A 115,343-nucleotide genomic window follows, 5' to 3' on the forward strand; every position below is an offset into this window, starting at 1 on the left:
ACTAGTTTCATATCCAAAATTGAAACGGTATTTCAGCCAGGGAACAAATTTTAATTCTGACCAGATATTTCCTCTAATTCTAAAATTTTCGTTTGTTGTATTCGAAAAATCAGCAAGTGCCAGAGGGTTTGTACCAAAAGTATCAGCAACACCTTGTTTTCCGTAACCGTATCCTCCCGGATTTGAAGGGTCGTAAAGCGGAATAGTAGGTGTCATTCTGTACACATCAATAATTGGGCTTCCGGACATTTCATCTGTTTTGGAATTACTGATTGCTAAGTTTTCTCCAATACTAAAAATTCCTTTTGTGCCGCTTGAATTTACACGGAATGAAATTCTGTCAAAATCAGTTCCAATAACAGTACCTTCGTTTCCAAAATAATTTCCGGACATAAAGAAGGTCGAATTATCGCCCCCTCCCGAAAAACTGGCATTGTAATCCTGCATCATTCCGGTTCTAAAAACAGCGTCCTGCCAGTCTGTGTCAACAGCCATATTCAGGTTTTGTCTGGGAAGTCCGGCATTATCATAGGCCATATTGTTAAGTCTGGCAAACTCTTCGGTTCCCATTAAATCATAGCGAGGCATAACTGTAAAACTGCTTTTTGCCGAAACTTCAACCTTAAGCGGTCCTTTTTTACCCTTTTTGGTCGTAATAATGATTACTCCGTTTGCCGCTCTGGAACCATAGATTGCGGCTGCCGATGCATCTTTTAAAACCTGAATCGATTCAATATCATTTGGGTTAAAATCGCGGTTTCCGGAAGTTACCAGACCATCAATAACATATAATGGATTTGTGTTTTGAAGGTTTTTAAGTCCTCGAATCTCGACATTAGCTTCCTGTCCCGGACGTCCTCCTCCTCGAACCTTAACTCCCGTTACCAATCCCTGAAGTCCATCGGCGATTGTAGTGACCTGACGTTTCTGGATTTCTTCGGCTTTTACCAGCGAAATTGCACCTGTTAGGTCTTTTTTCTGCTGCGATCCGTAACCTACAACCACTATCTCATCAAGTTTCATGGCATCTTCGGCTAATGTGGCATCGATTGTGGTTTTGTTGTTAATCGCAATTTCTGTTGTTTTAAATCCCTGCGAGCTAAAAACTAATGTTTGGTTTGCTCCTGCAGCGATTTTATATCTGCCGTCAAAATCGGTTACGGCTCCGTTTTTAGTGTCCTTGATAACGACGTTGGCAAACGGAATAGGTTCTCCTGTTTCTGAAGCTACTTTTCCCGTTATGGTTATTTGCTGTGCGTACGTTTGTTGTAGTAATAAACTAAAGAAAAACAAAAGGCAGTACCTCTTCTTTAAAATTTGAGTGAGCGTTGTTTTCATTGATTTTTCATTTTAGATAGTTTTCATTTTGTGGTTGGTTTGGATTTTTTTTAAATGTTAGTCATCTCGGATGCGGGCAAATACGGAATTTAAAACACCCTCTGTTAATAATGTGTTCATTTTAATTCAAAATTATTAATGATATTATTTTTCAAACTTTATTTTACTGATGCAATATTTTTTGAGCTAAAAAATTATCAATATGATTTATTTGAAAAGTCAAAGTAGATGATTTAAATTCAAAATAAAATGCTTCTTTTGTGTCAATTTCTATTTCAAATGATTCAAATTGTATAAAAAAGCTCAAATAAATCAAGGCCTGCAACATTTTGTTGAAAATTGACACGATTTGCAGAAGTCCTTATTTTATCATAAAAAACACAACTATGCGTAAATTCTTTCTTTTTTGGTTTTTATTCATTTTTTCGACAAATTTTATTCAGGCACAGGAATATTATTTTAAACATTTTCAGGTTGAAGAAGGTCTTTCCAACAACACCGTTCTGACTTCTTTACAGGACGAAGACGGCTTTATGTGGTTTGGAACAAAAGATGGTTTAAACCGCTTTGACGGCTACCGCTTTAAGACTTACAGAAGCAATCAGGACCCGATTCATAGTTTAGGAAGCAATTATATTCAGTCGCTTCACGAATATAAAGGCATTATTTGGGTAGGTACCGATAAAGGTTTGTACCGATACAATAAAAAGAATGACCAGTTTACGGTTTTAAATGAAGCAATCAATGACAGAATCAACGATATTAATCATGACAAACACGGAAATATCTGGTTTGTATCAGGAAATATTCTGTACAAATATTCTACAACCAAGAAAGAAACAAAAACTTTCAGTCCTAATAAATATTTTATTGCTACTTCGATTTCTCAGGATGCGTATGGCGAGATCTGGGCTGCTTCCTTAAATAAGGTATATCGCTATTCTGAGGAAAGTCTTTCGTTTGAACATATTCCGATTACGCCTCCGGCCAATTCATCAAATTTCAGAATAACCACGATTTATGCTCTGGACAAAAACAATATCGCGATTGGAACACAGGAAGACGGCGTTCTGATTTACAATATCAAAAACAAAACGACTTCGAACCTGGAATTTTCATCAAAAAAACCGGTTTATGTGCGTCAGTTTAAAAAGAAAGACAACTGCGAACTCTGGATTGCGAGCGAATCCGGAGTGTATGTCTATAATCTGATTACGAAAACAAGTCTTAATCTTAGAAAAAATTACAACGATCCTTACGCGATTTCAGATAATGCAGCGTATTCGATTACGATTGATAAAGAAAACGGTGTCTGGGTAGGCACTTATTTTGGCGGTATTAATTACCATCAGAAACAATACACGCAGTTTAAGAAATATTTTCCGCAGAAAGGCCAGAATTCCATCAGCGGAAGTGCCGTAAGAGAAATTCATAAAGACGACCGCGGCGATCTTTGGATTGGTACCGAAGATGCCGGCCTAAACCGATTCAATCCGAAAACGCAGACTTTTACTTCGTATCTTCCAAACGGAAGTAAAAGCAGTGTTTCCTATTATAATATTCATGCTTTAATGCCCAGAAAAGACAAAATCTGGATTGGAACTTTTGAGCATGGTCTGGATGTTTTAGACCGAAATTCAGGAATGGTAATTAAACATTACAGCGCCAATAATCCTGCAACGGGACTGCACAGCAATTTTATTTTTTCTTTTTATGAAACCAAAAAAGACGAATTAATTGTCATAACCACAATGGGATTGTACCGCTATAATGAACAAAAAGACAGTTTCGATATTCTGAAAACTTTTCCCGAAACCACGCATTATACAACCTATAAAGAAGACAGCGACGGAAATCTCTGGGCGGGAAGTTACCGAGATGGTTTGTTTTACTACAATCCGAAATCAGGAAAAAGAGAAGTTTTTATTTATGATTATAAAAACGCAAAAGGCATAAGCAACAATTCGATCAACTATATTTTTGAGGATAGTTCGAAAAATCTTTGGTTTGCGACTGAAAACGGACTGAATTTATTTGATAAAAAAACAAGAACGTTTAAAAAATTCACCACCAAAAACGGACTTCCGAGTAATGTCGTATATTCAATTTTAGAAGATGATAACCGTAATTTATGGCTTACGACATCAAAAGGTCTGGTAAAATTCAGTCCCGATCATAAAGGTGTAAAAATCTATACAACTGCAAATGGTTTACTGAGTGATCAGTTTAATTATGCATCGGCTTTTAAGGATGCTGACGGCAATATGTATTTTGGAAACCTGAACGGAATGATCAGCTTCAATCCTAAAAACTTCACCAAAAACAAGTACACGCCTTCGATTTTTATTACCAATCTTCAAATTAATAATAAAGATATTGATGTAGATAAAACCGATTCGCCGCTCCATAATTCGATTTCGCATATTGACGAACTGGAACTTGATAACAACCAAACATCGTTTAATCTTGAATTTGCATCATTAAATTATACCGCTCCGGAACTGACTGAATATTGGTACAAACTTGAAAACGTTAACAATGACTGGGTTTATCTGGAAAGAAACAACAAAGTCTTTTTTACGGAACTGGCGCCGGGCGATTATGTTTTTAAAGTAAAATCGCTGAATAGTTTTGGGGTTTGGAGCAAAGAAGTAGAATTGAAAATCAGGATTCTGCCTCCGTTTTGGGCGAGCAATTATGCCTACTTTTTTTATTTTCTGCTGATATGCGGTTCGTTTTATTACATTATCCGCTATTCTAATAACCTGACCGAAATTAAAAACAACCGAAAAATAAAGCATCTGAACGACGAAAAAGAGAAAGAAATTTATCAGGCCAAAATTGACTTTTTTACCAATGTCGCGCACGAAATCAGAACACCTCTTACATTGATAAAAGGTCCCTTGGAAAAACTGCTCGTTATGGAACATCAATCGGCTGAGGTTCCTCAGAATCTTTCGATTATGAAGAAAAATACGTCGCGATTGTTAAAACTGGTAAATGAATTACTGGATTTCCGAAAATCAGAAATTGGCGGCTTGAAACTAACTTTTGTAGAAGCGAATATTTCATCGATGGTTCGGAATCTGCATTTGCGTTTCAGCCAGTTAATCGAAGAACGCGGGATTGAGTTTGAACCCGAACTTGGCGAAAAAGATATTTTTGCTTTTGTAGATAAGGAAGCATTCAAAAAAATTCTGAGTAATTTAATGAACAACGCCATTAAATATTCAAAAGACAAGGTTTCGATCACGCTTTTTAGAGATGAAAAGAAACTGACTTTAACGGTAAAAAATGACGGTAATCAGATTCCGTTTCATTTAAAAGAGAAAATTTTCGAACCTTTTTTCAGAGTTGATAATTCAGATACGGCGTCCGGAACCGGAATAGGTCTTTCATTGGCGCATTCTCTGGCACAGCTTCATCACGGAAACCTGCAATTAGTTCCGGATGCAAAACTGAATATTTTTGAACTCATTGTACCGCTTCGTCAGGAAGAGGAATTTATGTTTTACAATGAAACTGAAAAAGAGGAAACAGAATCTGAACCTGAAGTGGTTGAAGTTGAAAATAAAGATGAAAAAACACAAATTCTGGTAGTAGAAGACAACGAAGATTTACTGCATTTTATTACAACAGAACTTTCTTCGCATTATACTATTTTTAAGGCTGATAATGGCGAAAATGCATTAAAAATTATTCATAACGAAAATATTCAGCTGGTTATAAGCGATGTTTCGATGCCGGTTATGGACGGAATTACGTTGTGCAAAGAAATCAAAACGAATCTGGAAACGAGTCATATCCCGGTGATTCTGCTTACAGCCAAAAACTCGCTGAAATCGCAGATTGACGGTCTGGAAGTGGGAGCTGATGCCTATATCGCCAAACCTTTTTCTATGGATTATCTAAAAGTTCAGGCGAATAATTTAATCGAAAACCGAAAACAGATTATGAATTATTATGCGAGTTCGCCGCTTTCGCACATTAAAAGCATCGCCCACAACAAAACCGATGAAAAGTTCCTGAAAAAACTCGATGAAGAAATCCTAAAAAACATAACCGATCCGGATTTGAGCGTAGAATCTCTGGCTGAAATTATGAATATGAGCCGTTCGACTTTGTACCGAAAAATCAAAGACATTTCGAATCTGAGTCCGAATGAGCTGATTAACATCGTGCGCCTAAAACGTGCCGCCGAACTGCTTTTAACCGAAAATTACAAAATGTACGAAATCGCCGAAATGGTGGGTTACAAATCGCAGACGAGTTTTGGACGTAATTTCCAGAAGCATTTTGCAATGTCGCCTTCGGATTATATTGCTATGAACAGGTAGTTTTTTTGTTTTTAGTTTTCAGTCTACATGTGTTTAAAAAAAAACAAAGCATATCCGTAGAGGCGCACTGCAGTGCGTCTACACAACGAATGTCGACAACGAATATACGTTGCGCATAAGACGCAGAACAATGAGTCTCTACAGAATAAAATGGGTAAAAAAATGTTTAACCTGGTCTATTATCAAAATAAAAAAGTGGACTATTCAAAAATCTCTAATTGAACTAAATTTGCAATAAACTTTAGACAATGAACATACATTTTATACAACACGAAATATTCGAAGCGCCGGGAGCGTATTTAAACTGGGCAGAAGAAAGAAATTATAAAATATCTTTTTCTAAAGTTTATGAAAACGAACCTCTCCCCGATTCGGCAGATTTAATTGATATGCTTATTGTAATGGGCGGGCCACAGTCTCCAGATACAACTACAGCAGAATGTCCGCATTTTGATGCGGCAGCCGAAATGGCTTTGATTCAAAAATGTATTAAGAAAGGAAAAGCAGTTGTTGGTGTTTGTCTGGGCTCTCAGTTAATTGGCCAGACACTGGGTGCAAAATTCAATCATAGTCCTGAAAAAGAAATTGGTGTTTTCCCAATAACATTAACTGAAGAAGGCAAGAAAGATGACAAAATAAATCACTTTGGCAATTCTTTAAATGTTGGACACTGGCACAACGATATGCCCGGTTTAACAACAGAAAGCAACGTTTTGGCATTCAGCGAAGGCTGTCCTGTTCAAATTGTTTCGTATTCAAATCTTGTATATGGTTTTCAGTGCCACATGGAATTAACGACTGAAGTTGTATCACTTTTAATTGAAAGCGAAGATGATCTTGCTGCAAAAAGCAAAAAATACAAATTCGTTCAGCATCCTGATTTTATTCAGTCTTATGATTATTCTGAAATGAACGCTAAACTTTTTCAGTTTCTGGATAAACTTGCGACTTCGTTGTAATCTTTGTGACATTCAGTGCATAGATGTACTGCAGTCCGTCTTATGCGTAAAGTTAAAAAAACAAATGATTTTGTCTTTTTAGTATTTTTCATAAAACTCCCAGTCATCTGTTAATTTCATGATTAAGTTATAATTTTCATTATAATAGTCATCTACCTCTTTTTGATCTTTGGCATCATGTGCATCAATTGCAAAATTTCCATAGTCCATAATAAAACCATTGGGATTATTAAATTTGAAAGTAATTTTTCGAACCTGTACATCATCAGTTCTGCCACAGGACTTGGAACTGTATAAATTACCTTTGTAAATACGAAAACAAGAGTATAATTCAGTCGCATTGTTAAAACTTCTTTTACTATCGTATTCATAAGAACTGATACTTATATCCAATAATTCTTTTAAAGTTTTCAAATTTTCCGGCATTTGCTGCACAGCATGTCTAATTAAAATATTAAAATCAGGAAAAGGAATCAATACAGTATCTCTAATTACATGACTGCCTATTTTTTCTTCTGATGGATAACCTTCTTTTTTTAGAAGATCAATTAATTTGGCTGTTACTCTTTCTGTCGTTTCGTATAATACTTTTGGACTCTTTCTGTTTTCCAAACCGTAATCAACTTGGTCTTCATTCAGTAAATTATCTAATTCTTTTTTTAAGTTAAGGTTCCAGTTTGCTTTTGCTGTTTTAGATATGGAGTCATATTTAATGCTGAAGTTTTTCCATTCCGGATTTTTGCGCAGTCCGTTAAAAATCTTAGCATTAAAATACGGTAGATCGATACCTTTATGAGCCAGTTTTTCGCCCCACCAAAATGCGGCTTTTACATCTCTTGACAATACAGCACAGCGAACAGCATTGTGAATATCTCTTGTAAACAAAATAGTATAATTTTGAGCTAAAAGATTGTACCCTTCTTTTGCTTTGGCATACTGCCTGCTCAGAATATAATCTTCTGCCTTTTTTGTATAGGTGTAATAGGTGATTTCCTTTTTTTCTGCTTCTTCTTTTTCAATATTTGCTACCAGTTTATTAGCTGTAATCATGGGAATGCAGTCATAATTTTCCCTGTGAATTATTTTATTTCGTTTATTCTTTTCAGGATTATAAATCATGGCTCCAACATCGAATATTTCAGAATAACTTGAGCCAAAGGCAAGCAGCGTATTTTTGGTAACTTTACCGCTTATTTTAAATGGCTGCTTTTCTGCCATCAAGATTTTATCGTAAGCATATTTTTTAAAATAAAACGCCGGAAAAGTATCCAAAACCGTAAACTCATTCGTTTCTTTGTTGTCTAATCGCACATCTACAGAATCTCTGTTGACAGTTCGTCCCAAATAACAGATTCTGGTCGTATCGGTCTTTTCTCCTAAAAAGATTTCTACATACGTCTTTATCTTTTTTCTTTTAATCATTACGTTTGCTCCCCAATCGTCATTGCCACTTACAAAACCTTCAATATCTGCAATGCTGTCTTTTGGATTAAAACTACACTTGGTGATTTCAACTTTTAAAAAACACATCGATAAATGCTCGACAAAATGAAAATTCCTAAATGTCTTAGTACGAAAGGTTACACCGTAATTAACGATTCCTTTATAATTCCGGGCATCTACAAAGTGTGATTCTGTGATACTATCCTTAGAAACAGTGAACCAATTTCTTAGGTTCTTATCCCAAAAACTATACGTTTCATTGAATACTTTATTCTTATCAAAATCAGTTTGAGTGTAGTTTTTAAAATTGGGTGCTTTTTGTCCAAATGAAGTATTCATAAAGACAAGGCTTATTAAAAAAAAAAGTAATTGGGTAATTTTCCGGTTCAAAATGGTAAGGTTAGATTTTTTTCTAAATATAGGAATTTTCATCATTCTAATTCATTTTACAAAAAGTTTAGAATATTTTTTCAAAAACTAGTTGACAAAAGCAACTAATTTTATATATTTGTATTTGCAATACATTTTTTAAAAATTATGAATACCACAACTTCAAAAATTAGGAGTTTTAATAGATTCTATACAGCACATTTAGACATTTTAAGCCAGCATTATTTAGACAGCGAATATTCTTTAACCGAAATACGAATCCTTTATGAAATCAGCGAAGGCAAACTTATAACGGCACAAAAAATCACTGAAATTTTAAATCTGGACAAAGGATATTTAAGCCGGATTTTAAAACGTTTTTTAAAGGAAGATTTAATTGTAAAGGTTTCTTCAGAAGAAGATAAACGGGCTTTCAATATCGAACTTACTGATTCCGGACAGGGATTGTTAGCTGTTTTAAATGATAAATCTGAAAGCAAAATAGAAGGTAAAATTGAAAACCTCAACTCTTCTGAAAAAGAGATTTTAGTCAATTCTATGCAGACTGTCAGAAATCTGCTGACTGAACATAAAATTGCACGCGAAGACATTACGTATCGTCATGAAATTACGCCGGGAGATATTGGCTATATTATTTATCTGCACGGATCGATTTACGGGAAAGAGTATAATTTTTCGACTGATTTTGAAAAGTATGTCACCAAGACTTTTTATGATTTCCTGGAAAAATATTCTCCTGAAAATGACCGTATCTGGATGGCGGAATACAATAATAAAATTGTGGGCTGCGTGGCAATTGTACATCAGTCTGATGAAGAGGCGCAATTGCGATGGTTTCTTCTTGATCCTGCTTTTAGAGGTCTTGGAATTGGTAAAAAATTATTGACCGATGCAATCCATTTCTGTAAAGAGAAAAAATTTAAAAATGTGTTTCTGCTTACCACAAACTTACAGGATAAAGCACTGCAAATGTATAAAATGATGGGATTTGAACTTACTCAGTCTGATGAGGTTCAGGAATGGGGAAAGACTTTTTATGAGGAACGTTATGACCTTACTTTTATCGAATAATGAATTTTGGAGCGCAGGCGCACTGCGGTACGTCTCTACAGCCCCAAAAAATGGGTATTTCATTCTAATTACAAAAGGCTTTAACCGAACTTTTATAGTTGGTTAAAGCCTTTTAGCATTTATTTTTTAAAGTTTTTAATTCCGCTCTGAAGCCAATTATAATATTCCTCGATATCAGGATTATAAGCTGACGGCTCCGTCAGGTTTGCACTATTATGATCTACAATTACATAAAAAGGCTGTGCATTTGCCTTATAGGTTTTGATTTGCAAATCGCTCCATTTGTTCCCAATGGTTTTAATTTTTTTTCCTGTTGTTTCAGAAACATATTGTTCGTTTTCCGGAAGTTCTTTTTTGTCGTCTACATAAAGCGAAATCAAAACAACATCATTATTTAAAACGCCCAAAACTTTTGGGTCTGACCAAACCAGTTCTTCCATTTTTCGGCAGTTTACGCAGGCATATCCTGTGAAATCCAGTAAAACCGGCTTTCCTGCTTTTTTCGCATATTCCATTCCTTTGTTGTAATCGTGGAAAGTTATAATATTCTGCGGACCGTGTTCTGCGCCTTCCGGTAATGAACCTGTTATTTTTAGATCGGAATTGCCCGAAACTCCCAGTCCGTTTGGCGATTCGCTGTACTGCATTGGAGGGGAAAATCCGCTGATTAATTTTAAAGGTGCGCCCCAAAGCCCGGGAATCAAATAAATTGTAAAACTTAAAACGATCAATCCTAAACCTAATCTTCCTACGGAAATATGATTTAACGGTGAATCATGTGGCAATGTAATTTTTCCGAATAAATAAAAAGCCAGCATTCCGAAAACGGCAATCCAAATGGCTAAGAAAACTTCTCTTTCTAACCAATGCAGCTGCAAAACTAAATCGGCATTGGATAAAAATTTGAAAGCCAGAGCCAGTTCCAAAAATCCTAAAACTACTTTAACCGTATTTAGCCAGCCGCCTGATTTTGGCAGTGCGTTTAACCAGCCCGGAAAAGCAGCAAATAATGAAAACGGTAATGCAATAGCAATCGAAAATCCTAACATTCCCACAATTGGCGCTATACCGCCTTTTGAAGCTGCTTCAACCAATAAGGTTCCTACGATAGGTCCGGTACACGAAAATGATACTATGGCTAAAGCCAAAGCCATAAAGAAAATCCCGATAAGTCCTCCTCTATCGGCTTGTGAATCGACTTTGCTGGCTAATGAACTTGGCAGTACAATTTCGAAAGCACCCAGAAATGAACAGGCAAAAACGACCAATAAAATAAAGAATATCAGATTGAACCAAACGTTTGTTGAAAGCGCATTCAGCGAATCGGCACCAAAAACTGCGGTTACAATTGAGCCTAATAAAACATAAATAATGACAATTGAAATTCCGTAAATCATTGCGTTTCGTATTCCTGCCGCTTTGGTTTTGCTTTGTTTGGTAAAAAAGCTTACCGTCATCGGGATCATTGGAAAAACGCAGGGTGTCAGTAAAGCTGCAAAACCGGATAAGAACGAAATAATAAAAATGCTTAGTAATCCTCTTGACTCTTCTTTTGGCGGATCAACAGTCATTTTAGTTGTTTTCTCTTCTGCCTGAACAACGGTTTTCTCTTCTGCAATTGCTGTATCTCCTTTTACTGTCTGAATTTCTTCGGCAGAAGCCGCTTTCTTTTCATTCGGAATTTTGAATGTCAGCTCTTCTGTCGACGGCGGTAAACAACTGGTATCGTCGCAGACCATAAAATCAACTTCTCCGGCAATGTTCGAAACATCATCTGAAGTGAATTTTATCTTTTGTGTAAAAAGGGCTTTGTCTTCAAAATATTTGATTTTCATATCGAAGATTTTATCGACTGTTTCGTACCCCTTTTCTTCGGTTGTTTTCCCGATTAGTTCGAAGTTTTTCTTCGAATTTTTAAATGTAATTGTTGTTGGCGATGGCCCGCCTTCTTCGATGTATTGTCCGTATAAATGCCAGCCGGATTGTATTTTAGCCTGGACTTTTAAGATATATTCTTTATCTGATATTTTTTCTACAGATGTGCTCCACTTTACCGGATTGTACATTTGTCCGGACATGGCTGCCGAAATCAATAACAGGAATGTAAGTATGGTGTTTTTCATTGTTTTTGATTTAATTTTTGAAAAAAAAGAGCTGTCGGAAAAACAGCTCTTTGGGGTCTTTCACAGAAAATGGCTTACTAATTCAGATTCTAAAATGAAATAATGAAAGACGATTATTAAAATTATTTTTTAGTCTCAGTTTTCAGTCTCAGTCACAGTCGCAAACTTGTCAAAGTCCGCTTTTAAAGTGAAAACTGGGACTGGGACTGAGACTAAAGACTATTTATCAAGCGAACCGGCTTTAATAATAATCATTTTATCCAGCTGAATATATTTCTTAATAGCATCGTTTACCTGCTGTAAAGTTGCTTTTTCTATATCTTTTGGATATTGGTCGATGTAACTTGGCTCTAAACCTCTTTCGATAAAATTTAAAATTGTTCTTGCCATTCCGTTTGTCGTAGACATTCCGACTTTAAAACTTCCAATTAAATTGGTTTTCTTATTTTGCAATTCATCAGCCGTGATTCCGTCTTTTACCCATTTATCAACCTGAACCATTGTGGCATCAAGTCCTTTTTGAAATAAATCCGGGTTGAAGGAAGCGTTTACAAACCAGTATCCTCCAGTTTCGATGTTGCCATCTAAACCAGAAGAAATGTTATACGTTAAACCGTCATTGTCACGAACCGTCTGCATTAAACGTCCGGCAAAACCTGCTCCTAAAGTGTAATTTCCGATGTAAAACGGAATATAATCAGCATCGGCTCTTTTTAAACCTGTAAATTGTCCGATATACAATTCGGCACTTGGTTTTTCCGGAATGGTTACAACTTCTGTTTTTGCAGCAGATTTTGAAGCTTCTTCAAATTTTAGTTTTTCGGTAACGCCGCCATTCCAGTTTTTAAATGATTTTTTTAATGAAGCATTTAGGTTTGCACCATCTGTATCGCCTACAATTACCAAGCGCATTGAAGCTGTTCCGAAATATTTTTTATGGAAAGCTTTTACTTCATCTAAAGATGCATTTTTGATATTGGCGATATTGTCCTCTACGCTTAAGCTGTAATTTGGATTTCCTTTTGGATAAATTGCCTGCACTAAAGCAATGCTTCCTCTTTCGCCCGGATCGTTCAAATCCTGCTGTGTATTCCCGATAAACTGCTGCTTTAAGTTTTCAAATTCTTTGGCATCAAACAACGGGTTTCTTAATTCCTCAGCCAATAAAGCAATTACCTGATCTAGATCTTTTTTCAGACATTTAAATCCAATATTAATTTTAAATGTTGATGCATTTACGTTGAGGTTTACACCTAATTTTTGCAGTTTTTCCGAGAATTTAAATTTGTCATTCAGCGTTGTTCCTTTTGATAACATTGAAGCCGTTAATGCCGGAATAATATCATTTTTAGTTTCGCTGGCATAATTTCCTAATGAAATACTTGCTGCAACGGTTACAAAATCTTTTGCTGACGTTTTTACCGAAACGACATCAATTCCCGACACTTTTTCTCTCTTATAAGCTGATGCTGATTTTTCGATAATGTCTTTAAAAGAAATTCTTTCTTCTGTTGTATTTTTTATTGAAACCGGAGCAGATGAAGTTTCTTCATGAGTATGTCCTTCTTCTGAATGTCTGTAATAAAACGGACCATTTTCCGGAATAAAATTATTCGCTTTCGCCGAATCATTATTTTGAGCTCCCGCTTGTTTCGGAATAAAATATCCGGTTGTGCTTTGGTCTTCAACTAAATATTTATTTGCAACGCGTAAAACATCGGCCGGAGTTACTTTTTTCAATCGGTCGACTCCTGTAATGTAGTCTGTCCAGTCGCCGGAAGCAATTGCTTCGTTTAATGCCGATGCAATTACGCCGGAACCATCTCGTGCCAAAATAGTCTGCGCACTGATTTTTGCCACAACTCGATTTACTTCATCCTGCGTTACGCCTTCTTTTTGGATTTTAGCTACAACTTCGCTGATTTTAGCATCAATATCTTCGTGCTTTGAGGTAGTTGGAAAACCAACCCCAATCGTGAAAAGTCCAACTTCTTTAAAGTTTGTTGCACTTGCGTAAGAATAAATTCCCAAACGGGTATCAACAAAAGTTTTGTTTAAAATTGCCGATGGTCCAACACCAATAATCTGAGCCAGAATATTTAAGGCAGGAAGGTCTTCGTGTAAAGCGCCCGGAATTTTATACGCTTTGTTTACAACGCCCAATTCGCCCGGTTTTTTTACTATTATTTTACGTGCTCCGTATTGCTGCGGTTCTTCGGTGTAAGGCTGCGGCATTACATTTGGCGCTTTTGTAATTTTTCCGAAATACTTTTCGATTAATTCAAAAACATTGTCTTTTTTGAAATCTCCAATAATCGTTAAAGTCGCATTATCCGGCCAGTAATAGGTATTGTAGAAATTTCGTAATACTTCGATCGGCGCGTTTTCAATATCTGATTTCCATCCAATTGTAGAATGGTGATACGGATGTGCGATATATGCCGAAGCCCAGATTTCTTTGTCTAATAAACTGTTTGGATTGTTTTCGCCGCGCTCAAATTCGTTACGTACAACGGTCATTTCAGCATCTTTATCTTCTTTTAGCAATAAAGAATTACGCATTCTGTCGGCTTCGATTTGAAGTGCCAGTTCGATTTTATCACTTGGCAGCGTTTCAAAATAATTGGTTCGGTCGTACCAGGTTGTCGCATTTAACAGTGCTCCTGTATTTTGCAGAACATCAGTAACAGTGTTTCCATTTTTTTTGTTGAAAGTTGGTGTTCCTTTAAACATTAAATGTTCTAAAAGGTGTGTTGATCCTGTGTTTCCTAAAACTTCGTGTTTAGAACCTACGCGATATACAATTTGTACGGTTGCAACCGGCGAAGCATTGTCCTGCAAAAGCAAAATATTCATGCCGTTTGGCTGGTATAAATATTCTTCAATACCACCTAACTCTTTTATTTTCTTAAAGTTACCTAATTTACTCTGCGCAGAAACAATCGTGCAGAATGCTAGTGAGCAATAGCCCAGGAAGATGTATTTTTTCATTTTTTTGAGAGATTATTTTTTAGTTTTCAGTCACAGTTTTCAGTAATACTGTGACTGAATACCAGATTTACGATTTACTGAAAATTTCTTTAAGTTTAGATTGTAATTCAGCTTCTCTTAGGTTTTTAGCAACGATTTTTCCGTCAGGTCCAATTAAGTAGTTGGTTGGCACCATTTTTACACCGTATAAAACTGCAGCTTCGTTTTGCCATCCTTTTAAATCAGAAACATGTGTCCAGGTTAAACCGTCTTTTTCGATTGCTTTTTCCCAAGGTTCTTTTTTTCCATCCAATGAAACTCCCAAAACATCAAATCCTTTATCATGGTATGTTTTGTATGCTTCAACAACGTTTGGATTTTCTTTTCGGCATGGTCCGCACCAGCTTGCCCAGAAATCTACTAAAACATATTTTCCTTTATAATCTGATAATTTTACCACTTTTCCGTTTACATCAGTTTGAGAAAATTCAGGTGCTGTAACACCAATGGCTGTTTTTTCGATAAGATCAATAGACTTTTTTAATTTTTTTCCGTAGAATGATTTTTGAACTTCCGGAGATAAAATTCCATAATATTCTTTTATTTTTTCAGGAGTTCCGTAAGCCACAATTCGGTCTTCAATTACTAATGCACCTCCTATATTGTCTTTGTTTTTTCTGATGAATTTATCAGTTAGATCATCTGCCAAATCACCCAGATCTTTCCATTTTTTATCCATCATGGTCTGCTGTTCCGGAGTTAATTTTACTTTTCCGTTTTGGGTTAACGAATCAGATAATTTGTAAATAGGGCCTGCAACTCCCTGTATTTTTTTGAATTCGTTATCGTAATATGATTTGTAGAATCCGTTTTGTACAGATCCCGTTACTTTGGCTATAAACATAGAATCTTTTTTGGCTTCTACTTTTATATCTTCATTGCTCAAAATAAAGTAGGTTCCATATTCCTGTCCTTTAATTTTAAGGGTGTGAAATAAAGGTTCTGTCACTTTTCCGTTTAAAGTAAAAGCGCCTTCTTTTACGACAGCCGAGTCAATGATTTTTTTCTCTCCTTTTTCATCTGAATATTCCAGATAAACGGTTCCTTTGTCTAATCCGGCGATGTTTCCGTTGATTGTGTATCCTTCTTTTTTTGAGCAGGAAGTAATTGCTGCTGAAAGCGCTAAGGCTAAAAAGCCTGATTTTACGATTGTACTTTTCATGTGTTATTTTTTATTTATTACGATGTTTTTTATTTTAAGTCTCGGTATTCTGTCTCAGCTAACTGTAAACTGTGACTGAACTGAAATCACGATTTCAAAAGTTCTTTTAGTTTTGCTTCTAATTCGGCTCCTCTCAAATTTTCTCCAATAATTACGCCTTTACCGTCTACTAAATAAGTTGCCGGAATTGCTTTTACGTTAAATGATTTACTCACTTTATCGTCGTCTAAAAGATTGTGCCATTGCATATTTTCCTGTCCAAGTGCTTTCTGCCATGCTTTTTCATCTTTATCAATAGAAACACTTAAAATTTCAAATCCTTTTGGAGCATATTCTGCATAAGCCGTTTTTAGGTTTGGAATTTCTTTTCGGCATGGACCGCACCAGGAAGCCCAAAAGTCTACTAATATATATTTTTTTCCTGCAGTAATATCTTTTGCATTGAATGTTTTTCCGTCTTTATCTTTTAATCCAAAATTGGCAATACTTGTTCCTACTAACGATTTTGGATTCAAATCTTTATCGACTAATTGTCCGTAGTAGCTTTTTTTTGCTGCATCAGAAAATTGTTCGTAAAGCGGTTTTTGTTCCGGTGTAAAGTAGCTGAACTGTGTCATCATAAAAAACGGTCCCCACCAGTTTGTTTTATGTTTTGCAATTAAGTTTGTTGTTAATAATTCTACTTTCGTAAAAAATGCTTTTTCGTCTGCTTCAAACTTTTTCCATTGTGCTGTGGCAGAAACAGAGTCCATAAGTTTTTTATTTCCTTCTTTTCTTGCTTTGCCAATCAGATTGCTAAGTTCGTTTATTCCTACATGATAATCAGCATAATCTTTATTCAATTCTTCTTTAAAAGCTGTTTCTTTTAGATAATAATCGTGCGATTTAGAACCTGTAACGACTACATCTTTAAAACTGATCCATTCTCCTTCCTGATCTGAAACTGTACCGGCTGCTGTAATTTTTATTTTTGAATTTTCGACCATTACAGAAATATTTCCTTTGCTTTTACCAAAGACAACATAGAAAAAACGAGGTTCTTTTAATTTTCCTGTAAAAGTAAATTTCCCGTCTTTTAATGCTGCTTCAGCAACCGGCAGTTCAGAAGAATGTGTGGCTCCCGGAATCAGTTTTACAGCTGTTCCGTCTGTTAATCCTGTGATATTTCCCTCAATTGTATAAGAAGAAACCGGAGCTGTTTTTTTTGTCTGCGCCTGAACGTTAACAGAGGCCATAAACAAACAGAGACAGGATCCTAATATTTTGTATTTAACTGCTTTCATTTTTGATTGATATTTTAGAAAAAGCTTCCCTTTCGGGGGAATCCTGATCAGGAAGCTTTAGGTTATTATTTTTCTACGTTTTGCGTTAAAGTTCCGTTACCCGGATTTTTAAAGGCGCCCTGCGGGAAAGGCATAGTCCATAAATGAGATTCCGGAGATAACGTATAAGTTGTACCGCCTGCTGTTTTTGTGAAACCAACTTTGTAAACTCCTTCTGCATTTAAACGACGGGCATCTGCAAACGGAATAAGTGTTAAAATAAGTTCGTTGTTTTTAGTTCTGAAAATCGCATTCAGGGCCGTTGTTTTATCAGTTGTTACAATATCCTGATAAGAAGCTGCAAGAATACGCGTTTTACGAACGGTGTTTAAAACGCCCAATGCATCGCTGATCTGATTGGCACGTGCAAGGCATTCGGCTTTAATCAAATACACCTCAACGGTGGTCATACCTGCATAGTTAAAAGAACCCGAAAGTGTTCTTCTGTAATAGGTTTCTGCTCCTACCGTTCTGATTTTCCAGCGGGAAATAAAGCGGGCATCGCCGGTTTCAAATCGCTGTGCACGTTCTACCGGAATGTCGTATTCTGTAATTAATGTCGAATACGAATAAATCTGCTGGCTGTGACGCATATTGTAGTTTTCTACATAATTATATCCCATTGGCGAAACTGTTGTCGTATACGAATTCGGAACATCGATAATGGCTTTATTTGTTTCGTAATAGGCTTTCCAGTCGTATAATTTATTGTTTTCTGCCAATGCTAAGTCAGCATTTTTTAAAGCTTCGGTATAATTGTTCATCTGAAGATATACTCTTGCGCTGAAAGCATAAGCTGTACCCAGATTTGGATGCAGAATAGTTTGTGCTGTTTTTGGCAGATACGGAATCGATTCTTTAATATCGGCTAAAATAAAATCATACATTTCCTGAATCGTTACCTGTCTGCTTGGTGCATTAATATTGGCGCTGGTAATTAACGGAACTGATAATTTTGTTGCGGCCGTAGATGCCACATATGTGTCTGCATAAAAATTTACAAGATTGTAGTATGACATGGCGCGCAGAATTTTAGACTGTGCCCAAACCGTTCTTTTTTCTGCTTCGGTTGCATTTGTTGCGGTTAATACATTTTCTATCAACAAATTGCAAGTCGAAATTGATGCATATCCTGCATAATAAGCCGTTTCATCTGATGGTTTTAACTGGATACGGTCTGCTTCTTCATCCCACATATAATTGGCACTTGCCAGACGGTCGTTTGACAAGGCTGCTATTCCTAAAAAACGGTCGTTTAATAAGTCTGAAGCTCCTTTGGCTTCTACCCTGAAATTGTATTCGTCGCGCAGGAAAGCTTCAAAATCTGCTAATGTTGCGGGTGCTTTGGCTCCCTTTGGCACATCATCTAAATAATTCTCGCAAGAGGCAAAAGTTAATCCTAAAACTAATAAGCCCACTACATTTTTATATATTTTTTTCATTGTTTAGTCTTTTTAAATTAGAAATTAACATTTACGCCAAAAACAAAACTCGGAGACTGGAAGCCGTTTAAAATGAATTTTGCGTCTCTTGATTTAGCTGCAGTAAATACATTTTCTGCGTTTAAATTAAAACGTACTCCGTCTAATTTTGCTCTCTGAATCAGTTCTTTTGGCAGTTGGTAAGACAAAGAAACGTTGCTTAATCTGACATTTGAGGCATCCAAAATATTAATATCTGCATACGAGTAAATGGTACGGGATTCAGAGTTAAATTCCGGTTCGTATTCGTAAACGGCTCTTGGCACATTGGTAAAAGCCTCATCTCCCGGTTTCATCCATCGGTCTGCAATATGATTGTTAACCGTTGAAATAGTGGTTACATAACCGCCCATTGAACCTGAGTATTCATTGCCTAACATTGGCAGGAATGTGTTTCTGATTTTATGTCCTAACTCGTAAATGAAAAGTGCCGAAAGTGAGAAGTTTTTGTATTTAACCGAAGTATTAAATGAACCGCTGTGCGTAGGTACTGTTGATCCAAAATCTTTGATAGATCCTAAACTTCCCGGATTGTATACAGTTGCATTTCCATCTGCATCGTACACCTGAGGTAATCCTTTATCACTTAAACCTGCCCATTTGAAACCATAAATAGAGTTAAAATCGTTTCCAACTCTTGGGAAAGATTTTGGATAATCCAGTTGTAATATATAAATCGGTGCTTCAACATTTACGTAATCGACTTTGTTTTTGTTATGAGCATACAAAACGCCGGCATCCCATGAAAATGAAGGTGTTTTTACGATTGTTCCTCTTAAACTAACCTCGATCCCTTTGTTAGTCATTTCTCCATTGTTGATGGTGTATGTTGAATATCCCCATCCTTCTGTCGGGATTCCCTGGCTGCTTGCTAATAAGTCCTGTCCTTTTTTGTTGTAAAGATCAAAAGTTCCGCCTAATCTGTTTTTAAAGAATGAAAAATCCAGACCCAGGTTGGTTGTTGTTGTTTTTTCCCATGATAATTCAGGGTTTGGTCTTTTGTTGACAGATCCCTGACTTCCGCCAACATTAGGGTTTGAATTGTAATAGGCTGTTAAATACGGAGCTGAATCTTTGGCTACGTTACCTCCAATACCGTAAGAAGCACGAACTTTAATTGCGTCTACCCATGAAACGCTGAAGAATGATTCGTTAGCAATATTCCATCCTGCTCCTGTTGACCAGGTTGGTTTATTTTGGTATTTACTGTCTGTTCCCCAAAGGTTCGAACGATCCCAGCGAACACTTCCAGATACAGAATATCTTCGGTCATAGGTATACCCTCCTGTTCCGTAAACCGAAACGTAACGGTTTTGCAGTTCTTTTTCTAATGAAAAATTATCCTGAATCATATAGCCGCCAAAAACGGTTCCGTATACTTTAAGAAGATCGGCCTGATTGATTGGTGTGTAAGCTAATGTCTGGTCATCATAACCGTAACGGGTATTATCGCTGTATTCTAATTTTGTATGACGAATTTCCATACCGGCAATGGCAGAAACATCGTGTTTACCATTAAAAGTCTGCTCGAAGTTTAACTGCTGACGGAAATTGTAAGCATTTGTGAACTGATTGGTTTCTTTTATAATGTCGCCATAAGGCAAATTAAACGTTGGTGTTGTTCCTGAAACGGTTACTAAACTGTTTACCAGACTTCTAACATTAAATGAATCTTTACTTCTTAACTGGCTGGCGCGATCTGAACCGTATTCATACTGAAACATCGCGTTGTAGGTAAAGGCACGGCTGAATTTTACATTGAATTTGGCAAAAGTTCTGTTCAGGAAGTTTTTGTTTTCTGTTAAATTTCTTCCGAACTCATCCATTGGCGTGATATCCATATTGTAAAGTCCGTAATTCTGCATAGACTGAAGCGTAAAGTTGTTGTAACGAGACGCTGCAGTTGAAACGAAATTCGTTCCGTCATTATTCACCAATTGATTGTATGGCTGATATTTAAAACCAGGATTGTTCGCCATATAGCTCTGCGTATCTCCTAATTCATAATTGATATATGTTCCTAAATCAAGAGAAAGCCAGTTGTTAATCTGAGTTGAATTTTTAAGATTAATACCAATTGACTGATTATCTGAAAAACGATCTTCAAGCTGGTTGTTTTTATAAGTTAAGGAAGCATTAAACGCATTCGATTCTGTTGCTTTCCCTAAACTGATATTATGCTGCATAAAATACTGATCGCGTTTTGCATATCTCGCAATATCATTGTAATATTTGTAGCCTTGTGAACCCAATGTGTTCAAACGGTTGTTCATTTCTGTCTGCGAAATATTTCCTGCATACCCGTTTAAAATGGTATTCATTCCTAAACTTGTAAATACCGCATTGTTAAGCAGTGACTGAGCGTAAGTTCCCGCATTTGCTCCCTGTAAATTTGGATTTCCGTTTGCCCATCCTCTTTCCAGACCTATAATATCTGCAGAATCTGTCAGGTTTCCGGTATAGTTTCTATAAGGTTTAACGGTTAAGTTACTTGAAAACGAAATGTTTGATTTTCCTGATTTTGCTTTTTTAGTCGTAATTACCACTACTCCATTTGCTGCACGTGCTCCGTAAATAGAGGAAGCTGCGGCATCTTTTAAAACCGTAATGGTTTCAATATCTTCTAAATTCAGGCTTGGCACATTTTCTTCGATAGAAGCATATGGAGTCAGTTTTGTACTTTCTACCGGAAATCCGTCTATAACATACAATGGCGATGTTACGCCTGTCATAGAAGTCGTTCCACGAATTTTACCATCCTGATACCCTGCGATACGTCCTTCCAGAATCGAATTCAAACTGCTTAAACGCTGTTCCTGAAAATCTTTTGTTTTTAAGTTTGAGAAGGATCCCGTTACCTGTTCTGCCGCAATATTCTGGTATCCTGTTGTTAACACCAAACCTTCGAGTTCCATTGCATCTTCTTTCAGGACAACGTTAATTACGCTTCTTCCATCTACTTTAATTTCCTGTCTTGCATATCCTAAATAAGAAAAAGCCAATGTTGTTTCGCTGCTTACGGCAATAATCTGATAATCTCCGTTAAAGTCGGTATTTACACCTCTTCCTGATCCGTTATCTGCAACTGCTGCACCTACTAAAGGCATTCCTTTTTCGTCTGTAACACGTCCTTTTACTATAAAATCGGCCGCTTCTTTTTTTGCTTCAATTGGTTTTTCAACCGGAGCTTTTTTAGCCATCAAAATAATATGTTTTCCGGATACTTTGTAATCTGTGCTGGTATCTTTAAAAATAGTATTTAAGATATTTTCTATAGAAGTATTTTCTAAATTAACATCGATTGTTCTGTTTAAATCAACAGATCTTACATTGTAAACAAATTGGTAATTGGTAGTATATTCCAGTTTTTCAATTGCTTTGGCAACTGACATATTACTGGCATTGAAAGACATTTTTGCCTTTTGGGAGTACGTTACTCCCGCCTGCATAACCGTGAAAGTGGTTAATAAAAATAATGTGGTCAATTTCATCTTCAGATCGAATTGCAAAAAAGGCTTGTCGAACCTAATTCTGTTCAATAGTTTTTTCATACTTTTAAAATGTTTTTTAATGTTGGTTGGTTAATTAACTGATCGCATTTATTCTACCGGGAAGTGTTGGCGCATTTTCCGGTTTTTTTATTTAATGCAGATCCTTTTCTTGCGGACTGTTGTTACATAGGCTTCTTTATTTTAGATTTCTGATTTTAGATTTTAGATTGGCTCAGCATACCGCTGACTTTTTTACATCTTAGATTTCTGATTTTAAATTTTAGATTCGCTCAGCATAACACTGACTTTTTTACATCTTAGATTTCTGATTTTAGATTTTAGATTGGCTCAGCATACCGCTGACTTTTTTACATCTTAGATTTCTGATTTTAGATTTTAGATTCGCTCAGCATACCGCTGACTTTTTTACATCTTAGATTTTAGAGTATGCTGAATTTTAATTTTTAATTCTCAATTTTTAATTTTTAATTTTTAATTTTTAATTTTTAATTTTTAATTTTTAATTTTTAATTTATTTAATCGTAATCTTATCCCTGTCAATGTTATAATCTATTGCGTAACTGTCGCTGAAATATTTGAGTACTACCTCAATAGGTTCGTTGTCGAAACGGGCGTTGAAAATTTCTTTACCCAGCATTTTATTCCGATTGATAAAAGTCACATTGTAACGGCGTTCGAGTTTTGCGATAATCTGATCAAACGATTCGTTTTTAAAAACCAGGCTTCCTTTTACCCAGGCTGTGTAATAATCTGTATTGACTTCCTCGGTTTTAAATGTTGTTTGTCCTTTTACGTTCGATCCTTTAAAACCGGGTTTTAAAACTACCTCATTGTTTTTTGTTTTCTCATCTGTATAAAGCGACACTTTTCCTTCAACCAAAACAATATCGGTGCTTGTATTTTCAGTATACGAATTCACGTTAAACTTAGTTCCCAAAACCTCCACATTCATGTTTTGTGTATCGACAGTAAACGGATGTTTTTTGTCTTTTGAAACTTCAAAATAAGCTTCTCCCAAAAGATCAACTTTTCTATTTTGATTTTTTGAAAACTGAACCGGATAACGCAGTGTTGTTCCGGCGTTTAAATGCACAATAGTTCCGTCTGAAAGCTGTACTTCAAATTTTTTCCCGTATGGAATTTTCAATGTGTTGTAAACCAATTCGCCTTCGGTATATTCGCTGGTATACACCAGTCTGTTTTTTTCCTGTCTTCCAATTACTTTTCCTGACTTATCGGTTATGTTTCGCACTCCTGACGGATCGATCGTCTGGGCAGATTCATTTCCTATCTGCAGCACAATAGCTTCTTCTCGCGGAATCACCACATTTTGTTTTGGCTCAACTGCATTGGTCGAACTTTTATAAAAATAAAATCCTCCTAAAGCAAAAATTACAATTGCTGCATATTTATAATAGGACGAAAATCTTCTTTTGTAAAAAACATTATTTTCCTGCTGTATTCTTTCAGATAACTGCTTTTTGACTTCGGCAGAATCAAAATTATTCATCACGGTATCTACCGCATAATTGGTTTTTACAAAATCCTTAAATATCTTCTGATTTTCATCTTCTTTTAACCACTCGGTCAGTTCCTCAATTTCATCTTTTGAAGCCTGATTTGTGATAAATTTAACGATTAATCGCTCTGATTTTTTCGCTGTCATTTGCGTTATTTTTAATATTATTACGAAGCCAAAAAACAAAACCCTAACAATTTGATAAAGTTTTTTTCATTTTGATGATTTTTTTATTTTTCACAAGTCTTTTCTTTCAGAAAACACGACTAATTTGATAGAAATTATAAGACTGATGATTTATTCTGACCTTTTTCGCACTTTTTATTTGTACTAATTTTCAAATAGAAACCGGAAAAAAGGAGAAATTTTAATGAATTACGTGTCCTATTTTACCCTTAAAAATTATAATTTATATATTTGTTATGATGACTGCTGATTACCATAATAATGAAATCTTAATTGAGTCTCTTCGCAACGGAGATGAAAAAGCATATACCTATTTAATCGATACGTATCATCATAAACTCTGCGTGTATGCGAACAGTCTGGTAAAAAATGTCTACAGCGCCGAAGATATCGTGCAGAATGTTTTTATAAAAGTCTGGGAACAGCGCACGAGGTTAAAAACCGATCATGCTTTAAAAAGTTTTCTCTACAAACTGGTCTATAATGAATTTATCGATTTGTACCGAAAAAACCAGTCGTTGTTTTCTCTTGAAAAATCGTATTACGATGCTTTAAACGGAATTGTTCAGGAAGAGGATTCAGAAGCTTTTCAAAGGGTTTTGAATGCCGTAAACAAGGAGATCCAGAATTTACCGCCAAAGTGTAAAGAGGTTTTTATACTGAGTAAAAAAGAAGGTTTAACCAACATCGAAATAGCCGAACATCTGGACGTTTCCATCAAAACGGTTGAAGCGCAGATTACGAAAGCTTTTTCGATTTTGAGGACTTCTCTTGAAGAAAAGGTAAAGAGTGTTTTGTTTCTTTTGTTTTCTGCTAAAAAAAAATTCAGACTAAATAATTTAATCTGAATTTTCCTTTTATTGTTTTAAGCTAAAAGTCTTTGCTCTTGCTTCTATAATAGCTTTTCGTTTCTATACAGCATCTTTCATCTGGCTTCTTTCTTCGGCAAAATCCAAAACAGGCGTCTTCATGTCATGGTACAAAAGCACTTTCCAGTTTTCGTCTTTTGCCTGTTGTTCCCATTTTTTTCGGGATTCCATGGCGCGTTTTCCGTCGAAATCTGTTTTGTAGGCAACGGGAATTTTTAAATATCTTTTTTGAGGCAGATCATCAGCTCCGTAAAAAACAATTTCATCATCAGCCTTAATCCAAAATACTTGCTGAAATTGGGTATGTCCTGCTGTAACTTCAAAATAAATTTCGTCAGTTATATTACCGCTGTCTTCATTTAACAATTCAACGTTTGGTAATTGTTTTAACTCATTTAATATTTCCGGAACATACGACGGATTTTGCAGCTGTCCTAAAGCAAAATCTATTTCTCTTTCCTGAATGTAAATTTTCGTATTCGGGAAATTTTGAACGAATTGATCATTTTCAAAATAACCAATTCCTTCAATATGATCTTTGTGAAGATGCGAAACCAGAATTTTGGTAATCTGCTGCGGTTCGATATTGTTTTTTCTAAGCATTTCGTAAATAAACGGAACGCCGTTATGAACAAATCCTAAACCAAAATCTATTAAAATAACATCATGGTCTGTAATAACAACAAAAGGCTGAATGGCCATTTTTAAACCTAAATCGGTCGTGTTCTCTGTTAAAAGCTGAAACTCTTTTTGAGAATTGACAATATAATTTCCTTCTCGTAAAGCTATAATTTCCATTTTATTTTTCTTCTAATTTTACAACGAAACAAAGTTCTTAAGAATTTCTATATTTGTAAAACCTTATTTTTCGATATAATCAATCGATAAAACCGATTTAGAAATGGAACTCCGACAGCTTAAATATTTCCTTAAAGCAAAAGAATTACTGAATTTTACCGAAGCAGCCTCGGCACTTTATATTAGCCAAAGTACCCTTTCGCAGCAGATTAAACAACTGGAAGACGAACTCAAAGTACCGCTCTTTAACCGAATAGGGAAAAGAATTACGCTGACAGAAGCCGGTGATTTATTTGCGGTTTATGCGCAGCAATCTGTCAATAAAGCTTCTGACGGACTGGAATTATTAAAAGATTTAAATAATCTCGAAACGGGAAAAGTAGCGATTGGTGTGACGTATGCTTTGCGCCATGTGGTTACGAAAGCGTTGATTTTATTCAGTTCTGAATATCCGAAAATACAGTTCGAAATTATATTTGGAACTTCGCAGGAACTGATTCATAAACTAAATCATTTTCAGTTGGATGTTATTCTGACTTTTGAAGAAATTGCTTCTGAAGCGCATTTTAAATATCTGGAATTGTTTACGTCGCCCATGGCTTTGGTTACGTCTTCTGAAACTGCTTTAAAAAACAAAAAGACTATTTCTCTTGAAGAAATCAGTACTCTGCCTCTTGCAATGCCTGCGGGCGGTTTCAGCACCACTCAATTTATCAGCAGGGCTTTTGAAAAAAGTAATCTGCATCCAAATGTTACGATTGAAATAAATGATATTCCGACATTAGTGGAGTTAATCAAAACTGGAAAATGGCATACGATCTTAACTAAAACGACAATTGAAAACGAAGAAGATTTGTACGCAATCCCGATAAGCGGTAAAAACATGACACGCACCGCAATGCTTATTTCGCTGAAGGAAGTTTATGAGAAAAAAGCGGTTACGGCTTTCTTGAAAATATTGGTAGAGAATTTAAAGTAGTACTTTTTAAGATTTGCCCAAGATCAACACCGTAATTTGTCATTTCGAGGAACGAGAAATCACACAAACAGCTCTACAAAGATTGACGAATTAACTTTATGGAATTTCTAGTGTGATTTCTCCTTTCAGTCGAAATGACAAAAATTGGGTACAAAATTTACTTCAACTCTGCCTCAAAAGGCGAAGCCGGTAAATTTTCTTTATTGTATAAATTCACTTCAACGGGATTATCTGCCCAGGCGTAACGGATTTTTACGGGATTTGTGATTGTATCATTCCAAACTACGATTTTATCCTTTTCGATTATTGCTTTTGCCCAGACAAACTTACCGTCTATTCCGGCAATGGCGAATTCTTTTAATTCGTTTCCGTTTTTGATTTGCAATCCTGTTCCTATATCAGAAAAATTTAAAATCAGTTTATTTCCATCTTGTTTCATATATTGAAAAATAGGCCCAGAAGCGACTACATTTTTATCGTCATAAACCAATTTTCCTGCCTGCAGCGATAATCGTTTGCCAACATCGTATTTGTTTAAAGGGTGAATATCGTTCCATTCGCCTAAATCTATGGTTATGGCCAATCCTGTATTTGGAACTTTCAGCATATTTAATTGCTGTTGCCTCAAAGCGGCCCAATTGCTTTCTGCAGGTTCTGTTTTTGGTTCCATAAAATTAGGAAGCTGTACCAATAAAAATGGCAGTTTTTCCTGTTTCCATTGCGTACGCCAGTTCGAAATTAAGGTTTGCATTAATGCTCCATATTCTAATGGCTTTTTGGTATTGGCTTCGCCCTGATACCATAAAACTCCTTTTATTGGATATTCTTTTAAAGGCGCGATCATGGCATTGTAGAGTCCGACAGGTTTCCAGCGCACGAATGTCTGTCCCGGAAGAGGTTCCATTTTTGAGCCTTGCTTGTATTTCCAGTTTCCTTTTAAATCGATGGGTTTATCGCCAATAATCAGCTCGTAGGGTTTATCGGTCACGAAACCTCCTCTGCCTGAATTGTTGATGACGCGAATGGTAATTTCGTTTTTTCCTTCTTTTAAAAAATTGGCATTAAAGGAATAAATTCTTGGCGGATATTGGTATGAAGTGGTTCCGGCAAAATGTCCGTTTACAAAAACCGAATCGGCATCTACAATTCGTCCTAAAATTAGTTTTGCCTGATTTTCTTTTACTTTTTCCAGAACAAATTCTTTTTTAAACCAAACTGAACCGTTTGTTTTTCCGAGTTCGCCATAGGCCCAATAACCCGGAATTTTCATTTCCTTCCAATCTGAAATATCGACAGAATTTGCCCATTTATTTTTAACGCCAACATCGGTATTGTTTACTAACTTATACCATTCTGAACTGACTTTGCGATCGTTTTCATCGATTTGTTTTTCGAGTTTTCCGTCTTTGAATTTTAAATATTCCTGATGATATTCAGGGAACTTTTTAATGTTTTCTTCGCTGATCCAGGATTCGGCAGGAGAACCGCCCAAAGCGCTGTTGATTAAGCCAATCGGAATTTTGTATTTTTCATAGATTTCTAAAGCAAAGAAATAACCAACGCCTGTAAACTGTAAAACGTTTACGGGATTGGCTTCAACCCATGAACCGGAGGAGAAATCGTTTCTTTCTTTTTCGAAATAATACTCATCGGGTACTAAAAATTGTCTGATATTGGGATTAAAAGATTTCGCAATTTCTTCTTTGTATTTGTCTTTGAGGCGGTCCATTGGCAATTCCATGTTCGATTGCCCGGAACAGAGCCAGACATCTCCAAAAAGAATATTTTTAAGCACAATAGTGTTGGATGCTTTCAAGGTCATTTCATAAGGTCCGCCTGCTTTTTGCGATGGAAGTTGTATTGTCCATTTTCCTTCTTGTGACGTGATTGCTTTGTATGTTTTGTGATTGAAATCGAGTTCGATTTTTTCATTTGGCAACGCCCATCCCCAGATGTTGACTTTTGTATCACGTTGTAAAATCATTCCGTCGCTTATAAGCTTGGGAAGTTTTATCTGGGCGTTGAGGCTGATTGTTATTAGAAATGCTAGTATTATTTTTTTCATAATATTGTTTTTTACACACAGTAGAACCGTCGTATCCTGACAGGTTTTCAAAACCTGTCAGGTATTGTTTTTTATTCTAAAAAAAAGACATGTTTAAAATTATATTTAAAAATTCATACCTAACAGGTTTTGAAAACCTGTTAGGATAGATAAACCTATTCATACGTATATAATTTTATTTTCTGGATTTCGTAATCACCAACGGAGATTCTTAAATGTCTTCCCTGATGGGTTTGATCTCCGTTGAAATGTCTTATCGTTCTCCAGACTTCGTTTTCGAATTTCCCAAAATCTGTTTTTAAAATTCCGGCATTTACATTTTCTTTTACAGCTTTAAAAGTAACGACAATTCCTGAACCAGAAATGTAAAATTCATCTTTGGCAATTTCTATAATAATGGCGCTTGATTTGGGCCAAACCTCTGCTTTTGCTCCGTCAGACCAATTTAAGGTATAATCATGTTTAAAAGTGAATTCGTAATCGCCCATTTTAATAAGCTGCGTGTTGTTTTCTTTATCTAACAAAACACCGTCGATTTTTCCCTGTCCTTTATATTTTTCAATTAAAGGAGTCAGCTGTTGTACCAAATCGTAAATTTTGCCCAAAGGTTCTTTTTTAGCATCGGCAACGGATTCTATTGAGAAAGGCGAAAAACCAATGGCTTCGTAATGTCCAATGGCATATAATCCTTTGAATGGTGCGGTTTCATCAAAACGGTGTTCCGGAATAAAAAGCGGATCTCCCTGACGGGTAAACAAATCGTTCCATTGTTTGAATGACGGATTGTAGAAATCCGGTGCTAAAAAATCAATTGAGTTTCCGGCCGCTTTCCAAACATCCATAATGTGCGGAAGCGGTCCTGCACTCGGATATTGTCCTGGCTTTTTTTCGGGTGCGTTTAAGGCCGCGTTTACAAACATCGGAATTGGATACGCGTCTTTTCCAGCTTTGGCAACAATATTGGTAAATTTTGAAAAATACCAGGCCATGAAAATTTCATCGGTGTGAAGTCCTTTTCCGAATACTTCTTCCCAGTTTCCTTTGGTTTTGAATCCGTTTTTCTTCCAGATTTCTAAAAATTCGGGAACTAATTTTTGTTTGTTTTTTTCCAGATATTTTATCAATTGATCGGGAACCGGTTTCTGAAACGCAGCATTTGCCAAAGCATGATAATCTCGGGCGGTTGGCAGCATCCCGATTTCGTTTTCAACCTGAACCATAATTACGGTTTGTTCTTTCTGGTCGAAATCTTTTAGGTGTGCCATCAGTTTTTTAAAAGCTTTTAAATCGGCTTCAAGATTATTTTCGCTGAAAGGCGTCAGTATTTCATGACTTTTGTTTTTGTCGTCTTTAACTCTTGGGTATTTTTTCTGATTTAGTTTTACCCATTCCGGAGCGTGGCTGGACATACTGTTTTTCCATGATCCAAACCAAAGAAAAACGAGTTTCAGGTTTTCTTTTCGGGCACGAAGAATTAAATCATCTACTAACTGAAAATCAAATTTTCCTTCCTGCGGTTCTATCAATTCCCAATAAACCGGGGTTAAAACGGTGTTGAGGTTCATATCGGTCAGTTTAGACCAGATGGGTTCCATGCTTTCCATACTGGTTGCTGAGGAATTTCCTAATTCGCCTCCTCTTATGATAAAAGGTTTTTCGTTTACAAACAGCTGTGTTTTGTTTCCTTTTTGTTTGAGATGCGGTATTTTGTCCTGCGAAAGTCCGAATTGAGATATGGCAAAAAACAGGATAATAACGATATTTTTAAAAGGCTTATACATTCTAATTCTGTTTAAAAATTAAAAAATAAATAATCCATAATACAAACCCTTTTACAGATTCATATTATGGATTAAATTACAATAAAAACTCACTTACTTAACCAACTCTCCTGAAAAGTCTTTGCTTACATCTTTTCCTGCAAGACCATCAGCTGTTCCTTTATAAGCATGTTTACGAACGTAATTTGCATCCCAAAGGTTTGGCGATTCGTCCGGAAGCCAGTACTCGTGTTCTTTTGGATGATCAGATACGCCCCAGATCGTGATTCCGTATTGCTGCGCTGTTGGGATGTGCTGTCTGTACATATCGATTACGTACTGGTACATTTCGGCCTGCGAAGCCTGCTGTGCAACGGTTGGGGTTTTGGTTCCTAATCTAACGTCCAGTTCTGAGATTTTAATCAGTTTTCCTGAAGCGGCCAGTTTTTGGAACATCTGAACAATTTTTTCTTTATCTGTATTTAAACCAATGTGCATCTGCGTGCCAATTCCGTCTACTTTTGCGCCCTGGCTTTCAATATATTCTACGTATTTAATCAGACCTTCGCATTTATCAAGTCTTGATTCTAAGTTATAATCGTTGATGAAAAGTTTATCGGTTTCATTACCGTACTGGCGCGCCAGTTTAAATGCCGATACTGCATAATCTTTTCCAAGGTATTTTACCCATGAAAAATAATCTGCTGCGGTATCGCCTTCGGTTCCGTTGCGCAATGTTCCGTCTTCTTTCATTGGTTCATTTACAACATCCCATGCAAAAACACTGGTTTTATAGTGTGTCATCATTTTAGATATCCAGTCGGTCATGGCATCTGCAATGATTTTTGCTTTTTCGGCTTCAGTTTTTTCAATGGTAATAGGCGCTGTAGGTCCTCCGCCTGATGCTGCTTTTTTGCTTAAAACAATATCATCGATATAATAGGTTACGGCATCTGCTCCAAAATCAAAGATTATTTTGTCACGGTCTGCTTTAGACGGAACAATGGTTTTAGTAACCTGTGTCCATCCGGTTGTAACGCTTATTCCGCCGTAATAATCGGCATTATAATTGGCTCCCTGAGCTTCTACCTGTAAACTTGCTGCTGCAGTAGATTTTACCATAAAAGAAAAACTGTATTCAACTCCCTGCTCCAATGGCGTACTCAATGTATACACCTGTTGTGCGTTGTAGTTTTCTGCCACTTTCGGATTTGTCAATACCATCGCGTAATCGCTGGAATATCCTTCTCCTTTTGCCGAAATTGCCCGGGTTGAACCGTTACCCCAGCCTCCCCAGCTTCCCAGACTTCCGTTTTCGAAATTTCCGTTTGAAATCATGTTTACAACGGCTGTTGAGGCATCAAGATCGACCACCGCCAATGTATTTACATCAATTAAGTAATTGACATTTGGCAGATAACCCAAATCGATATTGAATTTGAATTTCGTGCTTCCTGCAACAAAATCGGTTGGTTTTAATTTGATTTTTACCTGTTTCCATTGTGATGAAGTGGCAAAACCATCTGTTTCTGATCCTGTATTGTACCAATCTTTATACGGATACTGATTTACTAATGAGGCATCAAATGAGATTCGGCCTTTTCCTGCCACGTCTGATTTCACATAAAATGAAAGTTCGTAATTGTGGGCTGCATTAATTGCAACATCAGGAGATATTAATTGTAAGTTATAAGGCTGCGATGATGTGGAACTGGACATAAGCTGAATGGCTTTTGTACCCGGAACCAGTCCTTCATTATCAATAACATTTATTCCTTTACCGGCATTGTAACGTGCCCAGCCTGTAAAACTTCCGTTTTTAACTGGTGTTAAATCTAAAATATTGGCACCGCTTGATCCCGGAATTACTGTTGGGGCAATAATACTGTTTAAATAACCTGCACTTTGATTTGAGTGCCAGATCAGGGTGTGCCCAAAGACTTTTAGTCCTGCGCTTTTGGTCGCTGCGATAAAGGCGTCTACATTGGTAAAATTAATTTCTCCTTTAGAGTTTACCATCGCGCCGTGTTTCATTTCGTAACCCGGAGTTACCTCATCAAAATTTTCGTTTACAATTTTGCGGTAGGTTTCGTCGCTCATGTACATGCTGATCCCAATTCCGTTTCCTAACGGAAAAGGGGAATAGTTTTTAAGAGGTTCGTAACGGCTGATTTTTTCGACTAAAGCTAACGGAAGTTCTGCTCCGGTTACTTCTCCGTGATCAGGGTCTTTTCCCCACTCCATCAGATTATCATCGCATGATGACAAAATCATAAGTGATGAAGCAATAATTGGCAGTATATATTTATATTTCATTTGGTGCAGTTTTTAGTTAGGGAAATCATTGTAAACCGGTGTATCTAATGGTACGATTCTCCAGTTGTCTGTATACACTCTTACAGAAGTTGCTTTTGAAGCAAATTCTACTTCGCTCTCGGTTCCTAAAACGTCTTTCATTTTTACATCTAAATTTTCGAACCAGATACCAAAGTTTTGATACGTTGCAGCTTCGCGATAGGCTAAAACTGTTTCGAAAGTAAAAGCTTCTTTAGACCATTGGTAAAATTTGTTGAACGGAATGGTAACGGTTGTCCATCCTGTGGTTTGAAATGCAACCGATTTTCCGTCTACAAGCCACGGTATGTAGTTGTAAACACCGCCTGCCCACGTTCCTGCACTAAAGTTATTGATGGTGCATATTTTTAAATATCCTGAATCTTTCCAGGCTTCCGGAACGTAGATTTCGAACTGAAAGGCCACTTTATCCAGCGGTGTACCGGCCGGGATTGAAGGCACCAACTGCGATCTCCAGTCATCGACTCCTGTTCCGGCTGTCCAGGCTTCTGTGGCTCTTCCGGAAGCGGCAGCAATAGAGGCAAGACGGGCCGGACGATGCGGTACGTATTTTCCCTGAGAAATATTGATTTCTCCAACAGGTGCCGATTCCAGATCTGCAGGTGCAATCATACCCGGCATTGTGCTGGTGCTCCAAGAACCCTGAGTTCCTCTTCCGTCAAAATCTAACAGTATTCCTTTTTTGAAGTTGAAATAGGCTGGTGAATACGCTCCTCCGTTTGATCCCATAACAAATAAAGATCCTCCATTGTCTGAAACTCCGTTTGGAACAGCTACGGTAAAGAATTCTCCGTCTTCATCAGAAGTTATTCCGGATGTTACTTCGATATTGCCCGGGAAAACTACTTTTGAAATTTCGGTTAAACCGCTTCCGTAAACGGTAATGGTTTCGCCTGCATTCGGCATTGCGTTTGAAATTCTGGTAATGGCGGGTTTTCCTGCTCTGATGTCAAACGGAAATATCGTTTCGCTGTTGTCATTTACAAATCGGATTGTGTTTCGTACCGAAGGATCGGCATCGACAATAGGCGTATCTGCCGAAACATTAATCAGCATTGAAGTATTGGAAACAAAAACCACATTAAAATATGTTGAATATCCGTTTATATAAACTCTTCTTAATCCTGCAAATCCTGACCCTTCAATACGCAGCGTTTGTCCTAAACGGGCAAAGGTAACCGGTCTGTCCGGTACGGTTGAATTTACATCTTCTAAAAACACCCTTGTAATCGTAATGGTGCCGCCTTCTGAATCGTTATTGTCGCATGAGGTGAACAGCATACTGAAAACCATCATGCCAAGAAGTGCGATGGGTGCCCAATATTTTTTATTTAAAATATATTTCATAGTAATCTTTTTTAGATTTTTTACTTCGTAATGCTAGAATAAGTCTTTGATTTTTTCTTCTGTAAATTGATACGGAACCGGATTTTCTCTCAATAACGGATTCTGAACCAGCTCTGATTCGGGATAAGGCAGAAGAAAAATAGTGGCATCTACAACTCCAATCGCACGCGGACTGTTGCTTTTTGAAGGGTCAACAGAAACAGTATTGGTTGCTGTATCGTACAAAATAGGTACGATTGTTCCTCTGTCCTGTCCGGTAATGTAGTTTATTACTTCCTGCTGTTTGTAGTAGGCTCTTCTAACCAAATCGTACCAATATTGTCCTTCCATACATAATTCTACTCTTCTTTCGTGAATAATATCAGCATATGTAAGGGTTGTTTTTGGATCTAATCCGGCACGGGTGCGAAGTTTGTTTACGCCTTCGAGAGCTAAAGCGTCGGCAGTTGAGGCGTTGTTTCCTAAAGCCGCTTCGGCATAATTAAGATAGACTTCGCCTAAACGCAGCATGTAGGTGTTTAGGGATGAATTCATACGGGTAATTTTAGGATTATCTTTGGTTGAACCTACTACTCCTTTTTTTACCGTTAAAAATTCTTTGCTGTGATCTACTGTATAACCTCCGTTTGATTTGTTGATTTCAGGATAAAAATCGTCATCCCCCATCCAGGTTGATCTGCGGCGAAGGTCTTTGGATTCATATTCTTTTAAAACGTCGTAAGAAGCTCTTGTCCAGTATCCCCATGCAGCATCATCTCCTGTAATGTCAGATCCTAAGGCAAAATAAGCCTGTTGTGTATTGTTTACCCCAAAGTCACCGTTTGGCACCCACTGAAGGGCAAACATAGACTCTGGATTGTTGTTATTTTCGATCATAAACAAATCAGCATAATTTGGCATTAAACTGTAAGCGCCTGAATTGATAACTTTTTCGGCCGCTTTTTTTGCCAGATTAAGGTAATCCTGATTTCTTGAACCGCTGTTTGGATTGTCGCTTACACCCGAAAATGATAAGTAAACACGAGAAAGCATTCCGAAAGCGCTGTATTTGGTTAAACGCCCTGACTGACCGGCAGATTCAGGAAGAAATTTTGCTGCGTATTCCAGATCACGAATGGCGAATTCGTATACATCTTTCATTGGATTTTTATTTACTATCGGGTTCTTTACCAATTCTTTCGCATCGGTAGAAATAATAACATCTCCCCACAAAGAAGCCAGATACCAATAGGCTGTTCCTCTCATAAAACGGGCTTCGGCTATATACCTGCTTTTTACGGTTTCGTCTACGGTACTTCCGGAAATCCCGATTATAACGTTATTAGACTGCTGCACGACATTGTATAATGATCCCCAGGCCGAAACCAAAGGGCCCGTTAAACCTGTTTCGGTTAAATCTGTAAACGGATACACGTAATCTGAGAAAGGGGCATACATATTGGCAGCGCGCCCGTCTCCTAGTCCATAATAAAATTTATCATTAAAATCGAACCAGACTCTGTTGTATAACGGACCTGTTGCGGCCTGAAAATCAGATTCGGTTTTATAGAAGTTCTCGTTTGTAATTCGGTCATCCGGCTCAATATCTAAAAGATCACTACAACTAGTCCAAACAAATGGCATGGCGATCATAAGAATCGAGTAAAATATTTTTTTTGCTTTCATAGTTAGTAGAGTTTAGAAATTAACGTTTAATCCAATTGTGGTAATGATTGGAGAAGGATAACGACCATTATCGACACCCGTTAAAAGAACGTTTTGGTTGATTGATCCAATTTCAGGATCAAACCCTTTGTACTTGGTAAAGGTTAGTACGTTTTGCGCATTAGAATATATCTTGATATTGGAAATACCGTATTTTGAATACAGACTTTTTGGTAAATTATATCCTATAGAAATATTCTTCACTCGTACGTAAGAAGCATCTTCTACAAAACGATTGCTTAAACGGTAATTTGAAGCTGATGAGGCTGATGAAGCACCAATTCTCGGCATATTTGGATCGCCGCCTACAATTTGTACATTACGGTAATCGTTTGGTCCGTTCGGGTCAATTAGCTCCAATTGTGCATATCCTAACGCTGACTTCAATAAATTGGTATTTTCACGAGGATTTTCTAACCAGCGTCTCTGGTAATTTAAAGCTTCGTTTCCGTAAGAACCTGTCAGCAGAATATTAACATCAAATCCAAGGAACGAAAAGGTGTTTCCTATTCCAAAAGTGAAATCCGGTGCGGGATTTCCAATAAAACCTGCATCTTTTTCGTTGATTACACCGTCTTTATTAACATCTTCAAAAATATAATCTCCAATCCAAACTCCGTTTTCCGAAATCTGCATGCCTTCCGGCAGTGCAGTAGGTTTAACATTTCCCTGACTATCTTTATAGTAGAAATCAGTTGCTTTTTCAAAACGTCCTATTACTTTATAGCCAAAAAACTGTCCTATTGGCTGTCCTACCGCCGTACGGGTTACCACTGTAACATCTGAACCCTGCTGTACGGTTGCATTGTAAACTCCCGCTGCCGAATTTAATCCGAGTACTTTGCTTCTGTTCATAGAAAAAATGAAGTTTGATTTCCATATAAAATCATTTCTTTCCATGTTGATCGTATTCAGCGTAATCTCAAGACCTTTGTTTTCAAGAGAACCAATATTATAAATTGGCGGTGTAGTCGATCCCTGTCCGGTTGTTCCGGCATAAGCAGGAAGTGATAACGGGAGTAATAAACCTTCGGTTTTTTTATAATAAACGTCTGTAATTAATTCTATTCTATTATTGAAAAGTCCTAAATCAAATCCAATGTTTGTTGATTTTGTTTTTTCCCAGCCTAAATCTCTATTGGGTGTGTTAAGAGCGATTTGTCCGCTTCCCCAGTTGGTAGCCGATGTGCCGTAAACTGCTGTAGTAGGAAATTCGTATACTACGTTTTGATTTCCAACAATTCCCCAGCCTAGTCTTAATTTTAAGTTGTTGATTGTTTTGTTTTCTTTTAAGAAATTTTCATTAGAAACTTTCCAGGCCAAAGCGGCTGATGGAAACCAGTCCCAGCGGTTTTCCGGAGCAAACTGAGAAGAACCATCTCGTCTTAAAGTAGCTGTTAACAAATATTTGTCGTTGAAAGAGTAAAATAATCTTCCAAAATAAGAACTTAAGGATTTTGTTGAGCTTGCGTTTGAATTTCGGGCTGTTGTAGAATCTCCGGCATTTAAATCAGTCGCACCGTTTGTTATATATCCTGAACGATATCCGTACAGATTTTCCCAGTGCTGTTCCTGCATTTCCTGACCTAACATAGCTGTTACAGTATGTTTACCAAACGTTTTATTGTAGGTCAATAAGTTGTTCCAGATCCAGTTATCGCCCAATGATTTGGTTCTGGATCCTTCTCTTACATCGTTTACCAATGCTCCAAAAGTGTAGGATGGATTAAAGGTGTAGGTATTGGCAAAATTATAATCGACAGAATATTGGGATTTCAATTTTAAGTCTTTGAAAAACGTAATTTCTGCGTAAGCATTGGCTCTTATCCCGTAATTTTTGTTGTGATTGTCTCTCATTAAAGCCAGACCCAGCGGATTGTTCTGAACGAATTCTGTTGTGTCCGGACCATCGAAAGTCCCGTCGGCATTACGTGCCGCTACGTTTGGAGTTTGTTTTAATGCCGTTAATATTAAAGAACCATCAGAAAACGTATTTACCTGATTGGTTTTGTACAAAGCTGTATTTACACCCACCTTTAAAAAGCTTTTAATCTGCGAATCGATAATCCCTCTAAGATTCAGCCTGTCAAACGAAGAACCAATCGCAATACCATCCTGATCCAGATATCCTACTCCAAATGCATAAGTCGTATTATCTGAACCTCCTGAAGCCGATAAGTTGTAACTCTGCATTAAAGCGGTCTGGAATAACTCATCCTGCCAGTTGGTTCCTTCGCCCAACAAATCAGGACGGATGAAAGTATTATCGCGCTGTACAATTCCTAGATCGGCACGGGTATTTTTTAGGGTTCCGTATTCTCTCAGGTTTAAAACCTGTAATTGTTTCGGGATTTCCTGCCAGCCCAAATAACTGTCAAAATTAAGGGTCAATTCTCCTTTTTTACCGGTTTTAGTCGTAATGATGATTACTCCTCCTGCTGCTCTTGAGCCGTAGATAGCGGTTGCAGAAGCATCTTTTAAAATATCTACCGATGCAATATCTGCCGGGTTAATCCCGGCAAGCGGATTATTGGTATTTGAATTAGATGATCCGCTGATTACCACACCGTCAATTACATAAATAGGTTCGTTATCTCCGGTAATCGAACTGATACCACGAATACGGGCTGTTGAACTCGCTCCCGGCGCACCATTTGTAGCCTGTATGTTGATACCTGCGGCACGTCCTTGCAGCACCTGTTCAACACTAGTTGCAACAGACTGTGTAATAGCTGTACTGTTTACCGAAGAAATAGATCCCGTAAGATCGCCTCTTTTCATGGTTCCGTACCCAATTACAACCACTTCTTTCAGACTGTTTAAATCTTCTTCCAGCAGGACATCTATTTTGTTTTTTCCAGCTGCAGAAATGTCTTGAGTCTTGTACCCTATAAAACTGAATGATAAAACAGCATTTGCTGCAACAGGTCCGATTGAATAAGTTCCGTCAAAATTTGAAACTGAACTGATTTTGGTTCCTTTTACAAAAATATTTACTCCCGGTATTGGTCCGTTACTATCAGAAACAATTCCTGACACAGTGGTTTGTGCATTTACCGCAGCAGAAAATACCAGCATGAGGATTAATAAACCCAGATTTTTAAAGTATTTAGATTTGCTTTTAGTAATTAAAAGGTTAGTCATAAATAATTGATTTAGTTAGTTAATAGTATGGTTTAGTTAGTTTAGTTTTTTTTGGCCGATTAAAAAGTCATTTCAATTTCTGGATAAACAACTTAAAATCATTATTGAAACAAATATATACAAAAAACAACAACACACAATCGGTTGCGTTATTTTTTTTTACGAATTATAAAAAAAATATCAATTTAAAAAACTAATCGTTTATCAAAAAAGCCAAAACACTAAATAATACTCAAAATATAGAAGCCAATTAGAAGAATAACTGAAGAAATAGAAACGATTAAATCAAAATCTTAAAAAAAATATAAAAAAAACGTTTTCGAAGCGCATTAAACCAAAACTACATCGTTTTAGTAATCTTAAAAGTACAGAATGTTTAGAGGAAGTTTTTGTCATCTCAATACTAACGGCACACTACAATAGATAACTGATTTAAAAGCAAATACAATTTTATTTTAACAGGATAGGTTGTTAAAATTGTTAAAAAAGGCAATCGGTTGTTTATAAGTCATAAAAAAAGCTCCTTTTTTAAGGAGCTTTTGTAAAAATATCGTTTGTGAGAAGTTTGACAAAGTTTAAAACTTTGACAAAGCTGCCTGTATATTTCAATGAGAAAAAAATGTGCATCCTGATCTGCTCGTCAAAAACATTTGATAAAAATAGAACTCACCTCAACTTTTATCAAAACTGACTTATTTCTTTTATTTCGAATTTATTAAAAAATAGTAACTAAACCTTCAATCTATTTTCTTCAAAATTTAAACTTCAAAAAATCAAGTCATTATCTTGATACACATTTCTCAATTTTTTCATCTAAAAAGCACTTTTAACTATACTACCATTTTACGGCTATCATATTTAAAATCTTAAATCTTTTTAGATATTTTGTAGAAACCTAACAGGTTTTAAAACCTGTTAGGTTGGTATGTTTTAAAAGTTAAACCAATTAAATGTATTGGTTGATGATGTTTTCAAACAATTCTTGTTTACCGCTTTGAAGGTTTAATTCTCCATTTTCATGAGCGATAGTATAAAGATCTTTTAAACCTAATTTTCCATCAGCAAAATCTTTACCTTTTCCAGAATCGAATGAGCTGTATCTTTCTTTTCTTAATTTCTCGTATGGAGAAGAAGAGATGATTTTATCAGCAGTTAGTAATGCTCTTGCAAAAGTATCAGCTCCGCCAATGTGCGCTAAGAAAACATCTTCTAAATCTGTAGAATTTCTTCTGATTTTAGCATCAAAATTAACTCCTCCGCCTTGTAATCCGCCGGCTTTTAAGAAAACTAACATTGCTTCAGTTGTTTCCTGAATGTTGTTTGGAAATTGATCTGTATCCCATCCGTTTTGGTAATCACCTCTGTTCGCATCGATACTTCCTAACATTCCTGCTTTTGCAGCCACTTCTAATTCGTGTTGGAAAGTGTGCTGTGCCAAAGTAGCGTGGTTTACCTCGATGTTGATTTTGAAATCTTTATCTAAACCATAATTTTTTAAGAATCCAATTGCAGTTGCAGAGTCAAAATCGTATTGGTGTTTAGATGGCTCCATTGGTTTTGGCTCGATGAAGAAAGTTCCTTTAAAACCTTGCGCTCTTGCGTAGTCTCTGGACATTGCTAAGAATTGTGCCATGTGGTCTAATTCTCTTCCCATATCTGTGTTCAGTAAAGACATATAACCTTCTCTACCTCCCCAGAATACATAGTTTTCACCGCCTAAAGCGATTGTAGCGTCTAGAGCTAATTTTACTTGTCCTCCAGCTCTTGCTACAACATTAAAATCAGGATTTGTAGCCGCTCCGTTCATGAATCTTGGGTTTGAGAAACAGTTTGAAGTTCCCCAAAGCAATTTAATTCCAGATTCTGCTTTTTTCTGTTTTAAATACTCTGTAATGAAAGCCAAACGTTTTTCTGATTCTGCGAAAGTCGGTCCTTCGTTAATCAAATCGTAATCGTGGAAACAGAAATAATCGAATCCCATTTTACTAATGAATTCAAAAGCAGCATCTGCTTTATCCTTTGCAGCCTGATACGGATCTGATGATGCATCCCAAGCAAAATTTTGAGTTCCAGGCCCGAACGGATCGCCGCCTTGTCCGCAGAAAGTATGCCAGTAAGCAATAGCAAATTTAAAGTGCTCACGCATTGTTTTTCCAGCTACAACTTGGTCTGGATTGTAATATTTAAACGCCAAAGGATTGTCAGATTCTTTCCCTTCAAACTTAATTTGGCCGATACCTTTGTAGTATTCTTTATCTCCTAAAGTTATCATTGTATTTTATTTAGTTGTTAATATTAATTCTAATTCTTGTTTCCATTTTTTATAAGCCGTTTCGTATTCCTCTTTGTTTTTTAGAGGCAAAAAGGTCATTACGTGATCGTTTGTTGTAATTCCTGAACCAAACTTTTCAAAATCACCGTCTGTCAAGCCTACTGCTCGCGCCGCTCCTACTGCTCCTGTTGTATTGTAAATTTCGATTTCGTGACCAATTAATGTTGCAACGGTATTCGAGAAAATCTCAGAACGGAAAAGATTATCATTTCCGGCTCTAATGACATTAATCGTTGCATTATCATCTTTCAAACATTCCATTCCGTATACAAACGAAAATGCAATGGCTTCTAAAGATGCTCTGAATAAATGCGCGTTGGTATGAATATTAAAATTCAGGTTTAAAATATGAGACCCGATATTTTTGTTATTGAACATTCTTTCGGCACCATTCCCAAACGGAATTACAACCAATCCTTGCGAACCTACATTGATCTGAGATGCTTTTTCATTCATTTCTTCATACGACTCATTTCCAATATTGTTTCGCATCCATCGGTATTGAATTCCCGCTCCGTTTATATTCAGCAGTTTGCCGACTCTCGGATTTGATTCTGTATAATTTACATGAACGAAGTTGTTTACACGAGTACTTTTTCCTGAATTGGTTTCTGTAACCGCATAGAAAACACCTGATGTTCCGCCTGTCGCCGCAACTTCGCCCGGACGTAACACATTTAATGATAAAGCATTATTTGGCTGATCTCCTGCTCTATATACAATTGGAATTCCCGCAGGAAGTCCCGATTCTTGTGAAGCTTTCTCTGTAACAACTCCTTGATTGGTAAAATTTTCTACAATTTTTGGCGTCAACGACTGATCGATTCCGTAGTAATCCAAAAGCCAGTCAGCTACTTTATTTTCTTTATAATCCCAAAGCATTCCTTCAGACAAACCGTTTTTGGTTGTCGTTACTTCGCCTGTCAATTTCAAAGCGATGTAATCTCCCGGAAGCATGTATTTAGCGATTTTATTGTAAATTTCTGGTTCGTTTTCCTTAACCCATTTCAGTTTAGAAGCAGTGAAATTTCCTGGTGAATTCAATAAATGTGACATGCATTTTTCTTCTCCAATTTCGGCGAAAGCCTTATTTCCAATTTCAACTGCACGGCTGTCGCACCAGATAATTGAATTTCGTAATGCAGTTCCTTCTTTGTCCACAATTACCAACCCGTGCATTTGGTACGAAATACCAATTCCCTGAATTTTAGACGCATCAATATTCGCTTCTTTAATTGCTCTTTTTGTTGCCGTACAAATGTATTGCCACCAAATCTCCGGATCCTGTTCTGCCCAGTCCGGGTGAACCGAAAGGATTTCCATTTCGTTTTGAGGTTCATTCAGAACAATAATTTTTTTGCCTGTTTCTGCTTCTACCAAGGCTGCCTTGACAGAAGAACTTCCAATATCATAACCGATATAATACATAACTTACAATGATTCTCTTATTATTAATTTAGTCGGCACATAACACTGCGTTTCTTCGTCATGCGTAATAAATGCCGCTGCTTTGGTTCCTAATTCGTTAAAATCAGTCGAAACAACTGAAATTCCTTTGTATATAAATTTCTTCATTGGCGTTTCGTTGTACGAAAGAAAACCAACGTCTTTTCCAGGCTCAAAATCCTTCTCTTTGCACTGTTCTAAAAAGTATCCCAAAATCCTGTCGCTTACACTGATATAAGCAATTCCTTTCTCGATATTGAACTTTTTAGAATCGGTGATAATCGTGTATTGAAAATCAAAATCAGCACAGAATTTCTTGAAATATTCCACCGATTCCCATGGGTGATTGGTAAAATCCGGATAAATAAATTCTATTCTTTTATATTTTTTAAACAAATCCACCGCTTCTTTTAAAGCATCATAAAATGCTTTTCCGAAATCCTGAAATACATAATTATTCGCTTTATCAGCCCTGATATTCCAGTCAATCAAAAGCAGTTTATCTTTTGAAATTGCAGATAATGCCGGCGGAATATCCTTGTGGTCAAAATTCATTACCACATATTTGTAATACTTCCCGATTCCGTTATTAATGATCGTTTTAAAAACGTCAATATTATAATGATGAAACTGTACATCGATAATCACATTATCAGGCAGATTGTTTACAACCGAATGATACAAAACCTCTTTATAAGCCTTAAACGTATCTAAAACCAAAAGCACTTTTCTTGTTTCGCCCGCTACATAATACCCTTTGTTTGGGACAGAATCTATAACATTCTGATCTTTTAAAATCGAATACGCCTTAAAAACGGTGTCTCTCGAAAGCTGATATGTCTTGCAGATTACATTTACAGACGGAAGCAAATCTCCCTTTTGTAAAATATTCTCTGCAATAGCATTTGTAATTCCGTCAACCAGCTGCTGGTACTTCGGAATATCACTTTCGTGATTCATTATAAACTCAAATTTTCCTTCTTCTTTTGGCATGCCGTTCTGTTCCGTTCTGTTATGCTAAAGTAGCTAAAAATCTTTTACAAAAAATTATTTTTTTAGATTAAAATTGATATTTTTTTTATTTCAGAATCCAATGTTACTCAACTGCAAAGTTCGCAATCCCGACAGCTATCGAGAACGCAAAGGTTATCCATCCTGTTTTGTCATTTCGAGGAACGAGAAATCTTCGCGAGCGGCTCTACAAAGATTGGAGAAATTCTATACCGAGTTACTTACGAAGATTTCTCGTTCCTCGAAATGACAAACTGAAATCAAAATCAAAATAAAAACAAACAACACAACCGATTGTAATTTTCTTCAAATTTTTAACCCAAAAATCTTAATCAATTAATCTTCTTATTCCATAAGGATCAATAGTAATAATCGAACCGTCTTCTAAATAATCAATTTTGGTTACTTTCATACTTCTCAAATGCGTTACGCCTTTTGACAAACTTGAATCGTGATAAAACAAATACCATTCGCCTTCTACTTCGCAAATAGAATGATGTGATGTCCAGCCAACAACCGGATTCAGGATTCTTCCCTGATAGGTAAACGGCCCATAGGGATTGTCACCTATTCCATAACAGATAAAATGCGTATCTCCTGTCGAATATGAAAAATAATATTTCCCGTTGTATTTATGAACCCACGAAGCTTCAAAAAAACGGCGGTCGTTATCTCCAGCTTTTATAACTTCTCCATTTTCATCCAGAATTAAAATTTCTTTAGGTTCTTCATCAAATTCCAGCATATCTTCTCGAAGTCTGGCCACGATAGGCCCTAACTCTTTTTCATCTGCTGTTGGTTCTTCGTTATTCTGATCGTAAATATTGTCTCTATATTTCTGAAGCTGTCCTCCCCAAATTCCTCCAAAATAGATATAGTGTTTGCCATCTTCGTCTTCAAAAACTGCCGGATCAATACTGTAACTTCCTTTTATAGCTTCTTTTTCCGGAATAAAGGGCCCAACTGGTGAATCTGAAATCGCCACTCCAATCTGAAAAATTCCGTTGGCACGTTTAGCAGGGAAATACAAATAGTACTTTCCGTTTTTGTGTGCTGCATCTGGCGCCCACATTTGCTTTTCTGCCCAGGCAACATCATTTACGTGTAATGCAACTCCGTTATCAACTGCTTCTGATGAAATATCTTCCATCGAAAAAACGTGGTAATCTTCCATCCCGAAATGATCGCCATTATCGTTAAACGGAATTCCCGCATCGATGTCGTGCGACGGATAAATATAAATTTTACCATTGAATACATGTGCCGAAGGATCGGCTGTATAAATATGTGATACTAAAGGCTTTGAAATCGCCAGTTCATCAATTTCCTTGAAATCAATGTGTTCAATGCTATCTTCAGGCATAGTGCTATTTTGTTTAAATAATTAACTTCTTCGTTCTTTTAGTTCTGTTTCGATCTGCACTTCCATTTCTTTATTGATTTTATAGAAAAACAGCAATCCGGCTCCAATTAAAAAAGGGATTGCAGGGAAAATACTCACTAGTAATTTGATTCCGTTTATGGCTGTTTCTGATTGATGAGAAGCATTTGGAACGTAATGAAAATACCCTAAAAACAAGGTTGTTAAAGCTCCTCCAATACTTAATCCTGTTTTTAGTCCAACCATCATGGCAGAAAAAATAATCGCAGTGGCACGACGGTTATTCAACCATTCTGAATAATCGGCAACATCAGCAATCATCGCCCAAAGAATCGGGATGGTGATTCCGTAGAAAAAGCCGTGCAGAATTTGAGAGAAAAATATCAATCCGATTGAAGCTGGCGGAAAGAAATAGAAAGCGATAATGAATAAAGTCGAAATGAATAAAAACAGTCCAAAAACATTTCGTTTTCCATATCTGTCTGCTAAATTTTTAGACAATGTAATTCCAACAATCATAAAGATAATACCGCCTGCATTGAATAAACCAAAGCCCGCAGAAACAGGATCATTGCCAAAATGATTTAGCCCAATTGTAGTTAGGAAATCCAATATCGGCTGAATAAAAACAGCTAATTGTTCTTTGTTGACATAGTTTTCAAAATAATATACATACGAACCGCCTTTCATTGCCAAAGTCACAAAAACCAAAGTCGTCAGCGTAAGCATGATTACCCAAGGTCTGTTTTTGATTAAATCGCTCAAATCTTCTTTAACACTTGACTTTTGTTCTGGTTTTGGAATGATTCTTTCTTTGGTCGTTAAAAACGTAATTAAAAGCATGATTGTTCCAATAATTGCCAGAGCGGTCATTACTTTCTCGATTCCCACTGCCTTATCTCCATTTCCAGCACTTTTTATAATGCCGAGCATGAAAACCTGAACGAAAAACTGTGCAAACATAACCGCTACAAAACGGTACGATGACATACTGTTTCGTTCTTTCATATCGCCTGTAATTACTCCGCTTAAAGCAGAATACGGCAAATTGTTTGCAGCATAAAAAAGCAATAATAAAGTATAGGTTAAAACCGCATAAATTACTTTTCCTTTATATGAGAAATCCGGAGTTGAAAAGGCTAATAAAGCCACCACTCCAAGCGGAATTGCGGTTATTAAAATCCATGGTCTGAACTTTCCCCATTTGGTACTCGTTCGGTCTGCCAAAACCCCGATAATCGGATTAAAAATAAAGGCTGCAACAAGACCAACGATCAGCATAATGATAGAAGAATCTGTTGGCGACAAGCCGTAAATATCGGTGTAGAAATACGCCAGATACGTCATCAAAGTCTGAAAAACCAGATTGGCCGCTAAGTCTCCTAAGCTGTATCCTATTTTTTCTTTGATGGATAGTTTTTGTGAAATGTTATTCATTTGGTGGTTTTGTGGTTAGTTTGTTGGTTAGTTTGTTTCTACTCCTGCAAGGTTTTTTAAACCTTGTAGGTTTCCTATTCCTTTAAAGTGCTCTTTAATCATACCTACAAGGTTTTGGAAACCTTGCAGGAACGTGAATTACAATTTAAACAATCGGTTGTGTAAAATTAGACAAAAAAACATATTATGCAAATTTACTTTACTTTATTTAAGTTGTTTTTCAAACCACAACCGATTGTTAATTAATTTACAAAAACTCGATATTTTTAGTCCTTATTCTTTAGTTTCCTTCAACTTTAAAATACTATCGTAAGCTTTTTTATGTCTCAAATCTTTATCGAATGGCAAAGGATAATTTGTTCTTCCTTTTATTGGCCAGTCGTTCAGCCAGGATTGACCATCATGAACACCCCAAAAAGTCACTCTGCTAATTTTGTCTTTATGCTTTAAAAATAATTTAAATATTGATGCATAACGCTCTGCGAGTTTGTTTTGAATAGAATCTGGCAATGCTTTTGGATACGGATTCATTTTTTCGCTTCCTTCGAAATTCTGACTAATCTCTGCTCCTTTTAAATCCCACGGATTTGGCAAAACAGTAATATCCAATTCTGTAAATGCTACTTTAATTCCCAAAGCAGAATATTCCAGAATACTTTTTTCAATTTCTTCTAATGAAGGACTTCCTAATCTCCAATGTCCCTGAATACCAACTCCGTCTACTTTCCCGCCTTGAGCTTTTATTTTTTTTATCAAAGCAATTGCTCCGGCTCTTTTTGTCGGTTCTTCGATATTATAATCGTTGTAATATAATTCGGCTTTAGGATCTGCTTTTTCAGCTAGTTTAAAAGCATCAACCAAATATTTTTCTCCAAGCGTTTTCAAAAAAACCGATTGTCGCAAAGTTCCATCTTCATTCAAAGCTTCGTTTACAACATCCCAGGAATCAATTCTTCCTTTATATTTTGAGACAATGGTATTAATATGATCCTGCATAAAAGCTTTCATTTCTGTGCTGTCAGCGATTTTCTCCATCCAAGGCGCTAATTGACTGTGCCATATCAAAGTATGCCCATGAATAAACATTTTATTTTTTTCTCCATAAGCCACAAATTTATCCGATAAAGCAAAATCATATTTGTCTTTCTGCGGATGTGTGTACATCGATTTCATAATATTTTCGGCCGTTATAGCATTGAATTCTTTTCGAATCAGCGAATCTTCTTTGGCATTTTTAATTTCAATTTGATCTGCGCTTAAAGCGGTTCCGATATAAAAATCGTTTTGATAAACATCTTTTAATGAATTCGTTTCTTTCTGCGATGTACAGCTGACCACAAATAAAGTTGTGACGGCCAATAAGTAAGGATTAATAAATTTCATATCTTTTGGTTTAAAATAGTTAATCGTTTTTTTTCGCTTCGTTTGTCATTTCGAGGAACGAGAAATCACACTAGAAATTCCGTACAGAATGTCTCCAATCTTTGTCGAATCCCGCGTGTGATTTCTCGTTCCTCGAAATGACAAACAGGACGTGTTACGTTATGATATTATTCCTTTCTAAAACTTTCCGGTGGTCCCAAATACGACTCCAGAACTTTATCTTCTTCTGTTTCAATTACAATTTTCTGAAGTACCAAAGCCGGATCAACGGCATAAATTTTCAAAACATGATTTCCTGCTTTTCCTATTTGATGTGTTGAAGTAATTACTTTTATATTATTTGCAACCGATTCTGCCCAATTTTTCTCTGAAGAATCAGCGTTTAGGTTTATGATTTGAGGTTTTTCCGAATCGAAAGCAATTCCGTATTTTAATCCGTTGCCTATTTTAAAATTGATTGTTGGCGAAAAATAAGCTTTTACTTTTATCTTCCCTTTAGTAAAAAAATGAACATTGTATTCTAACCTTGGTGATTGTTCTGAAATTTCAAACGGCTGAATATTTGAAGGTTTTATAGTTATTCCAGAATCTGTTTTACCGAGATTTGGAATAATAGTCCATTTTACGGAGCCTGAATTTATGGCTTTCGAATAATTTTTACTTTCTATTGAAATGTAACCGTTGCTTTCAACAAAACCGTGAACATTGTCTGAATATTTATTAATTAATTTTTCAGCCTTTGGAGAATTTTCAGCAGAAATTTCCTTTTGAGCTTTGCTAGAAACTTCAACTGTTTTTGTATTCGGAATCACATTTTTATCAGGCTGTTGCCAATTATCATAGCCAATATGCGTCTGCGACATCATATGATTCCATTTGCCGTTTGCCAATTTCGTATGATAATAATTCGTCAACTGACTATCTTTTTCAAACAACTCTTTTACTTTTTCAGCATATGTGTTTGCAATAACATTTCCCTGCTCTGCATAAAACTGATTTTTAGCTGTTGCAACATATAATTCATTTAAATTCGAACTTGCCAAAACAGGAAACAAAACCAGTTGATAAAAAGCGTCTTTATATTCTGGTTGCAATTTTTCGTTTATGGCATTGGCTTTTTCAACTAATTTCTGATAATCCGCAACAACTCGGTCAGCTTCATTATAATTGGTTACGCTGTATGTTTTAGCGTCTAATAATTCCGGTTTTCTTCGCGCATTGTACTTCGTGTATAACTTTAAAATCTCTGAGATTTCTCCCGTAAACTGGTTTCCGAAATTTTCTTTTGCCCAATTCACATAATAATCCTGAACATTTTGTGCATTAAACTTTTCAGGATTCCAAGCCATATCAAGGAAAAACTCAATCGGGAATTCCATTGGTTTAATATCGCCCACATTTACAATCCAGATTTTATCAACTCCATATTGATACGCCAAATCCATTTGTTCCCAAGTTCTTTCAATTTGGTTTGTGTTGATCCATTTGTAATTTCGCGGACCGCCAACATAGTCATAATGATAATAAATTCCGTAACCGCCTTTTCTAGGTTTTGCGTTAAGTTCTGGTAATTTGCGAATATTTCCCCAATTATCATCACACAATAAAAGCGTTACATCGTCTGGAACAGTCATTCCCTTATCGTAATAATCCTGAACCTCTTTGTAAAGAGCCCACATTTGAGGCGTTTCTTCAATCGGTTTTTTGGTTACTTCCTGAATGATATTTCGCTGGGTTTTGACAATCTTTTCTAACAAATCAATTGCCGTTCCTTCCGTCATCGGTTCGTCGCCATCGCCACGCATTCCAATCGTAACAATGGTTTCTTTATCGCCCATTCTTTTAATTCCGTCTTTCCAGAAATTAATCAAAGCTTCCGAATTGGTACTAAAATCCCATTTTCCATTTGCTTTTCCCCATTCGGCGTGTGCCCGCGTCAGGGGTTCATGATGCGAAGTTCCCATCACAATTCCGTATTCATCGGCTAAAACAGCGTTCTGCGGATCTTCGACATAAAACATTCTGCCCCACATTGCCGGCCATACATAATTTCCTTTCATCCTGAGAATCAACTCAAAAACAGTATCGTAGAATTTCGAATTGAATCCGCCATATTTTTCAAAAGCCCAACCTGTCAATGCTGGCGCTTCATCATTAATAAAAATCCCACGATATTTTACTTTTGGTTCTCCCTGTGTATGAATTCCGGGCAAAACGTGTAATTCTGATTGCTTTTTCACCGGAACATCTGCCCAGAAATACCAAGGCGAAATTCCAATCTGATTAGACAAATCGTAAATCCCGTAAATCATTCCTCTCTTGTCTGAGCCAGCAATTACCAACGCTTTTTTAATTCCTATAAACGGATTTTCTACGATTTGTGTGGTAAATTTTTCCCATTTTCCCTGAAGCTGATTTTTATCAATTTTTCCTTCTTTGACCAATTGATCGATGATTTCGTTTTTTCCTAATGTTCCAATTATGACAACAAAATCTTCTGCTTCAGCAATCTTTTTGACTTTTTTTGGATGTAAATCTGAAACTTTAAAAATGTCATTTTCTAAATGTCCAACCACTTTTAAAACTCCTGCAAAATCTTTATCGCTCATCAAAATCGAAGCCGTTTTCCCTTTTGAAACCAAAGGAAAATTTTCTTGAGAAGCTTGATTAACTACATATTTCTCTGGATTTATGGCGTGCGATTTTGCGCATAATCCAATTAGGAAAAGCAGTGAGATAATGTAGGATGTTTTAATTTTCAAACACATAGAATCATAGATTTCGGCATCCTAACAGGTTTTAAAAACCTGTTAGGTATCAGTTAACATTCTTTCTTCTCTCATAGTAAACCTGACAGGTTTAAAAAAAACTTCAGGTTTAAACTGGGCGAATATTTGCTTTCTTCATAGAATACCTAACAGGTTTTTAAAACCTGTTAGGATAGGTAAATTACAAATTCAATTTATACCCAATCCCCATTTCTAAACCTCTTAACTCGGCAAGACCTTTTAGCCTTCCAGTTAAAGAATAGCCAGGATACGTTTCTGTTTTTTCATCGACTTGGTGAAGAAAACCATGATCGGGGCGCATTGGCAAGCTTACTTTTGTTTTATTCATCAACAGCAATAATTTTTCTACAATTGCGCCCATATTTGCATCGCCGTTTAAATGTTCCGATTCCCTGAAAATAGTTTCGCTTTCGCGGATGGTATTTCGAAGGTGTAAAAAATGGATTCGATTTTCGTGATCATCTATTATTTTCTCCAGATTATTTTTTGGATCGGCGCTTAATGAACCTGTGCAATAACACAATCCATTTGCTGTCGAAGGAACCGCACTAAAAATCTCTTTCAAATCAGCTTCTGTTGAAACAATTCTTGGAAGTCCCAAAACCGAAAACGGCGGATCGTCTGGATGAATCGCTAATTTTTGTCCATTTTGCTCTGCAATTGGCGTTACTTCTGATAGAAAATAAATCAGGTTTTCTCTTAGTTTTTCATTGTTGATATCGGAATAATTATCTAAAAGCGATAAAATCTGTTCTGCGGTAAAATTGATTTTGCTTCCTGGTAATCCCAATAAAACATTTTTAAATAGCAAAGCTTTTTCGTCTTCAGACAATTGATTTCCAAACTGCAATGCTTTTTCTTTTTCCGCATCCGAATAATCATTTTCTGAATTTGGTCTTTTCAAAAGAAACACATCAAAATAGGTAAACGCATCCTGATTGTACAACAAAGCTTTACTCCCATCTTCATTTATAAAATTATGATTGGTTCTCACCCAATCCAGAATCGGCATAAAATTGTAGGTTATGATTTTTATTCCACAATCTGCCAGATTTTTTAAGCTGGTTTTATAATTTTCAATGTATTGCAAATAATTTCCAGAAGCGCGTTTGATTTCTTCATGAACCGGAAGGCTTTCTACAACCAACCACTCCAAACCGGCATTTCTTATTATTTCCTGTCTTTCCTGAATATCCTGAACTGTCCAGATATCTCCAACCGGAATTTGATGCAAAGCCGTTACAATTCCTGTTGCTCCTGCTTGTTTAATATCTACTAAAGTTACGTTGTCCTGAGGTCCAAACCAACGCATGGTTTGCTGCATTTTTATCATACTCCCTTATTTTTTAGTCTCGCAAAGGCGCAGAGGCGCAAAGTTTTGTTTCCCGCTCCCGATAGCTATCGGGATGGCAGATTGAGCTGATTTTATCTTTTTAATCCTTTAATCTGTGTCTTTAAAAAACCTTTGAACCTTTGAGCCTCTGACCCTTAGCAACTTTAAATTAAAATCCAATGCTATTACCACCATCAACCGGCAGAACTGTACCAGTAGTATATTTTGATTCGCTTAAAGCGAAATAATAAACTGCATCTGCAATGTCTGAAGGTTCTCCTAAGAAGCCCATTGGTGTTCTTCCCAATACTTTATTTTTTCTTTCCGGATCATTATCCAAAGCTGCGGCAGACATTTTGGTTTTAATAAATCCAGGAGCGATACAGTTTACGCGAATTCCTGCAGAAGCTAATTCTGTTGCCATAGCGCGCGTCATGGATTCAATTGCACCTTTACTTGCCGAATAGGCTATTACCTTTGGAATTCCGTATTGAGATGCCATAGAGCTGATGTTGATAATGCTTCCGCTTCCATTAGCTTTCATATTTTTTACCACTTCTCTGCTAACAGAAAAAACGCTTAGTAAGTTGGTATGAATGATCGAAAGAAAATCTTCATCAGTTACATCTGGAATTTCTTTTTTCATGTTGATTCCTGCGTTGTTTACCAAAATATCAATTGGATTTTCTTTTGTAATGTTTTCAATCATCGCAGGAATTCCAGCCAGATTATTCAAGTCGAAAATTACCGGAATAGCATTTTCTCCAATTGCCGCGCAGGCATCTTCTGTTTTTTCTTTTGATCTTCCGATTATGTACGTTTTGATTCCGTTATCACAAAGTTTTTTTGCTGTTGCAAAGCCTAATCCCGAATTTCCTCCGGTTACAATTGCTGTTTTATTACTCATAATTTCTAAAAATATATTTTATTTAGTACGCGGATTTTACGGATTCGCTATCGCGAAAAAGCTGATTTAAGCAGATTTTTTTAATTTTTAATTTTTAATTTTTAATTTTTAATTTTTAATTTTTAATCTGAAAAAAATCCGTTTTATCCGCGTTACATTCACTTAGTTAATCAATAATTTATTTATCCATTTCCCGGTGCAAATGGGAATTTTAATGATTTAAAATAATCCAAAGTCTGCGTTGGTTTTTCAACTCCCGCCGGAAGTTCTTTTCCTGAAAACTGCTGAAAATATAGCAGACACGCATCTCTCCACCATTTTGCTTCTTTGTATTGAATTTCTAATAACATCTCGACTTCGTGAAAACGTTCGTGGTCGATATATTTTTCAGTTTTCTTCCAGACATTCTGCATTTCACTGACCTGATTTACGCCTTCCTGATATTTCAATGACATGCCGTTCCAAAGTGTTTGACCGTTTTTGAGTTTATAATCCCACGAAACATGATGAAACCATAAAAGATCTTGCTCTGGACAAGTTTCTAAATTATCAAAAAGTCTCTCAACCTCAGGCGCATATTGTGCTGTAGCATTGGTTCCTGTTTTTGATCGATCGAAACCAATTCCGTTTTTGTCTGCTTTATGATAATACGTCGGATTCCATTCTGGTCTGGACAAATTCGAAACCCAAGGTCCTGGTCCATAATGATGACCCGTATCCATAATATGATGCAATCCAAGTGGTGTCATATAATTTACAACCGCTTCGCGCGATTTGATCATGATATTTTTTACAGGTTTAATGAAGTTTTCATCATTCGAAAAAGTGCTTCTCAACCATTCATCAGCAATCGTTTCCGAATCTAAATACGGATTCCAAGCCAATCTTCCGAAACCATACCAATTTGCTTGCGCAAAAGGATGTCCTGTCCAGTTTAAATCATTTCCGATATTAGCAACACCTGCAATTCCGGTTAGTTTGTTTTGGTATAAAGTACCGTCAACAACTTTGGCAACAGTTGAACCTTTTACTTTTTGATACGTATCTGATTCTAAAACTTCCTGAAATAATTTTGGCAGAAAAACCAAATGCGTGCTAAAACCTAAATATTCCTGCGTGATTTGAAATTCCATCATTAAAGGCGTTTTTGGCATCGCGCCAAATAAAGGATGAAATGGTTCTCTCGGCTGAAAATCGATCGCTCCATTTTTTACCTGAACAATTACATTTTCTTTGAATTTTCCATCATAAGGCTGAAATTCAGCATAAGCTTGTTTCGCACGATCGTTCGCATCATGTTCCGAATAGACAAACGCTCGCCACATAATTACACCGCCAAAAGGCGCAACAGCATCGGCAAGCATATTGGCTCCGTCGACGTGATCTCTTCCGTAATTTTGCGGACCCGGCTGACCTTCAGAATTGGCTTTTACCAAAAATCCGCCAAAATCCGGAATTCGTTTATAGATTTCTGCTGCTTTATTTTTCCACCAATTAATAACTTCTGGTTCTTTTGGATCAGCCGTTTTTAAGTTTCCAATTTCAATCGGCGCCGAAAACCTTGCCGTTAAATAAACTTTTATTCCATAAGATCTGAAAACATTGGCTAAAGCTTCTACTTTTTCTAAATATTGCGGCGTCAGAATTAAAGCATTGGCATTTACATTGGTTAAAACCGTTCCGTTAATCCCGATTGACGCATTCGCTCTAGCGTAGTCAATATAACGCTGATCTATAAAATCTGGAAGTTTCTGCCAGTTCCAAAGCGAAAATCCAGCGTAACCTCTTTCGACAGTTCGGTCTAAATTATCCCAATGGTTTAAAATTCTGATATTAGTTTTTGGTGAATCGGCAATGTTTAAGTTTTTAAGCGATTTATTGGTCTGTAACATTCTCAGGAAATTAAAAACTCCGTATAAAACGGCAACGTCATTTTTTCCTGTGATGATAATTTGTTTTTTGTTTTTAAGGGAAATGGATTTGATGATAAACCCTTCTTCATTTATTTTATCGAAATCCGATTTTAATTCGTTTTTAGTTTCGGCATTTAAATTCGATTGCGAACCAACAACGAGATTATTCTCTTCTTTTACATCTGATTTGATTTCTGGAATAGTTCCCAGCATATCCTGAAAACCTGTTTGAAGTTCTTTCTGAGCAATTTTAATAGTTTCTGAATTTCCTAAAACCACAATTCTTTTAAGATCGTTTTTGTATTCTGAAGCCAATGCTGAGTTACTTACCGCATTATATTGAAGCCACAATTTATAATCCTTTTGTGCCGAAGCCGAAAAGGAAATCAAAAGAAACAGGAAAATAAATCTTAATGAAGTCATTTGGTTTTACTTTATTCTTTACAATCTCTATTTTTTGAAAGAATCAATATTTTATTTCCGATTAAATGTATTTGACAAAATTTTAATTTAAAAAATACATTATCCTAAACAAAACAACAATTGCAATCGGTTGCGTAAAAATATAGGATTGTTGTTTAAGAAAAAAATTTTAAAGCTGCTTTTTTCAAAAAAATAATTTCATTAACAAATAAAGGCAGGATAATTTAAAAAACTATCCTGCCTATAGTGCGGTAAAATTCGAGTATTAAACCGTAAATTTCTGCATGCTTTTTTGCTAATTGAGTCAAATTACTTTTAACACATAGAAACATAGCTTTTGTAAACTTTTAAAAAGGCGTTTCACTAATTTCAATGCACATAGATGGCTATGTGCTAAAGCTTGCTTTTTCTATAATCTCAAACAATGGCAATAGAAATCTATGTTTCTATGTGTTAAAACTAATCTTTGTTCTGTTTCAAACAACCGGTTTTAATATTATCTTTTGTAATATGCTACAATACTGGCTTTTGCCAAAGTCTGGTTCCAAAGATTGAATCCAACAACTGCCGGATTTGTATTTTCGTCTGTTCCTAATTTATCTGTTTTTAAAGCATAAACCGTAATAATATATTGGTGATATCCGTGACCAACTGGCGGGCAAGGTCCTCCAAAACCTCTAATTCCGTAATCGGTAACACTTTGAATTGCTCCTTTTGGAACAAGATTTTTTGTTCCTGCATTGGTCACCAATTCGTTTACATTTGCCGGAATATCCACTACAACCCAATGCCAGAATCCGCTTCCTGTTGGCGCATCTGGATCGTACATGGTTACAGCAAAACTTTTGGTTCCTTCTGGAGCATTTTTCCATGATAGCTGCGGAGATTGGTTTTCACCCGAACATCCAAATCCGTTGAATTCCTGAATTTTAGTCGTTTCTCCTCCTAAATCTTTACTGGTTAAGGTAAATGTTTTTTGTGCAAAAATAGATGTCGAAAAAATCGCTGACATCGCCAAAATTAAACTTAGCTTTTTCATTTTATCTGATTTAAAATTTTAAGCAAAGTTAGATTTGGAACAGCTGAATAATTTTAGGCAAAGGCTCAAAAACTGTTGCTAAAAGCTCAAATCGTTTTGTGATGTTTGGGCGTAACGCCGTATTTAATTTTATAAGCCTGACTAAAGCTTGAAAGATTTTCGTAACCTGCTTCAAAATAAACTTCTGAAGGACTTTTTTCCTGACTCAGCAAGTAATGAGCATGTTCCAGTCTTTTGTTCTGAAACCATTTTATAGGCGATTCTGAATAGTATTTTTCAAACTCTCTTTTAAAAGTAGAAACACTCATATTGCATAAAAAAGCTAATTCTTTTAAAGTCAGCTTGCTCAAATGACTGTTTTCGATAGTTCGAATGAATTTTTGCGCAGCATCATCGCTGTTTGTAGTTAGAGAATAAAGAAAGTCTGTTCCATATTTATCTGTGAGATAAAGCATAATTTCTTCAAATTTCACTTCTAATAATTTTAGCTGAACTGCTTTTGAAAGATTAGAAATATCGACTAAACTTTCTACAAAACGTTTTAAAAAATCATCATAATCAAATGCATAAACCGATTTTGGTTCGATTGATTCTGATTTTTCAGATTCCATTTTTCGAATGAAATTATGAAGCATTTCATTAGAGAAAAATAAAAGAACACTTTTATAAAGAGAAGTTTCAGAGATTCTTTTTTCTGTCATTAAACAATTTCCAGATCGCATTACAATAAACTTAGAAGGTGTTATCGATAAGGCTTCATTATCAAAAATGACTTCTTTTGTGCCTTCAATCAAAAAACTTATTATGTTCTGATTTAGAATAATCTGTTGTTTCGAAACATCTTTAGAACTGCTGTAGCCCACAACGTGTACCTGTTGTGATTTTTCTAAATTCATTTCGTCTGGAAGTGTAATTGTTTTCATAAAAAATATTGGCTTACCAAATGAATCGATAAGCCTTATTATTTAATGTTCTTAGTTTTATTTTTGAGTAGATTCTCTCGCGAGTACTTCTGTATTTAAAAAAGTAATTTCTTTGGCATCGTCATTTTTAGCCGATTTCAAATTCTTGATAATGATTTCTGCTGCTGCTTTTCCCATTTTTTCAGCCGGGTGTGTTATAGTCGACAAATTAGGATCTATAATCTGCGAAATCGGGTCATTATTAAAACCAATAACTTTAAATTCTTCCGGGACTTTTATACCGCGTTTTTTAGCAGTTTGGACAGCACTTACGGCAATAATATCGCCGGGAGCAAATAATCCGTCCGGCATTGGCTTTAAATCAAATAAAGCGTTGCTGGCTTTTACACCATCTTCGTAAGTAACTGAATTTAAATTGATAATCAGGTTTTCGTCTATATCAACGTTATGATCTTTTAAGGCTTCTATATACCCTCTTTTTCTTTCATTATATAAATTTCCTAATTCTGATCCTGCCGTAATGTGCGCAATACGAATACAGCCCTGCTCAATAAGGTGCTTAGTCGCTTTATATCCAGCTGAATAATTATCGATTACAACTCTAAAAGTATTATAATCTTTTGGTACCCTGTCGACAAAAACTAACGGAATATTATTGTTTGAGAATTGATGAAAATGTGATGTATCGCGCGTTTCCATTGCGAGCGAACAAATTACACCGCTTACACGATTGCTGTACAAAGATTTCGCCATATTGACTTCTTCTTCATACGAGTCATGCGACTGCATAATGATTACGGTATAATCAGACTTTTGAGCGGTAATTTCGATCCCGCTGATTAATGACGATAAAAAGGGCTGTGTAACGGTGGGAATCAGAACTCCAATGGTTTTGGTTTTGTTGCCACGCAAACCTGCAGCTAAAGTATTTGGTACAAACCCCATTTCTTCGGCTGTTTTTTTCACTTTCTTTATCGTTTTATCACTTATAGTATGGTGATCTTTTAAAGCTCGTGAAATGGTCGATGTTGCCAGATTAAGTCTTTCGGCAATATCGTAAATCGTTACATGTTTATTCTCTTCCATAAAAAAACTAATAGAAGATGTAAATATAAACTATTTTCGTTCAAGATGTTCTTTTCGAAAATTGGTTATAAATTAAAATGTCCCTAAAATATCCCGACTTTATAAATCTGATATTTTAGGGAGCATTCACTGTGACAATAATGGTTACTTGTCTTTCTTTTTGTCTTTTAAAATTTTACCGTCTTTGGTAAATTCCAAATCGATTTTATTGGTTAAATCTACATCGAGATCTTTGTGCCCATAGTCGATATGCGTTATTTTTTCGTTGGGATGATTTTTAGCCACATAAGCCTTAATATTGTCGGGAATGAATGCGGTTGGGATTGGGTTATCTCCGCCGTCTACTTCACGATAGGAGCCGTCTTTCCAAAACTCTACTTCTGTTCCGTCTTTTAATTTTACTTCAAAGCCTTTTTCTCCGTGCTCAGGATCCTTTTGCGCTTTTTCTACTGAAGTATGACTAAAATGTTTCTTTAAAAAATCCTGTGCGGGTTTTGGCAGTTCTGTTACTTCGATTTTCTTTTGAGCGCTGGCCGAGATTGTTATTAGTAACAATGCTATGGCTAAAAATATTTTCGTTTTCATAATTTGATTTTTTAAGTATAGTCTCACTAATTTACTGTAAGAAAATTTACATTCAAATTAATTTAAGAAACATTTAGTCTTTTTTATAAATCATAACAAACTCATTATCAAGTAATTTTAATTATACATTATATCACAACTTCGATTAAAAATTTTATTTTTCGAAAGATTTTTTCAATTGTTTTGTAGTACTTTTACCTCCCGGTCAAAAATAAATTGACTCTTTAAATCCCAAGTTTACAAGACTTTAAAAATTACTCTAATTCTTATTTAGAGTTCAAACCAAAAACGTATGGCAATCTGGTCAGGAAGACTTTATTTATTGATCTTCATCTTTTTATCTTTCAGTCTGCAGGCTCAGATTGAAAATAAAAAGAAGACTTTTATTGTCAAAAAAACACCGTCGGTAAAATTGGACCCTAAGGTTCTGGCTGTGTATGATTTATATAATAAAGGCGACGAAAAAAAAGCTTATAAAAAAGCCCATTTGCTTTTAAAATCAAAAGCTGATAACCGAACTATTGCCAGTACCAACCTGCTTCTGGCTTATTATTTCAATAAAAGAGCTGTAATCGATTCTTCTATTTATTACACGAATCAGGCTTTAAAATTCAATACTGTTGTAAATGATTCTTTAAAAAGCAGACTTTCTTCGCTTGGTTACAATTTACTGGCAATTAATTATAAAAAAAGAGGTTTATTAAATGAGAGTAAAAAGTGGCATCTTAAAGGTATCGAGGCTTCTCAAAAATACAATGAAAAGAATCTTTTTTATACGCATACGCATGGTTTAGCCCAGACTTACAGTGAATTGGGTGATTACAATAATGCTTTGAAACTTTTTAAAGAATGCCTTGATTATAAAGATGATAATGAAATTATCCTGGGCAGCTGCATTAACATTGGCGATATTTATTCAAGACTGAAAGATTTTGACAACGCCGGTATTTTTTACAAAAAAGGAAAGATTCTCTGCGAGAAAACAAATAATAATCAGGGACGTGTGATTATCTTATTGGGGCTTGGCGAGAATTACCAGCTTCAAAATAAACCTCAGGAGGCTTTAAAAATGTTTGAGGAAGCGCAGGCAATTGCTGATAAAAGTGAATTGAACCAACTGTCGATTATTTCCCGAAGCAGTATTGGCGATTCGTATATTTCACTGAAAAAGTACAATGATGCTAAATTGGTATTTTCTGAAGCATTGCAAAAATCGGTGCAGTTTGGTCTGCTGCAAAATCAGACGCATATTTATGATGAACTGAAAAAAATTGCCATTCATCAGGAAGATTATAAAACTGCCTATTCTTTCTTTGAAAAATCGGCACGAATGAAGGATTCTATTAACAGGCTTCAAAAAATTAAAGAAATCAATGAACTCGAAATCAAATATAAAACAGCGCAGAAAGAAAAAGAAATTGAAGTTCTTCGATTTGAAAATGAGGCAAAAAAGCTGACACTGGCCAATCAGGAAGAAGCAATAAAAAACATGCTGCTGCAGAAAGAAATTTCGAATAAAGACAATGAAAATACAATTCTGGCTTTTCAGAATTCATCTAACAAAAAAAGAAATGAAATTTCTCTTTTAAAGAAAGATCAACAGTTAAAAATGCTGGAAATTAATCAGCAGAAGAAAACAAAATTGTTTACAATAATTGCGTTTTTAATTTTGTTACTGCCTATTACGGGACTTTTGTTTCAATATTATAAACGTTTTAAAGTACAGCATTTATTAAATATAAAACAGGCTGAAATAAGTTCTCAAAAAATCGACGGGATTCTTAAAGATCAGGAATTAGCACTTATTAAAGCGTCAATCAGCGGGCAAGATAAAGAGAGACAGCGTATTTCTCAGGAGCTTCATGACAGTATTGGCGGTAATTTAGCAGCGATAAAACTTCAGGTAAATCATTTAAGTGCTTCTGATTTTTCTAATATTCAAAAAATCAGTCTGCAGTTAGACGAGACTTATCAGCAGGTTCGAAGTATATCGCATACACTTCTTCCGAAGAAATTCAGCCAGAATAAATTTCTGGAAGTTTTAGAATCGTATCTCAAAAATATCAGTGAAGCGAGTAAGATTAAGGTTTCTTTTATTCCATATCCAAAAAAGGATGTAAATGAGCTGAATGAGGATATTCAAATTGAAATTTTTAAAATTATTCAGGAACTTTTAACCAATACAATTAAGCATGCAAAGGCTTCGGAAGTTGAAATTCAGCTGAATTTTATTGAGAATATTGTAAATCTTTTGTTTGAAGATAACGGAGTGGGTTTTGATGCCGAAAAAAAGTCTAAAGGAATTGGTTTTATTAATTTAGAAAATCGAATTACGAAGCTAAATGGTTCGTTTTTAATTGATTCTAAGCTGAAAAGAGGTACGATTGCTAATATTGAAATTCCGGCTCAGCCTGTAAAACCAAAGAATAAAATAAAGGGTATTGATTTGAAAAATCAGCTCGATGAATTAAAAAGCAGCTAATATATTTGTTGAATGAACAAGATTAACCTACTTATTGCCGATGATCATACCATGTTTCTTCAGGGTATTATGTCTTTATTGGAACAAGAACCGAATATTACTATTGTCGATAAAGCCGTAAATGGCATCGAGGCGCTGGAAATAGTAAAAAAAGGTGTTGTAGATTTTATAATTCTCGATGTGAGTATGCCGGAAATGGATGGTATTGAATTGAGTAAAATTGTAAAAAAACAGCATCCGAATGTCAAAATTTTGATTGTAAGCACACACAGTAACGTGATGATGGTTTCGAGGTTAATAAGAATTGGCGTGAATGGTTATTTATTGAAGAATGCCGAGAAGGAAGAGCTTCTTAAGGCAATTAATACCATTGCTCAAGGCGAAAATTATTTTGCAGAAGAATTAGAAGAAAAACATCTTTCGAACAGTTCAAGAATTGAAAAGCAGGTTTCAAATTTAACGGAACTGAGTTCAAGAGAAAAAGAAATTCTGGTCCTGATTGCCCACGAATATAATACAGCTGAAATTGCCGAAAAAACATTCATCAGTCTAAATACCGTAAATACGCACCGCCGTAATTTATTATCCAAACTGAATGCTAAAAATACGGCGGGTCTTGTAAAATATGCGGTTGAAAACGGTTTGGTTGATTAAAATCCTTTTCCGGCCCTGTAATTTAAAACTAATCCAAAAGTATCAGGAATTACCACATTATCAATTGATTTATTATAAGTACAAATTACCCTGAAATTATCTGAAAGGTGAAATCCTGCCAGAAAATTGAATGTTTTTGAGGTTCTGTAACCGCCTCCAAATTCCAGTTTGTTTTTGTAATTAATTAAAAGATTCAGATCGGCCTGAAAAGGAGCTCCTTCAACGTATTTAAATAATATGCTTGGATTTACAAGTAGTTCTTCAAAACGATTCGTAAAGAATTTATATCCGAAATAGCTGTAATATACATTCTTTAAATGTGTATTGTTACTGGAATTGAAGGCTGAACTCAGCAGATTTGGAGAAGACAAGCCAAAATATATGTTATCCCGGTTGTATAAAAAACCTACTCCAAAAGTGGGTGTAAAACTATTGACGTTTTCCTGAAATTCCGGATCATTTTGTATTCCCAGACGGGTTAAATTTTCCTGATACAGCATTGCTCCTGCGGTAACTCCAAATGAAATAATGTTAGGATCGTATGCCCACCATTTTCCGTATTTGTATTGCGAGTCGTGATAAATTTTATACGAATACGAAGTAAAAAAGCCGGTAGTATTGGTTACTCCAACCTGATCGTGGGATAATCCCGCTGCCCATCCTATTTTTTCTCCCCAGGTGAGTTTATTTACTGAAAGATCAAAATTCTTTGGACTGCCGTCAACAGAGTTAAAATAGCCGTTTGTAGTCATTGCAATATCTAAATCCGAATAATATCCTGCATGAGCAGGATTAATTAAAACGGCATTGTAATTATAACTTGAAAAAACGGGAGTCTGCTGTCCATAAACTCTTTCTAAAAAAATGATGATTATAAATAAAGCGAAAATGATATTGAATTTACTTTTCATGAATTAACGTTTTAAAACAAGATATCCCTTGAGTTTTTTAAAGTGATGGGGCTGATTGACACGGATTTCAAAGAAATATGTTCCTTCAGGAAGCTGACCGGCTCCAAGATTCCGGCTCTTGTTAGCAATGCCGCTAAAAACATTTGAGGCATTATCGTACCCCCGGGTCTGGAAAACCAAATCGCCCCAGCGGCTGTAAATCAAAACTTCGTTCTCCGGATAGTTTGTTATCTTGTCTATTTCCCAAAAATCATTAATGCCGTCACCATTGGGAGAAAAACCGTATCTTGTTTCATCTTCCTCTAATGAAATCACTGTTACTGTAACAAAATCTTCGGCTTCACAACCGTCATCATTTGTAAAAACAACTTTATAAGTAGTTGTTTCTAAAGGTGAAGCAATTGGATCTGCTTTTTTTGTATCACTTAAACCTTTTGACGGTGACCATAAAAATGTTCCCTGTTCTGATGCCGCCGCATAAAGTTTTACAGATTGGTCTTTATTGATTTCTATATCTTCTCCGGCATCAACTAAAACCGGATAAGTAAAGAGCTGAAAAGTACAGACTGAGGCGTTATTGCTTTTATCTGAAACTATTATTTTAACTGTCATTCCTTCAGAAAAATCGCTTCCGGCAACTGGTGTCTGCGTGATTGTTGGATTTGGATCAGTATTATCTTCCGCAAAAATCATTTTGGTATAATCCGGAATTGTCGTTATGCCGCATTCAAACATTTGATCTGCAATACAGGCAAAAACAGGTGCTTCGACATCTTGGGTAACATGAATTTTAAATGAACATGATGTACTGTTTCCACTGTTATCAATAGTACTCATTATTACAGTCATTCCGTCGACAGCATTGGTTCCAGGTCCTGGTATTTGTGTAACGATTAAGTCTGAATCGCAATTATCTACAATCCCTGTCATAGAACGGTAATCTGGAAGAACAGCACCAAAAGCTAAATTTTGATCAGTAACACATGTAATTAATGGTGCTGTTACATCTGCAGAAACATCTATTTTAAAACTGCAATAGGATTCATTATTCGAAATGTCTTTGGCTGTAATTGTTATACTCATTCCGTCTGTAAAAACACTCCCGGCAGAAGGATTTTGTGTAATTATTGGTGAAGGATCGCAGTTATCATTTGCTGTAACTAGAGGTGTATAATCTGGAATTATACTGCCGCATGATAAAGTTTGATCTCCAATGCAAACAATTACAGGCGCAGTCACATCTGCGGAAGCATTTATTTTAAATTGGCAATTAGATTCATTATTTGATATATCTTTGGCTGTTATGGTAATGGTCATTCCATCTGTAAATGCACTTCCGGCTGACGGGCTTTGCATGATTTCAGGAGAAGGATCGCAGTTATCAGTTACTGAAATTAATCCTGTATAATCTGGAATTACGTTGCCGCATGATAAAGTTTGATCTTGTATACATATAATTTCAGGGGCTGTTACATCTGAAGAAATGTTTATCCTGAAACTGCAATTTGATTCATTGTTTGACGCATCTTTGGCTGTAATTGTAATCGTCATACCTTCAACAACCGTACTTCCGGCAGGAGGATTTTGAGTTACGACAGGCGAAGGATCTGTATTATCAGTAACTGTAATCTGTTCTGTGTAATCCGGAACCAAATCATCACAATGCAATATTTGATCTGAAAGACAGGTTAATGCAGGTGCTTCTTTATCAGCATTGGAACTGATTATAAATTTACATTCAGCACTATTTCCACTTATATCGGTTACAGAAAGTACAACTTCAGCAGCCGTTCCGTCAAAAATAGTTCCGGCAGCGGGTGATTGTGTAATTGAAGGGTTAAAATCACAATTGTCTCTTACGGTTATGAAAGCAGCATAATCCCGTATAATACTTCCTGTTTCGACTATTTGATTCGAAATACAGCTGGTTATTACCGGCTTTTCTGTATCGGCTGCAACAGTAATTGCAAAAGTGCAGGCTGAACTGTTGTTTGACGCATCTTTGGCTGTAATTGTAATCGTCATACCTTCAACAACCGTACTTCCGGCAGGAGGATTTTGAGTTACGACAGGCAAAGGATCTGAATTATCAGTAGCTATGATCTGTTCTGTGTAATCCGGAACCAAATCATCACAATGCAATATTTGATCTGAAAGACAGGTTAATGCAGGTGCTTCTGTATCAGCATTGGAACTAATTATAAATTTACATTCGGCACTATTTCCACTTATATCGGTTACAGAAAGTACAACTTCAGCAGCCGTTCCGTCAAAAATAGTTCCGGCAGCGGGTAATTGTGTAATTAACGGATTGGAGTCGCAATTGTCTCTTACGGTTATGAAAGCAGCATAATCTCGTATAATACTTCCTGTTTCGACTATTTGATTCGAAATACAGCTGGTTATTACCGGCTTTTCTGTATCGGCTGCAACAGTAATTGCAAAAGTACAGGCCGAACTGTTGTTTGACGCATCTTTGGCTGTAATTGTAATTGTCATACCCTCAACAACCGTGCTTCCGGCAGGAGGATTTTGAGTTACGACAGGCGAAGCATCTGTATTATCACTAACTGTAATCTGCTCTGTGTAATCCGGAACCAAATCATCACAATTCAATATTTGATCTGAAAGACAGGTTAATGCAGGTGCTTCTGTATCAGCATTGGAACTGATTATAAATTTACATTCAGCACTATTTCCACTTATATCGGTTACAGAAAGTACGACTTCAGTAGTTGTTCCGTCAAAAATAGTTCCGGGAGCGGGTGATTGTGTAATTGAAGGGTTAAAATCACAATTGTCTTTTATCGTAACCCTATTTTTATAGTTCGGAATTAAATCTCCGTTAGAAAGAATCTCATCCGAAGGACAATATGAGATAACAGGTTTTTGGTTATCTGCGATTTTCTGTCCGAAAACGACAAAGGCCATTCCCGGATTAAAATTATCATCAAGATATTTTCCGGAAGCACTAAAACTACTCCCTATAATAATATCATCAATGCCATCATGATTTACATCACCTGCATAATTAATACTGTAATCATCAGAAGAAATAGAATTTATGCGAAATACCTTGTCATTTTCGGTATGAACTTCTGCAGGCCAGGTATTTTTTCCAAACAAAATATAACTCGACCAATAGCTGCTGTAGGCATAATCGCCTATTCCGTCACCGTTAAAATCGCCGCCATAACCAAATTTAAAACCTGTGGTTCCTGTTATTCTAAATCCATTCGATCCATTCAGATCCTGTAAATCTACAATCTCAGAAAAGGAAGATTTTCCAAATAATATATAGCTTCCTCCAATAACCATGTCGTTTAGGCCGTCATTATTTAAATCTCCTGCCTGTGTTATTCCCGTAGAATAACTTAATGATCCCGCTGTATTTTTAATGGTAAAACCATTAGTTCCGTTTAATTCAGTTGTATTAAAGTTTACCGGAAAGTTTGATGATCTTCCAAAAATAATATATCGTTTGTCCTGAGAATTACGGTAAGAGCATCCCAGACCAAAATCACTTATGCCGTCACCATTTATATCCCCTAAGCCGGTTACAGCATATCCAACACTGCCTTTTGCCTCATCGCCGGATATTGTAAATCCACTAACACCATTAAGATCTACGGCTTCTATTACAGAAGGAAAACCGGAATTTTTACCGTAAACAATGTAACATCTTCCATTTACTGCTCCCGATGCTGCTGTAATTACTGCTATATCGTCGAAACCATCATTGTTTATATCTCCAATAGAAGAAATACTGCGTCCGGACGACTCGTAATCTGAAAGTCCTCTAAAAACAAAACCATTATTACCATCCAGATCTGACAGCTTAATTTCGGAGGGAAAACCTGAACTTTTTCCAAAAACAATATAAGTTTGTCCTTTTTGATTTGCGGCAGAGGGAGAACTAAGCATAAAATCAGCGATTCCGTCACCGTTAAGGTCACCTGCGGTTCCAACATCGTACCCTGCATAAGGAGCATCATAAGGGCCAGACTCAATATCATCGCGAATTTTAAAACCGTTTGTTCCATTAAGTGAATTTAGATTCAAATTAGGAGCAAAACCTCCTGCTTTTCCAAAAACTACGTAAGCTGCTCCGTTAACCGGTTCATATAAATAATAAGTATATTGATTTCCGGGAGCGCCTATAATAATATCTGCAATACCATCATTATTTACATCTCCTGCATTTTTAACGCTGTAGCCAGTCTGATGGCTTATTCTTTCTCCATATATTGTGAATCCGTTTGTACCATCGAGATTAGATACATTAAACATGTGATCACAATCTATAACTTCTGACTCTGTTTTTAATCCCACTAAAAATGTACACGAACTAATATTTCCTGAAGCGTCCTCAACCCCTATTGTTACATTTGTATCTGCATTAAATAATGTTCCGGCTGGAGGCATCTGGATAAAAATCAAATCTTTATTATCTGTAGCATCATCTTTAACTGATTGCAGAAAGGAGACGTAATCAGGCAAAACTGAACCAGCGTATAATTGCTGATTCTCAGGGCAGATAATTTCCGGAGCACCTGTTGCTCCCGAAGCATTCACGAAAAAATAGCAGAATGAATAATTGTTGCTAAAGTCTTTTACCGAGACAGTAATACGCATTCCCGGAGTAAATGGAGTTCCTGCTGACGGACTCTGGAAAATAATAGGAGAAGGATCACAGTTGTCTGTAACCATTATTACAGCCGAGTAATCAGGTAAAGCATCCCCAAGTGCTAAAGTCTGATCACCCGGACATGTAATAACCGGAGGTGTATAATCTCCCGAAGGAATAAGATTAAAACTGCAGGTCTCAATATTTCCCGAGGCATCTTCAGCTGTTATAGTTAAAATTGTCTTTTCAGTAAATATACTTTCAGGAGCAGGAGTCTGGGTTACAACAGGAGAACGATCACAGTTATCCCGTATACTTAAGCGAGGCCTGTAATCCGGAATGGCAGAGCCACAAGATAAATTCTGATCACCAAGACAGCCACTTATAATTGGTTTTGTCGTATCACTGTCGGCATTAATAATAAAACTGCAGTTTGCCCTATTTCCTGAATAATCAGTAGAAGTAAGCGTGACTGTCATACCGGGTGTAAAAAATTCTCCTGCCGAGGGTGACTGTACAATTCTCAGCCCCGTATCACAATTATCTGTCACGGTAACTAGTGAAGTATAGTCCGGTAAGACTGAACCGCAGGTCAGTATTTGATCTGAGGGACAACCCGACAAAACAGGTGCGGTAACATCGGGAAGCAAATTTATACGAAAATCACAGTATGAGCTGTTTCCAGCTGCATCCCTGGCTGTTATTGTCAAACTTGTAACGTATGTAAAAACCGTTCCTGGGGCAGGATTTTGTGTAATAATTGGCGTAGAATCACAATTATCGGTAATAATCAAAAGCGAGGTATAATCTGGAATGAGAGAACCACATTCTAAAGTCTGCTCCCCGAGACAATTTGAAATAACAGGAGGTATATTATCATCAGATACATTTACTATAAAACTGCATACCGCACTATTACCGGAAGCATCGGTTGCTGTCATAGTTACTGCCATACCTGATACAAATGGACTTCCCGGAGGAGGGTCTTGAACAAAAAGAGGTTCGGGATCACAATTATCAGAAACTGTCATATCAGATCTGTAATCAGGCAAAACAGCACTGCAGGCCAATCTTCGGGTTGCAGAACAACCGGAAATTGATGGTGGATATATATCATTTGCTGCGTTTACAATAAAAGTACAGTCTGAAAAATTACCGGAGGCATCAGTCGCAGTAAGCGTCACGGTCATTCCAGGAATAAAATCACTGCCCATAGGCGGATTTTGGGTAATTACAACAGCTACATCACAATCATCAGTTGCACGTCCAATTGATGTAAAATCAGGTAAAGGTAAACCGCAGGAAAGAGTTTGATCGCCTCTGCAGATAATTACAGGTTTAACAACATCTGGAGCTGCATTAACAACAAACGTACAAACACTGCTATTATACCAGGCATCTGTTGCTGTAAGTGTAATGGTCATCCCCGGAATAAAAAGTGAACCAGGTGCAGGAATCTGTGTAATTGTTGGTGAACTATCACAATTATCTGTGGCACTTGCCAATGCAGCGTAATTTGGAAGCACAGAACCGCACGATAGTGTTTGATTTCCAAGACAATTTAGAACCGGAGGTTCTCTATCTGTACCAATATTAACCATAAAAGAACAACTGGTCGTATTATCTGACGAATCCTTAACATCAATGGTAACGGTCATTCCCGGAATAAACGCACTTCCCGGAGGGGGAGTCTGAGAAACTGTAATAGTACCTTCACATTCATCCGAAACTGAAATTCTCAGCCTGTAATCAGGAAGAACAGATCCGCAGGATAATAACTGATTTCCAGGACAATTTCTAATAACAGGACTATTAGAATCTGCATCAGGCGTAATTGTAAAGTTACAATACGATTTATTACCTGCTTTATCGGTATACTCTATTTCTACAGGTGTTGCACTCCCGCCAAAAATGTTACCCGGAGCAGGAGTCATTAAATACAAAATCTGATCACTACAGTCATCTGCGAGATTCATCATGGGATCTATAGCATAATTCGGAATGACATCGCCGCATTTCAATTTAATATTCGAAGGGCACGTAAAAGTCGGTGGAGAAACATCAGGTGTGATAGCATTGACTATAATGCTGCAATAACTAGTATTTCCGGCTTCATCGGTTGCCGTAAAATCAATTTTCATTCCATCATAAAAAAAGGATCCTTCTCCAGGGAATTGAGTAAGATGAATATCATTATCCACATTGTCATCTACAGATAAAAGATTAAAATAATCAGGAACTGCTGTACCACAATGCCATAATTGATTTGGCGGACAAATTAAGACAGGAGGTTCTGTATCAGCCGTAACTCTGGCAGTTTTACCAGTATTTTTGCTTGAAATAATTTTTAGAGTTTTTTCTACAGATTTAAAACTGGTTTTATCAAGCAGCGTCAATCTATTTAGTTCTGATTTCGGTGGATTTTTAACCTGAGCATAACTCATTATAAAGGACGAAAAAAATAGTAAAATGATATACTTTACTCGGATTTTCCCACCTAAATTTTTAAATTTTGTCATTCTGGATAGCGTATAATTTTGCACATATTATGAAAATGCAAAACTATAGTCCGGACATTTTTTAAACATCACTATAAATAGTGATTTTTACTCTTTTTAATTTTTAGAGAACGAAGCAAAAAAAATACTGATCTGGTATAGAACACTTTAAATATTATCAACTATAGATAATTTTGCAGTAAAAGCAGGCGTTCCACAAGTTTTCTTCATTGATAGAAAATAATAGCCCGAAACTATAAATACCTAACCTTATACAATTGATTATAATTTAACACTTTTAAAACTTAGAGTATTTTTCTTTTGGAACGTATATCCGTTATTTGAGGTCAAGTATTTGATAATTTTATAAAACAAAAAACCCTATCCATTATTGGATAGGGTTTTTGAAAAGAAAGGCGACGACATACTCTCCCACAAAACTGCAGTACCATCTGCGCAGGCGGGCTTAACTTCTCTGTTCGGGATGGGAAGAGGTGAGCCCCGCCGCAATAACCACCTTAAGGTTGTTAGTCTAAAGTCAAAGGTCTTAAAGTGGTAAAGTCTTTTGACTTTTAACTTTAATCTTTCGACTTAAAGACTGCTCTGCGTCGAGCAAATATTTTAACATACTGAGATAAAGAAACACAATAAGCATACTTTAGAAAGTTTCCTCCTCTCTCGTCTGGGACGAGAGAGGAAAAGGGTGTACATAAGCTTACGGATTATTAGTACTACTCGACTATGACATTACTGCCTTTACATCTATAGCCTATCAACGTGGTCATCTTCCACGATCCTTAAAAGAAATCTCATCTTGTGGTGGGTTTCGCGCTTATATGCTTTCAGCGCTTATCCCTTCCAAACGTAGCTACTCTGCGGTGCCCCTGGCGGGACAACAGATACACTAGAGGTTTGTCCAATTCGGTCCTCTCGTACTAGAATCAGATCCACTCAAATTTCTAACGCCCGCAGTAGATAGAGACCGAACTGTCTCACGACGTTCTGAACCCAGCTCGCGTGCCACTTTAATGGGCGAACAGCCCAACCCTTGGGACCTTCTCCAGCCCCAGGATGTGACGAGCCGACATCGAGGTGCCAAACCCCCCCGTCGATATGAGCTCTTGGGGGAGATCAGCCTGTTATCCCCGGCGTACCTTTTATCCTTTGAGCGATGGCCCTTCCATGCGGAACCACCGGATCACTATGCTCTACTTTCGTACCTGATCGACCTGTATGTCTCTCAGTCAAGCTCCCTTATGCCATTGCACTCTACGCACGGTTACCAAGCGTACTGAGGGAACCTTTAGAAGCCTCCGTTACTCTTTTGGAGGCGACCACCCCAGTCAAACTACCCACCAAGCACTGTCCCCCACATCGCGGGGTTAGGCCTCAGATAAACAAAGGGTTGTATTTCAACAATGACTCCACAACGCCTGGCGACGCCGCTTCACAGTCTCCAACCTATCCTACACATCATTTATCCAAGGTCAATACTAAGCTATAGTAAAGGTGCACAGGGTCTTTTCGTCCCACTGCGGGTAAACGGCATCTTCACCGTTACTACAATTTCACCGAGCTCATGGCTGAGACAGTGTCCAGATCGTTACACCATTCGTGCAGGTCGGAACTTACCCGACAAGGAATTTCGCTACCTTAGGACCGTTATAGTTACGGCCGCCGTTTACTGGGGCTTCAATTCAATGCTTCTCCGAAGATAACATCTCCTCTTAACCTTCCAGCACCGGGCAGGTGTCAGGCCCTATACGTCATCTTACGATTTTGCAGAGCCCTGTGTTTTTGATAAACAGTCGCCTGGACCTTTTCACTGCGGCCCCGATTGCTCGGGGCGACCTTTCTCCCGAAGTTACAGGTCTATTTTGCCTAATTCCTTAGCCATGAATCTCTCGAGCACCTTAGGATTCTCTCCTCAACTACCTGTGTCGGTTTACGGTACTGGTACTAACTACCTGAAGTTTAGAGGTTTTTCTTGGAAGCCCTTAGGCGCACTATCTCTTTGTCCGAAGACTCCGAGTACTATCGTATTTCACCAGTTCCTGCGCATTTTACTACAGGACCTATAGCTAGGTACTTCAACGAACTATTCCGTCAGTTCGCGGCGCTTTCATCACTCCGTCACCCCATCACAGTAATTAGTAGTACGGGAATATTAACCCGTTAGCCATCGACTGTCCCTTTCGGGTTCGCCTTAGGACCAGACTAACCCACAGCTGATTAGCATAGCTGTGGAAACCTTAGTTTTTCGGTGTGCGGGTTTCTCGCCCGCATTATCGTTACTTATGCCTACATTTTCTTTTCCAACCGGTCCAGCATACCTTACGATACACCTTCAACCCTGTTGGAATGCTCCCCTACCACTTGACTTACGTCAAATCCATAGCTTCGGTAATATGCTTATGCCCGATTATTATCCATGCTCGTCCGCTCGACTAGTGAGCTGTTACGCACTCTTTAAATGAATGGCTGCTTCCAAGCCAACATCCTAGCTGTCTGGGCAGACAAACCTCGTTCTTTCAACTTAGCATATATTTGGGGACCTTAGCTGATGGTCTGGGTTCTTTCCCTCTCGGACTTGGACCTTAGCACCCAAGCCCTCACTGTTAGTGAACATTATACAGCATTCGGAGTTTGTCAGGAATTGGTAGGCGGTGAAGCCCCCGCATCCAATCAGTAGCTCTACCTCTATATAACTTTATAACTAACGCTGCACCTAAATGCATTTCGGGGAGTACGAGCTATTTCCGAGTTTGATTGGCCTTTCACCCCTACCCACAGGTCATCCGAAGACTTTTCAACGTCAACCGGTTCGGTCCTCCACTGTGTGTTACCACAGCTTCAACCTGCCCATGGGTAGATCACACGGTTTCGCGTCTAACACTACTGACTAAAGCGCCCTATTCAGACTCGCTTTCGCTGCGGATCCATACCTGAAGTACTTATCCTTGCCAGCAGCGTTAACTCGTAGGCTCATTATGCAAAAGGCACGCCGTCACCCCACGAAAGGGCTCCGACCGCTTGTAAGCGTATGGTTTCAGGATCTATTTCACTCCGTTATTCACGGTTCTTTTCACCTTTCCCTCACGGTACTGGTTCACTATCGGTCTCTCAGGAGTATTTAGCCTTAGCGGATGGTCCCGCCAAATTCAGACAGGGTTTCACGTGCCCCGCCCTACTCAGGATACCGCTATCTATTACACTTGTTACCCATACGGGGCTGTCACCCTCTATGGCGTTCCTTTCCAGAAACTTCCGGTTCCTTGTGCATAAAATGTCGCGGTCCTACAACCCCAATGATGCCGTAACAACATTGGTTTGGGCTAATCCGCGTTCGCTCGCCACTACTTACGGAATCACTTTTGTTTTCTTCTCCTCCGCCTACTTAGATGTTTCAGTTCAGCGGGTTTGCCCACCTATCGGTGTGTTATATCTTCAATATAACGGGTTGCCCCATTCGGATATCTGCGGATCAATCTGTGTGTGCCAGTCCCCGCAGCTTTTCGCAGCTTATCACGTCCTTCATCGCCTCTGAGAGCCTAGGCATTCCCCATACGCCCTTATTTTGCTTATTGTACCAATCTCATTATTACAATGAGACCGTTTTTTTTTGTTTTCTGTCTTTGTATTTCTACTATAACAAAAAACGCTTTCTACTTTCTTATTATTTTCTTATCTCAATATGTCAATGAACTTTTTCCCTATTTATCGGGATGGTGGAGAATAACGGAGTCGAACCGTTGACCTCCTGCGTGCAAGGCAGGCGCTCTAGCCAGCTGAGCTAATCCCCCATTTTAATTAAAAATTAAAAATCGTGAATTAAAAATTATGAACTTTTGATCCTTTAATCTTTCAACTTCTAAAATTTCCTTTTTTTTATTAAGCTAACAGTCTTTTTTAATTTTTAATTCTTAATTTTTAATCAAGAAGCTTAAAAAAGTAGTCCCGGGCAGACTCGAACTGCCGACCCCTACATTATCAGTGTAGTACTCTAACCAGCTGAGCTACGAGACTCTGTTTTACTTAATTCTTTCATTTTTTTAAATTAACAGCAAGAGTAATACAATCTCAGATTCAGAACCTCAATTTCCTGCATCTTATTTCCTAAGCGTGCTCATTAAAGCTAACACTAAGGCTCTAGAAAGGAGGTGTTCCAGCCGCACCTTCCGGTACGGCTACCTTGTTACGACTTAGCCCTAGTTACCAGTTTTACCCTAGGCAGCTCCTTGCGGTCACCGACTTCAGGCACCCCCAGCTTCCATGGCTTGACGGGCGGTGTGTACAAGGCCCGGGAACGTATTCACCGGATCATGGCTGATATCCGATTACTAGCGATTCCAGCTTCACGGAGTCGAGTTGCAGACTCCGATCCGAACTGTGACCGGCTTTATAGATTCGCTCCCTCTCGCGAGGTGGCTGCTCTCTGTACCGGCCATTGTAGCACGTGTGTAGCCCAAGGCGTAAGGGCCGTGATGATTTGACGTCATCCCCACCTTCCTCACAGTTTGCACTGGCAGTCTTGTTAGAGTTCCCGACATTACTCGCTGGCAACTAACAACAGGGGTTGCGCTCGTTATAGGACTTAACCTGACACCTCACGGCACGAGCTGACGACAACCATGCAGCACCTTGTAAACTGTCTTGCGAAAGATCTGTTTCCAAATCGGTCAGTCTGCATTTAAGCCTTGGTAAGGTTCCTCGCGTATCATCGAATTAAACCACATGCTCCACCGCTTGTGCGGGCCCCCGTCAATTCCTTTGAGTTTCAAACTTGCGTTCGTACTCCCCAGGTGGGATACTTATCACTTTCGCTTAGCCACTGAACTTGCGCCCAACAGCTAGTATCCATCGTTTACAGCGTGGACTACCAGGGTATCTAATCCTGTTCGCTCCCCACGCTTTCGTCCATCAGCGTCAATAAATTAGTAGTAACCTGCCTTCGCAATTGGTATTCCATGTAATATCTAAGCATTTCACCGCTACACTACATATTCTAGTTACTTCCTAATAATTCAAGTCCAGCAGTATCAATGGCCGTTCCACCGTTGAGCGATGGGCTTTCACCACTGACTTACAAGACCGCCTACGGACCCTTTAAACCCAATGATTCCGGATAACGCTTGGATCCTCCGTATTACCGCGGCTGCTGGCACGGAGTTAGCCGATCCTTATTCTTACGATACCGTCAAGCTGATTCACGAATCAGTGTTTCTTCTCGTACAAAAGCAGTTTACAATCCATAGGACCGTCATCCTGCACGCGGCATGGCTGGTTCAGACTTGCGTCCATTGACCAATATTCCTCACTGCTGCCTCCCGTAGGAGTCTGGTCCGTGTCTCAGTACCAGTGTGGGGGATCTCCCTCTCAGGACCCCTACCCATCGTAGCCTTGGTAAGCCGTTACCTTACCAACTAGCTAATGGGACGCATGCTCATCTTTCACCGTTGTGACTTTAATTACATCCCGATGCCGGGTCGTAATACTATGAGGTATTAATCCAAATTTCTCTGGGCTATCCCTCTGTGAAAGGCAGATTGCATACGCGTTACGCACCCGTGCGCCGGTCTCTGCTTCCGAAGAAGCATACCCCTCGACTTGCATGTGTTAAGCCTGCCGCTAGCGTTCATCCTGAGCCAGGATCAAACTCTTCATCGTATATTTTTATATTATTATGCGATGCAGATTCTATCGGTTCTTCTCGAATCTCTCAATTCTATTACCCTTATTTTTTATGTCCCGAGTAATCGGGACAGCTGTCAATTCAATATGTCTACGAACGTATTCTTTTAATCTTTATCGCTTGTTTCTCAAAGCGGGTGCAAAACTAAAAATTCTTTTTGTTTCTGGCAAGAAAAATTTAAAAAATTTTGAAACTTTTTTTTCGTCTCGTTTTCTAATCTCTCTTATCAATCTCTCAAGGAACTTTCCGTGTTTTGCGGGGTGCAAATGTAAAAAGCATTTTCAAATCTCACAAGCTTTTTTGAATCTTTTTTTTTAAGAAATTTTCTTCCTCTCTTAATTCAAATCCTTGTCAGTATTTCGAAGAGCGTTTTTCGCTGTTGCGGGTGCAAAAGTAGAACCTTTTTCCGCTTAAACAAGCTTTTTTCAAGAGTTTTTTTAATCTTTTTTTGCTCTTTTTCTTAACTAACTGATAACAGCATTTTTACATTTTAATTATTTCGCATCGTATGCAGGATTTTTCCTCTTTTGTTACCTTTTTTATTATTTTGGGATGGTTTCAGACCCTCGATTTTGAGGAGTTCTTATTCTTTTGACCTCTTTTTAAGGTGATTCTTTATCTTTTTAAATCCCGTCTTTTTCCAAAAAACTATTAGCAAAACTCATTTCACAGACCCGATAGAAGCCAAAATCCTTTTCCAGCCGGCGTTCGGCGCTAAAAGATTGAAGCGTATAGCAGGATAAAGCCCCCTAGATAAATCTGAAATTCCAAAAAAGCTTCGACTACGCTCTGCCGGAGAATTTGCACTTATTATATATATGTATAAAAAACAAAACCCGGCAGGTTTTGAAAACCTGCCGGGTTCAGAACTAGAGTTGTTCTTTATTATAGTATAACTTATTCTTTATATATATATGTATTATTGATTTAGAGTATCTATTACTTCTTTGGTGATATGAATACTTTTTAGTTTTGCCTGATGGTCAAAAATAGGACTTGTCAACATAAGTTCGTCTATTCTGGCATAGTCTATAAATTTCCTAAGATCTGTTACTAATTGTTCTTTGTTTCCTGTAAAAGTTCCCGCTGTCATTTGGTTTACATGAAAACGCTCTGCTTCGTTCATTATATCATCTAATGATGGAACTGGCGGCTGTAATCCTTTACGATCATTTCGAATCAGATTTAGAAACATTTGATATAAACTTGTAGACAATAATTCTGCTTCTTCGTTTGTATCTGCGGCGATGATATTTACACATGCCATTGTTTTTGGCTTATCTAAATACTCTGATGGCTGGAAATTTTCTCTGTAAAATTCAAATGCCTGAATCATCATCTTCGGTGCAAAGTGCCCAGCGAAAGCATATGGCAAACCATAAGCTGCGGCTAAGGCCGCACTTTCCATGCTTGAACCTAAAATCCAGATTGGCACATTCAAACCTTCGGCAGGAAAGGCTCTTACTTTTCCATTTTCATTTTGTGCTGAAAAGTATTCCTGCAGTTTTGAGACATTTTGCGGAAATCGCTGTGCTTGTTCAAAAAAATCCTTTCGAATTGCTTCGGCAGTTGGCTGATCGGTTCCTGGAGCACGGCCCAAACCAAGATCAATTCGGTTTGGATAAAGTGTTTCCAATGTTCCGAACTGTTCCGCAACTACTAAAGGAGAATGATTTGGCAACATGATTCCGCCAGAACCTACTCTGATGTCTTTTGTGTTTTCTGCAACATAACCAATTAAAACTACAGTTGCAGTACTGGCAACATGGGCCATATTGTGATGTTCTGCAAGCCAGATACGTTTATATCCTAATTGATCTGCTAATTGCGCAATGTCTTTTGTTTTCTGAAATGTTTCGGAGGCGTTACTGTCCTGAGTAATAATCGCCAGCTCTAATATGGAGACTGAAATTGGTTTTTTCATATAAAATTAAGCTAAAGTGCAAAATTAACTCATTTATATGAATGACTTTCTTTTCGAATGTTAATAGAATTATAATATTTGTAGCTACAAATATTGTATCTGTTTTTTTTTTGAAAGCTAACTTACAATGGCATTTCTTAAAAATTTGATTTTGCAAGAATTTTCAAGAATTCAAAAAAGAGAACCAATTTTAAACCTAAATTTGTACATCAAAATACCAATTCGGTTTTAGTATATCTGCAAAATGACACACAAAATTTTAATTATAGACGACGAAGAAAAACTAAGAAGTCTGCTGGTTCGTATTATTAAATCGGAAGGATTTGAGGTTTCTGAAGCAAAAGACTTAAAGTCTGGTTTAAAAAAACTGGAGCAAACCGATATTGATGTTGTTTTGTGTGACGTAAAACTTCCCGACGGAAACGGCGTTGATTTTGTTCAAAACATAAAAAGCAGTTTTCCTTTGACAGAAGTTATTTTGCTGACCGCTTTTGGAAATATTCCGGATGGCGTTCAGGCAATGAAAAATGGCGCTTTCGATTATATTGTAAAAGGCGATGATAATGACAAGATTATTCCGCTTCTTTATAAAGCGGTCGAAAAAGTGCATTTGCAGAAAAAAGTAAAACAGCTTGAGAAACGCATTGGCGATAAATATTCCTTTAATACCATAATCGGAAAATCAAAAGGAATCGAACAGGTTATCGATTTGGCTCAAAAAGTAGCCAAAACCGATTCGACTGTTTTATTGACTGGTGAAACGGGAACCGGAAAAGAGGTTTTTGCGCAAGCAATTCATGAAAACAGCAATCGTGCAGGAAAGTCTTTTGTGGCTTTGAACTGCAGTACTTTCAGCAAGGAAATTTTAGAAAGCGAATTGTTCGGTCATAAACAAGGTGCGTTTACTGGAGCTTTAAAAGATAAAAAAGGTTTTATTGAAGAAGCAAATGGCGGCACTTTATTCCTGGATGAAATTGGAGAAATGCCAATCGATCTTCAGGCTAAATTATTGCGTGTTTTAGAAACGAGTGAATATATTCCGGTTGGAGATACAACTTCTAAAAAATCAAATTTTAGACTAATTGCTGCAACAAACAGAGATTTAAAGGAAGAAAGTGAAGCGCATCGTTTCCGTTCTGATTTGTATTTCCGTTTGAATATTTTCGAAATCAAACTTCCTTCGCTTCGTGAAAGAGTGAAAGATATTCCGTTACTGGCTAATTTTTATGTGAAACAGTTTTCAGAAAAAACGAATAAAAAGACTTTACAAACTTCAGCTGATTTCCTTGAGAAATTAGAAAATTATTCCTGGCCGGGAAATATCCGCGAACTCAAAAATGTTATTGAACGATCGGTTATTTTGAGTAATGGAGATACTCTGACTTCTGATGTTCTGCCTTATGAAATGCAGCATCAAACGGAAAAAAACACAAAATCTATGTCCGCTTTTTCAATGCAGAGTATTGAAAAACTGCATATTCAAAAAGTTTTGAATTATACTAAAGGAAATAAAGCTGAAACGGCCAGATTGTTGGAAATTGGGATTGCGACTTTGTATAGAAAGATTGAAGAATACGGGATTCAATAGAATAAATTCCAATTTTTTAAAATTCCAAATTCCAATATTTCACTTTTAAAATCATTTCATCATTTACGATCCTGCAAGGTTTTCAAAACCTTGTAGGTTTAAATTTTAAAGTATTAGATTAACCTAGAATACCTACAAGGTTTTGAAAACCTTGCAGGAAACGGATAAAAATAAACCTTATCGTTTTAATAAAAGCTTATCATTTTGATAGGCTTTTTTTATGCCTGATTTTTGGCACAAAACAACAACTTCTTATTTTACAACATCTTACACCCTACTCTACATTTTCGGAATATATTTTGGCATAAAGAGGAAGAACATAAAAATTCCTTCTCATGAAAAATCAAGTTAATTCTATTTACAAACAAGCCGAACGCTTTGCTGAGATAACTAAAAAAAATATTATCTGCGGTAATATCGTTCGGGCTAAAAAATGTTTAGCACTTGCTGAACGGTTATTTATTACCGGAAGTATCGAAACCAAAAACGCGATTTCAAACGTGTATGTTTTTTCAGTCTCGTCTTTTATGGAAATGCGACACTGCAATATTTCGCATCTTTTTCCACAAACGCTTAAAGCAGAATATATCAAGCAGGTTAATGCTTCGGGCGTTTAGTGTGAAATGTAGTTTGTGAAATGTAAAATGTCTTTCCGTTTACTTTTCACATTACTCAGATTACATCATCTAACAAGTAACATTTTACATCTCACAATAAAAACAATCTTATGATCACTTTTATTTTACTCGCACTGGCAGTTTTACTGTTTGCGATTTGTTTTAAATCTGTTGAATTCTTTGAAAAAATCTAAATCATGACTGCACTCTTTATTGTTTCAATCGCCGTTTTCGTGTATTTGGTTTATGTATTAATTAAACCTGAAAAATTCTAATAAATGTGAAATGTCAAAAGTGAAATGTCAAAAGTGAAATGTTAGATGTCTTTCATTTTACAAATCACATCTCACTTTTCACAACTTCACATTTCACTTTTTACAATCAACAACTCACACATTATGAATACAGAATTACTAGGTGTCATAGGTATTTTTCTCCTAACTATTGTTTTAGCCATTCCCTTCGGAAAATATATTGCTAAAGTATTTTTAGGAAACAAAACACTTCTTGACCCGATTTTCAATCCGCTTGAAAAATTTATTTTTAAAATCAGCGGTATCAATCCAGCCGAAGAAATGAACTGGAAACAGCATCTAAAAGCACTTTTAAGTATCAATATGCTTTGGTTCTTTTTCTGCTTTTTTGTACTGCTTTTTCAGGGTTCTTTACCTTTAAATCCAGATAATAATCCATCAATTTCGCCCGATTTGGCTTTTAATACGGCTATTTCATTTTTGGTCAATTGCGATTTACAGCATTATTCTGGCGAAAGCGGAGTTTCTTACTTGTCGCAAATGGTATTAATGTTTTTACAATTTGTTTCGGCTGGTACCGGAATCGCTGCTGCTGTAATGGTTTTTACTGCTATGCGCGAAAGAACAACAGACAAACTGGGGAATTTCTACAACTTTTTTGTAAAAAGCTGTACTCGTATTTTATTGCCTCTTTCAGCAATCGTAGCAACTGCTTTAGTTTTCAGCGGAACTCCAATGACTTTTGAAGGAAAAGATGCTATTACTACTTTGCAAGGCGATCATGTTGAAGTTTCTCGAGGACCAGCTGCTGCTTTTATCGCTATTAAACATATTGGTACAAACGGTGGCGGATTCTTCGGAGCTAACTCTGCACATCCTTTAGAAAATCCAACTTACTTTACGAATGCGGTTGAGCTTTGGGCGCAGATGATTGTTCCGTTTGCAATGATTTTTGCACTTGGTTTCTTCCTTAAAAAACAAAAATTCGCTTACATCATTTTTGGTGTAATGACGGTTGGATTTTTACTCTTGGTAATTCCAACAATATCAAGTGAAATCAGTGGAAATCCTGCTATCGAAAAAATGGGAATTTCTCAGTTAAACGGCGCGATGGAAGGAAAAGAAGTCCGTTTTGGCCCAGCTATTTCAGGTTTTTGGAGTATTGCCACAACGGTGATTTCTACAGGTTCTGTAAATAGTATGCACGATAGTTCGATGCCCGTTTCTGGAGCTATGCAGTTATTAGCCATGATGGTCAATGCATTTTATGGCGGATGCGGTGTTGGTTACCTCAACTTTTACATTTTCATTATTCTGGCTGTATTTATTTCTGGACTAATGGTGGGTCGAACTCCTGAGTTTTTCGGAAAGAAAATCGAAGCCCGCGAAGTCAAAATTGCTGCTTTTATTGCTATTCTTCATCCCTTATTGATTTTAGCAGGAACAGCTTTAGCTTCTTATTTTGCTGCTAATGATACTGCGATGGGTTATTGGTTCAGCGGAAATGCAACAGGATGGCTGAACAATCCTGGAAATCACGGATTCTCTGAAATGTTATACGAATATACTTCAAGCGCTGCTAACAACGGTTCTGGTTTTGAAGGTTTAGGCGATAATAATCCGTTTTGGAATATCACTACAGGAATTGTTTTACTATTAAGCCGTTTCATTCCAATCATCGGTCCGCTTGCAATTGCAGGTCTATTAGCCAACAAAAAATACATTCCAGAAAGTGCAGGAACATTAAAAACAGATACAACAATTTTCGGAATTATGATTTTTGCCGTAATCGCAATTGTTGCGGCGCTATCTTTCTTCCCAGCTCTGGCATTGGGACCATTGGCGGAATATTTTTCACTTTAACATTTAATGCTTAACAATAAATCTTAACACATAGAAACATAGAATAAAAATTTTAAAAAAAAGGCGATTAAGAAAAACTCATTTTTCACACATAGCTATGTGAATGTATGCGAGTGAAACGACTTAATCTCAAAGTAAAATCTATGTTTCTATGTGTTAGAAAACAGTCAACTAAATAATATAAAGAAATGACTAATACAAAATCCACATCATTGTTTGAAAGCAAACAGGTAAAAGAAGCTTTACTGCAGTCTTTTGTGAAGCTGAATCCAAAAATGATGATTAAAAATCCGGTAATGTTTACCGTAGAAATTGGAACTGCCATTATGTTTGCCGTTTGCGTTTCGATCTTAATGGGCGCAACCGATCAAGGCAGTTTTGTTTACAATTTAATTGTTTTCCTAATTTTATTTGTAACGCTTTTGTTTGCCAATTTCGCCGAAGCTATTGCCGAAGCCAGAGGAAAAGCACAAGCCGACAGTTTAAGAAAAACCCGTGAAGAAACTCCCGCAAAATTGGTAAAAAGTGAAAAGTCAAATGTCGCAGGTCAATCTGATACATTCCAAATTTTACATGTTTCATCTTCTCAATTAAAAAAAGACGATATTTTTATTTGCGAAGCGGGCGATTTAATCGCTGCTGATGGTGAAATTATAGAAGGTCTGGCTACGATCGACGAAAGTGCCATTACGGGAGAAAGTGCTCCTGTAATTCGTGAAGCGGGCGGAGACAAATCGTCTGTTACGGGAGGAACAAAAGTATTATCTGATAAAATCAAAGTAAAAGTAACTTCAGAACCTGGCGAAAGTTTTTTGGATAAAATGATTGCTTTGGTTGAAGGTGCGAGCCGTCAGAAAACGCCAAACGAAATTGCACTGACTATTTTGTTAGCTGCTTTTACCTTAATCTTCGTGATTGTCTGTGTTACCTTAAAACCTTTTGCCGATTACGCCAACGCTCCTATTACTATTGCTGCTTTTATTGCATTGTTTGTTTGTTTGATTCCAACGACAATTGGAGGCTTGCTTTCTGCGATTGGAATTGCAGGAATGGACAGAGCTTTACGTGCCAACGTAATTACAAAATCAGGGAAAGCGGTCGAAACTGCTGGAGATATTGATGTTTTACTTTTGGACAAAACAGGAACAATCACCATTGGAAACAGAAAAGCAACCAATTTCTATCCAACAAAAGGTATTTCTTTTGAAGATTTCGTCAAATCTGCCGTATTGAGTTCACTTGCGGATGATACTCCTGAAGGAAAAAGTATTCTGGAACTTGGTAAGATGTTAGATGAAAATAGTAAAATGCAGTCAGACATTTCACTTCTCACAGACAACATTTCGCACACCATAAAATTTACTGCTGAAACCAGAACTTCGGGCGTGATTTTAAAAGATGGAACGAATATTCGAAAAGGTGCACAAGACGCTGCTAAAAAAATCTCAGAACAAGCTGGAAATGCTTTTCCTGAAGATACTTTACAACAGGTAATCTCAATTTCTTCTAACGGAGGAACGCCTTTAGTTGTCATCAATAACAACGAAATTCAAGGTGTTATCGAATTACAGGATATCATTAAAACCGGAATGAAAGAACGTTTTGAACGCTTGCGTAAAATGGGAATCAAAACGGTTATGGTTACAGGTGATAATCCGCTGACGGCTAAGTTTATTGCTGAGAAAGCAGGTGTTGATGATTTTATTGCCGAAGCGAAGCCTGAAGATAAAATGAATTATATCCGAAAAGAACAAGCTGAAGGTCGTCTGGTTGCGATGATGGGAGACGGAACAAATGATGCTCCTGCCCTTGCACAAGCCAACGTAGGCGTAGCGATGAATAGTGGAACTCAAGCTGCAAAAGAAGCCGGAAATATGGTCGATCTCGACAATGATCCAACGAAACTTATCGAGATTGTCGAAATTGGAAAACAGCTTTTAATGACTCGCGGAACTTTAACCACTTTCTCTATTGCCAATGATGTTGCCAAATATTTTGCGATTGTTCCTGCGCTTTTCATTAGTGCGATTCCAGCATTGCAAGGTTTGAACATCATGCATTTGCATAGTCCTGAAAGTGCGATTTTATCGGCTGTAATTTTCAATGCGATTATTATTCCGATCCTGATTCCACTGGCGTTGAGAGGTGTTGAATATCGTCCGATTGGAGCGAGCGCGATTCTAAAACGTAATCTTTTGATTTATGGTTTAGGCGGTTTGATTGTTCCTTTTATTGGAATCAAATTGATTGATTTACTCGTAACACTTTTTATCTAGTGAAATGTGATTTGTAAAATGTGAAATGACGAAATCAAAAAACACAGATAACAATTTACAAATCACTTTTTACATCTAACATTTTACACAAAAAACATGAAAAATATAATCCCAATATTAAAACTTACTGCGGTTACTTTAATTCTATTCGCAGTTATTTATCCTCTTGCGATTTACGGAATCGCACAAATTGCTCCCAATCAAGGAAAAGGAGAAACACTTTCGGTTAACGGAAAAGTTATTGGTTATCAAAAAATCGGACAAAAGTTCGATAAGTCGAATTATTTCTGGGGAAGACCTTCGGCAGTTGATTACAATGCTGCGGGAAGTGCCGGAAGTAATAAAGGTCCGAGCAATGCTGAGTATTTGGCTTTGGTTCAAAAGAGAATCGATACTTTTCTTGTTGTACATTCTTACTTGAAAAAAACTGAAATTCCAGCTGATATGGTTACGGCTTCTGGAAGTGGTTTAGATCCGAATATTTCTCCGCAAGGTGCTTTGATTCAAGTAAAACGTGTGGCCAAAGAACGAAATTTAGCTGAAAACAAAGTAAAAGTTTTGGTAGAATCTAAAATTAATACGGCTATTGTTGGGCCTGAAACTGTGAATGTTTTGGAGTTGAATGTGGCTCTTGATAAGCTTCGCTAAAGCTCTAAGATGCTAAAGTTCTAAGATTCTGAGTTCCTAAGTTTTCTCCTGCAAGGTTTTCAAAACCTTGTAGGTATGCCAAAAGTCATTTCGTCATTTTTATGTCATTTCGACGTAAGGAGAAATCGCACTAGAAACTCCGCATAGTTGATAGTCAATCTTTGTCGAATTACGAGTGCGATTTCTCCTTTCAGTCGAAATGACAAACTAAACCTAAAAACTAAAATTTTAAAAATACCTAACAGGTTTTGGAAACCCGTTAGGATACTAGACGCCTTTTTACCCCAAATGCCCTAGCCCCGATAGTAGTGGAAATCCTTTTTCTGGCTTCTTTAGCCAGGAAAAGATTGAAACGGATAGCGGGATTAGCTCCTAAAAAATCTATTAAATAAATTAATTACCCCCTTTTGGGTTGAATACCACAATTAACAATGAAAAAAATAATACTTACCGCTTTAATCGCTTTTGGTTTTAGCAATTTACACGCACAGTCAGCATCTAAAAGTCCGTTTACGTTTTCGGGATATGTAGACGTTTATTATAGTTATGATTTCGGGAAACCGGAAAATCATACGCGACCAAACTTTTTTTATAATTATAACCGAAGTAATGAGGTAAACCTGAATTTAGGTTTGGCGAAAGTGAATTATTCGAAAGGAAATGTCCGAGGGAATTTTGCGCTGATGGCGGGAACTTATGCCCAATATAATATGTCGGCTGAGCAGGATTTGCTGAAAAATATTTACGAAGCGAATGTTGGTGTGAAGATTTCGCACAAACATGATTTGTGGATTGATGCGGGAATTATGCCTTCGCATATTGGTTTTGAAAGTGCGATTGGAAAAGACTGCGCAAATTTAACCCGAAGCATTCTAGCTGAGAATTCGCCTTATTATGAAGCGGGCGTAAAAATTGGTTATACTTCTGATTCTGGAAAATGGTATTTGGCGGCAATGTATTTAAACGGCTGGCAACGAATTCAGAAAATAGACGGGAATCAAACTCCGGCTTTTGGAACGCAGGTTACCTATAAACCTACTGACAAAGTGGTTTTGAATTGGAGTACATACGCAGGAAACGAACAGCCAGATATCGATAAAAAATGGCGTTATTTTAATAATTTCTACGGACAATTTAAAGTAACAGACAAAACGAATCTAACGGCTGGTTTTGATATTGGTTCGCAACAATCGGCTAAAAACAGTAACAAATATGATACGTGGTTTTCACCTGTTTTGATTCTGCAATACAAACCGACAGATAAAATTCAGCTGGCAGCGCGAGGTGAATATTACAGCGACGAAAAAGTAGTAATTATCGGGACAGAAACGCCAAACGGATTTAAAACTTATGGATTTTCAGCTAACTTTGATTACTTAATTACTGATACTATTATGTTTAGAATTGAAGCAAGAAATCTGTCAAGCAAAGATGAAATTTTTACCAAAAACAATCTGCCAACAGACACTAATACTTTTGTAACGACAGCTTTGGCTATTTCATTTTAAACATTAAAATTTTATTTTTTACCATTAAGAGATTAAGAAAGTTAAGATTTTCTTTGGCAAAAGAACATTAAGCTCAGCTTGCTTAATAATCTAATTTTTAGACAAACGATAAAGCCCAAAACTTAATTTACTTAATCTCTTAATGGTTAAATCAAAAAAAAATGGAAAACGAAAATAACGCACAGCACTTTCTGGATTTGATTCAGAAATCCCGGAAAGGAAAATTCAAAATCTACATTGGAATGAGCGCCGGTGTGGGCAAGACTTTCCGCATGCTTCAGGAAGCGCATTCGTTATTGAAAAACGGAATCGATGTAAAAATCGGCTACATCGAAACGCATATGCGGAAGGAAACGCATGAATTATTGTCTGGTCTGCCGATTATTCCGCGACGGACTATTTTTTATAAAGGAAAAGAACTCGAAGAACTCGATGTTCAAGCCATCATAAACCTTAGACCAGAAGTGGTTATTGTTGATGAATTGGCGCATACAAATGTGGAAGGAAGCAAAAATGAGAAACGCTGGCAGGATGTTCTGGAAATTCTGGAAGCTGGAATTAATGTGATTTCGGCGGTTAATATTCAGCATATCGAGAGTTTAAATTCAGCTGTAAAACGCATTACAAATATTGATGTTCAGGAAAGAATTCCGGATAATGTTTTGCGTCTGGCTGATGAAGTGGTGAATATCGATTTGACTTCGGAAGATTTGATTGCGCGTTTAAAGGAAGGGAAAATATATACGGCAGATAAAATTCAGATGGCTTTGCAAAACTTTTTCAAATCGGAACAAATTCTGCAATTGCGCGAATTGGCTTTGAAAGAAGTGGCAAGTCAGGTCGTTCGAAAAGTAGAAAGCGAGGTTCCGAATCTGCATGCTTTACGTCATGAAAAATTGTTGGCTTGTATAAGCAGTAATGATAAAACGGCTAAAATCGTAATTAGAAAAGCAGCGCGTTTGGCAAGTTATTACAACGGAAGCTGGTATGTTTTATATGTTGAAACTCCGCCAGAAACCCCTACAAGAATCGCACTTGATAAACAAAGGCATTTAATTAATAACTTTAAACTCGCAGTGCAATTGGGAGCCGAAGTTATTAAATTGGAAAATTCGAATATTGCCAATGCGATTTTGACGACTGTAGAAGAAAAACAAATTACAACTGTCTGCATCGGGAAACCGCATTTGAATTTATTTAAAGTAATTTTGTCTACAACAATTTTCAGGCGTCTGCTGAATAAATTGTCGTTATCAAACGTTGATCTTGTTATTCTGTCGTGAAAAATATTAAACCATATAAGTCATATAAGTTCATTTAAATTAGGGAACGTTGAAGTTTAACCGCAAAGGCGCTAAGATTTCGCAAAGCACACAAAGATTAAATTAAAAAACTTTGCGACTTTGCGAGCAAAAAACCTAGCGAACTTTGCGTAAAACTTTGCGCTCTTTGCGGTTAAAAAACAAAGCTTACATTTCCTTATATAACTTATATGGTTCAAAAAAAATGTTTTATAAAATGAGAATTAAAACCAAATTGAATCTGGGTGTTGGATTGTTATTTTTAATGATCATCATTCTCTCTTTAGTGAGTGCTTATTCTGTTTTTTTGATTAAGCAGGATACCGAAAACATCTTGAAATCGAATTACAATACGCTGGAATATTCGCGAAATATGATTTTTGCTTTGGACGGAATGAAATCGGATTCGAAAAAAACAATTCAGAATTTTGAAGAAAATCTCGAAAAGCAAACCCGAAATATTACAGAACCAGGCGAAAAACAAGCGACTGAAAAACTGAAAGAAAGTTTCGCTCTTCTCTCTAAAAACAATTCTGATGAAACTGTAAAAGCACAAATCCGTCAGGATATTTTTGCTATTATGAAACTGAATCTCGATGCTATAAAACAGAAAAGTGACATCGCCAAACATTCTGCTGAAACGGCTAATTTGTCGATTGCGATTGTGGGCACTTTGTGTTTTTTAATTGCTTTTAATTTATTGGTTAACCTTCCAAATAATATTGCCAATCCAATTAAAGAATTAACGTTAAGTATTAAAGAAATCGCTAATAAAAACTACTCTGAACGTGTTCATTTTACCAGTCACAGCGAATTTGGAGATCTTGCCAAATCGTTTAATACGATGGCACAAAAGCTCGAAGAATATCACGACAGTAATGTTTATAAACTCCTTTTTGAGAAAAAACGACTGGAAACGCTGATCAATAATATGAATGATCCCATTATTGGTTTGGATAATGAAGGAATTGTTTTGTTTGTGAATGATGAAGCGCTGAAAATTATTGGTTTGAAATTGGAAGACATTATTGGAAAACCTTCGTCTGCATTGGCGGTTTCTAATGATTTGATTCGTTCTTTGATTCTGAAAGAAAGTAAAATTCCGAAAAAACAGCCTCTCAAAATTTTTGCTCACGGAAAAGAAAGTTATTTCGAAAAAGAAATCCATAATATCACCATAACGCCAACTGGTGAAGAAAAAGAAATCAATATTGGCGATGTAATTATTCTGCGAAATATTACGCTTTTTAAAGAATTGGATTTTGCCAAAACTAATTTTATTGCCACCGTTTCACACGAATTAAAAACGCCAATTGCCTCTATAAAATTAAGTCTCCAATTGCTTGAAAATGCTAAAACGGGCAATATGAACGACGATCAGAAACAATTGGTAGAAAGCATAAAAGACGATAGTCAGCGTTTGTTGAAAATTACAGGCGAATTACTCAATTTATCACAATTAGAAACGGGAAATATTCAGTTGAATATTGGCAAAAGCAATCCACACGAAATTGTAAAATATGCTGTTGAAGCTGTAAAAATTCAGGCGGATCAAAAACAGATTCAGTTAATTGTGGATGCCAATGAAAGCCTCAAAAGCGTAAAAGCAGATGCAGAAAAAACCGGCTGGGTTTTGATTAATTATTTATCCAACGCCATTCGGTACTCTTCTGAAAAAAGTACAATTCTCATTAAATTAAAAGAAGAAAATAATCAAATGGTTTTTCAGGTTATCGATACCGGACTCGGAATTGACACTAGATATAAAGACAAAGTTTTTGATAAATATTTCCAAATTCCGGGAAGCCAGAAATCGGGAACGGGATTAGGTTTAGCGATCAGCAAAGAATTTATTGAAGCTCAAAACGGAAACGTTGGCGTTGAGAGCAATTTAGGATTGGGAAGTACGTTTTGGTTTTCATTGAAGGTATAAGCTCTGGAGAGCGAATATGCTTCAGATTTATTTAATACTGATCTATAAATTACAAGATTAATTCTATGATAAAATAAATTTAAAAGAGAAAATAACTGTTAAATTTCACTTAACACGTAAAAAATGAAGCTTAAAACTTACAAATAACTATATATTTGCGATCGCAAAAAATTTATAGTTACAATGTTATTTAAAATTACCTCTCTGGTACTTATATTCAGTTTCTTAAGTACAAATGCTCAACAAAATGATTCAATTGCTAAAACTGACAGCATTTCTTCGTCTCAGCTAAAATTCAATTATAAGCAATTAATTATTCCAACTGTCTTAATAGGATATGGCGCTATTGGCCTTGGGGAAAATAATCTGATAAACCTAGACAGATTAATTAAATCGAAAGTCGAAAAAAATATTGATAAAAAAATTACCATTGATGATTTTTCGCAATATGCTCCGGCATTATCAGTTTATGCTTTGAATATGGCTGGCATAAAAGGCAAAAACAATCTTCGTGACCGTTCAGTAATTCTTGCTACTTCCTATCTTATCATGGGTGCCAGCACTAACGGCTTAAAATATATTATACAGGAAGAAAGACCAGATAGAAGCTCCCGCAATTCCTTTCCGTCAGGACACACTGCCACCGCTTTTATGGGGGCCGAATTTTTATATCAGGAATACAAACATAAATCTGTTTGGTATGGCATTGCCGGTTACTCTGTCGCAACAATTACAGGATTATTTCGAATTTACAACAACCGTCATTGGCTGACTGATGTTGCTGCGGGAGCCGGAATTGGGATTTTGAGTACAAAAGCAGCTTACTGGATCAATCCATATATGACTAAAGTATTATTTAAATCATCACCTGAAAACAAATCGACTGCCATGATAATGCCGTTTTATAATGGTCAGCAATATGGTTTGGCTTTTGTTAAAGTTTTTTAATTTATAATCTGTCAATTATTCTTAATTTATAGCTTAAGTTTGTTAGAAAAACAAATCACAAATTAAATGAGTTATATAGTTGTAGATATCGAATCTGATGGGCCAATTCCGGGAGATTATTCTATGATATCTTTCGGTGCGGTCATTGTAAATGACAAATTGGACAAAACATTTTACGGACAACTAAAGCCTATTTCCGATAAGTTTGATCCGCAAGCTTTAGCAATTTCAGGTTTCGACAGAGAAACAACTTTAGGGTTTGATGATCCTAAAACGGTAATGCTAAATTTCGAAGAATGGATAAAAGAAAACTCAAAAGGAAGACCCATATTTATTAGCGATAATAATGGTTTTGACTGGATGTTTATCTGCTGGTATTTTCATCACTTTTTAAATAGAAATCCTTTTGGATATTCATCAAGAAGAATTGGCGATTTGTACTGCGGTTTAGTAAATGATACTTTCGCTCAATGGAAACATCTTCGAAAAACAGAGCACACGCACAATCCTGTTGATGATGCTATGGGAAATGCTGAGGCATTATTGTATATGAAAAATGAAATGCAATTGAAAATTGATTTAAAATAAATTATAGATTCATTTCCATAATGGGCATAAACCTATTTTTAATTGAAGTTTCAAATTCGCCAATTTTTGTAAATCCAATTTTCTGGTAAAATTGTTCGGCATTTGGTTCTGAATCCAAAATGATTTTTTTGCATTTTTCATTTCGCATTCTTTCCAAGAAATCATTCATTAAAAAAGAGCCAAATCCTTTTCCTATATATTCAGGTAAAATAAATAAGTTGTCCAATTTTACCTGATTATCTTCTTGTTTTAAATAAGAATAATAACCAACAATCTGATTTTCTTCAACCAAATTAAAAACAGGATTTGTTTCGATATAATCTATCGTGATCGTTAGATTATTGCTCCATTTCTCCATTTGTTCTTCAGAATATCCCCAATACGCTTTTGACTTTTTGGTAATTTCCGTTAAACGGATATGGTCTTCGATTTTGGCTTTTTGAATGTTCACTAATTATGATAAATTAAATCAGAATTTTAAATTGAAATTGATTTTTGAAATTGTCATTTAGATTTTTAAGCATTTGAAGTATTATTCTTAATCTCTCGAACTTCACGTTTCAATTCTAAAAGCAAATCTTTCATTGCTCCGGTTTCTGTCGTTTCCTGTTTTTTATCTGAACGACCGATGTTGCATTCGTATTCCCAAATTTCCAAAATATCAGAAGCTTTCACTTCATAATTCGGGTAAAAGCTGTTGTCCGATTCTAAAACCAAAGCATTCTTTTTGTTTTTATTAAGACGTTTATATACCATTCCTTCAGTCTTAGTAATCAAAATATAAGTTTTGCCATCCATCACTTCTCCCAGTTTTTCCACATAACGGCCAATAATAATAGAACCATCTTCGTGTGGAGGCATCGAATCGCCTTCAACGGGAAATCCGCGGTGTTTTCCCGGGCCTAAAAACGGAAGTGTAATTTGCTGTAAACTTTCGATATATTCCGGATCAGCATATCCGTTTAGATAACCTGCTTTTGCTTTTTGAGATACAATTTCAATAAAGTTTTCTCCAAAACTATCCACCTGAATAGGTAAAATAAGTCGGTTACCTTCGAGTTTTATCAAATTTTGCACATCAATTTTACGTATATCGACCGATAATATCAAATCGATACTCATATGAAAATATAATGCAATCTTCTTTAAAATGTCATACGGCGCTTCCGAAGTTCCGTCTTCGTATTTCACATATCTGCCTCTGGTAATGCTAAGGTTTTCAGCTAATTTCTCCTGCGATATTTTATGCTTAACCCTTAATGCTCTGATGTTGTCTGAAAATAAGGACATAATTGATTTTGTTATAATTTGGAACAGCAAATATATAAAAAAATGTTATTACCTGTGCTAATTTTGTTCCATACAAAAACAAAAAGAAAATGGCACGGGCAATTGTACATATGGATCTGGATACCTTTTTTGTATCCTGCGAACGACTCACCAATTCTGAACTTAACGGAATTCCGCTTATTGTAGGCGGTGGTGAACGTGGTGTTGTCGCTTCTTGCTCGTATGAAGCCCGCAAATTTGGAGTACGTTCTGCAATGCCTATTGCAATGGCAATGAAGCTTTGCCCCGATGCAAAAATTATCAAAGGCGATATGGAATTATATTCGAAAATGTCTCATGATGTTACCGAAATTCTCCAGGAAAAAGCACCTGTTTTAGAAAAAGCAAGTGTCGATGAATTTTATCTTGATATTACCGGAATGGACCGTTTTCACGGAAGTTATAAATGGACCGATGAATTGGCTCAAAAGGTAATTAAGGAAACCGGATTACCAATTAGTTTTTCATTATCGATCAATAAAACCGTTTCTAAAATTGCTACGGGCGAAGGCAAACCAGTAGGAAACCTTGAAATTCCGGAACATAAAGTGCAGACTTTTTTAAATCCGCTTTCGATTCAGAAAATACCAATGGTGGGAACTGTAACTTTCCAATTGTTGTCCCGAATTGGTGTTCGCAAAATTCAGACTTTAGCCGAAATGCCTGCTGAGATTTTACAGCAAATGATTGGCAAAAATGGCCTGGATATTTGGAAAAAAGCCAACGGAATCGATCATACACCCGTTGAACCGTATAGCGAAAGAAAATCTGTTTCAACAGAACATACTTTTTCTCAAGATACGATTGATATTGCAAAACTGAAAAGAGTGCTTTTGGGAATGGTCGAAAAACTGGCTTTTCAATTGCGTTCTGAACAATGGCTGACTTCTACTGTTACAGTTAAAATTCGTTACGCCAATTTTGATACCGAAACCAAACAATGTCGTGTTGCCTATACTTCTGCCGATCATATTTTGACTAAAAATGTAATGGAACTTTTTGAAAAAGTTTATCAGCGTCGTATGCGTCTTCGTTTAATTGGCGTTCGCTTTAGCGGATTGGTTCGCGGAACGTATCAAATTGATCTTTTTGAAGATACTCAGGAAATGTTAGCGCTTTATGAAGCTATGGATAAAATGAAAAGCCGTTACGGTTTTGATGCTGTAATGCGTTGTGCCGGAGCCCACTTTAAGCCCAATACTAAAGACGAAATTTTAAAACGTATTAAATAAATCATGTATCTTAATTGTCATTCCTTTCATTCTCTGCGTTATGGCACGATTCCTCTTGATAAACTTATCGAGCAGGCTGTTTTGCATGATGTAAAAACAATGGCATTAACAGATATTAATACCGTTACAGGAATTTATGATTTTATAAGAGCATGCGAGAAAAACGAAATCAAGCCTTTGGTTGGAATGGAGTTTCGTTGTAATCATCAATTCCGATATATTGGTTTAGCAAAGAATGCTGAAGGACTTGCCGAAATGAATCGCTTTTTAACGGATCATAATTTCAGCGGAGAAGTTCTGCCTTTGCGCGCTCCAAAATTTGAATCGGCTTTTGTCATTTATACTTTAGAAAATGCTCCCGAAACACTTTATGAAAATGAATTTATCGGAGTTCGTCCTGAAGAAGTTACAAGTCTTTTGACATCAAAACATAAAAATAAAATTGCCCAAATGGTCATTTTACAGCCCGTGACTTTTGGCAGTAAAAAAGAATATAATCTGCATAAAGTGCTTCGTGCCATTGATACCAATATTATTCTGTCTAAACTTACCGAATCAGATCATTGCAAAACTTCAGATTTTATAAAACCATTAGAAGCTCTTTTGCCTTTCTATGAAAAATATCCTGAAATCATTTCGAACACGCAACGCATCATTGACAATTGTAATTTTCAATATGAATTTGGTGTTCCTCAAAACAAAAAATTCTTTAAAACAAGTCGTGAAGAAGATATAGAAATGCTGACATACTTAGCTATGGAAGGTTTTGAACGTCGTTATGGAAAAGAGAATATAACAGCAAAAGCACGTGTTGAAAAAGAATTAAAAGTTATTGACGAATTAAAATTCAGCGCTTATTTTTTAATTACGTGGGATATTATTCAATACAGCAACAGCAAAGGCTTTATGCACATTGGACGCGGAAGCGGCGCTAACAGCATTATTGCTTATTGTCTCGGGATTACCGATATCTGCCCTATAGAACTTGATTTGTATTTTGAACGTTTTTTAAACCTTAACCGCAAAACGCCCCCCGATTTTGACATTGACTGGAGCTGGCAGGAACGCAATGTAATTTTAGAATATATATTCGAAAAATACGGCAGAGATCATGTTGCTTTCTGCGGTACTAATGTCGAATTTAAATACCGATCAATTTTTAGGGAAGTAGGAAAAGTGTTTGGTCTTCCGAAAGAAGAGTTAGATATATTGGCAAAAAATCCGGAAGAACTTCATCCCACAAATAAAATTGTGCGGCTGGTTCAGGAATATGGGGCTATGATGGGAAAATACCCAAACCAGCGCAGTATGCATGCCTGCGGAATCATTATTTCTGAAGAACCTATAACCAATTATACACCGCTGGAAATACCTCCAAAAGGATTTCCAATCGTACTTTTTGATATGCATATTGCCGAAGAAATTGGTTTTGACAAATTTGATATTTTAAGTCAGAGAGGTATTGGCCACATTGACGACAGCGTAAAACTAATTGAAAAAAACCGAGGTATAAAAGTTGACATTCGAAATACTTCGATTTCTAAAGATGAAGCGGTTTGCAATTCTTATTTGGCAAAAGGAGATACAATTGGCTGTTTTTATATCGAAAGTCCAGCCATGCGCGGATTATTACGCCGATTGAACTGTGACAATTATAAAATTCTCGTTGCCGCTTCGTCTATCATTCGTCCCGGAGTGGCGCAATCCGGAATGATGAAAGAATATATTTTTCGCCATAACAATCCAAATCAGTTTGAATATTTTCATGAAGTTTTTAGAGAACATCTTGGTGAAACCTACGGCATTATGGTGTATCAGGAAGATGTGATTAAAATCGCCCAGCATTACGGCGGGCTTCCTGCTCCCGATGGCGATATTCTGCGCCGTGCCATGTCAGGAAAAGGAAGATCGCTGGAAGCTTTACAAAAAGTAAAAGACAACTTCTTTGCTAGCTGCGCGCAAAAAGGGCACCCAGAAGCTTTGAGTCAGGAAATTTACCGTCAGATTGAATCTTTTGCGGGCTATTCTTTCTGCAAAGCACACTCGGCTTCTTATGCTGTTGAGAGTTATCAAAGTTTGTATTTGAAGGTCAATTATCCTGTCGAATTTATGACCGCGGTAATCAACAATCAGGGCGGATTTTACAGAACCGAGGTTTATGTACATGAAGCGCGCATGTCGGGCGGCATTGTTCATAATCCGTGCGTGAATAAAAGCGAATATCAAACGACTTTATACGGAACCGATATTTATTTAGGTTTTATGCATTTGCAGAGTTTAGAATCTAAAATTGCGTATTTAATCGAATCAGAAAGAACCAAAAATGGTGATTATCTTTCTTTAGAAGATTTCATCAACCGCATTCCAATTGGAATTGAAGGTGTGAAAATATTGATTTTTATTGGCGCTTTTCGCTTTACAGGAAAAACAAAAAATCAGCTTTTGATTAGCGCGAGTTTGTTATTGAACAATTTTAAACCTGAAAACAGAAATTTGAAATTACTTCAGGAACCTGCCAGAGAGTTTAAGCTTCCTGTTTTGGAACGATCCGTTTTTGAAGATGCTTTTGATGAAATCGAATTGTTGAGTTTTCCCATTTCATGTACGGTTTTTGATCTTTTACAAACCAAACACAGAGGTGATATTATGGCGAAAGATTTAGTAAAATATCATAAAAAACAAGTTAGAATGCTGGCGTATTTAATTTCCAGAAAACATGTACCAACCAAAAAAGGAGCCATGTATTTTGGAACCTGGATTGACCATGAAGGTACTTATTTTGATACAGCACATTTTCCGGATAGTCTGGCGCGACATCCTTTTCAGGGCGGAGGCTGTTACCTTTTGTTAGGAAATGTAGAAGTCGATTATCACTTTCCTACCATTACGATTCTTAAAATGGCCAAGATGCCCTTTATCCCGGATCCGCGCTACATGGACGCTAAAGATCAATATCGAACACAAAGTCAGATTAAAGAAGATATCAGCATGACGAATAGAAAGCCATATCCTTCGGCACATGAGATTAATATGCCGAGACATAGAATGAAGTTTAATTCTTAATAATGAAAATTGCTCACAAAGTCGCAGAGTCGCAAAGTCTTATTTTAAAGACTTAAAACAAGGAAAACTTTGCGCTTTTGCGTCTTTGCGAGATTAAAAACATAAACAACAGAAATAGAACATTTTACGTTATATACAAATGAAGAAGCAAGAATATGCCATAGTCGATATCGAAACCACAGGCGGAAATGCCAGCGGGAGTCGTATTACAGAAATTGCCATTATTATTCATGACGGTACAAATGTATTGGATCGTTACGAAACACTTGTGAATCCGCAGCAGGACATACCTCCTTCTATTTTCGGATTAACAGGCATCAATAACGAAATGGTGGCCAATGCTCCCATCTTTGATGATATTTCAGAAAAAGTACTGGAAATGCTGACCGATCGTATTTTCGTGGCGCACAATGTTAACTTCGACTATTCATTTGTTCATCATCAATTGGAACAGGCAGGCTTTAAATGGTCGGCAAAAAAACTGTGCACCGTTCGCGCTGCCAGAAAAATCAAACCCGGATTAGGTTCGTACAGTTTAGGAAATCTTTGTAATTCTTTAAATATTTCTTTAGAAAACAGGCACCGGGCAGGCGGAGATGCAGATGCTACTGCTCTGTTATTTTCTCTTTTATTAGAATGGGACGATGCCGGAGAAATCGATAAAATGATCAAAAAAAACGCTCAGGATCAACGTTTACCACCAAATCTTCCGCCTGAAGATTTTAATGAACTGCCTGAAAAACCAGGTATCTATTATTTTTATAATCAGGCCAAAAAAGTCATTTATGTTGGAAAAGCTGTCAATCTAAAAAAACGGGTTACATCGCATTTCACCGGCAATAATATAAAGCCGCAAAGACAACATTTCCTTCGAGATATTCACGGAATTTCTTTTGAAGTATGTGCAACCGAATTAATGGCGCTTCTTTTAGAATGTACCGAAATCAAAAAACTCTGGCCAACTTACAACAGGGCTTTAAAACGTTTTGAGGCTAAATTTGGTATTTATCAATATGAAGCCAGAAACGGTTATAAATATCTGGCAATAGGAAAAATGAGTAAGTTTCAAATCTGCATTCATGAATGTAACAGTCTGTACACCGGCATTAATTTACTGCGAAGTCTGGCTGAGCAGTTTGAAATCGATCATCGTTTTTGTAAATATTCAAGACCTGAAGAAGGCGATTTTTTTTATACTCCTGAAATAAAAGAACTGCCTGATCCTCTTCTTCACAATGAACAAATAGATAATGCAATTGATTATTTATTGAACAACAGACCCAGTTTTGCCATTATAGACAAAGGAAGATCTACTGATGAACGAAGCTGTATCTGGATCGAAAATGGTCATTTTCATGGAATGGGCTATATCCCGAGAGATGTGGCAATTCAGGATCCTGACGATGTAAAAAGTTATGTTACACCTTATAAAAGCAATCAGTATATTGAGCAGTTAATTTTTGCTTACGCCGAAAAACATCCGGGTAAAGTGTTCTTTAACAAACACTTTTTAAAATAAAACTCTGAAAAGCTGTAAATTTAAGATTAGAACTAATTGAAAATCTACTATGAAAATAGCCACTTATAACGTAAACGGAGTCAATGGAAGATTAAATGTTTTATTACGCTGGCTGGAAGAAGCGGCTCCGGATATTGTCTGTTTACAGGAATTAAAAGCGCCACAGGATAATTTCCCCATTAAAGCAATTAATGATGCTGGTTACAACGCCATCTGGCACGGACAGAAGCAATGGAACGGCGTTGCAATTCTTGCCCGAAATATGGAGATTGAAGAAATAACACGTGCACTTCCTGGCGATGAAGAAGATCTACAGAGTCGCTATATAGAAGCTTTGATTAACGGAATCGTAATTGCTTGTCTTTATCTCCCAAACGGAAATCCGGCTCCCGGACCAAAATTTGATTATAAATTAAAATGGTTTGACCGTCTGGCTCATCGTGCCGAAACCTTACTGAACTTAAAGGTTCCTGTAATTCTAATTGGTGATTACAATGTGATGCCAACAGAACTTGATGTTTATAAACCAGAAAAATGGGCTGACGATGCGCTTTTCAGGCCAGAAGTTCGAGAAGCTTTTGCTGCTTTGGTTTCACAGGGATGGACAGATGCAATTCGCATCTTATATCCTGACCAGAAAATTTACACCTTTTGGGATTATTTCAGAAATGCCTATCAGCGTGATGCCGGTCTGCGAATTGATCACTTTTTACTGAGCCCGCAAATGGCAAAAATATTGCGTTCAGGAGGCGTTGACCGACATGTACGAGGCTGGGAAAAAACCAGCGATCATGCTCCTGTCTGGATTGAAATTGAGAAAAAAATAATGGAAAATGACACTATTTAACGACACCGAATTGTTTACAACAGGTTTGGGAGGAAAAAAAATATTTGACATCCCGGATTCTGAATTGATTTTAATCGACGATTTTTTCACCAAAGAAGAATCGGACCTTTTTTACGAAAGAATACTTCGTAAAACAAAATGGAGAGAACACGAAATGGAAATTTACGATAAAACGTATACCGTTCCCCGCATGATTGCCTGGTACGAAGACAAAGACAATGTTGGCGCAGACCCAAAAGGGCCTGACTGGACGTATGAATTATTAAAAATAAGAGGCCGGGTTGAAAGAGAAACACAACTGGATTTTAATACTGTTCTACTTAATTTGTATCGGGACGGAAATGATGGTGTTGGATGGCACAGCGACAAAGAACACAATACAGGACCGGATCCTATCATCGCTTCGGTTACTTTTGGTGAGACGAGAATGTTTAAACTTCGGCATAAATTCAGGAAAGATATTCCGCCAATTGAGATTCCGCTGCATCACGGTTCATTTTTGTTGATGGCTGGAACGACGAATAGTTTTTGGCAGCATCAGGTTCCAAAAACAGCCCGAAAAGTTTTGCCAAGGATCAATCTTACCTTTAGAAGAACCAATCGAAATCTTTGATTTTTATCGAATTAAACACTCAAAAAACGCTTTTTTTATTAAAAAAAAGATAAGATATTACTTCTTTAAAAAGTTAAAACATGCACGTTATGAAGCTTTTATTAGGCAGACCCTATCTTTTTTACTACTTTTGCAACCCTTTTTTAAATATATACCGTAATGGCTTATTCTAACAATGATTTAGCGCGTTTTTTAGATGCGCAGAACAAACTTTATCTTACCGCTCTTTCTGAAATCAGCAAGGGGAAAAAGGAAACACACTGGATGTGGTTTATTTTTCCGCAAATAAAAGGTCTGGGCAAAAGCGATACAGCAAATCTTTATGCCATTAATGATTTAAATGAAGCTTCAGAATATTTGGAACATCCAATTTTAGGAAAACATTTAATTGAGATTTCACAGCTTTTACTAACTTTTAAAAGAAAATCTGCCGATGGGATTTTTGGAGATTTAGATGCCCGAAAATTACGTTCCTGTATGACTTTATTTTCATTGATCGAAAATGCAAATCCAATATTTCAGGAAGTACTGGAAGCTTTCTTTTCCGGAGAAACTGATCCGCTTACTTTGTCTATTATTAATTCAACTATAAAATCTGTTGATGAGCCGGTTGTACTATAACCAAAGCCTACAACGATTATTTACATTAAAAAGACACTAATTATAGTGTCTTTTTTTTGTTTTTAGCCATAAAGCATTCATTGCATTTTTCAAACAGATTTAAAATAATCGAATCAGATTACATACTTTTACTCTGATGCTAGCTTATGAATCTCTTTGATAAATAATTCATTTTAAAAATAATTAGCCCTAACTTGCATATTATCAACCTCACATCTAACCAAATCATGACTGAAAAAATCAAAACACTGCAGATTATCCATCTCGCCATTTGTGCCGGAACCATTCTTGCCTATTTTTTATTGGGCGAGATTTCAGTTGAAAAACTATCGATTCCAACTATCGATTCTTCTTCAGTTGTCTATGTTGCTATTCCTGTTCTGGCCTTTGTATTAAGCGGTATATTGTTTAAAACGCAATTGAAACAGATTGATCCAAAATTAAAACTCGAAGACAAACTTCCTATTTATCAGGCAGCTTCAATCATGCGCTGGGCTATTCTGGAAGGTGCTGCATTTTTGATATTATTTCTAAAACCTGAATTTATATTATTCGGAATACTGATTATAATTTATCTGGTTTTCTTAAGACCAACAGAGGACAGGATTACGAATGATTTGTCCGGTTATTGATTTTTTTATTGGAGAATCGTCAATTTATGTTAGAACTCAGATAAAGATTTAATTAAAAAAGCGTCTTGTAAATTACAAGACGCTTTCAATTTTTATAAATAATATTCTTCAGCTTGAAATCTGAAACAATTTTTATTCTTCTTTTGGTTTTGTAAAGTAGTAAACCGGAATTCCTGTCAGCATAATTAAGACGCCCCATCCACAGGTTGAAAATTTTGTAATTAACAGCGAAACGCAGATTGCAGCTGCAACAATAATATATAACATTGGCAGGAATGGATATCCAAATGCTTTGTAAGGTCTTTCTATATCCGGCATTTTTCTGCGTAAAATGAAAATCCCCCAAATGGTCAGTATGTAGAAAATCAATACAATGATGATTACAAAATCAAGCAAATCACCATATTTTCCTGTCAGACATAAAGCCGAAGCCCAAATACACTGTGCCCAGAGTGCCCAGGCAGGAACGCTGAAATTATTTAAAACAGCGGCTTTTTTAAAGAATAAACCGTCTTTTGCCATTGTATAATAAACTCTGGCTCCCGCCATAATTAATCCATTATTGCAGGCAAAAGTCGAAATCATAATCATAATGGCAATGATCAAAGCGCCAATATTTCCAAAAATATAATCGGAAGCTACAACGGCTACACGATCAAATTTTGCTGTTGCAATTTCATCAAACGGAATGACTGCCAAATACATGATGTTTGTCAAAACATAAATAATGGTTACAATAAAAGTTCCCAGAAATAAACTGAAACCAACGTTTCGCTGCGGGTTTCTAATTTCTCCTGCAATAAAAGTAACGCCATTCCAGGCATCACTTGAAAATAGCGAGCCAACCATTGCAGCTGAAATTCCCGAAATCAAAGCTGTTCCGCTAATTGGAAGCCATGAACCGGTGTCTTTATCAAAGGTACGTGTACTCCATCCATCGGCCCAGTTAGCATCCCAAACAGAAGCTTTTGCTGCCAGTGTTAATCCAAATACGATTAACCCGAGTAGAGATAAAATTTTGATAATAGTTAAAACGGTTTGCAGAATTTTTCCGTTTTTCACACCCCGGCTGTTGATAAAAGTCAGTAATACAATTGTAAAAATTGAAACAAGCTGTGCAGCATTGAGTTTAAAGGAACCCAGCTCGTACAGGATATTTTCGTCGCTTAAAGGCTCATAAAGGTAAGCAGCGAATTTTGAAAAAGCCACTCCAACCGCCGCAATCGTTCCGGTTTGAATTACAGCAAAAAAACTCCAGCCGTACAAAAAGGCAATTAATTTATTATAGGCTTCTTTAAGATAAACATACTGCCCTCCTGCTTTTGGAAACATCGCACTTAATTCGCCATAACTCACAGCAGCGATAACGGTAATTAATCCGGAGATAAGCCAGATAAGTGTCAGCCAGCCTGCAGAGCCTACTTGTCTGGCGATATCGGCACTTACAATAAATATTCCGGATCCTATCATAGACCCCACAACAAGCATGGTTCCGTCTAAGAGCCCGAGTTCTCTTTTAAAATGTTCTTGGTTATTTTCTTGCATTTTATTGGTTTTAGGTTGGTTAAAGATATACTTTTTTTAGAAAATTCAATCCTGAAAATTCCAAATTCCAATTCCTAAAAACGTATCTCACTGGACTGATTTCAACTATATCTTTTGTTTTGTTAAAAGGCAGCAGGTCCTAGTTCTGTAAAAGAAGACACATGGAAAGACGGAACTTATGTAAGTCCTCAAGACAGGAATAGTTTTAAAAAACGATAACAAATACCTGTCTTACTCCACAAAATAATTACTTTAGCTTTAAAGCAATTACCTTAAATCTTTTAAGTTATCGTTTTAACTCATGAATAAACAAGAATTATTAATAAACAAAACAGCCCAGGATAAAATAGATTTTAAACTGGGTTTACAATCTTTATTAGAAGATGCTGATTATAATTTTGAAAACCTATTTACAACTTTAAGATATTATATCATTAACGCTATTCCAAATAAAACCGATTACAGTTCGGAAGCGTATCAAAGAGCTTTAAATACTATTCCACTAAAACCAACTTATACTCCAATTGTAATTTTAAAAACATATCCAACAAAAATAGCGTTTCAAAAGCTGGCAAATTTACCCGCAGACGAAAACAAAAAAACAATTACGTCATTACTCTGGATTTTTAAAATAACAGATACAGAGAGAAGAAATACTGAATGCAAAAATGGCTGTGGTCATTTCTGGCATGAATTAGATGAATTAGAGTAATTACACCTATGCAAACTAAGATTTAGTTCATAAAATCTTATTCCAGAATACGATTTATTTGAGAGAAAGACCTTTGATAGTAAGGTTCTTTTGTAGAAGAAATTATAACACCGCCGTGTGTTGAAGAGTGAACAAACTTAATTTCACCCTCTGCATTTTCAACCACCATGCCTACGTGATTAATATGGCGTCTTCCATTTGTTTTAAAGAAAATTAAATCTCCTTTTTGAGCTTCTGCAGAAGCAATTTTTGTTCCTACACGAGACTGTTCAATTGAACTTCTTGGCAGTTTTATATCGAAATTTCCAAAAGTACAAAACATTAAACCGGAACAGTCAAATCCTGCTTTTGTAGTACCGCCCGATCGATAACGTGTTCCTATGTTTTCTGTGGCACTTACAATTAACTTATCGATTAAATCTGAATTGCTGTTAAGACGTACTAAACTTGAATCTGTTTTTACAGTGGTGTTATCGGCAATCTGTATATTTTCTTCTTTTAAAGGCTGGATTCCTGCCGGATCCTGAACAGGATTTTGAGTTGCAGCAGCGTCTGCTTTTTCTTTAGATGTTTTTATTTTTAAAACGTATCCAACCGGAAGTTTTCCTTTTATAAATGGATTTTGTTTTTCAAGTTCTGCTACTGTTATTCCGTATTTTTTGGCAATGGCATATTTTGTTTCTTTTGGCTGTACTTCTATAATAACCTCAACATCTGTTGAAGGTATTTCTGAATTTACTATTTCCGTTTCCTTAGTAGTATTTTCTGTCAATGAAGATGTTTTTGAAGGAATTGCAATTTGCTGTCCTATTTTTAGTCCTTCTGTTTCTAATGAAGGATTGGCTTTCTTAAGTTCATCAACAGAAACATTGTATTTTTTTGAAATCCCCCAAAGGGTTTCTTTAGCTAAAACTTCGTGTGAACCGGAAGAGGCCGCTGCAATAGTTTCTGCGGGCTTAGGACTTGACTTTACGTTTTTGTTTGGTATTAATAAAACCGAATTTAGTTTTAATACTTTTGGTGCATTAGGATTTGCTTCCTGAATATCTTTAGCTTTTACACCATATTTTTTAGCAATTACAGTAAGGTTTTCTCCTTTTGATATTTTATGTTTGGTATATTTTTCCTGAGAAAAGACACCTACACTAAAAAAAAACACTACTACAATTAATCTAAAAACCATACCTATTAAAGTTTTGTTACTACTTTTTTAAGTTTAAACAACAATTTGAACTCGATTTCTGCAAATATATTGCCTAAAAGGCGAATTTAACTTTTTTATGCAAAAAATTTGCATTTTTTAACAATTATTTTACCTCAAATTAATGGGTTTAAAATCAAAAATCCGTAACTTATACTATTCCTGACAGTTATAAAATCTTCTTTTAATAATTATTTCATAACATGTTTTTTGTGCTTAAACAAAGACACAGTAAGGTATTTCTGTATTTAATAAAACATAAAAAAATACGTACCTGCTAAAAAAAACAATAAATGAATCTGCTTTAAAAAAAAAGCCCTGTTTTTACAGGGCGTTCATAAATATAATTCAATCTTATTTTATTAAGCTTTTCCAGCTGCAATTAAGTTTAATGCAGAACCTGCCACAAACCATCCAATCTGTCCTTCATTGTACGTATGATTAGCCAGAATGATATCTTTTGTACCGCTTGCATGAACAAATTCCAGCGTTAAAGGTTTACCCGGAGCAAACTCGGTTAAATCTAAGAAGTTAATAGTATCATCTTCCTGAATTTTGTCGTAATCTGCTTCGTTTGCAAATGTTAATCCTAAGAGACCTTGTTTTTTAAGGTTTGTTTCATGTATACGGGCAAAAGATTTTACCAATACTGCCTTAACTCCTAAGAAACGAGGTTCCATTGCAGCGTGCTCACGAGAAGAACCTTCTCCGTAGTTATGATCTCCCACTACAATAGACGGAACTCCAGCAGCTTTGTAATCGCGCGCAACAGCAGGAACAGCATCATATTGTCCGGTTAATTGATTTTTAACAGAGTTTGTTTTCTGATTATATGCATTTACAGCTCCAATCAGCATATTGTTAGAAATGTTATCTAAGTGACCACGGAAACGCAGCCATGGTCCAGCCATAGAAATATGATCTGTAGTACATTTCCCAAATGCCTTGATCAGCAATTTAGCACCTATGATATTTTGTCCATCCCAAGGATCGAACGGCGCCAATAACTGCAGACGATCTGATTCCGGATTAACCACAACCTGAACCCCTGAACCATCTTCTGCCGGAGCCTGAAATCCCGGATCTTCAGCATAAAAACCTTTGGCTGGAAGTTCATCTCCGGTTGGTTCATCCAGCATTACTTCTTCTCCATCTTCGTTGATTAATTTATCCGTTAACGGGTTAAATCCTAAATCACCTGCAATAGCTAAAGCTGTCACCAGTTCCGGAGAACCTACGAATGCCAAGGTATTTGGATTACCGTCTGCACGTTTGGAGAAGTTACGATTGAAAGAATGCACAATAGTGTTTCTTTCTTCTTTTTCAGCCCCTTCTCTATCCCACATACCAATACATGGTCCGCAGGCATTAGCAAATACTGTTGCGTTGATTTTATTAAATGTATCAATGAATCCGTCTCTTTCGATTGTAGAACGCACAACTTCAGATCCCGGAGTAATAGTGAATTTTGCTTTTGTTTTTAAATTTTTCGCAGCAACCTGCTTAGCTAAAGAAGCGGCACGTGAAATATCTTCGTATGAAGAGTTTGTACAAGAACCTATCAAACCTACCTGAACTTGTAATGGCCAGTTATTTTTAATGGCTTCTTCTTTCATTTTAGAAATTGGAGTCGCTAAATCCGGAGTAAACGGACCGTTTAAATGCGGTTCTAATTCAGAAAGATTGATTTCGATAACCTGATCAAAATACTGCTCAGGATCAGCATATACCTCTGGATCTCCGGTTAAGTAAGAAGCTATTTTATCTGCTGCATCTGCAACATCAGCTCTGTTTGTAGAACGAAGGTAACGGCTCATTGAATCATCGTAACCAAAAGTCGATGTTGTCGCTCCGATTTCGGCTCCCATGTTACAAATAGTTCCTTTACCTGTACAAGACATTGAGGTTGCTCCTTCTCCAAAATATTCAACTATAGCACCTGTTCCTCCTTTTACAGTAAGAATACCGGCAACTTTAAGAATAACATCTTTTGGAGCTGTCCATCCTGATAATTTACCAGTTAGTTTTACTCCGATTAATTTTGGAAATTTAAGCTCCCATGCCATTCCTGACATAACATCTACAGCATCTGCCCCGCCAACACCAATTGCGACCATTCCTAAACCTCCTGCGTTTACAGTATGAGAATCGGTACCAATCATCATACCGCCAGGGAAAGCATAATTTTCAAGTACTACCTGGTGAATAATTCCTGCTCCCGGTTTCCAGAAACCAATTCCGTATTTATTAGAAACAGACGACAAGAAATCGAATACTTCATTACTTTGTGTTTTTGCCCTTGCCAAATCGGTTACAGCATCTATTTTTGCCTGAATAAGGTGATCGCAGTGAACTGTTGTAGGAACCGCAACTTTTGATTTACCGGCATGCATAAACTGCAGTAATGCCATTTGTGCGGTTGCATCCTGACAAGCAACACGATCCGGCGCAAAATCAACATAATCAACTCCTCTGCCAAACGCCTTTGACGGATTTCCATCCCAGAGGTGATTGTACAAAATTTTCTCTGTTAAAGTAAGTGGACGACCGACGATCTCACGCGCTTTATCAACGCGGCCCGGCATGTTTTCGTACACCTTTTTAATCATTTCAATATCAAAAGCCATAGATTTATTGTTTTTATTATTCTTTTTTGAACACGACAAGTTACAAAAAATAGCGCAATTATTATTAAAAAAGCCCGAGTTTTATCGACTCGGGCTTTTGAATTATGATTAAATAATCTTCGATTACATAACTAATTGCTTGTTAGATGGCGCAAACTTAGTTAAGTTGATACCGTCTACCGCAGCTGTATATTCATCCATAGTAGGAGTTCTTCCTAAAATTGTAGAAAGAACAACAACCGGCGTAGATGAAAGTAATGATTCTCCTTTTTTACCTTCAGAATCTTCTACTACTCTTCCCTGGAAAAGACGAGTAGAAGTTGCCATTACTGTATCTCCTTTAGCCGCTTTTTCCTGGTTACCCATACATAGGTTACATCCCGGACGTTCTAAGTATAACATGTTTTCGTATTCTGTACGAGCTGCACCTTTAGGAGCATTATCGTCGAATTCAAAACCTGAATATCTTTGCAGAACTTCCCAATCACCTTCGGCTTTAAGCTCATCTACAATATTATAAGTAGGAGGCGCTACTACAAGCGGTGCATTAAATTCTACTTTACCTTTTTGTGCTTCAACATTTTTCAACATTTGAGCAAGGATTTTCATATCACCTTTATGAACCATACAAGACCCGATAAATCCAAGATCTACTTTTTTCTCTCCTCCGTAGAAAGATAATGGTCTGATAGTATCGTGAGTATAACGTTTAGAAACATCTTTATTATTAACATCCGGGTCAGCGATCATTGGCTCTGCAATTTGATCCAAATCAACTACCACTTCAGCATAATATTTAGCGTTTGCATCCGGAGTAAGAGCAGGTTTTTCTGCTGATTTAATCTCTGCGATTCTCTTATCTGCTTTATTGATCAATCCCTGAAGAACTTGTTTTTCATTATCCATTCCTTTGTCGATCATGATCTGAATTCTTCCTTTTGCAATTTCTAAAGATTCGATTAAAGTATCGTCTTCAGAAATACAGATAGAAGCTTTTGCTTTCATTTCGGCAGTCCAGTCTGTAAATGTAAAGGCCTGGTCAGCAGTAAGTGTTCCAATGTGAACCTCGATAATTCTTCCCTGGAATACGTTCTCACCGTTGAATTGCTTAAGCATCTGAGCTTGGGTAGCGTGAACCACATCACGGAAATCCATATACCCTTTCATATCTCCTTTGAAAGTAACTTTTACAGATTCAGGAATTGGCATTGAAGCTTCACCAGTAGCAAGTGCAAGAGCAACAGTCCCGGAGTCAGCACCAAAAGCAACACCTTTAGACATTCTGGTATGAGAGTCACCACCAATAATGATAGCCCACTCATCGATAGTAATATCGTTAAGTACTTTGTGGATAACGTCGGTCATTGAGTGGTAAACACCTTTAGGATCACGAGCTGTGATAAGACCAAAGTTGTTCATGAACTTCATTAATTTTGGAATATTTGCCTGCGCTTTTTTATCCCAAACTGAAGCAGTGTGACAACCAGACTGGTAAGCACCGTCAACAATTGGTGAAATAACTGTCGCAGCCATAGATTCTAATTCCTGAGCCGTCATAAGTCCTGTAGTATCCTGAGAACCTACAATGTTTACTTCTACACGTACGTCAGAACCTGCATGTAAAACTTTACCCGGAGCAATACCAACCGCATTTCTGTTGAAGATTTTTTCAACTGCCGTAAGACCTTGTCCTTCATTAGAAATTTCTTTAGACGGAGCAAATACAGCCGGAGCTTCGATATCTAAAACTTTAGCAGCAAAAGTCTGAAGTTTTTTACCAAATACAATTGCATATGATCCTCCAGCTCTGATAAATTCTTTTTTCTGCGGCGTAAATGATCTTGAAATATCAATTAATTCCTGATCGCCGTTATACAGTTTTTTAGTTTGTGTGTTTATTGTTAAAACAGTTCCTGTAGCAATAGAATATGCTTCTTCAAGAATTGGTTCATTATTTTCGTTAAGAACCGGTTTTCCATCTGCATCCAGTTTTTTAACCCAGTTTTTAAGGTCAATTCCAATACCACCTGTAACATCTACAGTAGTAAGGAAAATTGGCGAAATACCATTTGTTCCTCCAACAATTGGAGCAATATTTACGAACGGAACATACGGGCTTGCTTGTTTTCCTGTCCAAAGTGCCACGTTATTTACACCTGACATTCTCGAAGAACCAACTCCCATTGTTCCTTTTTCTGCAATAAGCATTACACTTGCATCCGGATGTTTTGCCTGAAGCGCCTGAATTTCTTCCTGTGCTTGCGGCGTAATCATACATTTACCGTGAAGCTCACGATCTGAACGTGAGTGAGCCTGATTTCCAGGAGAAAGTAAATCTGTAGAGATATCACCTTCACCTGCTATATAAGTAACAACTTTAATTTCTTCTGCGATTTCCGGCAGTTTAGTAAAGAACTCAGCTTTAGCATAGCTTTCGATAATTTCTTTAGCTATTGCACTACCGTTTTTAAATGCTTCTTTTAAGCGATCTGTATCTGCGTCATAAAGGAAAACTTGTGTTTTAAGAACTTCTGCCGCTTGTTTAGCGATAGATGCATCGTTTCCTAAAGCCAAATCTAACAATACTTCGATTGAAGGTCCGCCTTTCATGTGTGATAATAACTCAAAAGCAAAAGCAGGAGTAATTTCATTTACTACAGACTGACCAAGAATAATCTCTTTTAAAAACTTAGCTTTTTCACCGGCAGCACTAGTTGTTCCCGGTAAAGTGTTGTAAATAAAAAATTTAAGAGAATCTTCTCTATATGGGTTATTTAAATCTTTAATTTGCTCAATAATTTCGCTTAATAATTCAGCTCCATCAATTGGCTTAGGGTGAAGCCCCTGATTTTTTCTTTCTTCAATCTCTTGAATATAATCCTTATAAATGTTCATAATAAAGGCAGATTTATTTTTTTGATGCAAATTTAAACATTAAAGCTGATAATTAAAAAAAATATAATAGAACTCCCCTTTTCAAAAATTATTATTGCTAAAAAACGATTTTCACTGCTTGTTTTTGCCAAAATCTTAATTTCAAATTAAAAAAATGAATTATTGGCATTTTAAAATCTTTTCTTTAACAAAGTCGAAATTTAATGTTAAGCCCGAAGTCAGATTTTACATCTGTTTTCACTAAGAACCTTTCTAAATAACCAATTATAACGTTATAGTTACCCTTTTTTCTTCTGATTTCCTTCTTCAAAACACAGAACACATTTATCCTGTTTTAAGAAATTGTTACTTCTCAAAAAAAGAACATAAAAATGTTACCGATTGAAATATTATTGTAACTTTGCAACTCAAAGTACTTTCTGATAAAACCAAAAATAATTATGAAAAACGAAATACAAGAATATTTCAAAAATCAAACCGGCGTAAACATAAGCCTGATTGTAACCCTAATCAGCATCGCCATCTTAGTTTTTTCTTTAATAGGAAGCAGTCATAGCGGCGAAGGTTTTGAAATTCTCGCAATGATCAACATTGTCATCCTTCTTCCTTACGGCGTTATCCTGTCTTTTAACATCTTACGTAAAAGAGCTAAATACCAGCACTTAATTCCGTTTTTATTCCTGAACTGGTTTATAGGATGCTTCTCAACCAATATTTTTGTCAATGTATTTGAAAATCTGCCAATTTGGGTGTATGTTACAACCTTTCTTTTTTGTTTCTCAAACTTTATTATTTACGGTGATTTTCCAAAGACAAAAAACAGCAGCATCGTATCTTATTTTATAAATGGAGGATCTTTTCTGTTGATTTTATATTACACTGTATTTCTATTACCAATCTGCGGACTTTCAGCAGTAGGTATACTTATATTAGGAATGGGCTTTTATGGTTTGGTGCCCGGAATTGTATCTATCATTCATATTTCAATTCTTTTCAAAACACTTACGAAGCAAAAAAGCAATATATATGCTTTCTGCTCCGGAATAGGAATTGTTTTTGTCGGTCTGATTGTTTTTATCTTGCTGCTAAATACGGAAAGCAGCAGAATAAATAAATTTGGCGCCGCAAAAACATTCGAAGGCCAAAGCACTGATCTTCCTGAATATATTATCATTTCGCAGAATCTAAAACCGAACTTTTTTAATGAAATTCTTCTAAAAAAAGACATTGTTTACATCGCAACTGAGGATTTTTTTGAAATGAGGGGACTTGGCGGCTTGCCAGGCAAACAGCAGTACAACGAAAGAAAAACCCATAATCCCTTCTTAAACATTGCTTATAAGTTTACTGAGACTATTAATTTAAGTACTGATGATAAAATAAATATTCTGAAATCTAATTTCGATAAAAGATTAGAAACCGAAGAACAGTTATGGAGCGGAAAAGATCTCACGACTAAAAACATCAAAGAAGATGTAAAAATCTATCCAAACGACCGCCTTGCTTACACCGAGATTACAATGGACATTGTCTGCGACGAAAAAAGCTGGCGCCAAAACGAAGCTATTTATTCATTTCAGCTTCCTGAAGGTTCTGTTGCTACTTCATTATCCTTATGGGTAAACGGAATAGAAAGAAAAGGAGTTTTAACTACTAAAGAAAAAGCTAAAGCTGCCTATAATCAAATTGTAGGTGTCGAAGCCCGTGATCCGTCATTAATGCAATGGAAAGAAGGTAATCGGGTAACAGTTCGTGTTTTTCCAATTACGAGCGAGTTACCCCGAACTTTTAAATGCGGTTTTACTACTCCTTTGCAAGTCACAAATAATAAAATGACGTATAAAAGTCTGAATATAAAAGGTCCCAATATCAACAATGCTGTAACTATTTCCAGAATTCAGATAGATGGAAATACGTCTTTTAATGCCTCAAAAGATTTTGATCTCGTTAGTAACTATTACATAAACAACAGTAAAGGTCTTGATAAATGGGAGGCTTCTGTTCCTTTAAATAAGCAAACACAAAAAAGTGCCTTCATATGGAAAGGTAAAAGTTATGAAGCAAAGCCAATTATAAAAGAACAAGTGGCATTTGCACCTGATGAAATTATTCTGGATCTTAGCAACAAATGGAAAATTGAAGAAATTGAAGCTCTTTTACAATTACGAGACAAAAAATACTTTGTTGTACTGCATAATGAAAAGCAATTATTGACTAATACTAATTATCAGGAACTTTTTAATCGATTTGAAGAATTGAATTACTCCCTGCTTCCTCTATTTGATCTAAAAGAAAACAGTTTAATCATAACCAAATCAGGAACATTTTCGTGCAATTTTGAAGAATTAGAATCATCTGATTATTTGACAAAAATCAAAACCAAAGCAAAGGATAAGCATTTAAAAGTCATCAATATTTCAGATGAAATTAATCCGTTTTGGCAGACTGTTAAAGAACAAAAATATGTTGACTACATAACTACAGATCTTACGAACTGCGTAACCCTAATTGGCAAAAACAAATTTGTAAAATTCAAAACAAGCGACGACAGCGTAAATCTGGAAACTGCCGGTATTTCGATTCAGGAAAACCAGGCTGGTGATAAAACCGCTCTAAAAGGTTCTAATCATTTGTACAGAATGTTTTGTTTTGGAAAAGTACTAAATGATCAGGTCGAAATACAAAATGACACATTGAAACAAAACAAATATGTCGATCTGGCAAAAGATGCCAATATTGTAACACCTATTTCTTCTTTGATTGTTTTGGAAACCGATGACGATTATAAGAAAAATGGAATTGAAAAGAATGTAAATACCTTAGGAAACGCTTCGATAAATAACGACGGAGCTGTCCCTGAACCGCATGAATGGCTGATGATCGTTTTAGGAATATCACTGATTCTATTGTATTACAAAAAACAAAAGCTCGCCAGTTAATGCAAAAAATATTCTTTAAAAACCATACAGTGTCAGCCGTTATTGCGATAGTATTTCTTTTCGCAATTAACGGCAGGATGCTGTTAACGATCGTAAACACAGATTTTCTGGGAATATTGGCAGGAATAAGTCTCTTTGTTATTGGCGGAAGAAAAACAAATTTCAAGTTAAACTATTTTCTTTTCGCTTTCATTGTGCTTTTGGAATTAATCAGCTTCAGGCTTCATACTAAATCGGTTCATTTTTTATCCCTGATTTTATTCTGCTGTCTTGTGTTTCATTATTTTACCGGAAGATTTTCTTTTATTGCTTTTATCTGTATCATTCTTTTTTCGACATTTTTTAGCGCTCTTTCAAATCATTTAACTTCAGAAATAAAACAAGGACTTTGTTATGGGGTTTATCTAACGTTGAAAAACTTTATCGCTATAGATAAAATCGAAGGTGTTAATTTTTATATCAATAATGCCAAAATAACAATTGACACTGCCTGTATGGGATTATCAATGTTTAAAACCGGATTATTATCAGGAGCAGTCTTAATGACATTAGAAGAAAAAAAGCAAAAACAATTTTATGGAACTTTGCAGATTCTTTTCTTTTGCTTTTTAGTTATACTTTTGAATATCGTTTCAAATTATTTTAGAATTATAACATTAGTTATTTTCAATTGTACAGAAGAGAATACACTGCATCATACTATTGGGTTATTATGTTTTATTTTATACCAGATTGTTCCGATGCTGATTCTTATCAAATTTATAAAACCAAAATTCACACAGCATGAAGCACCGCAAATTAAATCGGGAATCCGTCTTGTAATTGTATCGTTTGTAATTCTACTGACAACAAGTTTCCAGTTTATAAACCAAACTGACGAAAATTTCATTCGTGATCTCAATTCAACATACGATACTACAAAAGGCACTTGGATAAACAATGAGGTTTTTAAAATCGATACCAGAACAAAACTCACTTATATAAAAACGGTATCTCATAATCCTTTGATCTGCTGGACCGGCGACGGGTACAAAATTATTAAATCAAAGAAAATTGTAATTGCTAATCATGATGAAATCTGGTTCAACAAAATGGAAAAAGCCAATTATAAATACAGTTCGTATTGGTGGTATGAATGTGACGGAAAGAAGTATACTTCATTAATCGGGGTTTTACTGCAAAAGTTAATTTACAACAAGCCCATCTTTCTTATTAATGAAACCATTAAATCTATTTAACAAAAAACCCAAACCGGAACTGGTTTGGGTTTCTATATTTTTAAAACAAATTACATCAGCTTTTTAATAATAACTTCTTCTGTTATTCCTTCAGCATCTGCTTTGTAGTTTTTAATAATTCGGTGTCTTAAAATTCCGGTCGCTACAGCCTTTACATCTTCAATATCCGGAGAAAACTTTCCATTAAAAGCGGCATGGGCTTTCGCTGCCAATATTAAATTCTGTGACGCTCTTGGTCCTGCTCCCCAATCCAGATAGTTTTTTACAAAATCATTTGTCAAAGCATTATCCGGACGTGTTTTACTTACCAGAGTAACTGCATATTCTATAACATTATCTGCCACAGGAATTCTTCTGATTAAATGCTGGAAATCTATAATTTCCTGAGCAGTAAAAAGAGGTTTTATTTCTACTTTATTATCAGATGTGGTTTGCTTTACCACCTTTACTTCTTCTTCAAAAGTTGGATATTCTAATTTAATCGCAAACATAAAACGGTCTAACTGTGCTTCCGGCAAAGGATAGGTTCCTTCCTGCTCAATTGGGTTTTGTGTAGCCAGTACAAAATACGGCAAATCTAACTTATAGTTTTGTCCGGCAATTGTTACCGAACGTTCCTGCATGGCCTCTAATAAAGCTGCCTGAGTTTTAGGCGGTGTTCTGTTGATCTCGTCAGCAAGAATAATATTAGAGAAAATAGGTCCTTTAATAAATTTAAAATGTCTGTTTTCATCTAAAATTTCACTTCCTAAAATATCAGAAGGCATTAAATCCGGAGTAAACTGGATTCTTTTAAAATCTAAACCCAATGCCTGAGACAAAGTATTGATCATTAAAGTTTTTGCCAAACCAGGAACACCAATTAAAAGCGCGTGTCCTCCTGAAAATATACAAAGTAAAATTTGATCTATAACGGCATCCTGCCCTACAATAATTTTTGCTATTTCGTTTTTTAATTCGTTGCGTTTCTGAACTAAATTGTGAATTGCTGTAACGTCAGACATTTATGAGTGTATTTAAAATTAAAAAGAGTTAACTTTATGAATTCATAAAACTAACTCTTTTTATTTATTTAATAAAAATTATTTTTTTAACCAGTTGTTAGCAAACGAACAATCTCTGTATTCACCGATAAT

Annotated in this window: 69 protein-coding genes, 2 tRNA genes and 3 rRNA genes (2 of these 74 only partly in view); 28 read left to right on the top strand and 46 right to left on the bottom strand. The window is 36.5% G+C overall.

Translation table 11 applies throughout. From position 1 onward, the window contains the following. Positions 1-1,338 carry the start of a SusC/RagA family TonB-linked outer membrane protein gene (locus tag OZP11_RS09295; protein WP_281234940.1) on the bottom strand. The gene continues 1,677 nt to the left of window position 1, outside the view, so only the first 1,338 of its 3,015 coding nucleotides appear in the window; its start codon is at positions 1,336-1,338; the stop codon falls past the left edge of the window. A 386-nt stretch (positions 1,339-1,724) separates the two neighbouring features. Here OZP11_RS09295 and OZP11_RS09300 point away from each other — a divergent pair, with 386 nt between their 5' ends. Both OZP11_RS09300 and OZP11_RS09305 read left to right on the top strand, forming a co-directional pair. Beyond that, entirely contained in the window at positions 1,725-5,675 is a 3,951-nt protein-coding gene (locus OZP11_RS09300) for a hybrid sensor histidine kinase/response regulator (RefSeq protein ID WP_281234941.1), read from the top strand. 248 nt (positions 5,676-5,923) lie between these two features. Continuing rightward, positions 5,924-6,634 carry a type 1 glutamine amidotransferase gene (locus OZP11_RS09305; RefSeq protein ID WP_281234942.1) on the top strand — a complete coding sequence of 237 codons (711 nt, stop codon included), beginning with the start codon at positions 5,924-5,926 and terminating at the stop codon, positions 6,632-6,634. A 78-nt stretch (positions 6,635-6,712) separates the two neighbouring features. Here OZP11_RS09305 and OZP11_RS09310 read toward each other — a convergent pair whose 3' ends face one another. Continuing rightward, positions 6,713-8,416, bottom strand: a complete 1,704-nt coding sequence (locus OZP11_RS09310; RefSeq protein ID WP_281234943.1) for a hypothetical protein — start codon at positions 8,414-8,416, stop codon at positions 6,713-6,715. A gap of 198 nt (positions 8,417-8,614) precedes the next feature. Between OZP11_RS09310 and OZP11_RS09315 the strand changes: the two genes are divergently transcribed. Then, complete coding sequence (locus tag OZP11_RS09315) at positions 8,615-9,538, top strand: bifunctional helix-turn-helix transcriptional regulator/GNAT family N-acetyltransferase (RefSeq protein WP_281234944.1); 924 nt, start codon at positions 8,615-8,617, stop codon at positions 9,536-9,538. A gap of 119 nt (positions 9,539-9,657) precedes the next feature. Here the strand turns inward: OZP11_RS09315 and OZP11_RS09320 are convergent, their stop codons facing one another. The 7 genes from OZP11_RS09320 to OZP11_RS09350 all read right to left on the bottom strand — a co-directional run bounded on the left by OZP11_RS09320 (position 9,658) and on the right by OZP11_RS09350 (position 23,834). Further along, positions 9,658-11,661, bottom strand: a complete 2,004-nt coding sequence (locus OZP11_RS09320) for a protein-disulfide reductase DsbD family protein (RefSeq protein WP_281234945.1) — start codon at positions 11,659-11,661, stop codon at positions 9,658-9,660. A 219-nt stretch (positions 11,662-11,880) separates the two neighbouring features. After that, entirely contained in the window at positions 11,881-14,652 is a 2,772-nt protein-coding gene (locus OZP11_RS09325) for a M16 family metallopeptidase (RefSeq protein WP_281234946.1), read from the bottom strand. A 67-nt stretch (positions 14,653-14,719) separates the two neighbouring features. Beyond that, positions 14,720-15,853 carry a TlpA disulfide reductase family protein gene (locus OZP11_RS09330; protein ID WP_281234947.1) on the bottom strand — a complete coding sequence of 378 codons (1,134 nt, stop codon included), beginning with the start codon at positions 15,851-15,853 and terminating at the stop codon, positions 14,720-14,722. Positions 15,854-15,939: 86 nt separating this feature from the next. Further along, on the bottom strand, positions 15,940-17,136 hold the full coding sequence (locus OZP11_RS09335; RefSeq protein ID WP_281234948.1) for a TlpA disulfide reductase family protein: 1,197 nt from the start codon (positions 17,134-17,136) through the stop codon (positions 15,940-15,942). Between the two features lie 65 nt (positions 17,137-17,201). Continuing rightward, positions 17,202-18,617, bottom strand: a complete 1,416-nt coding sequence (locus OZP11_RS09340; RefSeq protein ID WP_281234949.1) for a RagB/SusD family nutrient uptake outer membrane protein — start codon at positions 18,615-18,617, stop codon at positions 17,202-17,204. 17 nt (positions 18,618-18,634) lie between these two features. Next, complete coding sequence (locus OZP11_RS09345; protein ID WP_281234950.1) at positions 18,635-22,207, bottom strand: SusC/RagA family TonB-linked outer membrane protein; 3,573 nt, start codon at positions 22,205-22,207, stop codon at positions 18,635-18,637. A gap of 472 nt (positions 22,208-22,679) precedes the next feature. After that, positions 22,680-23,834, bottom strand: a complete 1,155-nt coding sequence (locus OZP11_RS09350; protein WP_281234951.1) for a FecR family protein — start codon at positions 23,832-23,834, stop codon at positions 22,680-22,682. 275 nt (positions 23,835-24,109) lie between these two features. Between OZP11_RS09350 and OZP11_RS09355 the strand changes: the two genes are divergently transcribed. After that, positions 24,110-24,721, top strand: coding sequence for an RNA polymerase sigma factor (locus OZP11_RS09355; RefSeq protein WP_281234952.1), 612 nt, complete (start codon positions 24,110-24,112; stop codon positions 24,719-24,721). Between the two features lie 63 nt (positions 24,722-24,784). On the opposite strand, the gene OZP11_RS09360 is transcribed toward OZP11_RS09355, so the two are convergent. After that, positions 24,785-25,540: an MBL fold metallo-hydrolase gene (locus tag OZP11_RS09360; protein ID WP_281234953.1), complete on the bottom strand. Its 756-nt coding sequence runs from the start codon at positions 25,538-25,540 to the stop codon at positions 24,785-24,787. A 103-nt stretch (positions 25,541-25,643) separates the two neighbouring features. Here OZP11_RS09360 and OZP11_RS09365 point away from each other — a divergent pair, with 103 nt between their 5' ends. Continuing rightward, positions 25,644-26,519, top strand: a complete 876-nt coding sequence (locus tag OZP11_RS09365; protein WP_281234954.1) for a LysR substrate-binding domain-containing protein — start codon at positions 25,644-25,646, stop codon at positions 26,517-26,519. A 157-nt stretch (positions 26,520-26,676) separates the two neighbouring features. Here OZP11_RS09365 and OZP11_RS09370 read toward each other — a convergent pair whose 3' ends face one another. The 20 genes from OZP11_RS09370 to OZP11_RS09465 all read right to left on the bottom strand — a co-directional run bounded on the left by OZP11_RS09370 (position 26,677) and on the right by OZP11_RS09465 (position 58,882). Continuing rightward, complete coding sequence (locus OZP11_RS09370; RefSeq protein ID WP_281234955.1) at positions 26,677-28,584, bottom strand: sialate O-acetylesterase; 1,908 nt, start codon at positions 28,582-28,584, stop codon at positions 26,677-26,679. 155 nt (positions 28,585-28,739) lie between these two features. Then, the gene (locus OZP11_RS09375) at positions 28,740-30,365 is read right to left on the bottom strand and encodes a GH35 family beta-galactosidase (protein WP_281234956.1); all 1,626 of its coding nucleotides are present in this window, start codon (positions 30,363-30,365) and stop codon (positions 28,740-28,742) included. A 93-nt stretch (positions 30,366-30,458) separates the two neighbouring features. Next, positions 30,459-32,660, bottom strand: coding sequence for an endo-1,4-beta-xylanase (locus OZP11_RS09380; RefSeq protein ID WP_281234957.1), 2,202 nt, complete (start codon positions 32,658-32,660; stop codon positions 30,459-30,461). 12 nt (positions 32,661-32,672) lie between these two features. Further along, positions 32,673-34,046, bottom strand: coding sequence for a glycan-binding surface protein (locus OZP11_RS09385; protein ID WP_281234958.1), 1,374 nt, complete (start codon positions 34,044-34,046; stop codon positions 32,673-32,675). 33 nt (positions 34,047-34,079) lie between these two features. Continuing rightward, positions 34,080-35,711, bottom strand: coding sequence for a RagB/SusD family nutrient uptake outer membrane protein (locus OZP11_RS09390; RefSeq protein ID WP_281234959.1), 1,632 nt, complete (start codon positions 35,709-35,711; stop codon positions 34,080-34,082). A gap of 12 nt (positions 35,712-35,723) precedes the next feature. Further along, positions 35,724-38,894 carry a SusC/RagA family TonB-linked outer membrane protein gene (locus OZP11_RS09395; protein WP_281234960.1) on the bottom strand — a complete coding sequence of 1,057 codons (3,171 nt, stop codon included), beginning with the start codon at positions 38,892-38,894 and terminating at the stop codon, positions 35,724-35,726. 946 nt (positions 38,895-39,840) lie between these two features. Beyond that, positions 39,841-41,166 (bottom strand): xylose isomerase, encoded by a 1,326-nt coding sequence (gene xylA / locus OZP11_RS09400; RefSeq protein WP_281234961.1) that lies wholly within the window; start codon positions 41,164-41,166, stop codon positions 39,841-39,843. Between the two features lie 6 nt (positions 41,167-41,172). Then, on the bottom strand, positions 41,173-42,654 hold the full coding sequence (locus OZP11_RS09405) for a xylulokinase (RefSeq protein WP_281234962.1): 1,482 nt from the start codon (positions 42,652-42,654) through the stop codon (positions 41,173-41,175). A 3-nt stretch (positions 42,655-42,657) separates the two neighbouring features. Further along, positions 42,658-43,665 (bottom strand): GntR family transcriptional regulator, encoded by a 1,008-nt coding sequence (locus tag OZP11_RS09410; RefSeq protein WP_281234963.1) that lies wholly within the window; start codon positions 43,663-43,665, stop codon positions 42,658-42,660. Positions 43,666-44,011: 346 nt separating this feature from the next. Continuing rightward, positions 44,012-45,046: a glycoside hydrolase family 43 protein gene (locus tag OZP11_RS09415; RefSeq protein ID WP_281234964.1), complete on the bottom strand. Its 1,035-nt coding sequence runs from the start codon at positions 45,044-45,046 to the stop codon at positions 44,012-44,014. A 21-nt stretch (positions 45,047-45,067) separates the two neighbouring features. Further along, positions 45,068-46,501 (bottom strand): MFS transporter, encoded by a 1,434-nt coding sequence (locus OZP11_RS09420; RefSeq protein ID WP_281234965.1) that lies wholly within the window; start codon positions 46,499-46,501, stop codon positions 45,068-45,070. 273 nt (positions 46,502-46,774) lie between these two features. After that, complete coding sequence (locus tag OZP11_RS09425; protein ID WP_281234966.1) at positions 46,775-47,884, bottom strand: endo-1,4-beta-xylanase; 1,110 nt, start codon at positions 47,882-47,884, stop codon at positions 46,775-46,777. A 167-nt stretch (positions 47,885-48,051) separates the two neighbouring features. Further along, the gene (locus OZP11_RS09430) at positions 48,052-50,652 is read right to left on the bottom strand and encodes a glycosyl hydrolase 115 family protein (protein WP_281234967.1); all 2,601 of its coding nucleotides are present in this window, start codon (positions 50,650-50,652) and stop codon (positions 48,052-48,054) included. A 181-nt stretch (positions 50,653-50,833) separates the two neighbouring features. After that, complete coding sequence (gene uxuA, locus OZP11_RS09435) at positions 50,834-51,997, bottom strand: mannonate dehydratase (protein WP_281235518.1); 1,164 nt, start codon at positions 51,995-51,997, stop codon at positions 50,834-50,836. 178 nt (positions 51,998-52,175) lie between these two features. Further along, positions 52,176-52,913, bottom strand: coding sequence for an SDR family NAD(P)-dependent oxidoreductase (locus OZP11_RS09440; RefSeq protein WP_281234968.1), 738 nt, complete (start codon positions 52,911-52,913; stop codon positions 52,176-52,178). A gap of 182 nt (positions 52,914-53,095) precedes the next feature. Continuing rightward, entirely contained in the window at positions 53,096-55,249 is a 2,154-nt protein-coding gene (locus OZP11_RS09445) for an alpha-glucuronidase family glycosyl hydrolase (RefSeq protein WP_281234969.1), read from the bottom strand. Positions 55,250-55,745: 496 nt separating this feature from the next. Continuing rightward, a complete protein-coding gene (locus OZP11_RS09450) occupies positions 55,746-56,288 on the bottom strand; it encodes a YbhB/YbcL family Raf kinase inhibitor-like protein (protein WP_281234970.1) in 543 nt (180 codons plus the stop codon). A gap of 86 nt (positions 56,289-56,374) precedes the next feature. Then, the gene (locus OZP11_RS09455; RefSeq protein ID WP_281234971.1) at positions 56,375-57,211 is read right to left on the bottom strand and encodes a helix-turn-helix domain-containing protein; all 837 of its coding nucleotides are present in this window, start codon (positions 57,209-57,211) and stop codon (positions 56,375-56,377) included. 57 nt (positions 57,212-57,268) lie between these two features. Further along, positions 57,269-58,297, bottom strand: a complete 1,029-nt coding sequence (locus OZP11_RS09460; protein WP_144215121.1) for a LacI family DNA-binding transcriptional regulator — start codon at positions 58,295-58,297, stop codon at positions 57,269-57,271. A gap of 144 nt (positions 58,298-58,441) precedes the next feature. Further along, complete coding sequence (locus tag OZP11_RS09465) at positions 58,442-58,882, bottom strand: PepSY-like domain-containing protein (protein WP_281234972.1); 441 nt, start codon at positions 58,880-58,882, stop codon at positions 58,442-58,444. Between the two features lie 292 nt (positions 58,883-59,174). Between OZP11_RS09465 and OZP11_RS09470 the strand changes: the two genes are divergently transcribed. After that, positions 59,175-61,364: a tetratricopeptide repeat-containing sensor histidine kinase gene (locus tag OZP11_RS09470; RefSeq protein ID WP_281234973.1), complete on the top strand. Its 2,190-nt coding sequence runs from the start codon at positions 59,175-59,177 to the stop codon at positions 61,362-61,364. 12 nt (positions 61,365-61,376) lie between these two features. Further along, a complete protein-coding gene (locus OZP11_RS09475) occupies positions 61,377-62,018 on the top strand; it encodes a response regulator (protein ID WP_281234974.1) in 642 nt (213 codons plus the stop codon). Here OZP11_RS09475 and OZP11_RS09480 read toward each other — a convergent pair. The 8 genes from OZP11_RS09480 to OZP11_RS09515 form a co-directional block, all read right to left on the bottom strand. After that, positions 62,015-62,929 (bottom strand): PorP/SprF family type IX secretion system membrane protein, encoded by a 915-nt coding sequence (locus OZP11_RS09480; RefSeq protein ID WP_281234975.1) that lies wholly within the window; start codon positions 62,927-62,929, stop codon positions 62,015-62,017. The genes OZP11_RS09475 and OZP11_RS09480 overlap by 4 nt on opposite strands. Before the next feature lie 3 nt (positions 62,930-62,932). After that, a complete protein-coding gene (locus tag OZP11_RS09485) occupies positions 62,933-70,075 on the bottom strand; it encodes an HYR domain-containing protein (RefSeq protein WP_281234976.1) in 7,143 nt (2,380 codons plus the stop codon). A gap of 390 nt (positions 70,076-70,465) precedes the next feature. Further along, positions 70,466-70,575: ribosomal RNA gene (gene rrf / locus OZP11_RS09490) — 5S ribosomal RNA — on the bottom strand. A 184-nt stretch (positions 70,576-70,759) separates the two neighbouring features. After that, positions 70,760-73,641: ribosomal RNA gene (locus OZP11_RS09495) — 23S ribosomal RNA — on the bottom strand. Positions 73,642-73,780: 139 nt separating this feature from the next. After that, positions 73,781-73,857, bottom strand: a tRNA-Ala gene (locus OZP11_RS09500). Between the two features lie 149 nt (positions 73,858-74,006). Then, positions 74,007-74,080: transfer RNA gene (locus tag OZP11_RS09505), tRNA-Ile, on the bottom strand. A 127-nt stretch (positions 74,081-74,207) separates the two neighbouring features. Continuing rightward, positions 74,208-75,721: ribosomal RNA gene (locus OZP11_RS09510) — 16S ribosomal RNA — on the bottom strand. The 16S, 23S and 5S rRNA genes sit together here with 2 tRNA genes alongside, the layout of an rRNA operon. Before the next feature lie 944 nt (positions 75,722-76,665). Beyond that, positions 76,666-77,670: an LLM class flavin-dependent oxidoreductase gene (locus OZP11_RS09515; protein ID WP_281234977.1), complete on the bottom strand. Its 1,005-nt coding sequence runs from the start codon at positions 77,668-77,670 to the stop codon at positions 76,666-76,668. Between the two features lie 244 nt (positions 77,671-77,914). Here OZP11_RS09515 and OZP11_RS09520 point away from each other — a divergent pair, with 244 nt between their 5' ends. The 11 genes from OZP11_RS09520 to OZP11_RS09570 all read left to right on the top strand — a co-directional run bounded on the left by OZP11_RS09520 (position 77,915) and on the right by OZP11_RS09570 (position 91,194). Further along, positions 77,915-79,258: a sigma-54-dependent transcriptional regulator gene (locus OZP11_RS09520; protein WP_281234978.1), complete on the top strand. Its 1,344-nt coding sequence runs from the start codon at positions 77,915-77,917 to the stop codon at positions 79,256-79,258. A gap of 335 nt (positions 79,259-79,593) precedes the next feature. Next, positions 79,594-79,875 (top strand): DUF7674 family protein, encoded by a 282-nt coding sequence (locus OZP11_RS09525; protein ID WP_223710149.1) that lies wholly within the window; start codon positions 79,594-79,596, stop codon positions 79,873-79,875. Positions 79,876-80,072: 197 nt separating this feature from the next. Further along, positions 80,073-80,150 (top strand): K(+)-transporting ATPase subunit F, encoded by a 78-nt coding sequence (kdpF, locus tag OZP11_RS09530; protein ID WP_073489533.1) that lies wholly within the window; start codon positions 80,073-80,075, stop codon positions 80,148-80,150. Between the two features lie 123 nt (positions 80,151-80,273). Continuing rightward, the gene (gene kdpA, locus OZP11_RS09535) at positions 80,274-81,992 is read left to right on the top strand and encodes a potassium-transporting ATPase subunit KdpA (protein ID WP_281234979.1); all 1,719 of its coding nucleotides are present in this window, start codon (positions 80,274-80,276) and stop codon (positions 81,990-81,992) included. A gap of 188 nt (positions 81,993-82,180) precedes the next feature. After that, on the top strand, positions 82,181-84,268 hold the full coding sequence (gene kdpB / locus OZP11_RS09540; RefSeq protein WP_281234980.1) for a potassium-transporting ATPase subunit KdpB: 2,088 nt from the start codon (positions 82,181-82,183) through the stop codon (positions 84,266-84,268). Positions 84,269-84,364: 96 nt separating this feature from the next. Next, on the top strand, positions 84,365-84,916 hold the full coding sequence (locus tag OZP11_RS09545; protein ID WP_281234981.1) for a K(+)-transporting ATPase subunit C: 552 nt from the start codon (positions 84,365-84,367) through the stop codon (positions 84,914-84,916). A 431-nt stretch (positions 84,917-85,347) separates the two neighbouring features. Next, positions 85,348-86,424, top strand: coding sequence for a porin (locus tag OZP11_RS09550; RefSeq protein ID WP_281234982.1), 1,077 nt, complete (start codon positions 85,348-85,350; stop codon positions 86,422-86,424). 161 nt (positions 86,425-86,585) lie between these two features. After that, positions 86,586-87,707, top strand: coding sequence for a sensor protein KdpD (locus OZP11_RS09555; protein ID WP_281234983.1), 1,122 nt, complete (start codon positions 86,586-86,588; stop codon positions 87,705-87,707). A 235-nt stretch (positions 87,708-87,942) separates the two neighbouring features. Further along, complete coding sequence (locus OZP11_RS09560) at positions 87,943-89,658, top strand: ATP-binding protein (protein WP_281234984.1); 1,716 nt, start codon at positions 87,943-87,945, stop codon at positions 89,656-89,658. A gap of 183 nt (positions 89,659-89,841) precedes the next feature. Beyond that, complete coding sequence (locus tag OZP11_RS09565; protein ID WP_281234985.1) at positions 89,842-90,606, top strand: phosphatase PAP2 family protein; 765 nt, start codon at positions 89,842-89,844, stop codon at positions 90,604-90,606. A gap of 66 nt (positions 90,607-90,672) precedes the next feature. Continuing rightward, a complete protein-coding gene (locus tag OZP11_RS09570; protein WP_281234986.1) occupies positions 90,673-91,194 on the top strand; it encodes a 3'-5' exonuclease in 522 nt (173 codons plus the stop codon). A gap of 1 nt (position 91,195) precedes the next feature. Here the strand turns inward: OZP11_RS09570 and OZP11_RS09575 are convergent, their stop codons facing one another. Further along, entirely contained in the window at positions 91,196-91,645 is a 450-nt protein-coding gene (locus OZP11_RS09575; RefSeq protein ID WP_281234987.1) for a GNAT family N-acetyltransferase, read from the bottom strand. 65 nt (positions 91,646-91,710) lie between these two features. Then, a complete protein-coding gene (locus OZP11_RS09580) occupies positions 91,711-92,484 on the bottom strand; it encodes an XRE family transcriptional regulator (protein WP_223710119.1) in 774 nt (257 codons plus the stop codon). A gap of 89 nt (positions 92,485-92,573) precedes the next feature. Here OZP11_RS09580 and dinB point away from each other — a divergent pair, with 89 nt between their 5' ends. The 7 genes from dinB to OZP11_RS09615 all read left to right on the top strand — a co-directional run bounded on the left by dinB (position 92,574) and on the right by OZP11_RS09615 (position 101,050). Beyond that, positions 92,574-93,755, top strand: a complete 1,182-nt coding sequence (dinB, locus tag OZP11_RS09585; RefSeq protein WP_281234988.1) for a DNA polymerase IV — start codon at positions 92,574-92,576, stop codon at positions 93,753-93,755. Positions 93,756-93,758: 3 nt separating this feature from the next. Continuing rightward, positions 93,759-96,818 (top strand): DNA polymerase III subunit alpha, encoded by a 3,060-nt coding sequence (locus OZP11_RS09590; RefSeq protein ID WP_281234989.1) that lies wholly within the window; start codon positions 93,759-93,761, stop codon positions 96,816-96,818. A 139-nt stretch (positions 96,819-96,957) separates the two neighbouring features. Further along, entirely contained in the window at positions 96,958-98,337 is a 1,380-nt protein-coding gene (locus OZP11_RS09595; RefSeq protein WP_281234990.1) for an exonuclease domain-containing protein, read from the top strand. A 49-nt stretch (positions 98,338-98,386) separates the two neighbouring features. Then, a complete protein-coding gene (gene xth, locus OZP11_RS09600; protein ID WP_281234991.1) occupies positions 98,387-99,184 on the top strand; it encodes an exodeoxyribonuclease III in 798 nt (265 codons plus the stop codon). Next, complete coding sequence (locus OZP11_RS09605) at positions 99,171-99,797, top strand: alpha-ketoglutarate-dependent dioxygenase AlkB family protein (protein WP_281234992.1); 627 nt, start codon at positions 99,171-99,173, stop codon at positions 99,795-99,797. The genes xth and OZP11_RS09605 overlap by 14 nt, the downstream gene beginning before the upstream one ends. A 159-nt stretch (positions 99,798-99,956) precedes the next feature. Continuing rightward, positions 99,957-100,418, top strand: a complete 462-nt coding sequence (locus tag OZP11_RS09610) for a DUF1810 domain-containing protein (protein ID WP_281234993.1) — start codon at positions 99,957-99,959, stop codon at positions 100,416-100,418. Between the two features lie 227 nt (positions 100,419-100,645). After that, a complete protein-coding gene (locus tag OZP11_RS09615; RefSeq protein WP_281234994.1) occupies positions 100,646-101,050 on the top strand; it encodes an MFS transporter in 405 nt (134 codons plus the stop codon). 132 nt (positions 101,051-101,182) lie between these two features. On the opposite strand, the gene OZP11_RS09620 is transcribed toward OZP11_RS09615, so the two are convergent. Then, positions 101,183-102,595 (bottom strand): APC family permease, encoded by a 1,413-nt coding sequence (locus OZP11_RS09620; protein WP_281234995.1) that lies wholly within the window; start codon positions 102,593-102,595, stop codon positions 101,183-101,185. Positions 102,596-102,896: 301 nt separating this feature from the next. Between OZP11_RS09620 and OZP11_RS09625 the strand changes: the two genes are divergently transcribed. Next, entirely contained in the window at positions 102,897-103,307 is a 411-nt protein-coding gene (locus tag OZP11_RS09625; protein ID WP_281234996.1) for a DUF5958 family protein, read from the top strand. Between the two features lie 37 nt (positions 103,308-103,344). Here OZP11_RS09625 and OZP11_RS09630 read toward each other — a convergent pair whose 3' ends face one another. From OZP11_RS09630 to OZP11_RS09640, 3 genes are all read right to left on the bottom strand, one after another. Beyond that, positions 103,345-104,490: a peptidoglycan endopeptidase gene (locus OZP11_RS09630; RefSeq protein WP_281234997.1), complete on the bottom strand. Its 1,146-nt coding sequence runs from the start codon at positions 104,488-104,490 to the stop codon at positions 103,345-103,347. A gap of 380 nt (positions 104,491-104,870) precedes the next feature. Further along, positions 104,871-107,135 carry an aconitate hydratase gene (locus OZP11_RS09635; RefSeq protein WP_281234998.1) on the bottom strand — a complete coding sequence of 755 codons (2,265 nt, stop codon included), beginning with the start codon at positions 107,133-107,135 and terminating at the stop codon, positions 104,871-104,873. Positions 107,136-107,258: 123 nt separating this feature from the next. Continuing rightward, positions 107,259-110,030, bottom strand: a complete 2,772-nt coding sequence (locus tag OZP11_RS09640; RefSeq protein WP_281234999.1) for a bifunctional aconitate hydratase 2/2-methylisocitrate dehydratase — start codon at positions 110,028-110,030, stop codon at positions 107,259-107,261. A 440-nt stretch (positions 110,031-110,470) separates the two neighbouring features. On the opposite strand from OZP11_RS09640, the gene OZP11_RS09645 reads away from it, so the two are divergent. Together OZP11_RS09645 and xrtN are read left to right on the top strand one after the other, a co-directional pair. Next, positions 110,471-112,969, top strand: coding sequence for an XrtN system VIT domain-containing protein (locus tag OZP11_RS09645; RefSeq protein WP_281235000.1), 2,499 nt, complete (start codon positions 110,471-110,473; stop codon positions 112,967-112,969). Next, positions 112,969-114,207, top strand: coding sequence for an exosortase N (xrtN, locus tag OZP11_RS09650; RefSeq protein WP_281235001.1), 1,239 nt, complete (start codon positions 112,969-112,971; stop codon positions 114,205-114,207). The genes OZP11_RS09645 and xrtN overlap by 1 nt, the downstream gene beginning before the upstream one ends. A 50-nt stretch (positions 114,208-114,257) precedes the next feature. Here xrtN and OZP11_RS09655 read toward each other — a convergent pair whose 3' ends face one another. Next, positions 114,258-115,211: an AAA family ATPase gene (locus tag OZP11_RS09655; protein WP_281235002.1), complete on the bottom strand. Its 954-nt coding sequence runs from the start codon at positions 115,209-115,211 to the stop codon at positions 114,258-114,260. A 78-nt stretch (positions 115,212-115,289) separates the two neighbouring features. Then, positions 115,290-115,343, bottom strand: partial view of a peptidylprolyl isomerase gene (locus OZP11_RS09660; RefSeq protein ID WP_281235003.1) — the 3' end only. It continues 1,377 nt past the right edge of the window; the window shows 54 of its 1,431 coding nt (coding positions 1,378-1,431); the start codon falls outside the window, past its right edge; the stop codon is at positions 115,290-115,292.

The organism is Flavobacterium gelatinilyticum, from assembly GCF_027111295.1.
GTDB classification, from domain to species: domain Bacteria; phylum Bacteroidota; class Bacteroidia; order Flavobacteriales; family Flavobacteriaceae; genus Flavobacterium; species Flavobacterium gelatinilyticum.

What these genes read in the sequence shown, in the direction of transcription:
- OZP11_RS09475 (WP_281234974.1), top strand. Translation starts at nt 61,377, where the DNA reads ATGAACAAGATTAACCTACTTATTGCCGATGATCATACCATGTTTCTT.
- OZP11_RS09325 (WP_281234946.1), bottom strand. Translation starts at nt 14,652, where the DNA reads ATGAAAAAATACATCTTCCTGGGCTATTGCTCACTAGCATTCTGCACG.
- OZP11_RS09320 (WP_281234945.1), bottom strand. Translation starts at nt 11,661, where the DNA reads ATGAAAAACACCATACTTACATTCCTGTTATTGATTTCGGCAGCCATG.
- uxuA (WP_281235518.1), bottom strand. Translation starts at nt 51,997, where the DNA reads ATGCAGCAAACCATGCGTTGGTTTGGACCTCAGGACAACGTAACTTTA.
- OZP11_RS09480 (WP_281234975.1), bottom strand. Translation starts at nt 62,929, where the DNA reads ATGAAAAGTAAATTCAATATCATTTTCGCTTTATTTATAATCATCATT.
- OZP11_RS09595 (WP_281234990.1), top strand. Translation starts at nt 96,958, where the DNA reads ATGAAGAAGCAAGAATATGCCATAGTCGATATCGAAACCACAGGCGGA.
- OZP11_RS09380 (WP_281234957.1), bottom strand. Translation starts at nt 32,660, where the DNA reads ATGAAATATAAATATATACTGCCAATTATTGCTTCATCACTTATGATT.
- OZP11_RS09455 (WP_281234971.1), bottom strand. Translation starts at nt 57,211, where the DNA reads ATGAAAACAATTACACTTCCAGACGAAATGAATTTAGAAAAATCACAA.
- OZP11_RS09420 (WP_281234965.1), bottom strand. Translation starts at nt 46,501, where the DNA reads ATGAATAACATTTCACAAAAACTATCCATCAAAGAAAAAATAGGATAC.
- dinB (WP_281234988.1), top strand. Translation starts at nt 92,574, where the DNA reads ATGGCACGGGCAATTGTACATATGGATCTGGATACCTTTTTTGTATCC.
- OZP11_RS09315 (WP_281234944.1), top strand. Translation starts at nt 8,615, where the DNA reads ATGAATACCACAACTTCAAAAATTAGGAGTTTTAATAGATTCTATACA.
- OZP11_RS09415 (WP_281234964.1), bottom strand. Translation starts at nt 45,046, where the DNA reads ATGCCTGAAGATAGCATTGAACACATTGATTTCAAGGAAATTGATGAA.
- OZP11_RS09565 (WP_281234985.1), top strand. Translation starts at nt 89,842, where the DNA reads ATGTTATTTAAAATTACCTCTCTGGTACTTATATTCAGTTTCTTAAGT.
- OZP11_RS09355 (WP_281234952.1), top strand. Translation starts at nt 24,110, where the DNA reads ATGATGACTGCTGATTACCATAATAATGAAATCTTAATTGAGTCTCTT.
- OZP11_RS09570 (WP_281234986.1), top strand. Translation starts at nt 90,673, where the DNA reads ATGAGTTATATAGTTGTAGATATCGAATCTGATGGGCCAATTCCGGGA.
- OZP11_RS09520 (WP_281234978.1), top strand. Translation starts at nt 77,915, where the DNA reads ATGACACACAAAATTTTAATTATAGACGACGAAGAAAAACTAAGAAGT.
- OZP11_RS09635 (WP_281234998.1), bottom strand. Translation starts at nt 107,135, where the DNA reads ATGGCTTTTGATATTGAAATGATTAAAAAGGTGTACGAAAACATGCCG.
- OZP11_RS09515 (WP_281234977.1), bottom strand. Translation starts at nt 77,670, where the DNA reads ATGAAAAAACCAATTTCAGTCTCCATATTAGAGCTGGCGATTATTACT.
- OZP11_RS09345 (WP_281234950.1), bottom strand. Translation starts at nt 22,207, where the DNA reads ATGAAAAAACTATTGAACAGAATTAGGTTCGACAAGCCTTTTTTGCAA.
- OZP11_RS09310 (WP_281234943.1), bottom strand. Translation starts at nt 8,416, where the DNA reads ATGAATACTTCATTTGGACAAAAAGCACCCAATTTTAAAAACTACACT.
- OZP11_RS09375 (WP_281234956.1), bottom strand. Translation starts at nt 30,365, where the DNA reads ATGTATAAGCCTTTTAAAAATATCGTTATTATCCTGTTTTTTGCCATA.
- OZP11_RS09450 (WP_281234970.1), bottom strand. Translation starts at nt 56,288, where the DNA reads ATGAAAAAGCTAAGTTTAATTTTGGCGATGTCAGCGATTTTTTCGACA.
- OZP11_RS09630 (WP_281234997.1), bottom strand. Translation starts at nt 104,490, where the DNA reads ATGGTTTTTAGATTAATTGTAGTAGTGTTTTTTTTTAGTGTAGGTGTC.
- OZP11_RS09655 (WP_281235002.1), bottom strand. Translation starts at nt 115,211, where the DNA reads ATGTCTGACGTTACAGCAATTCACAATTTAGTTCAGAAACGCAACGAA.
- OZP11_RS09460 (WP_144215121.1), bottom strand. Translation starts at nt 58,297, where the DNA reads ATGGAAGAGAATAAACATGTAACGATTTACGATATTGCCGAAAGACTT.
- kdpA (WP_281234979.1), top strand. Translation starts at nt 80,274, where the DNA reads ATGAATACAGAATTACTAGGTGTCATAGGTATTTTTCTCCTAACTATT.
- OZP11_RS09330 (WP_281234947.1), bottom strand. Translation starts at nt 15,853, where the DNA reads ATGAAAAGTACAATCGTAAAATCAGGCTTTTTAGCCTTAGCGCTTTCA.
- OZP11_RS09625 (WP_281234996.1), top strand. Translation starts at nt 102,897, where the DNA reads ATGAATAAACAAGAATTATTAATAAACAAAACAGCCCAGGATAAAATA.
- OZP11_RS09590 (WP_281234989.1), top strand. Translation starts at nt 93,759, where the DNA reads ATGTATCTTAATTGTCATTCCTTTCATTCTCTGCGTTATGGCACGATT.
- OZP11_RS09470 (WP_281234973.1), top strand. Translation starts at nt 59,175, where the DNA reads ATGGCAATCTGGTCAGGAAGACTTTATTTATTGATCTTCATCTTTTTA.
- OZP11_RS09610 (WP_281234993.1), top strand. Translation starts at nt 99,957, where the DNA reads ATGGCTTATTCTAACAATGATTTAGCGCGTTTTTTAGATGCGCAGAAC.
- OZP11_RS09620 (WP_281234995.1), bottom strand. Translation starts at nt 102,595, where the DNA reads ATGCAAGAAAATAACCAAGAACATTTTAAAAGAGAACTCGGGCTCTTA.
- xth (WP_281234991.1), top strand. Translation starts at nt 98,387, where the DNA reads ATGAAAATAGCCACTTATAACGTAAACGGAGTCAATGGAAGATTAAAT.
- OZP11_RS09305 (WP_281234942.1), top strand. Translation starts at nt 5,924, where the DNA reads ATGAACATACATTTTATACAACACGAAATATTCGAAGCGCCGGGAGCG.
- OZP11_RS09580 (WP_223710119.1), bottom strand. Translation starts at nt 92,484, where the DNA reads ATGTCCTTATTTTCAGACAACATCAGAGCATTAAGGGTTAAGCATAAA.
- xylA (WP_281234961.1), bottom strand. Translation starts at nt 41,166, where the DNA reads ATGATAACTTTAGGAGATAAAGAATACTACAAAGGTATCGGCCAAATT.
- OZP11_RS09545 (WP_281234981.1), top strand. Translation starts at nt 84,365, where the DNA reads ATGAAAAATATAATCCCAATATTAAAACTTACTGCGGTTACTTTAATT.
- OZP11_RS09605 (WP_281234992.1), top strand. Translation starts at nt 99,171, where the DNA reads ATGACACTATTTAACGACACCGAATTGTTTACAACAGGTTTGGGAGGA.
- OZP11_RS09430 (WP_281234967.1), bottom strand. Translation starts at nt 50,652, where the DNA reads ATGTGTTTGAAAATTAAAACATCCTACATTATCTCACTGCTTTTCCTA.
- kdpB (WP_281234980.1), top strand. Translation starts at nt 82,181, where the DNA reads ATGACTAATACAAAATCCACATCATTGTTTGAAAGCAAACAGGTAAAA.
- OZP11_RS09525 (WP_223710149.1), top strand. Translation starts at nt 79,594, where the DNA reads ATGAAAAATCAAGTTAATTCTATTTACAAACAAGCCGAACGCTTTGCT.
- OZP11_RS09350 (WP_281234951.1), bottom strand. Translation starts at nt 23,834, where the DNA reads ATGACAGCGAAAAAATCAGAGCGATTAATCGTTAAATTTATCACAAAT.
- OZP11_RS09370 (WP_281234955.1), bottom strand. Translation starts at nt 28,584, where the DNA reads ATGAAAAAAATAATACTAGCATTTCTAATAACAATCAGCCTCAACGCC.
- OZP11_RS09550 (WP_281234982.1), top strand. Translation starts at nt 85,348, where the DNA reads ATGAAAAAAATAATACTTACCGCTTTAATCGCTTTTGGTTTTAGCAAT.
- OZP11_RS09555 (WP_281234983.1), top strand. Translation starts at nt 86,586, where the DNA reads ATGGAAAACGAAAATAACGCACAGCACTTTCTGGATTTGATTCAGAAA.
- OZP11_RS09560 (WP_281234984.1), top strand. Translation starts at nt 87,943, where the DNA reads ATGAGAATTAAAACCAAATTGAATCTGGGTGTTGGATTGTTATTTTTA.
- OZP11_RS09465 (WP_281234972.1), bottom strand. Translation starts at nt 58,882, where the DNA reads ATGAAAACGAAAATATTTTTAGCCATAGCATTGTTACTAATAACAATC.
- OZP11_RS09300 (WP_281234941.1), top strand. Translation starts at nt 1,725, where the DNA reads ATGCGTAAATTCTTTCTTTTTTGGTTTTTATTCATTTTTTCGACAAAT.
- OZP11_RS09440 (WP_281234968.1), bottom strand. Translation starts at nt 52,913, where the DNA reads ATGAGTAATAAAACAGCAATTGTAACCGGAGGAAATTCGGGATTAGGC.
- OZP11_RS09365 (WP_281234954.1), top strand. Translation starts at nt 25,644, where the DNA reads ATGGAACTCCGACAGCTTAAATATTTCCTTAAAGCAAAAGAATTACTG.
- OZP11_RS09615 (WP_281234994.1), top strand. Translation starts at nt 100,646, where the DNA reads ATGACTGAAAAAATCAAAACACTGCAGATTATCCATCTCGCCATTTGT.
- OZP11_RS09645 (WP_281235000.1), top strand. Translation starts at nt 110,471, where the DNA reads ATGAAAAACGAAATACAAGAATATTTCAAAAATCAAACCGGCGTAAAC.
- kdpF (WP_073489533.1), top strand. Translation starts at nt 80,073, where the DNA reads ATGACTGCACTCTTTATTGTTTCAATCGCCGTTTTCGTGTATTTGGTT.
- OZP11_RS09360 (WP_281234953.1), bottom strand. Translation starts at nt 25,540, where the DNA reads ATGGAAATTATAGCTTTACGAGAAGGAAATTATATTGTCAATTCTCAA.
- OZP11_RS09335 (WP_281234948.1), bottom strand. Translation starts at nt 17,136, where the DNA reads ATGAAAGCAGTTAAATACAAAATATTAGGATCCTGTCTCTGTTTGTTT.
- OZP11_RS09390 (WP_281234959.1), bottom strand. Translation starts at nt 35,711, where the DNA reads ATGAAAGCAAAAAAAATATTTTACTCGATTCTTATGATCGCCATGCCA.
- OZP11_RS09395 (WP_281234960.1), bottom strand. Translation starts at nt 38,894, where the DNA reads ATGACTAACCTTTTAATTACTAAAAGCAAATCTAAATACTTTAAAAAT.
- OZP11_RS09340 (WP_281234949.1), bottom strand. Translation starts at nt 18,617, where the DNA reads ATGAAAAAAATATATAAAAATGTAGTGGGCTTATTAGTTTTAGGATTA.
- OZP11_RS09385 (WP_281234958.1), bottom strand. Translation starts at nt 34,046, where the DNA reads ATGAAATATATTTTAAATAAAAAATATTGGGCACCCATCGCACTTCTT.
- xrtN (WP_281235001.1), top strand. Translation starts at nt 112,969, where the DNA reads ATGCAAAAAATATTCTTTAAAAACCATACAGTGTCAGCCGTTATTGCG.
- OZP11_RS09405 (WP_281234962.1), bottom strand. Translation starts at nt 42,654, where the DNA reads ATGTATTATATCGGTTATGATATTGGAAGTTCTTCTGTCAAGGCAGCC.
- OZP11_RS09640 (WP_281234999.1), bottom strand. Translation starts at nt 110,030, where the DNA reads ATGAACATTTATAAGGATTATATTCAAGAGATTGAAGAAAGAAAAAAT.
- OZP11_RS09425 (WP_281234966.1), bottom strand. Translation starts at nt 47,884, where the DNA reads ATGAAATTTATTAATCCTTACTTATTGGCCGTCACAACTTTATTTGTG.
- OZP11_RS09445 (WP_281234969.1), bottom strand. Translation starts at nt 55,249, where the DNA reads ATGACTTCATTAAGATTTATTTTCCTGTTTCTTTTGATTTCCTTTTCG.
- OZP11_RS09410 (WP_281234963.1), bottom strand. Translation starts at nt 43,665, where the DNA reads ATGCCAAAAGAAGAAGGAAAATTTGAGTTTATAATGAATCACGAAAGT.
- OZP11_RS09485 (WP_281234976.1), bottom strand. Translation starts at nt 70,075, where the DNA reads ATGACAAAATTTAAAAATTTAGGTGGGAAAATCCGAGTAAAGTATATC.